The organism is Streptomyces sp. CA-251247 (assembly GCF_050952975.1).
Taxonomy (GTDB): domain Bacteria; phylum Actinomycetota; class Actinomycetes; order Streptomycetales; family Streptomycetaceae; genus Streptomyces; species Streptomyces achmelvichensis.
This window is the reverse complement of sequence record NZ_CP191861.1, coordinates 1-113,371: the sequence shown is the minus strand read 5'-3', so window position 1 is coordinate 113,371 and position 113,371 is coordinate 1. Positions and strand designations below refer to the sequence as shown.

Below are 113,371 nucleotides of genomic sequence, written 5' to 3'. Positions count from 1 at the left end.
GGTGGCCAGGCCCATGCAGGCGTGGGCCGGGCGAAGCGGATCGTCGGCTCTCGGGATCACCGGCTGGGCCGGCCAGGATGCCTGTTCAGGTTGAGTCCACGTCGGCGAAGAACAGGTGGTGGTCCGAGTGCGAGGTGGGATGCACACGGTGCTCACGTGGGGCGATGCCCCGCAGGAAGATGTAGTCGAACTTGGACTGCCAGTCGGTCGTCGGCTTGCAGGTGCCGATGGACGAGGGATGGCACCGAGGGTCTGCATCCGCGGCCAGTGCCCATATCCGGGCGAGTTCGGGAGCGCCCGGCACGGCGTTGAAGTCGCCGATGACGATCGCGCGGTCGTGCTGGGCGACTTCGGCGGCGAGCACGCGGGTCTGCTCTGCTCGGACTGCTTCCTGGCGTCGTTGGGCGAGGTGTGTATTGAAGACCCGGACATGCCTGCCGCCGACCAGGGTGGTGACTGCCATGTATCCCCGGTCTTCGGATCCTCCATCGGGGTATTCCACGTGGTGGCGGTCTGTCATCGGTGCCGCTGAGAGGATCGCCTGGCCGAAAGCCCCCGGACTCCACGGCATTCCCCCGCAGCGGTTCCAGTTCCGAAGAACCATCCCGTACTCGACGTGGTAGACCAGCCCGTGAAGCCTCTTCAGATTGTCGCGGATCCTCTCGACGTCACGGACGCAAGCTTCTTGAAAGCCGATGACCTGGGGCGCATGCGTGGCGATCTCCGCCGCCCGGTCGACGTTGCTCTCCTCGCAGGGGTTGCAGATGTTCCACGTCATGACCCGGTTCGGTACGACATCCTTGGCGGCTTCGACGGGCAGTGACCTGGCGAAGAGGCCACCGCTTGGTGCACTGGGGCCGACAAGCACCACGCAGGCCACGATCACGGCGCCCGCGAACAGCCGCCTGCCTCTTCCGAGCACCATCGCCTCCTTCGAGTGGAAACGCATGGCCTCTGACGTCTCCATCCACGAGGTTATGGGACGGGGAGTGTCAACAGCATCTCCGGTGTGCGGGTCTCGCTACGCGCTTCGGAGCAAGCCACCTCGACCACGTCGACCTGGATCGTGCCGCAGCACCTACGCACCGGTTGCTGTGCCTCCCGTGCGGAGCCAATGACCATCCACCCCAGGAACATGACACATTAGGGCTTTTTGATCTTGTCGCCGCCTGTACAAGGTGCCCCCGTGCCCGGCGCCCGTCAGGACCGGTTCAGGCGCTCTCGATCTTTCCGTCGCCCGGTGCTGAATCCGGGCCGCGGACTCGCCGCCCCGCGAGCGGGCCAGGCCCTTGAGCAGCTCGGCCAGGTCGACTTCCGTCCTGGAGCAGAGCAGTTTCATGCCCTGAGTCCCATTGTCGGTGAACTGGCGGGAGAGGGGGCTCGCCCCGTCCGTGTCGAGATGACGGTCAGTTCCGTCGAACGAGCTCAGCGGGGCTCGGCGGCCTCGGCGACGACCTGGGGGAGCGCCGCGACGAGCGTCTGGAGGACCGCCGCGTCCCCCGTAGTGTGCGAAGGCGTCGGCCTTCTTCGGCATGGCCTCGGCCTCGGCGGAGATCGCGCAGCTCACCGCGCCCTGAGTGCGCGACCTTCAGCGCCCGGAACGACGAGACCTCCGAGGCCGGGTTCCTTGACTCGAATGCTCGTCTTCAACTGGTCGCTGGCTACTGCCTGTGGCGCGGCCACGCACGGAATGCGCGTGCTGCGGCTACGCCGGCTGATGGGTTCCATGCCGTGGGTGTGGTGGGTTGGGGACCGATGACGGCGGTCAGCAGGTCCTCTGTGACCAGGCAGTCCGCTGCGACGAGCGCTTCGATCGCCGCCGTCGGCGGTGGTGCCTGCATGCCCGGTGAGTCCTTGGTGTACTCGGTGACGAATTCCACCGTCATCTCCGGGCTGAGCGCGGGCAGTCCCACGCTGGCGAAGCCGTCGTCGGGCTCGTACTGTGCGCACTGCCAGCGCCCGTCCTCGTAGCCGTAGACGAAGCCCACCCACTGCCCGGCTTCCTGTACGGCCCGTAGCGGCGGCTCCCACCAGGCGGGCGCGCCGGCCAGGAGGTCCGTCTCCTGCTGTTGGAAGTACTCGGCGGCGGGGCCGTAGTACGTGTTGGTGTACTCGTGGTCGTGGCCGACGAGTAGGGCCCGCCCGTCCTCGAAGTGGTGCAGGTCGAGCCAGTTGCCGCCACCGTCGTCGTAGTGCCAGCGGGCGTCGTCGGCGCGGCAGCCGTCTCCCCAGCCGCGTGCCGCGAGTACGGCGGCGAGGGCGGCCCAGCGGGGACGGAGTTGGGCAGGGGTGGGGATGTCCAGCGTGATGAGAGCCATGCGGCACACCCTTGCACGCGGTACTGACAAGGCACGGTCGGCAGGCGCGGGGCCAAGATCCCATCGCATGACACTGTCCCTCTGCCATGAGCCGGTTGGTCTTGACTGCACGCGGAGGACGGGAGGAAAGGGGGAGATCGGGTTCCCCTTCCCCGCGGCTCGTGCGGGTGGGACGGCGGCTCAGCCGGTGATCTGCCGGGGCGATCCCTCGCCGATGGTGATCTTGCGGTGGCTTGGCGCGTTAGGCGATCGGGATCCGCAGCGTCAGGACGCCCGCGTCGTAGTCGGCCGTGATGCGCTCGGTGTCGAGGGTGTCGGCCGGCACGAGCCGGCGGGAGAAGACACGGCACACGATCCGTATGGGCCGGGACTGCGGCCAGGGCCACTTCTGTCTGGGCAGCAATGCGGGCTGCTGGTAGTGGCCCAGCCTCACCTGCCAAGAATGCGAATGTTGTCGCCCCGCCGCCCGTCGCTGTCCAGACAGATATCGAACAGCACCTTCTGGCCTGCTATTAGCTCGCATTCTTCCTGCACCGCACGAGCTTCTACGTGCACCTCGCCTTCGAATCCGTAGGGCTGAATCACCCCCACACCCCGCCGGACATCAAACCACAGAACTTTACCCAGGGGCATCGGATGGCACCTCGCACTGAGAGGCATATGATGACAAGGGATGCCTGTTCAGGTGCCCCTTTATGAACGCCAGAACAGGGGTTCCGTGACTCAGGTCCGACCAGGGCAATTGTGCATCAGACTCCTGCACCAAGTGCATGGGATTCTTTGCTCTATCCGACCGAGCCGGGTTTGCGGTGGTGCCACCAATGCTGCGACCTTGACCCTCGTGCAGCACGATCGAGTGCACCCTCAATGGCCGCTGCGGGGAAAAGGGTGCCCGCATCATCGGGCGGAGTGAGCCACAGTAGCGGGCCGCCTTTTCGGTATGGAGACGGCACGGCGATCCAGGAGCCCACGGTTAGGTGCCTCACTCCCGCTCCGGCCCAGCGTGTCAGCGGTTGGAGCGGCAGGAGTAGCGTAATCCGACCCCGGAGGCGGTCGAGCATGGCGGGGCCCGTTGCGCTGTGCGGCATGCCAGTCAGTTCGTCCAGCACGGCGCGAGCGAGGGCCTTGGGAAGGATTGCAGCGTCCCACATTCTTCCGGTAGCCAATAGAGCCATCCCGTGTTCTCCCGCGCGCCATTCGCGTCTGCAGGCGGCCGGATCATCGGCGGCAGCCGAAAGCCAGAATTCTGCCTTGTGCTTCCGCATTGAAAAGTCCTTCCGGAGGCAACTTCACGGCTTGAGTTTCAGACTCTGCAGCAGATGAGCCCTGGTCAGGAAGGGTGGCGAACCCTGGCGAATGGAATGACTCAGCAACCCCTATTATCGTATGTGTCCGCCGGTAGTAGTAGATAGGGGCTTCGTTCGAATGGGAGTACCGCTCGCGGCGTCGAGCGAGTCTGAAGAGATGCCTATGCGTGCGTTCGGGTGGTGCTGCGCCGGTGCGGGAACCGCAGGTCCTCACCATGGCTTCCTGACCTCCGACAGCCCCTTCCGGCAAACAGGAGGTTCTCGTGGAATCCTGGAACTGCTCTCCCCGGGCGGCGACGGTCTCGCACATCGATGTTGACCCGTACCTGTTCCCGGGTGCTGATGCCTTCCATGTCGAGCCGCCAGGCATCTCGCTGCGCGAGTCAGGTGACACGGACTGGTCGCCGATCGATCCATGCGAGCAACTGCTGGCGGACTCGCTGGCGCCCGATCCGCGCGACCGGGTGGCACGCCCGGTGCGGGCGCCGGAGCGCCGTCGCCTGGAACTGCATGCGACGCTGACTGTGGCAGGCGTCGCGCCGGCCCCCGGGGACCTGCGGGCCATCGACGCACTGTCTCTGCTCGACGACGAAACGAACCTGACACTTCAGCGATGGATCACCGACTCTCGCTGAAGCTGATTCCTTGGCGAGGCCCGGCCGGGCACCTGACCAGCCGCTTCGCTGTGGACGGCACCCTCACTGCCTCGCGCATCGCGAGCTGGATTTCCCGCACGTCCGCTGATCTCAAACGCTCGACACCGCCCACCTGTCTTTCTCGTATTCCTGCTCACGCCTGGCGGCGCACCTGGCATTTCTGCGGATGTCGCGGACGGCGCACGGCGGAGTCACTGAGGTTTCCGCCGTGCGCCGTCATCCTTTGTGAGGCTTCAATGCAGTGTTCTGACCAGCCCTCGTGTCCCTTGGGCACCGCGCTTGCACCCGAAATGCGCGGGGTGTTCACCAAGTTCAACCGTAAGGGCCTGGCGAGCTGTACAAGGTCTCGGGGCTGTCGGGGACAGGGGTGTATTGCATGGAGCCGTGCCGGCGGTGGCGGCCTGCCCGGCTCGCGTCGTACGCCGGTACATTCGGCATCAGTCGCCCTTCGGCGGCAAGCATCTGTGCTCGCAAAAGCAGGTCTTTGGAGTTCATGCCGAGTTCTTCCGCCACGGTCTGAAGATCAAGGCCGGATTGGCAGCTCCACTGCAATACGGAGTCCATCCCGGGCGTCCAGGACACCGGGGCATCCGAAATGCCACTCTCCACCACGGGCGGATGGGCAGGCGTTACTGCTTCCGGGCGCGGATGGGGCACATGGGCGGGCACTGGATCGGCATGCGGCTCCCATACGGGATCCGGGACGGGTTCAACCAGCGGGGCAGGCATTTCTGCCAGAGGACTGAGCAAGTGCTCGGCGACAGCCCGGGCATCCTCCTTGCCAACCGTGCGACGTGCGACGCGCACCTCGCGTTCGTTCAACCCCATCAGGTCGGCCACCGCCCCGTCGCTGCCGACAGTCACGGCAAACGCGGCCAATGCCCGCGTCCGGCTGGCCAACGCCTCATCCATCACCGCCTGCGCCTCGCGCACTCGATCATTCGTACTGCAGAACGCCTCAGCCAGAAGCGTGTTGCGTTCCCATAGTTCACGTGGCTCCACGCAGACACCAACGTTTCTGCACCGCCTGAGATACCCCATCGCGGCCATATCACTCAAAGTGCTCATTTGCAGCCCTGGACAGCAGCTGATCATCACAACCGATCGTCAGCCCAACCCGGTGCCACGCTGCCATACGGACTACCGCCCAGCCTCGGCTCCTCCTCGACCACAGTGTTGCGCCGCTGGCGCCGACCACCACGCCCCAGTGGCGACCCTTGCCCGTGTCGATGCCGACAGGGGGCAGGCAGGGGACATAGCCGCTTTCGGCGCTTCGCATCAACTTCTCCTGCACTACATCGAATAGGAGTCAGATGATCGACTACGTGAATCCGGCTGCTTCGTAGGGCAAGTTGGCCGCTGTCCGGTCCCGCTCGCTTCCGGGTGGGGCGTCGTCGTCCACTAGAGAATCGCTCCCCTCGCCCCCAGCCCGGCAAGAGTGTCCAGTGCCGATCCGAGCATGACCTCGTCCCCACGCCGTCGGTTCCACGCTGATCCGACACAGGACACCGATGCACCACCGAAAGGCCGACAACGGCCTCGGCAACGAGAGTTCCGTCTTGGCGGGCTTCCAGGCGACGCGTGTCGTCGACTCGAGTAGAGGAATCAGCTGTGTGACGTCGTGCCGGTTGCCACGGGTCGGGGAGGCCGCCAACGGAGTGCCATGGCGGTCGACGATCACATGGTGCTGGGATCCGGGGCGGCCGTCGGCCGACAGGCGAAGGGCCGACGTGAGCCCTCTTTCAACGCCCTGACGTGGGAGCCGTCAATCGCCGAATCGTCCATGTCCAGGCAGGCCCACTGTCTGAAGCTTGGCCAGCGGCACTCGTGCAGGTGGGGCCAGACGCCAGCTCGCGTCTGCCTCGGTTTCTGTCAGGACGGCGGCACCTACTGGGACCACGTGGTGCAGGACGGTCAGGTGTGCCGGCGGGAGGAGCCGCCAACCGTGATCACGGGGGAGGGGTAATGGGAATGGGAAGGGGGAACGGGTCGTTATGCTGGTTGCTATCCGTAGGACGTAGATCGAGGAGTCATAGACGTGGTGGGTGACGACGACATTTCCGGGTGAGATCCGGATCTGACGGCCACCGGCCGGCGCTCAGGAGCGCTGCCGAAGTGGTCCGTTTCGTCGTACCCCTTTCCCACGTCTGCCCAGGGCAGAGGTCAACGCTCTGCCCGCTGCTTCTCCGAGGTCATTTCCATGTCCGACGCTGCCGTCGTCTGCTCGAACGTCTCCTTCGCCTGGCCCGACGACACCCCCGTCTTCCACGACCTGTCATTCACCGTGCCGCCCGGTCGTACGGGCCTGGTCGCGCCCAACGGCTCCGGCAAGAGCACTCTGCTCAAGCTGATCGCCGGTGAGCTGAAGCCCGCCACTGGCTCGGTGTCGGTGAACGGCGTGCTCGGCTACCTCCCGCAGACCCTGCCCCTGACCAGCGACCTCACCGTCGCCGAAGTACTCGGTGTCGCCGCGGTGATCCGCGCCCTGGACGCGGTCGAGTCCGGCGATGTCGACGAGAAGAACTTCGCCACCATCGGTGACGACTGGGACATCGAGGAGCGCACTCGCGCCCAGCTCGACCGTCTGGGCCTGGCCGGCCTCACCCTGGACCGCAGTCTGAGCACGCTCAGCGGTGGCCAGGTGGTCTCCCTCGGCCTCGCCGCCCAGTTGCTCAAGCGCCCCGACATCCTCCTGCTCGACGAGCCGACCAACAACCTCGACCGCCAAGCCCGGCACAAGCTCTACGACGTGCTGTCGGACTTCAACGGCAGTCTGCTCCTGGTCAGCCATGACCGCGCACTCCTCGACCGCATGGACCGCATCGCCGCACTCGGCAGCGACGAACTACGTCTGTACGGCGGCAATTTCACCGAGTACGAGGAGGCCGTCCGCGCCGAGCAGGAAGTCGCCGAGAAGAACGTCCGCAACGCCGAGCAGGAATTGAAGCGGGAGAAGCGGGAGCTGCAGCAGGCCCGCGAGCGCGCCGAGCGCCGGGCGAGCAACGCCGCCAAGAACCTGAAGAACGCCGGTCTGCCCAAGATCTTCGCCGGCAACATGAAGCGCGGCGCTCAGGAGGCCGCGGGCAGGTCCGGCACGATGCACGCGTCCCGGGTCAGCGATGCCAAGGCCCGCCTCGACGAGGCCGGGCAGGCGCTGCGCGAGGAGCAGCGGCTCACGCTGGAGCTGCCCGACACCCAGGTGCCCGCCGGCCGCAACCTGTTCCTCGGCGAGGGCATGCAGGTCCGCCTCGGCGACAAGGACGTGTTCGCGGCGAGCGGCGTCGACCTGAGCGTCCGGGGCCCCGAGCGCATCGCGCTGACCGGACCCAACGGCGCCGGCAAGACCACCCTGCTGCAGCTGGTCACCGGCGGTCTCGTCCCCAAGAGCGGGGACATCAAGCGCAACGACGGGAGGATCGCCTACCTGTCGCAGCGCCTGGACCTGCTGGACCTGGACCGCACCGTGGCGGAGAACTTCGCCGCGTTCGCGCCGGAGCGTCCCGAGGCGGAGCGGATGAACCTGCTCGCCCGGTTCCTCTTCAGGGGCGCGCGGGCCCATCTGCCGGTGAGGGTGCTCTCCGGCGGCGAGCGCCTGCGCGCCACCCTGGCCTGTGTGCTGTGCGCCGAGCCGGCCCCGCATCTGCTGCTGCTCGACGAGCCCACGAACAACCTCGACCTCATCAGCGCGGGCCAGCTGGAGAGCGCGCTCAACTCCTACCAGGGCGCCTTCATGGTGGTCAGCCACGACGAGCGGTTCCTCGCCAAGATCGGGATCAGCCGCTGGCTGCGGCTGGCCGACGGGGTACTGCAGGAAACGGGGGAACCCGAGGTGTGAGCCGCCGACGTATGACGTGGGCCGCCTCCGAGGCCGTGCGCCCGGCGGGTCGACCACCGATCACGCCGGGACGGTACCCCGTGCCCCAACCCGGTCTGTCGGCCTCGGCGGACGCCGCGTCCCGGACGGTGTCTCGGTCACCGCCGCCCCTGGTCACCCCATGGGCCTGATCGGGGAAAACCGTGTCGGCAACGCCACCCTGCTGCGGCGGATCGGCAGAGCAAGGTGCCGGGCTCTCCGATATGTCCTTCCGGGATCGCGCCGCCGGGTTCCACGCGGATTCGAGGGTGGGCCCCATCTCTTTGGTGAAGGGAAGTGCGGCTGCGCTCCCAGCCCTGCCGGTGCAGTTGGTAGTGAGCGAGCCGGTGACCAAGGCCCGCACATACGCGCCGGGACCGTGCCTGCTGGATCTGGCGATCGGCGAGGGTGCTGTCCGGGTGAGCGTGTGGGACAGCAGCACCACGCTGCCGTCGGCGGTGGCGACCGGACCCGGACTGCGTCGGTCGGCACGGCCTGGAGATCGTGACGACGGTGTGCCAGAGCTTCTGCGTTCAGCGGGAACCTGTGGGGGCCGGGCTCGCCATCCGCTCGTCAGTGGATGCCTGGGTCAACGAGCTGGTTCTACTCGGGGTCGGGTGTGGTGGCGATGAGGATCTGTGCGGCCTCGGTGATGTTGTCTGCGCGGACGGCGCGGGCCATCGCTTCGCGGGCGGTGTCGGCGGTGGTGTCCGGGGGAACCACGAGCAGGGCGAAGTGGTCGTTGTGGCCGCGGGTGATGAGGATGGTGTCGTCGCCGACCGGGTCGGAGTCGAGGTGGACGACCTGGTCGTCGATGACCAGGCGGGTGGGGAGGCCGTTCCAGGCGGATGCGTCCACGCCGACCCGTGTGATGGGCCCGAGGTACTCGGTCAACGTGCTGATCAGCGCGGGCAGTTCGGTCTTGATGTCGCGTGTACGGGGCCACCACGCACCGTCCAGGAGGCCCTCCCGGGACCGAGTGGTCTCCAGTCGAAGCAGGGCCGTACCCGGGTTGACCGCCTGGTGGATCGCATCCGGAAGGAGCAGTGGGGGTCTGGGGGGAATCTCGGAGTCAGCCATGTGATCCGCCCGTCTACGGAGTACGGCCGTGCCTCGTCCCAGGCCGGCACCGTTGCCCGGCCGTCGACGTACGCGAGCCCGCCGTCGTTTCACGGTACTCCCGCCGCTCGCCGCTCTCCATGGCGTCACCGTCGAAATACCTGGTCACACCGGTCATTTCCCATCGATCAGGCGTACAGTGAGAGCACCGGGAGTACTTCGCGCACCGGCTTTCACGCGGGTGTCATTTCCGGCGATCGCCTAAAAACCGGGCTGCCGACGGGCGGCCCGGGGGCAGGTCCGCATGATGACCACGACACTCGATCGGACCGCGCCCCGCGATCTCGCCGCAGAGTTCCCGGCCCGCTTGTCTCTCACCCCGAAGACCACACTCGCCGGCCAGCTGGACGGGGCCTGGTGGCCACACTCCCGCGACCTCGCAGCCGAGCTTCCACCACTCGCCGCTGCCCTGGCCGAGCCCTGGGGCCGCGTCACCCGCGTCACGGTGAGCCCAGTCCGCTGGCCGGTTGTCCCGCACACGGTTGCTGTGGACGGGCGTTTGCTGCACGTGGGCTGGTTCACCGAGCAGGATCCCGACAAGCTGATTCTGTTCTCGTACTCCGTCGGCCGCTGGGATCTCCTCGTCATCCCGCCCGAGACTGTACCCGCAGCTGCGGCCCGCCTGATGGCCGCCGCAGCGATCCCGGGCGGCGTCCTCACTGCCGGCGTCCTGATGGCCAACGAAGCCGGCATCGGCCGCGGCATCCGGGACGCCGTGCGCGGGGAAGCCACCTGGGAGAGTGAAGGCGGGGCCTGCATGTCCCCCTTCGGGGACGCGATGGGCAGACGCGTCGTCCCGCCCGGAAGCACCTGGAGGTGAGGGACATGGAGACCATCGTCTTCATCGGGCTGATCATCCTCGCGATCACCGCTGGAGTGTGCTGGATACACCTGCTGAACGCCCAGCACGACGCGCGGATCGCGGCTTACCACTTCAGTGACCCCCTGCCGAGACCTCCCGGTCTGCCGGACGACACCGGTCGTCGAGCCCACCGCACGGATGCCGGCCGGTGAGGAACAGACCTTCCTCCGACCGGGGGCAGCGGCCGGGGCGCGATGGTGCCCCCGGTCGCCGGCTTCTCGCCCACCCTGAAGGGGACACGCCCACGTGAAGTACATCGAGACCCAGACACTGCCATCGCTCGGGCACGCCGAGGTACGGATCATCGCGCACACGCCCGAAGTCGCCCGAGCGGTCGCGGAAGCCCTTCGCGGCTGCTTCGCCGGCGCGGAACAGCGCAGCTATCCCGGCCTCGACGGCGACACCCGCCTCCACCTCACTGTGGACACGGCAACCCCCGCCGGCCCTGCCCGCTCCTGGCTGGCCGCCAGCCGGACCCCCGTCGGCGCCGGCGCCCACTCCGACGAAACCTGAGTGCCCCGACGTAGCTCGGCAACGATCTGCTCGCAGCGGCACTGGCTCGAAGCCAGACCGCGGAGGGGCTGCGGCGTACCTGGTTTCGGTAGACCGGGATTGGACGCTGTGCCCGGGGTGCAGTGTCGTTTCAGCGGTCAATCCGCCTCTCGCTCGGGGGGAACTCCGTGTCGGGGGCCTGTTCCTGAGGGTGCGTCGGCCGGGTACAACCGATCCGCGATGATCATGATGCAGGCCGCGACTGCGGCCGCCGCAGCTCTCGCCCAGTCCCCGCCCGCCACCGCCGCCCGGCGATCGTTGTGGTCGCCCCCCCCGCAACGGGCACATCCTGGCCGCGGCGAACAATCCGCCCTCTGCTCAGGGCGCGTTGCCCGAAGCGCTGACGTACCCGCCGCAGCGCCCCCGGACGGTCTATTTGGGACTGCAAGGAGTCAGTGTGACGGCCGCGTGGGTCGGCGACGATACGACGGTTGGTGATACGCCGGGGCGTGAGAGCGAGCCACAAGGTCCGATCGCTGCGACCGGCCCATGGGGCTGAGTGGGCTCAGCTCGTTTTCCGCGCACCAGGGGCGAAGGGCGAGAGCGGTCGGGCTTGCAGAGCGTGGACGGACCAGTCGAGCACCGGCTGAAGGCTCTCCGGACCGGGCCAGCCGTTGATCACCGCGAGCAGCGAGAAGTACCGCTCTCTGCGCGGGTCGTTCATACGTTCCAGCCGGGTCAGGAGCTGCCCCCGGGACTCGGCATCGTCCCGGGATTCGAGAAGAGGCGTGCAGCGGGTCATCAGGGCCGAGACGATCGGATCGGCCTGGGGTGAGGCCGGTTCGATGCCGGCTGCCACGGCCGGGGCGATCTGGTCGCGGACGATCGCAGCCAAGTCCCTGTGCGGGCTGGGTGGAGTGTCCGCGATGTGCCCGGCCGCCTGGTCCTCGACCAGGTGTCGCACATAGGTACGGAATTCCGGGTCTTCGGTCAGTTCGGCCAGTTCCACCCACGCTTGGACCTGTTCCGCATCGGGGTCTTCCGGCAGGTACGGAGTCATCGAGCGCATGGGCCCCGCGAACACGGAGCCGGTTCCCACGCCGCCGAAGGCGGCGTCGAGGAAGTCACCGACCAGCCGTCGGCGCTCCGTTTCGGAGAGCTTGGCCAGTTTGTGCATCAGATTCGTCTCCTCGGGGGTGGCCTCACGCCTCGCCACAGCAGTCAGCACTGCGCGCCGCAGCCGCAGGATCCGGATCTGCACGTCCAGCGCCTCGGCATGCGCCGCGGCAACTGCCGACAGCGTGAGTTCGCGGTCCATGACCTTTCGGATGGCAGCAAGTTCCAGTCCCAGGTCACGCAGGGTTCGGACAAGGTCCAGGCGCGCGACGGCGCCGTTGTCGTAGAGGCGGTAGCCGGCCGGACTGCGGTCCGTGGGCGGTACGAGCCCGCAGTCGGAGTAGAACCGGATGGTCTTGACCGTGGCACCGGTTCGCCGGGCCAGCTCGCCGATCGAGTAGAGCGTGTGGCCGTTCATGTCCCCACCTTCAGGTCTCCCCCTGCTGGAGACTCAAGTACCCCCCACGTGTGCCGGGCGAAGCCACCGCGGGGCACACGACCCTGTGAGCGCCCAAAGCGCCAACACGATTGGTGGAGTGCAGCATCGACCGGCTCAAGCGACACCCGGCCGTCGTCACGAGTCCGTCAACTGCTGGGCGACAGACGGGTACCGGGCGCTGTCGCCCGCATCAATACACCCGAGCGCCCGTTCCAGGAGCTGCAGAACTTCCGAGGCATGGGTCAGTACGGCCGTGTACGCCTGGGCGTGGGGTTCATGACGCTGTTCTCAGTACGGTCGATGATCGGCCGGCCGCGGCGTCACGCCCATTCAGGCCGTCTGAACCGGCTGCTCCCTTTCCGTGTTGCCTACGTGTTGAGCACCGCCCACTCCAGTCCGAGGGCGGCGAGTTGCTGGAATTGGTCCAGCGGGGCGCCCCTGGACCGGCGGCTGTGCAGGCTCCGCTGAGCAGCGCGCAGAAGGTAGGTGAAGCCGTTGTCATGGCGGGTTGTGTGCCGCAGGATCCTGGAATGGCCCACTGGGAGATCATTGTGCAATACGTCAGGACCGACGGCACCTACATCGACACTGTCGCCACCGTCCAGGGTTCCCGCGACGACGCGCAGGCGGCGCTCGACGATGCCGCCCGCACCTTCCGCCCGAGCTCGATGCTGCGGGAGAAGGGGCGGCGGGTCTACCGGCATTCCGACGGCGTTTCCTACTACGTCCGCATCACCGGCTCCTTCTCCACCAGCCACCTGCTGTTCAGTAGCGTGGAGCTGATCCAGAGCATCGGCGCTCCGCAGCCCGCCCTCACATCCGACCTCCCCCCGGAATAGTCCCAACCGCCCCGATCCCTCCGCAGCCCGAAGTCGCGCCAAGCCTCGACCCTGCCGAGCAGCACCACGATGGAGCGCGCGCCCATAAAGAGGAGGGGACCTGGCTCGCATGCCGCTGGCGCGGCCTGGTTCCGGATCACGCCCGCGCCCCCTTTCGGCGACGGGCGGCACCCCGAGATGGTCACACGCCACAGCCCTCCACCAAGGGCACTTCGGATCACTGCGTGATTGCGCTACGCCGCACCCCTGACGGGGGTCTGTTCTGTGATGTGCAGGGCGGCATGTATCGGGGCGATGGGGAGGAACGTTCAGGACACTCCGCTACGGGGACTTCCGCGCGCGTTGATTGCACCGTCTGCGTTATACGGTCATTTGTGGCGCTTTAGCCGCGCCTCAATCTCAGCTCATCTGCCGTGGTGAAACGCGGAGCTCCGGCGACGCTCATGGCGTGCAGCCCGACATGCCGTGGGACGCGAAGCTTAGGTACAGAGAGGTGCTCGATGAAAGCGATTGTGGTGACGGACGAGGCCGCGGGAACGGCTGGGATGACGCTGACGGAGCGGCCGGAGCCGGAGGCGTCGGGGAACGATGTCCTCGTTGAGGTACATGCGTCGGGATTCACCCCCGGCGAGCTGACATGGCCCGGAACCTGGACCGATCGCCTTGGGCGGGACCGCACGCCGTCGATCCCCGGCCACGAGGTGGCTGGCGTGGTCAGCGCGCTCGGCTATGGCACGAGAGGGCTGTCGGTGGGACAGCGGGTGTTCGGCCTCGCGGACTGGGCTCGTGACGGCACCCTGGCGGAGTACGTGGCTATCGAGGCGCGTAACGTCGCGCCGCTGCCGGGCGATGTCGATTTCACGGTGGGGGCCAGCCTGCCGATCTCGGGCCTGACCGCGTGGCAGGGACTGTTCGTGCATGGCCGCTTCCAGGTGGGGCAGAGCGTCCTCGTGCATGGTGCGGCCGGTGGAGTCGGCTCGATGGTGACGCAGCTCGCCAAAGAGGCCGGCGCCTACGTCATCGGCACCGGACGCGCCGCCGACCGGCAGACCGCACTCGACTTCGGCGCGCACGAGTTCGTCGACCTCGACAACGACGAGCTGAAAGACGTCGGCGGAGTCGACCTGGTTTTCGACGTTATCGGCGGCGACATCGGGAAGCGGTCCGCGGGTCTGGTTCGAGCCGGAGGAATGCTGGTGACCATCGCCGGCCCGCCCGAGGCGAAGCCGACGGACGGCCTGGCGGTTGACTTCGTCGTCGAGGCCGACCGCCCCCAACTGAGTGAGATCGTCCAGCGAGTGCGGGACGGACGAGTGCGGACAAACATCGGCAAAGTCGCGGCCCTCGACGACGCCGTTGCCGCCTTCAACCCGACGGAGCGGATCAAGGGCAAGACCATCATCCGCGTTCGTCCATAAGGACGCAGAGACAGCAGAGACCCCGTCACGACGTACCGGGGTCGTTGAGCGGTATGCGGCCGACATCAGCACCGTCTACTGCCGGTCCGACGGCCTGGGCTCACTGCAGGTGCCGTGTGAAGAACTGGGCCGCGGCGTCCCCCGCGAACTGCGGAACGCCGGTGTGACCGCCCATATCGGCGTGCCGGACTTCTCCTTGGAACCGAAGGCGTCAAACAGGTCCAGGGCCGCTTGCCGGTCGTTACCTTCGTCGTCCCAGTGCAGCAGGACATGCAGCGGAATAGTGACCTGCCGGGTTGAGTGCTGCGCGAGAGCTAGCCCGGAGTGTGCAGTCCCGTCAGGAGTCGGTCGAGTGCCTGTTCAGCGGCGTGTGGGTCCCCGCCTCGTGCGATCCAGTGCGCGGTCTCGTTCATCGCCCCCGAGAGCAGCCGGGTCAGGGGTTCCACCGGTTGGTCGGCGATGATCCCGGCTGCGGCGAGTGCTTGCAGGGCCTCCGAGAGGTGTCTGGCGGAGGAGGCTTCGTCCAGGGCTCGCCATTCGTCCCAGCCGAGCACGGTTGGGGCGTCGAGAAGCAGGATTTGCCGCACCGCCGGGTCGGTCCCGGCGGCCAGGAAGGCCCGGCAGCCGGCCCGGAGTTGCTCCCAGAGGTCGTCGTACTGCTCGGCCGCGGTTGCGACTCGCTCGCCCAGTTCCTGCTGGACCTCGGCGACGACGGCCCGGAAGAGTCCTGCCTTGCTGTCGAAGTGGTGGTAGGCGGCACCCTTGGTGACCCCGACGGCCTGTGCCACCTCGGCGAGCACCACGTGGTGGTACCCGTGGGCGGCGAACCGGCGCCGTCCTTCGACAAGCAGCGCTTGCCGTGTGAACGCCCGCTGCTCTGCCCGACTGACCGCCATCGCGCGCACCGCCTTCCCGTTTCGCGTACCCGAGGTATGCTAGCGGCATTGGTTCACATACCTTGGGTATGTGAAGAGAAGTGAAGGACCTCTGCCATGACGAACGAACTCACGATCAGGGCCACGCCCACGCCCACGCTCGGCAGCTTCTACCCAGTGGTCGCCACCCGGGACGTGGCCGCCTCCCGCGACTTCTACACCCGCCACCTCGGATTCGAGGTCACCTTCGAGATGGACTGGTACGTCAGCCTGCGCCGCCCCGACGCCCCGCAGTACGAACTGGCCCTCCTCGACCATGCCCACCCGACCGTCCCCGAGAGCCACCGGGTCGCACTCCGGGGCGGCTTGCTGCTGAACTTCGAGGTGGACGACGTGGACGCCGAGCACAAGCGCCTCGTGGCGCAGGCGGGCCTGCCCGAGGTACTGCCGCTGCGGACAGAGGAGTTCGGACAGCGCCACTTCCTCGTCGCCGCCCCCGACAATGTGCTGATCGACGTCATCACCGTCGTCCCTCCCAGCGAGGAGTACGCCGGCCACTACACCGACGACTGATACCTCTACCGCAGGCCGCAGCAATGGTCTCAGGACCCTCCGCCGCGGCCCCCTGCTACGGGCCGCCGGCTGATGGCCCGAACGCCACTTCTTCACCGGGTGGCGGCGCAGTGGGCTTGTCGCTTGGTGCGGGGTGTTGGGCGCCAGGTGGCCACGAGCGCGGCTGCCAGCAGTAGTTCGCCGATGTCTCCGCCGTAGTACATGATCTCCGCGCCGCCTTGGATCTGCTCGGCAGAGGCGCGGACACCGAGGTAGAGACCGGCATACATCATCTGCGCCAGGATGGCGTGCGCGGCGATCGCGATGCCCAGGACGACCAGCCGGGTGGGCACGCCCGGCCGGGCAGGAGCGGGGTCGGGACCGGCGATGACCCACGCGAACAGACACCCTGAGAGCAGGAAATGGGCGTGAAGGATCTGGTGCCAGAGCATCTGCCCGTCCATCGCCTCGTACAGAGGTGTGAAGTACAGGGCACCGAGTGTTCCCACGCTCAGCACCAGTGCGAGGGCGGGGTGAGTGATCACCCGCAGCGGGCGGCTTCGGAGGATTCCGGACAGCTTTCGGGCCCGGTCTGTCGGCAGCGTGCGCAGCAGGAGGGTGACCGGAGCCCCGAGGACGAGGGCGAGGGGAGCGTACATGCCGACCAGCAGGTGCTGGAGCATGTGGCCGCGGAAGTCTTCGTGGGCGAAGGGTGCCACCGGCGGCAACTGAGCCAGCGCGAGGAGACCAAGGCCGGTCAGGAACCAGCCGGTGCGCCAGCGGCTCCATCCGGCTACCGGGTTGCGGTGGCGGGCGACGGCCGCCAAGAGCAAGTACAGCGAGCCCAGCGCCAGGAGCGCGGTCACCGGCAGCATCACGTCCAGCAGCGTGCCCGGGCCGGCGTGGTGCTGCTCCGCGGGATGGCTGTTCATGCGGCGGCGGAGCCGGGCTGTGACGACTCGCCTTCACCCTCGGGGTCGAACGGCCGGCTGCGGCGCTGGATGGCCCAGCCCCCTGCGACGAACAACGCGCCCAGGAGAAGGAAGCCCGCGTCCCACCATGCCTGCTGTGCTCCGGCGTAGACATGATGGATGCCGAGGATCTGATGGTCGACGAGGCCCTCGACGATGTTGAACAAGCCCCAGCCGACCAGGATCCAGCCCCACAGAGCGGGTGAGGTCCAGACCCGACGCCGGTGGTCGGTCACACGTGAGTACAGCAGGGCCAGTCCCGCAAGGACGGCGACCCAGCAGACGGCGTGGAAGATGCCGTCCCACACCGTGTTCATCTTCAGGCCGTCGACGGTGGTCGCGGGGTAGTACTTCACACCGATCCGGTCGTGATTCGTGCTGGTGAGCATGTGGTGCCACTGCAGAAGCTGGTGCAGCACAATGCCGTCGACGAACCCGCCGAGCCCCACTCCAAGGGTGAGTCCTGGCAGCTGGAGGCTCCTGCGTGGAGCACTCGCGTACGTACTGCCGCTGGTAACGGCCATCACGACTCCCTTACTCCGGTCAGTGCTCGGCGTTCAAGGACCACGGCGGTACCCCCGTCGTGCGCAGCGTCACGTCCGGCTCCCGCCGATTGCCCGTGCGCCGGTCCAGCGGAATACCACGCTGTTCAAAGGATTGGACGTCATGCCAGGGCCTTCCTCAGCGAGGGGCAGGGTGAAGTACCTCGCAATCGCACTAGAACTACTCCGACTCCGCAAGAGCACCAATTGCCCATGCTTCGCGGGTCTCAAAAGCGCCCCCTTTGCACACGCCCGGTCAGCGGCACGGCTGCCACATCTGGTGCAATGGCGCGGGGCTGGGCCTTTCGTGCCCCGCATGGTCGACCGAAAAGCAGACTCGGCGGCCGGGCAATGACGGCCGGTTGATGCGGTAGAGATCCGGCTCTCGCAGCACGAAAATTCGGGTGACAGGTAAACACCCGCGGCACCCGAGCTGACCGTGCTCCTTGCTTGCCGTCGTGTCCCGCCGATATCGGGAGTGAGAGGAAGTGACGGCTGAGTGCCGAGTGTCGAAGGCCGCAGTGGTCGCCAACGGGACCAGTTGCGCCTGCCGGTTTGCCTACCTGGGTCGAGCGCATACACACCTACCTGCACGACACTGCATACCGCCAGGGCCCAGCTGACGTCATGTGCCGGTAGTGGAGTTCCGCTCGTTCGTGTCGGTGCATACATCGTCTCGCACCGCAGCACGAGAACGGCGATGTTGACGATGAAGAACACCACGAGCAGCAGAAGAACCAGTGTGGAAACGCCAGGGTGGCAGCACTTCCAGTGAGGGCGAGGAGAATCGACAGCGCGGTGGTCACCGCGATCGCGACCCAGGGGGTGGGACGGCCGGGAAGCACGTTGGTCAGCCCGGCGGGCAGCAGTCCATCGCGCGCCATGCCATAGGCGAGCCGGGAGGACATGACGCCGGTGAGCAGAGCACCATCGGCAACGGCGACGAGCGCGATCGCGCTGAAGAGCCAAGTCGGTACGCCCCCTGCCGCTTTGACGACTTCGAGCAGCGGCCCGCTGGACTCGGCGAGTTCGCCGGTCGGTACCGCCGCGGCAGCAGCGATGCCCACGAGTACGTACACGACGCCCGCTGTGGCGAGCGCGCCGAACAGGGCGCGGGGGTAGGAGCGGCGCGGATCCTTGCCGCCGTCAGCCATGGCCGGGACGAGGGCAACGCCGAGAGGTACCCACACAGCGCCGCCGGTATCGGCGGCGACCTGACCCACAAGAACGTATACGCCCCGGCACCAAGGACATCGCCCTTGCGGGGGCGGCTCGGCGGTGCAGGTTTTGATCCCTTGTTGCCGTAGCCGTGTATCTCGTGAGGCGTCAGACGGTCGCCAGTTGAAGTGTGCAGGGCCGGACGTCATACGGGACCGGTAGGTCGAGGAGACAATGCTTCCCCGTACGGCTTGTCACGGACGGCGCACGGCGGAGTCAGTGAAGATTCCGCCGTGCGCCGTCATCCCTTGTGAGGGTTCACTGCAGTGTTCCGACTAGCCCTCGTGTCCCTTGGGGCCGTCGTCACCGTCATCACCGTCGTGGCCGTTCGGCTTGTCGCCGTAGCCGTAGTGCTCGCCGGGCTTGCCGTCGTGACCGGGCTTGTCGCCGTGGTCACCGTGGCCGGGCTTGCCGCCGTGGTGCTGCCCGTGGCCCGGCTTGTTGTCGTGACCCGGCTTGTCGCCGTGGTCCTGGCCGTGGCCGGGCTTGTTGTCGTGGTTGCCGTGGCCCGGCTTGTTGTTCCCGTCGTGCCCGCCCACAGGGCCGCCGTTGCCGCCCGCGGTGTTGCCGGACGTGTTGCCCTGCGTGTTCCCGGAGGTGGTGTTGCCCGCGGTGTTCCCGGAGGTGTTCCCCGACGAGTTGCCCGCGGTGTTGCCGGAGGTGTTGCCCGCGATGTTGCCCGAGGTGCCGCCGCTGACGACGCCGACGACGGGGCCGCCCAGCAGGCCTCCGCTGACCAGACCGCCGGTGAGCAGACCGCCACTGGTGGTCGTGCCGGTGGTGGTGCCGGTCGTCGTCCCCGTGGTGGTACCGGTGGTGGTGCCGGTCGTCGTGCCGGTGGTGGTGCCGGTCGTGGTGGTGCCGGTGGTCGTGCCGGTCGTCGTCCCCGTGGTGGTGCCGGTGGTGGTGCCGGTCGTCGTGCCGGTGGTGGTACCGGTGGTGGTGCCGGTCGTGGTGGTGCCCGTCGAGCACTCGCCGAGGAAGATCCTGTTGTTGTTGAGGGTCACCTCGCCGTTGCGGGCGAGCGCCCGGCCCTGAATGTTCGCCCCTGCGTTCACGAAGATCGAGGTCAGAGCCATGATCGTGCCCACGAAGGTGGTGGTGGTGCCGATGGTCGCCGAACTACCGATCTGCCAGTACACGTTGCACGGCGAAGCGCCGTTCGTGAGGAGGATCCGGCTGCTCGTTGCCGTCGTGAGGGCTTCAGGAATCTGGAAGACCCAGACCGCGTTGGGGTTTCCCCCGGCGTTCAGGACCAGGTCGCCGGTGAGTCCGACACCCGAGGTGGCCGTGTGGACACCCGGGAGCAGTTCCTGGCCTCCGCCGATTCCCGCCGGAAGTGCGAAGTCCTGAGCCTGGCCGGCCGCCTGGTTGTACGCCACGACCAGGTCGCTCTTGGCCTGTGCGGCCTGAGCGTCCGCCGGGTGCACGGCACCGAGCACCTGCCCGGGCGGGAAGCCCGTGATGGCCGGGTTCGGGTGCGTCCCGAGGTCGTTGCTGAGCAGTGTGGGGCCGGTGTTGGTGACTCCCTGGCCTGCCAGAACCGAGTAGCTCGCGGTGGTGCCCAGAGGTACGGGGATCGCGATGGCCATCGCCTGCGTAGACGTCATGACGACCATCGCAGCGGCAACCGTCGTGGCAAGGGCCGAGGCCAGAATGCCTGACACAGTACGGCGGTTTGCCGCTTGACGGATCTTCAGCTTCATCTAAGGGCCATTTTCTGTGGGGGGCCGTGGCACACCGGGCCCTAACCGACAGCCCGGAAGCCTTGCTGATGCCGATGAATATTACGCAAGAGATTCCCCGAGGCAACGATGAGACATCGAAAATTGGGTAATTGATTAAGATTCGATGGCGCGATATGCAATGCATATTAGTGAATTCATGTCGGCGATCATCCGACATACCCGCCGAATGCGCGGCGCCCTTAGCTCGCATGAGGGAGCATCATCCACTTGCCTTCTCTGCCTGGCCATCGCTGTCCTGCCAGACGGCCTCGATGAGGCCTTCTGTGGGGAGTGCGTCAAGGACGGCAGCGGTGTCGGAGGCCAGGTCCGGCCACACGGCCACACGGCCAGGCGAGCGCGGGGGAGCGAGCGCGGCGCGAACCGTATCGATGGTGTCGCTGGTGAGGCGATGCCATCGTGAGGCGTTCTGCACGTACTCCTCTTCCAGGATTCCCACGCGGCCGGAGGCAACTGCCCTGTAATGGCCGGCCCAGAAGTCGTCGTCGGCCGACCGTAGAACGCCGTCTTCGTCGGTTTTGAAGTCGTAGGGAGAAGCGTCCAGGCGCTCTGGAAACAGTCCGAGCTCGCGGGTGGTGGCAAGCGCCCCTGGCCGGGCTGGCTGCTGCCGACCTTGAGGTACTGGACCCACCCGACGTGCACGGTGAACGCCCCTTCCACCTCCGGCCGGCACCAGGCATCACTTTCTCGCAGCATGAGCCGCACCAGCTCCAACCCGGCCCGAGGCCCTCCAGCGCGACAAGAACCGCGACCAGAACGGAGACCAGAGGCCCGGCGACTGCCAGTGAATGGCGGCTCGTTGAGCGGGCGGGGAGTGAGGGGGCTCTCCAACGCCGAGATCGGGGCGCGGCTGCACCTGGTCCAGGGCACGGTGAAGGCCCGCGTCAGCGCCTCCCTCGGCAAACTCGGCGGACGCAACCGGGTGGCGGCTGCCATCGCCGCCTACGAAGCGGGCCTGACGGGCCGTGACGGTTGACGGGGTGCGGGGGCAGGCCGATCTGCCAGATCTTCTGGCTGTTCGTCGGCGATGAACAGCCAGGTCCGTCCGCTCTGGTTCGACTACGCTGGTGGCGGTATCACACCTGAACGAAGGACGCACATGGCTCGCCCCTACAACCCCGGACCGAAACAGTTCGTCTTCGCTGTCGGTGATGGCAACGACCAACAGGTCTCCGTGGGCGACCCTCAGGAAGCGTACGTAGCGTTCTCTGCGTTCTTCCGTGATCGAGATTCTGGCACCTACACCATCAAGGATGAACCGTCGGGGCAGAGTTTGGTACTCATGCCCGGGCAAGGTGTGATCTCCCGGATGAAAGATGCGGACCAACCTCGGTCGGAATACCTCCAGGTCGACAGGGCCAATCGCTACCTTCCGAGCGCGATGCTGTTCTTCGAGAACGGATATGCCGGTCTTGACCGCTTCGGTCAGTGGTTCTCCGACCTCGCCGACCTCGACGCGTCACCGGAGACTCGCGGTGCCGCCCGCGCCGCCACGATGACGACGGAAGCAGCGGCGATCGAAGAAATCGCTCGGATCTGGGCAGATTCGGGCTATGTGGACCCGAGCGACCAGTACTACATCTTCTTCGACTCGCATGATGTCGACGACGACCGAGCCGAACGAGCCGAACTGCTCACGTTGATGGAGTTCCTCGGTATCGAACGAGTCGACGCCCCGGCCGAGGCCGCCGGAGGCGAAGTCTGGGTGCGCACCGACCCACGCCTCGACGCCGAATGTGCACGGTGGTCGTGAACAGAGGGGTGGGGCTGCAGCATCGCCGTGATGCCGGCCGGTGCCGTTCCGGGAACACCTGAGTCCATGAGAGACATCGTCTTCACGCGCATGAGCGGCTGGATCCCGAACGTGATCCGCGAAGACGGCGAGCTGAAGGTGATGCTCGCTGCCGGGGCCGACGCCAACCACGAGCCTCGCACGTTCACGTTCTCGATAGGCGAAGCCCACCTTGCGGTGATCCGGGAGGACCTGGCCAGGCACCTGCTGTTGTGGAGTGCGGTTCTTCCGCTGTGCGACGACGCCGGAACCCGGGGCCGGCTCGATGAGAACGCTGCCGTCGCGCTCCTGGATCCGATCCTCCTTGCCGCGCCCGCGGATGTCGACGCGCTCTTCCAGCGCATCCGGTGGGACAGAAGCCGGCTCATCGCCCATGGGGCCGACATCGGTCTCCTTGAGCGCGGTCAGCTATGCGCGGCGATGCGAGCGGCGACAGAGACGTCAAACGGGAAACGAGCTCAGGAGTACCAGGCAGACCGCCGTCGCGCCGAGCGCGGAGCAGTACTCGGTCCGCTCGACGCCGCGATTCTGAGGTACACGGGCCAGTATCTGCACGGCGCGACGGTTCCGAGGCGGCTGCCCGATGCCGTAGACCCCGCCCTGCTGCCCGAGGTCCTGGGGGTGATCGCCACTGCGGAGCAGGCGTGCGCCGGGATGCGGATCGGCCGCGATCCGCGACGGGGAAAACGCGCCACGGACAGGCGTGACTGGGATCGGATGAAGACGACGGTCGAAGCGGTCGTGCGCCGTGCACACCCTGAGCTCGTCGATGACGCGGTGCGTACCGTGAGCTTCCTGATGTGCTCGGAGGCCGCGGACCGCTCCAGGAGCCCACCCATGGAGGATGACGAGGAGGCTGCCGGCCACCGCGCCGACTTCGGCGGGAGTGCGAGGAAGACGGCCCTGTCGTTCACCGACGACAAGGGCGTCGAGAAGAAGTGGCTGCGAGACAGCCCCCGCACCGCCGCCGCGGAGTTCTGGGAGTTCGTCGGCGATCGCTCTGCCGCGGACAACGAAGTGTTCACCATCGAGGACGAGGAGATGGGCGAAGGGATCCAGCTCCATTTCTACGCGGACTCCATCGCCCGGATCACGACGCTGCGCGCTGGTGAAGGCAGCTCGGAACCGGAGTACGGGGTCGAGTACAGCCTGGTCGACGGGATCGGCGGATACCGGAACCTGGTGAGCGCCTTCGTCCGCGGCGGCTACGCCGCACTCGAACAGCACGGTCCCTGGATGTCGGATGTCGCCGAGTTCGAGCGCGCGCGTCGGCGGCGCGACGCCCGGTAGTCCCAGCGGGAGCACGCGCACACGCAGTCGGAAGAATTTGCGAAGAGCGGGTGCGGGAGCCCGCGCACTGATCGTTGACCAATCTCATGTTGATGCGAGGTGAAGGACGCGGACTGCCTTCACGACGTCGGTCGTTCGGTTGGTGATGCAGCGGAACTGAGAAGGAGGCGCCGTCCCTTGAGGTTGGCCAAAGTCTGCTCGCCGAGACAGCAGATCTCGCCGTGGGTGGTGTTGTGGCGGCGGTTCCACCGCTTGGGGCGCCGGCCCCTAAGCGGTACGCGGACGGGTCCGCCGGCCATCCCACGAATCCGTCCGAGCCACCCACACCCCCGAATCAACAGTCCCGGAGCAATCCAACCAACTCAAAGATCATTTCGTCAGGAGTTCTGAGCGTCGTCCTCCGGGTCACTTCTTCACCGAGTCCCACGCGCCGGCGTTGAAGCTGCGCAGGAGGGCGATCAGCGCGGCCCCGAGCCGCCAGTCCACACCAGGTGCGTGTACGTGCAGTTTGTCGCCCTTGGACCTGAACTCCAGCGGGACCTGCCCGTTCGCGCGCCACCGGATGCGCCGGGGTGCGCGTGCGAAGCCGCCCTCGTTGCCAGGGACGCTGTCGAAAACACTGACCACGAGGACAACTGTCATCAGGGGCAGCAAGAGCCACCACATCCACCACCAGACGATCCTCCCCTTGAAGCCGACCGCTTCGGAGCCGCCGGGCTGGTGCACGGTCCAGCGGGTGCGCAGGCCCCTGCCGCGGAGCGCCTTCTCGCGCATGAGCGTGCCGATGACCTCGCCGTGCGCGCCGAGCACCTGAAACCTCGCGACGCCGCCGCCGGCCGACAGGGTCACCACGGTGGCCACCCGCTCCCGGCGTTGGTCGTCGGCCCACAGAGCGAACGAACGGGCCCCGCCGCCCCGGGCCGCAAGGTACGCGGACGTGCCTCCCGGCGGCAGTTCGCGCTCCACGTACACGGCCGACGGCGCGGGCCCCGACCCGTCGGAGAAGCTGACCATGCCCGCCACCTTCGCCTGACCCTGGCCGTCGACTCGTCTCGGCCCGCTGTACATGGTCAGTACGTTGCTGCTCATCCGACGTGCTCCCCGTGGTAGTCGCGTGTCCAGGCCGGCCCAGTCTGTCTCACTCGCCACCCAACGGGTCACCCCGCCTTGCCGCAGGGGCAGTTGCCGGTTCGGGTGACAGGTTCAGTCACGCGGCCACGCACCCGGAGTCCTTCATCGACGTCAGTCGGTCCGAGGCTGAGTCGAAGAAGTGACGGACTGCGGTGCCTGTGTGGGGTTCTGTGGCTTGGGCAGCCTGATCAAGCAGGACCGCTGAATTGAGCGCGCCGACACGATCAGCCGGCCTCCAGCCCCCGGCGCAGGGTTCCCGTGGAGTGCGTGCCCGGCTGCCCTACGACGACGGTTTCATCGCCAGCTCCTCGTTGACCGCCTTCTCGCATTCGGCGCTGTTGTCCGAGGCCTGGAAGTGGATCGCCAGGTACGTCTCGGGCCGGCCGTGGCAGCCCCCCAAAGTCCAGCCGTTCCTTTTCAGGGGCGTGACGGCTGAGCCCTGCTGTGTGAGTTCCTGTGTCTGCCTCCAGCCGGCCTTCTTCAGGGCCGCCAGTGTTTTGTCGTAGGTCTTCTGCGGGTCGGCGGCCTTCTTGTCGTCCGTCAGCCGAGAGACCGCTCACTTGGCGAGGGAAGCCGGGCGGCCCTCGGTGAACGGCTCGGCGGCGGGGAGCAGCACGCAACCGGTCGGAGGGTACTGCCGGTTGCGTCGAGCCCCCGTGGAGAGGCGTCTGCCATGTTGTCGAAGACCCTCGTTGCGATCGGGGGAGTCCGAGCCACGTCGGGCAGTCCTACGTGACCTCCGCCGGCCGGGCGACCTGCTGACACCCCAGCGGTCGACATGGATCTTCGCGCCTGCGCCCTTGGTCGATGCCGATCCAGTCCCGTCCTCCGCCCAGGGCGCCGGTCGTTTGCACACTGCGTACGCCGACAGGGCACCCTGCGGGTGACACGCCGCTCGGCCGAGCCGCGCTGGAGCGGCTGCTGGCGTAGGAAGGATCTTGCCGGTCACCCAGAGCCTTCTTGAGGGGCATACGGTGGCAGCACTAGGTCGGAAGCGTCTCATCAGGTCGCTGGCAGTCCTTGCTGCACTCTGCTTAGGCGCCAGCCTTGTACTGGCCTTTTTCGCCTTGGCCTCTCCGGACTGTCGTGCTACGCCAGACGAGCCCACTCCGTCTGCGTCTGTGTCCGCGAGCTTCGAGGAGTCAGCGAGCCCCGGATCCGAGGAACCATCGAGCCCGGATAGCTGGGAGTCCGCGCTTCCTTCGGTCCCAGCTGCCGAGCCGTCGAGCGCCCCTCCCGATGGGGACGCGACGGCTGACGGAGACACGACCAGCGCCACGGACGTCGCGCTTGCCGGAGCGGCTGTCGCATCTGCCTTCGGCGGCCTTTGCAGCGGTATCGCAGCGATCATGGTCGCTAGGCGGACGCCCCGGCGACGCCCTTGACCTCAGCACCCGTACTCACGGGAGTGTGTCGCGATGGGCACACCCTGCGCGTCAGCGCCATGCCTGCCCTGCACCGCCGGTCGTCAACTCTGACGGCATGCTCAACGCGAGCATCGCCCAGCCCTGTGTCCAGCAGCCGACGCGCGCCGCATCAGCGCCTGAGCGATCTCATCGCCGTCCCCGCGTGGTCGTCGTGGGCGTCTGCGACATGAATTTCGACTACATGCCCGGCCGAACCGGCCGTCGATGGCGGCCGGTCTTTCCATAGCCCGTAGAGACGTTCCGCCGGGTTCACGGGGGCCGACGCGGCCCCCCGGCAGGCGGTGCAGGAGATGCCATGGAGCCTCCCATGGTGGTCGGACGCCATGGGCGACATGATGGAGAAAGGGCCGGGAAGGTCGACGCCGGGCGGTTGTCCCGAATCAATTCCGTATCCCGGAGTTTCCGCAGAGGATGCGGGACGATTACGGAATTTCCGCCGCGCGCACGCGGCAATCACGATGATTCGGCTTCTTCGAGGTGGTGGGTCATTCGGCCGAAGCCGCACCGCACGGCCGGTTTGTCACATGAGCGCGATCAGGAACTCTCGACCCGCTTCAGCGAACGGAGGCTCATCATGGCAGCGGAAAACGCCCTGCGGAATGTGGTCCTGGTCCACGGAGGATTCGTGGACGGGTCCGGCTGGCAGGGCGTCCACGAACCCCTCGTGGACGCGGGCTACAACGTCAGCATCGTGCAGAACCCGACCCAATCCCTGGCAGGCGACGTCGCGGCGACGCTCCAGGTCGTCGCGGAGCTGGACGGCCCTGCCGTGCTGGTGGGGCATTCCTACGGAGGTGTCGTGATCACCGAGGCGGGACGGGACTCCAGGGTTTCCGCACTCGTCTACGTCGCGGCCTTCGCGCCGGACGAGGGTGAGTCGGTCAACTCCCTGATCGCGGACCCGCCGCCGGGTGCGCCCGTGCCACCGATCCTCCCTCCGAAGGATGGCCAGCTCTTCCTCGACCGCGAGCAGTTCCACGCCTCGTTCGCCGGTGACCTGCCCGAGGCGCAGGCCCGCTTCATGGCGGACTCCCAGGTGCCGTGGGGAGTCGAGGCTCTCCAAGGCGCCGTCAGCGAACCGGCCTGGCGCACCAAGCCCAGCTGGTACCTGGTCGCTGCCGACGACCACATGATTCCTCCGCCGGCCCAGCGGGCGATGGCCGAGCGCGCGGGCGCCACCGTCAACGAGATCCCGGGTAGCCACTCCGTCTACGTGTCGCAGCCCGCTGCAGTCGTCGACATGATTCGGCAGGCCACGGCCGCGTAGCCCGCCACGACCGCCCCTGGGCCGGGCAGGTCCCCCGGCCCCCCGTCGGGGCGGAGGTTGTGAATCCAGTGCACCCGACGTGGCCGGCCAGTCTCCGCTGCATCGTTATGGAGGAAGGGGGCGGGAAGCCCTCGCTTCGATGGCGCCTGCCCGAAGGGCCTGCCGTCGAAGCGGGGCATCAGGGCTCAATGAGCCGCCGTTGGCGCGGGAAGGCACCCGCGCGAGAAATCGTGCGTCGAGGAGGATTCCGTGCCGGTTGAACTGGACATTCTGGCGCCGCCCAAGCGGGTGGCGGAACGTCTCGCACGGTGGGAGGCGGCGCTTGACGAGGTGGTCGAGCCGAAGGGGGCTGGATCGAATCTGCGTGTTGCGACGTGGAATCTGCGCGCCTTCTCCGGTTTGACCAAGGCGTGGACCACGCCGGAAGGGGCTTCACCGAAGCGGAACTTCACCGATGTGCGGGTCATTGCCTCGGTGGTGAGCCGGTTCGACGTGGTGGCGGTGCAGGAGGTACGTGGCGATCTTCGGGGCCTGCGTTACTTGCTCAGGGCGTTGGGGGAGGACTGGGCGTTTGTCCTGACCGATGTGACCGAGGGGAGGGCGGGCAACAACGAGCGTCTCGCGTTCCTGTTCGACACGCGGCGGGTCAAGCTGTCGGGTCTGGCGTGCGAGCTGGTCGTCCCGCTGGAGCAGGAGGCGGGTGTTCCCGCGGGTGATCTGGACCGGCAGTTCGCGCGCACGCCGTATGCGGTCAGTTTCCTCTCCCAGGGGCAGACCTTCACCCTGGTCACGTTGCACGTCCTGTTCGGTGAGAAGGCTGCTGACCGGGTGCCGGAGCTGCGGGCGATCGCCGAGTGGCTGGCCGGCTGGGCGGAGCGGGAATTCGGCTGGGACCACAACCTGATCGCGCTGGGCGACTTCAACATCGACCGGGCGGGCGACCCGTTGTTCGAGGCGTTCACCTCCACGGGGCTGGTGCCCGCACCGGAGTTGGAGGGGCTGCCGCGGACTATTTTCGACGACCCGGGTGCCGAGCATTTCTACGACCAGATTGCCTGGTTCACCCACGGCCAGGAGCGCCGGCCGGTGTTGACGCTGGACGCGGTCGGCGGAGGTCATGTCGACTTCGTCCCGGAGCTGCGGGGGAACGGCACGCTCAACGACCTGTCGTGGCACATCTCCGACCACTACCCCCTCTGGGTGGAGTTCGCCATTCCCAGCGGCTGAGTTTGGCACCTCTGGTGCGGCGGACTGTGTCTGGTCGTCCGGTTGACCGCCCTGGCTGTTACTCATCGGTGAGTGTCAGTGGGCGCCCGTACGCTCAGGCCGTGAACATTGATGATCTTGAGTGGCAGGTTCGGCGTAACGGCGGAGTTCCTCCAAGGCTGGTCAACCTGCTGTTGGAGCGGGGGCATCTGGAGCTTCTGATTGGGGCGGCGGCGGAGCGGGGGGAGTGGTTCTGCGCGGAGACGGCGGCGCGGGAACTCTGTAGGTTCGGCGAGTTCGAGCGGGCTCTGGGCGTGCTGGAGCCATTCGCCGCGATCGGCTGGCGGCCGGCGCGGTGGGCGAGTGCGGACGTCCTGCTCCACGCAGGCCGGGTGCAAGAAGCGCTGGAACTGGTCCGTCCGGACGACGTGGCGCGGGAGCCGGAGCATGTGTGCCGGAACTTCGCGGAACTGCTGGTCAAGGTGGGGCGGGTGGATGATGCGATCGCCGTCCTTGCACCGCATCTCGACCGGGGGTGGATGCTGTCCGCCCTGGTCGAGCTGACGCAGGGGCAGGGCCGTGAGGAACAGGTGCTGGAACTGATCGCGCCAAGGGCCCAAAGGGCCCGCAGCGCCCGCGCCGAAGGCCGGTGGAATGACGACGCCAGCAACGCGCAGGAACTGCAGGCCCAGGTCCTGGAACGTGCGGGGCGCGTCGACGAGGCGGTTCAGGTGCTCGGAGCGGACATAGCCGCCGGCCGCTACCTGACCCAGAACACGCTCGTTGCCTACGCCGAGCTCCTCCAGTGCCAGGGGCGCATCGAGGAGCTGCGCGCACTGGGGACCGGAAAGCAAGCGCGCACCGTTCTCCCCTTCTACGCCAGGGCCCTTGAGGGCCTTGGGCGGACTGAGGAGGCGGAGGCTGTTCTGCGGCACTTCATCGCCTGCGACGAATACCCGGGCCGCTTCCGCTGGCCCCTGATCGACCTGCTGGGCCGTCAGGGCCGACTGGAAGAGGCCGTCGAGGTGGGACGCCCCACGTTCGACGGCGACGATGCATGCCTCCTCGAAAGCGTCATCCACCTTCTGTTCGAGGCCGGACGTCCTGATGACGCTGTGGCACTTCTCGATGAGCGTGATGCCGAGTTCATCGCGGAACACCCGTCCTGGTTCCACTCGAACCGACTGTGGCTGCTGGCTGAGGCCGGCCGATACGAGGAGGCCCTCGCCTACGCCGCGACTCTGCCGTCGGACCTTTACGGACTGACGGCCAGCACCGCAGGGGTACTGGAGCAGTCGGGACGCGTCGAAGAGGCCCTCGCCCTGCTACGGGCCGACGGCCACGTGCCGGCGTGGGAAGTAGCCGAACTCCTGATCAAGCAGGGACGCGCCACGGAAGCGATCACCGGCATGCCATCCCTCTCCGAACTCCACGAGGCCAGTCGCCGGCGCGACGCCGCGATCCAGGCCACCCGCGGTCCTAACGAGCCTCCCTTCTAGCAGGACTCCGTGAAGTCCGGGACCGTTGCTGCCGTTCTCGCCGACCGGCAGGAACGGGCCACGGTGCCGACCTGCAGACACGTCAACAAGAAGCTCGCCAACTACCTGAAGTGCAGGCAGCTGCTTCCCGGCTACGAGAACGCGCCTCTCGGCTTCCGATTCACGAAGTCCGGAATGGATACACGTTTCCGGGCCGCGCTTGAGGAACGGTTCGAGCAGCTAAGGAAAGACCACCCTGGACTCGACCTCAGACTGGAGATCACAGATTGAGCTACCCCTTCGAACTAGGCGGCGAGACGCTCTGGGACGCGGGCTATCACAGCGGACAGTTGTACGTCTTCCTCGCGCGAGGTGCTGCTGAGTTCCTGGAGCTTCCATCCGGGCTGACAGCCAATCCACAGGGCGGATGTGACGTGGAGTCGGAGCCGTTTCGGGCCTTCGTCGAGGGTCTGTACGGCATGTACTCATCTACCACGAACGAGGTCCTGCACGGTTTGGCGCAGGGCCTGTTGGTGACCTCGCTCGTTCTGCTCGAGCGCGCGGGGGGAGTGATCACCCTGCGGCCCCCGCATGTGGCCCTCTGGGAAGAGAGGGACGCCCTCGCACGCACCATGGCGTAGCGTTGGTACAACTCGCAGCAGCTCCGCCGGAATCAGAACGGCGGGGCTGTGCGCCAGTATGCGGCTGGACGCGCTGCAGCACTGCAGTTCGATCCCCGCATCCGACCCGCCACACCACTTGTGCTGTGAGCGCCGGTACCGGGACGTTGACGGCACCCGTCCGTCCGCATATCCGGTCAGGCGCACGGTTCAGGTACGTTCCGGCGTACGGCCGGTGCAGAGTTCGACGGGGGTAGTACTCACACACAGCCGTCGACGAGAAGCATTTCGGCGACCGCCTGTTCCCAGACCGGCCCACAGCTCAGTGCCGATCGGCGGGAAGAATCCCGCATTCGTTGTCGGGTGATGTGCCGGGTGGGGTGGCCGGTGGGGCGCCGGAGCTCGCAGGGCCTTTCGTTGAGGGTTCTACGGGTGGTTGTAGCGGTCATGAACGTCAGGGCCACGCTCGACGCCCTTCTGTGTCCCGCACAGGCGAGCCCTCGCTGGGGCTGTGTGCTGAGCTCCTGGCGCACGTCCAGGCAGCGCAGCCGGACACCGGGCTGCCCGGATCCCGTGGCCTACGGCCTGCCGTCGCGGCCGCCCACCGTCCGCAACGGATCTCACCGAAACCGGCGGTGCCGCCGGTACGCCGATAGATCTACCGGGATCAGGCCGCGACGAGCTCCTGCTCGCGGTCCGGCGTCTTGGCTTTGGGCTTCTTGTTCGGCAGCGAGAGGCGGAAGACCTTGCGCCACGCCGAGACCACCTGCTTCGGCAGCGGCCCGGTGACGTACTCCAGCTCGTACTTCTCGAACAGCGCGCGCACCTTCACCGCGACCTCGGCGTACCGGTTGCTCGGCAGGTCCGGGAACAAGTGGTGCTCGATCTGGTGTGACAGGTTGCCGGTCATGAAGTGCATGACCCTGCTCCCGCTGATGTTCGCCGAGCCCATCATCTGGCGCAGGTACCACTGGCCGCTAGTCTCGCCCTTGATCGACCGACGCTCGAAGACCTGCACGCCCTCGGGGAAGTGCCCGCACATGATCACCGAGTGGGACCAGATGTTGCGGACCAGGTTCGCGGTGAACGTGGCGGCGAGGGTGGTGAGGAACGACGGGCCCGACAGCGCCGGGTGGATCACGTAGTCCTTGAGCACCTGCTTGCGGATCTTGCGGCCCACGGCCTTGGCCCGCGCGCGGAACTCCGGGTTCTTGCGGCGGCGTTTGTGCAGGTTCTTGCCGAGCTCCAGGTCGTACGCTGCGATGCCGTACTCGAAGAAGCAGGCGTTGATGAAGTTCCACAGCGGCTGGCCGAGGTGGAACGGGTGCCACTTCTGGTCCTCGTCGACGCGCATGATGCCGTAGCCGAGGTCGTTGTCTTTGCCGATCACGTTGGTGTACGTGTGGTGCAGCTCGTTGTGCGAGTGCTTCCACTGCTCGGACGGCGAGACGTGATCCCACTCCCAGGTGGTGGAGTGAATCTTCGGGTCTCGCATCCAGTCCCACTGGCCGTGCAGGACGTTGTGGCCGATCTCCATATTGTCCATGATCTTCGCCACGGACAGACCGGCGGTGCCGAGCAGCCACGCGGGCGGGAAGATCGAGAACAGCAGCACGCCCCTGCTGACCAACTCGAGCTTGCGCTGCGCCGAGATGACCTTACGGATGTAGGCGGCGTCTTTCTCGCCGCGGCTGGCGATCACCTCGTCGCGGATCGCGTCCAGCTCGCGGCCAAGCTCCTCGATCTGCTCCGCGGTCAGGTGGGCGGTGGGGTCGATGGCGGTCAAGGTGCTCCTACCGTTCGATGTCACAGGGGCCCGCCGCGGCGGACACGCAGGTCTGGATGAGGACGCCCGGCTCGGCCTCGGTGATCTCGCCGGTGCGCAGGTCGCGGACGGCGCCCGCCTTGAGCGGCGTGATGCAGCCGAAGCAGATGCCCATGCGGCACCCGGAGGGCATGAGCACGCCGGCCTCCTCGCCGATGTCCAGCAACGGCGTGGCGCCGTCCGCGTCGACGGTCTTGCCGGTAGCGCTGAACGTGACCTCGCCGCCGTCGCCGGCGACGACGATGCTGGGGCGGAAGCGTTCGGTGTGCAGGCGCTCTTGTACGGCGTGCTCGGTCCAGTGCTCTTCGGCGGCGTCGAGCAGGCCCGCGGGCCCGCAAGCCCAGGTCTCGCGATCGGCCCAGTCGGGCACGAGTTCATCGAGACGGGCGATGTCGAGCATGCCGTCTGTGTCGGTGTGCACCTCGGTGAGCCGCAGCTTCTTGTCCGCGACCAGGTCGTGCAGTTCGTTGCGGAAGATCACGTCTTGCGGCTGTGGCGCGCAGTGGACCATGACGACGTCGTCGAACTCGATGTCGCGCAGCATGCCCATCACGGGCGTGATGCCGCTGCCGGCCGTCAGGTAGAGCACCTTGGCGGGCTTGGCGTGCGGCAGCACGAAGTCACCGTTCGGCTGGTCGAGCTGGATCAGCGTGCCCGGTTTCGCCCTGCGGACCAGGTGGTTGCTGACCTTGCCGTCCGGGATGGCCTTCACGGTGATCGTGACGCGGCCGTCCTGGCGGTTTGTCGGCGAGGTGATGGAGTAGGCACGCCACAGGCGCACCCCGTCGACGTCGACCCCGATCCGCACGTATTGACCGGCTGTGTGGCCGCGCCAGCCCCGTCCCGGCCTGATCACGATAGTCGCGGCGTCGCCCGTCTCGGGGTGCACGGCCTCGATGCGCCCACGCAGGTCAGCGCCTGCACGCAGCGGGCTGACCAGGTCGAGGTAGTCCGACGGCAGCAGCGGCGTCGTGACCATCTCCAGCAGTTTCCACGCCCTGCTGCGGAGGGCTGCACTCGTCATGATTCCAGCTTGCTGCGCCTCAAGGCGTAAAGTCCTGACCGCAGGACGTAAATCTTGTCGGCTGAATTGTTCGCAGGGAACAAAACGTGAGCCATGCAATCCGGAGGGCCAGCGAACTGGCCCTCAATGAGACGACGGTCACCGCACTTCGGGCCGCGCTGAAGACCACCGCCGACGAGGTCGTCCAGGCGATCATCGACGAGGTCCCTCCCTACGCCCACGCCCTTTCGGGCCGCATGGGCGGCACCATCCGCCGAGCCGTCCGCACCGCCCTGGGGCACTACCTGGACCTCGCGAGCGGGAACGCCACAGGCGGCGACGCCGGTGACGCAGCCTACGAGCTGGGCCGCGGCGAGGTGCGCGACGGCCGTTCGATGGACGCCCTGCTCAGCGCCTACCGCGTCGGCGCCCGCGTGGCCTGGCGATGCCTGGCAGCGGGTGCGGTACCCGCAGGTCTGCCCGCCGCCGAGGTCGCCAAGTTCGCCGAACTGACCTTCGCCTACATCGACGAGCTCTCCGCCGCGAGCGCCGCGGGCCACGCCGACGAACTGGCCGCCCGGGGCAGGGCCCACGAGCGCCACTTGGAACACCTGGCCCGCGACCTCCTCGCCGGCGCGAGCCCGGACGTGCTGCTGGCTTCTGTTCAACGGGCCGGGTGGCAGCCTCCGGTTTCGCTGACCGCGGTCCTGCTCCCCGCCGCCCAGGCCCGGCCTACCTCCCGCGCGCTCGACCCGAGCACCCTCGTCCTCGACGATCTGCCGGACGCCACCGGTGTGCTGCTCGTCCCCGATGCCGACCGATCACATCTCTTGCGGCAGCTGACCGACCGCACCGCCGTGGTCGGCCCGGCCCGGCCATGGACTCGAGCGTCCGCCTCGTACGCACGAGCCGAACGCGCGCGCTCCCTCTCCTCTGATATTCGCGACACCGAGGACCACCTGCCCGAGCTGGTCCTGAGCGCCGACGTGGACGCGTTCGCAGACCTGCGTGCCCGAGCCCTCGCACCGTTGCGGACCTTGCCTGTCGCGACCGCACGGCGGCTGGAGGAGACGTTGCGAGCGTGGCTGCTGCACCATGGCAGGCGGGACGAGGTGGCGGCGGCGTTGTTCGTCCATCCCCAGACCGTCCGGTACCGGATGTCGCAGCTGCGGGAGCTGTTTCCGGATCTCGCATCGCCACACCGGGCCCTTGAACTGACGCTGGCGGTCGCTCTTCGGGTCAGCTGACGCGTACTTCGACCGTCCACGACCGCGTCCGTGAGCGGTCCAGGAATCCCTCGTTCTCGGTGCCATCAGCTGGCTCATGCTGCCCGGAGAAGAGCGGTATCAGCCGGCTGAGACCGGGGGTTGATGTGAAGACCGGACAAGGCCTCGGGAAGCCCGTCGGGGGCGCTGTCTCAGAAGCGCGGTGGCGGATACGGCTCGACTGGATCCGGTGGATGATGAGCACCGGCCCGCTCATCGAGCATCTGGTCGGTGATCTGGGCCAATATGCCCTGGAAAAGGGCTTTCATATCGTCGTGGAGGGCGCTGTCCTGGCACTCGTGACCCACGGGCGCGCGGCGGGCTGCAGCTGGGTGACCGGCGGGGCGGCCAGGTCGGGTCACCAGAGGCGGGGGGCCGGGCTGCTCGCGCCGTGGACCACCGTGGTTCTGCGACGGCCCCGCGCCTCCCTTCCGACAGGTCAACCGGACGACCGACCGGGTCGGCATGGCACACCGCGCGAGGGATGATGGGGATGGAATGACGGAATGTGAGGTCAGGAGCTTCCATGGCGAAGAGGGTTCACCGACCCCGTGAGGACGCGGAGTTCAATTTCATCCTCGGGATGAGCGGTGTTCCGGTCCTCGCATACTTCACCGGTACATGGCCCAAGGCAATCGAGCCCTGCCGGGTGATGGACCTCGTCGTGGCTGGCATCGCCGACGACTACGCGGGCCGCCTGACGGCCGTCCGCGCCGACATCACGCGTTGTCCGGCCGCAACCGAGCGGTACGGGATCACCGGAGCCCCGTCCTACGTCCTGCTGAAGGAGGGAGAGGCGGTGGCGCACGGCACGGGGCCTTTGACCATCGCGGAGGTACGGAAGTTCCTGGACGGCCACCTCTGAGGGCTGCGGCACGTGGCGTACTGGCCGAGAAGGTCGCCGCCGGCCAGGCTGCCGTGGTGGGGCTGAGCTACCGTCTGGCCGACGGCAGTGCGCAGCTCGTTGCCTCGCGCGGTCTCGAGGTGGCGGTCCCTGCGGCGCCCTGACCGCTGGTCACGCGGTGGGCCGGGGCCCTGCGGCGCGGCGCAGCCGGTTGACGATCGCCAGTCCCAGCCCTTCCTCCACGGGCAAGGAAGCGACGATGAGGTCGCACCCCTGCTCGTCGAGTTCACGCAGGTACCCATACAGCCCCTGCGCGTAGGCGGTCATGGAAACGGGGAGGGGAACCACGGCGTGGGCCTTCACCGGAGCGTCGGCGAAGGCTGGGGGAAGAAGGATGCCCACCCGGTGCCCGAGCTCCTGCGCGAGCTGCGCTTCCGCGATGACGTTCTCGCGCTCGACGAGGACGACGCGTGCCCGCGGGGCCCGGCACCCGGACGGGGCTCGTGGAGGCGACCGCGAGCGGGCGCCGCAGCGCCGCTTCGAGGTCCTCGCGCGGCACCCCGCCGGGCCGAAGGATGCTCGGCATTTCGCCAGTGGCGTCGACGATGGTCGACTCGACGCCGACCTCGCAGGGCCCGCCGTCCAGCACGAAGTCGACGCCGTCACGAAGCTCCGCACGGACATGGTCCGCCGTGGTGGGGCGGACCTGGCCGAGCGGTTGGTGGACGGGGCCGTGACACCGCCGCCGAAGGCTGACAGCAGCGCGAGTGCGACGGGGTGGTCGGGCACGCGCACGGCCACCGTCTCCAGTCCACCGGTCGCTTAGAGGGGCACGCGGGAACCGCGGCGGAGGACCAGCGTCAGCGGCCCTGGCCAGAAGTGTTCGGCCAGCAGGCGTGGATGGTGCGCGCGGTGCAGGAACACGTGGTCCTGCCATTCACCGCTCCGCCGCTCACGACGGACCGCAGTTCCGTCGGGAATCTCGGCGTTGAAGTCGGGTTCCCTGCGAAGATTCGGGGATGGGAGAAGGTGGCGCGTGGCTGGTTCTTTTAGGCGCTCTCGTTGGATCGCTGGTGACCGGCTTGGTGGGGTGGTTCGGCCCGTTACGGCTGCAGCGGCGTCAGGCGGAGTCGGCGGCGATGCATTACGAGCAGGTGCGCCGTCATGAGGTCCGGTTGGAAGAGTTGCGTTTCAGCAGTGCACTGGAGTTGCAAAGCCTGCAGAACGAGCATGCGCGTGAGTTGGAAGTGACGCGTGCCGTCCAGGCGCGTGTTGAGCGTGTGGTGGCCTTTCGCCTGGTGGGCGGCTTTTGGATGCAGGCGATTTCGGCCTCGCTCAGCCGTCTGGAGGCGGGGGAACAATGGGAACTGCGTGCTTTCGACGAGGAGTTCGGCAAGCTGCGGCGGGAGGCGGACGAGGCTGCGGCGTCTTTGCTGATGGATGGTCTGTGGGTGGCCTCGGCGGATGACACCAGCGGGATGACTCAACCCTTGTTCGAAGCGATGGCCCGCGCGACTCTCATGCTGCGCTCGGTGGTGGTCGGCAGATCTCGTACCGGCGCGGTGGTGGACCCGATCCCTTCAGAGGTGCGTGAGGCGGTGCGTGAGGCGGAGTCCGCACGGGAGCATTTCCGGTCCTCGCTGATCGAGCTGTTGTCCGTGGCGGGGGCGGCGCCTCGACGGCGCCTGTGAATGACGCAGCCTGTGGCTACCTGGGGCACACCTTCTTGTAGGGGAGATCGGGGATGTGGGTACGCCACTCCTGGGGGGTCAGCGAGCGGCCTGCGGAGGCACAGATTTCCTTGATTGTCGCCTCTGGGGAAAGGGCGTAGCCCTCCAGCAGAGGGTCGTTGGAAGAAGTGCCCGTGTCGGACGCAACTACCAGGTCCCCGGTCCGAGGAGTGAAGGTGATTCCAGAAACACGGGTGCTCTGCAGGATCTCGTCTCCGATCCTGCGTAGCGTGCCCGTGTCCCAGAGATCCAGGGGACCGCCCTGGACCGACGCGGTGGCGAGCGTGCGGCCGTCGGCGGACAGGGCGACCTCATCGGGTGTTGCCGGCGCGAGTGATCCGATCAAAATTTCGGGATCCGGCTTGATAGTTCCGATCTGCCGCCTGTGCTGCACATCCCACAGATGGACGTCGCCACCGCCCTCGGCGGCGGCGATGATCTTGCCGTTGCCGCTGGCCACGACCCGTTTGATTGCGGCATTCTCACCGAAGCGTGCATGGACGGCGCCGGTGCGAATATCAACCATCTCGCCGGCGTCCGTGACCACGAGGGCACCGTCCGGCGTGAAGGCGAGCGGCATCCCGCGCACGTTCGGAATCGTACGGTCGACGTGTCCGCTTGCGGCTGTCCACAACAGCAGCTTTCGGGAGCTGCTCGTGGCCACATGGGTGCCATCCGGGCTGATGACGGCACCGGAGGAGATGGAATGCCAGGCGCCGCTCTGGAGGTCCGTCCGGACGGGGCGCAGCTCGGCCAGACGTTGTTGGCGGTGGGTGTCCCAGACTGTGGCGGTAGTGCCACTGGCTACCACCAGCCTCCTACCGTCCCGGCTCAATGAGAGCTTATACGGCGCAGGGCCGGCCGCGGACAAGGGACCTGCGACAACGCGGCCACTGGCGGTGTCCCGTACTTCGACGAAGGTGCCACGCCGACCCGCCCCATGGGACTCTCGCAGGAACGCGACACGGCTGCCTTCCGGACTGAATACCGAACCTTGATGTGACCCGGTCCCGTGCCGTCGGCTCTTCGGCCGCCACGCGATGGTGTGCATGCCACTGCGGCTCGCGAAATGCAGGGTGCGTGCGTCCGGGCCGTATTGAAGGTCCGGGACGCTGTCGAGGGCTGGGAGCGCGTAGCGGGCCGCGGTGGCGTCATCGACGATGTCATGGATGACGAGCGTCTGCAGCTCCGCGATGGCCAGATACTGACTGTCCGGGCTGAATCTGAACGACACTCGACGAGGAGCCCGGAGATTGGTGTCGGCGTCAAAGGCGAGCGTGTTCTTCTCCGCTCCTGAAGAAGCGTCGAAGAGGCGGATTCGGCCGGTGCCGTTGGCAACGCCCGCCTCGTCGCGGGCCAGTTCGACGGCGGTCCCCAGGATCCGGCTGTCGGGGCTGAATTGCATGTGACAGTCGTCGACCACGGTGCCTTGCCGCAAGGGCCGACCCACGGGCCGTCCGACCTCGGTGTTCCACAACTGCACCGCTTCCCTCGCCAGACAGACCGCGAGCCGTCTGCCGTCGCGGCTGAGCGCGATCGACGGCTCCACATTGGCGTAGGGGATGCGGGCTGTCCTGCGCCCGGCCAGTGTGTCCCAGACGTGCAGGACATCTCCCTCCCGGACAACCAGGTTGCGGCCGTCATCGCTCACGGCCAACGGGATGCCGTGACTCGTGCCGTAGGTTTTGTTCGGTAGTGCCTTTCCCCGCGGCCGCCAGAGCGTGACCCCGGCTGTACCGGAATAGGCCAGGACTGATCCGTTCGCGCTGATCGTCGTGGCGGCTGCCGCGACCGCTCCTCTCGGGGGTGTGAATGTGGCCGAGACGTGGTTGGTGGCTGCGTCAGTGACAGTGATCAGACCGGAGTCCCGTCGCAGGTAGGCGACTGTGCTCCCGTCGTGCGACCGGATGCTGCTGTCGCCGTAGTCCTGTGCGGAGGGCGTGTTGCGCTCCGGTTGTGTGGCCGCAGCCAGGAGCCCGGCCCGTGCTTCTTCCAAAGGCGCGATCTGCCACGCGGCTGCGTTGAGCAGCATTGCGGTTGCCGGTTCGGAACGGCGAAGTGCATCCGCGCGGGAGACGGCGCGGCGAACTGACGATTGCTCCCGCTCCTGCTCAAGTCGCGTGCGTCGTTCCTCGCTCAGGGTATTGAGGTTCCAGGCGACCGTGCCGGTGGCCACAGTGATCAGTGTCAGGACGGCTGCGGACAGGGCCCACCGGCGACGCTGTATCCGCTGACGGCGTCGCACTCGGCGAGATGCCGCCAAGTACGTCCGTTCCGCCGTGTTGAGACGCAGATGGGCCGGCGCGATCAGTGACCATTCCAGACAGCGGGCGAGGTCGCTTCCGTGCAGCAGTGCATCGTCATGGCGGGCGTGAGCTTCCCAGTCCCGCGCTCCCCGCCCGAGACGACGGTGGATGTGCAACCCTTCGCGGTCCACTGATATCCACTGGCGAAGCCGGGGCCAGGCAACCAGCAACGCAGGACTGCACACTCCGATAACTCCGGGCATGGCGGTGAGGAGGCCTGCGGAGGTGAAGACGCCGAGTACCCTGCGCATCGATACCGCACGACCTGGTGCGGCGAGGTCCACCAGTTCTTCCAGGCTGACGCTGCGCGTCGTATCGCGGCCGTCATCCTGTTCGTCACCAGGGACGATCATGCGGAGCATCACCTCCTTCGCGCAGTCCTGTTCAACAGGGCTGAGGAGCGCGAAGGCATGTTCAGCGATGTCCCCCAAAGGCAGCAGTGGACGCAAGCCCTTCGGCGAAGTCAGCAGGCGGGCGCTGCGCGCAGCAGTCTCCACCGTTTGAGAGCCTGGAGAGCCCTGCGCACCTGTGGAGTTCCCAGAGCTCGATGTCAGCGTGTAGAGCACGCCCATCATGCTCGGCCTTCTCTCGGGTACCCTGCGCAGGGCGGCTCCCACCAGGGAGCGCAGCGGCTCGCTGAGTAACGACCTGTCATGCCGGCAACTGCGTACGCGCTGGACGATCTCATCCAAATGCTCTCCGCCAAACGGATCCCTGCCTGTGGCAGCGAACAGCACGGTGGCGCCCCATGCGAAGACATCGGCAGTGGTCGCGGCCGCCTGGCCATCCAGTACCTCAGGAGCGGTGTAAGCCAGCGTTCCTGGCAGGCCGCCAGGCTCCGTGGCGCTGAGTTCAAGGAGCCGGGCAACGCCAAAATCGATCACCGTAGGCCCATGGAGCCCGAGCAGGACATTGTCGGGTTTCAGATCCCTGTGTACTACGTGCGCGTCATGAATGCCGCAGAGGGCGACAGCTATTCCGAGCGCGAGCCGTTTCAGGTCGTCAGCCCTGTAGGGACCCTGTTCCTGCACAGCTTCACGCAGAGTCGGGCCATCGATGAACTCACTGACGACATAGGAACGGCATCGGTCGACGCCGGCATCGATCAACCGGGCAGTGCAGGCGGAGGAGACCCTACGCGCGGCCTCAATCTCCTTTGCGAGACGGTGCATCGCTGCTGAGCCGGCGGCTGGCGCAGCGTGGAGGATCTTGACTGCCACCCGCGTGCCGTCGGGGTTGTAAGCCTCGTAAACGGTGCCTTGTCCTCCGCTGCCGACCCGGCGCGCCAAGCGATAGTGCCCCACACTGCCCGCAGTTGGGGAGATGGGGTGGTCGTCGTGCATCCGTTGGTTCAGCCTTCCCGGAGAGCAGTCCGTGCGATGGAGCACTGCCATACGAGCGCGGCACAGAGCAGGGGGACCGTGGGCACTGACGGCGAGCTCGTTGAGTACATACGGTCTCTCAACGCCTTCTTGCACCTGAGCGATCGACCCAGATCTGATCCCGACGCCTTCTCGCGTAGCTCACCCTCGCGCCCGTTCAACCGCGGCGATCAGCTTCTCCGCGGCTTCGTTGGCGCCCCTGCGAATGGACAGACTGTGCGGGTCCGTGTGCGGCGGCCGGCCGCCACTGATCAGGCTCTTCGACTCGGGCGCCGGCAGCGATCCGGGCAGCACGAACCGGACGTAGCCGTTAAAGGCCCAGTTGCCTGGCTTGAAGTGGGTGCCGGTGACCTCGTCGGCCAGGATTCGGAACTCGCGTGGCCGCTGCCCGACTCCCTTCTTCGTGATGACGATCGTTGTCCCGTCGAACTCGATGATCCCCTGCACGCCCTTGACCCGCATCACGTCCATGTCGCCCCCCAGGCAGACCAGTTGAGGAGGCGAAGTCTAGTGGCAGTACGGTGCAAACCGCCCCGTACCGGCACTTGTGATCCTCTCCGGTCAGAAATAACCAGATTGGACATGGCCCGCCGCGTTGAAGACATCCAGGCGCGTCGGCCATCGCGATCGGCGCACACCACGTACCGCTCGGTCCGCGGCCGGAGGCGACTGAAACGCGGTGGTCTCGTTGCTGCCTCCGCAGTGATCATTCGCACGACGGGAACGCCAGGTGTTGGCTTGTGTAGGCCGGTTGAGGTCGAACTCTTACGCGGCCGGTGAAGCTTGGGTGGTGACCGCGCAGGGCGAGGTCGACCCGAACACCATGCCGCCAATCACCGACGCTTCGACGGAGGCGGCCGACCAGCATGCGGTGGCCAGTCAGGTCCCGGACCGGGCTGAGGTCATCCGGGGCGGACAGCGCCCACTTCCACCATCGTCCCGCGAGTTCCCCGCCCTCCTTGCCGCTCAGCTCCCACGTGCTGTCAATCGGTTCCGTACCGCTCATGATTCCCCTCCCTCGAACGGCCCCTGACCTTGGGCTCGTTTCGAACAAGCGGACATCACCTGGGGCGGATCGATGCCTCGACGGAGCCTCCGCGCTGCACTACCCGGCCTTCTCATGGCCCGCCCCTGCGAAGGCCACCCCACCGACCTTGCCGAGCTCCAGTTCCATGAGCCGGACCTCACGATCTCTGCGATCTGCATCGCGGTGGACCGGGACGCCTCGGTCCGGCTGGGAGCGGCCGTGCCCCCCGTGATGAGCCACAGTGGCCGAAGCCGGGCACCGGCTCACAGGCCGCCGGAGCCCGCTCGGGGCTCCGCCCGGTTCAGGCCTGGGTCGGGTCCCCGGGGATCGGGTGCACTTCGACCGGGTCGTTGCTGGGCTTCCCGCCCGCTCCCGGGCACGCCGAAGCCCGTGCGGCGATCTCCAGGGCCCGGTCCTCGCTCTTGACGTCGACCACCCAGTACCCGGCCAGGATGGGGCCCGCATGGGCCGGCCCGTCGGTCACCTGAGGCCGCCCGTCGCTTCCAGCCCGCACCGTCTTGACCAGGGAGGGGCCGCCGAGGCCCTGCCCCTCCACCCACTCTCCGGCGGCGGTGAGGTCTTCGTTGAGGGCGTTCATGTGGGCGAACATGGCCTCCATGTCTTCCTTGGAGTACCCCGACATGATGGCGTCCCACTGATCGGCAGGCACGTTCATCTGGATCATGTACTTCACTTTTCCTCACCCTTCCAGGGCGGCTGATGGGCTTCTCAGGCTTGCAGAGAGTTAGACGGCCGGACGCCGCAGAACTCATCGGCGTCCCGGGCCCGCCGTGACGGCCGTCGGTCCGTCGCGGAGGGAAGCGTCGGTGGTACCGCGCCGTGTGGTGCCGCATCCCCAGAACGCGGTAGGACTCGAGGACCTGTCGGTGGACTACCAGGCGGTGATTGAGGCTGCGGCGGAGGCCGACAAGGACGGGCTGGGTGCCGGGCGGCCGTGGTGCTGGACCGGGACAGCGCCTGCGCTTCACCGGTGGAGGGTGCGAGAGCACGGTTGGCGAGGCTGGCGGTTCGGGGCCGGCTGGAGGAGGCGAAGCCCGGAAAGTTCACCCTGCCGACGGGGCAGCAGGCTGATGAGGTCGTGCAGCCAGGCGGCGGCGATTACTGCGAGTCCACCACCGCCGCACAGGAGGCGAGGCCAGCCGCATGCCGCTTCGCAGCGGCCCCGTTTCTTGAAGGTCTGACGGCTCGATGCGGACTCGTGCCGACATGGCCCGGTCTCTGCCGGAGCCAACAGAAGCCTCTGCTGCACGAGTGGGGCCAACCCGAGTCGCCCGGGCTAGGCCCTACGACATCGCAGCCAATGACGTGTACCCAGGTGAGGGCTGGTTGCGCCTGTGCTGAGAGCCTTGTCCCACCGCGAGCCGGCGGGGATCATGAGCGCGTGCAACACCGAGAGGGACTCCACGAACTGCTCACATGTGCCGGATTCACGGTCGTCGAGGACATGCGCCCGGGCAGCCTGTTCCCGCCGGAGGCCGGCTGGCGGATTGCGCAGGGGGTCGCGGCGCCGGACGGCGGGCTTCGGGAAGCGCTCGACGCGGCGTGGTGGCGCCGCCTTGCAGATGCCGACGGCGAGTTCCTGGTGGCCGTCCTCGGACATCGGATCGGCGGCAACGACTCCTGGTGGACCCGGGTTCGCCACGTTGGCGGCGGTGTGCCGGGGCTGACCGGCGGCCCCGGGTTCGTGGCGCTCTCCCTCGACGGGCAGGTGCTGCTGGCGGCGGTGCCCGGCGCGGACGGGCCTCGGGTGACGGCCCTCGACCGACTGCCGGAGCGGCTGGAGGAGGCCGCCGCGGCTGCCGGGCGCGAGGCGGAGGTCGAGCGCGCCGAGGTGTGGGCGGCGGTGCCCGGCCGGCCGGCCTGGCCTTTGCACTGGGCGGAGGGGATCGGGTCCAATCCGGCTGCGCCGGACAAGTTGCTGATCCGGCTGTTGGATGTGGAGGTGGGCTTCCTGCACGGCTGCGACCGGCCCGCCGTACTCGACGCCGCCGTGGCGCATCCCGATCCGCAGGTGCGCTCGAGGCCCGCGGACACCTTCCGGCCCAAGCTCACGTCCGATCAGTGGGTACGCCTGGTCCGCGCCGAACCGTCGCCGAGCCGGCGAGTGCTCTGGGCCGAGCATGCCTGCGCCTGGGGCGTCGAACTCCCCGGGGACCTGTACGACGACCTCCTCGCCGGCCCGTCCCGCGCTCAGATCGCCGAACTCCCGGGGCTCCCCGCACGCCATCTCCCCAGCCTCGCCGCCGACGCCGATCCCAGGGTGCGGGCGACTGCCTGCGCCCGGTGGGAAGACCTCGCCGCGCCGCTGCGGGCGCGACTGCTGGCCGACACCGACGACACGGTGCGTACAGCGGCTCTGCTCGCTCACCACACCGGCGCCCCCATGCCTCGCGAGGTCTTTGCCACGCTGCCCGTGCCCCGGCGCGCGCTCGAACAGTGCTGCCTCTCGCCCGACTTGGAGGCGGAGCTGGTCCGGGACGGGGACGCGGAGGTACGCCGGGCGCTGGCCACCAACCCGCGGCTCAGTGCACACAGCGTCGCCGTCCTGGCGGAGGACCCATACGACGACATCCGCTCGGCGGTGGCACTGCGGCCCGACCTCAACGAGGTGCAGCGTGCCGCGGTGCGCTACGACTTCGACTCGACGTCGATGTCGCGCACTGTGCCCTGGGTCGAAGACCTGCACGGTGACGCCGACGAGATGCGCCGCCTCGCCATATCGTCCCATCCGCTGATCCGCCGAAGCGTGGCCCGAGCCCGGTATCTCCCACCGGATGTCGTGGAGCGTCTGGCGCGGGACGAGGACCGGACGGTCCGCCTGTTCCTCGCCGAATCGTGCGATGACGCGCCGGCCGAATTGCTGCTGGAGGTCTGGCGCTGGTGGGACGGCAGCTTCACTCACCCTGACCGCCGCGCAGCCACCCCAACTTCCCCCGTACGGGCCTGCTGCGCTACGCCGGCGACCCCAGGGGGCGGATGCGCCGCCTGGCGCTGGACGATCCGGAGTCCACACCTGCCGACGTCGCGCGTCTCGCCCGCGACCCAGAAGCCGAGGTGCGCCGCCGAGCGGCCGAAGACGCGCGGCTGTCACCGGCCGACGCGGTGCGGCTGCTGAACGATCCAGCGGCCCACGTCCGTGGGACGGCGATGCGCAATCCGCGGCTGCCGGCCCGCGTCCTTGCCGGGCTGCTGCACGACCGCGACACGGCATGCGTGGCGGTCACCAATCCGGCGATCCCGGTCCCCGTCCTGCACCGCATCCAGGCAGCGGCGGCGGCAGCCGTGGCAGCCCGGCGCTGAACACCGCCACCCCGCCGGGCGGCCGTGGCGGTCTGACCCTGAACTCCGGCACACCCCCCGCCCGGGCGACTCGAGTTGACCCAACTAGTGCAGCAGAGGCGCCTGCTGGCTCCCGCAGAGACCGGGCCATGTTGGCACGAGGCCGCCTCGAAGCCGTCATGGATGTTCAAGAAGCGGGGTCCGGTTCCTGGACGACGGTCGTGGCGGGGCAGTCCTCGCCCAATCCGAGGAGGGCCTGGCGCTCGCCCTCGGCGGCGCCCGCACGTGCTGCGATGGGCGAGCCATCGGGGAGCCCGCATCTCGTCGCGCAGTGCGAGCGGCAGCGTGAGTCGGCGCCCCCGGGTCCGCCTACAGTCCGGAAATGGTGGTTCGTCGCATCTGTAGTTCGGAGCGGACAAGTTCGAGGAGACGGCCTGCCCAGTTGCGGCCTCGGCCGGCGTTATCCCCCCAGAAGGCTGAGTCCACGTCGTCATAGATCAGCGTGGCGTCGTCCGTCGCCACCAGGATCTCGGCCAGCTCGGGATGCTGATCGTATTTGGCGCGCAGCAGGCCGGTCATCACGGCGGTGCGGGCCTGCTCCCATCCCTCGCGGCGCGGTGCCCCGGACGCGATCTTGCGTGCTTCGGCAACCGTGTCCGCCGTTGCGACCGCGATGCCGACCTCCGGCTGAGCGACCGACAGGGCCCAGTAGGCGTGGGCGACCGAGGCGTAGCTGACCTTCCCTACTGTGATCGGGGCGGGGTAGTCGTTGCGCAGGCCGAGTTGGCCGGGGTCGTCCACCGGCTTGTTCGGATAGGAGTGGTAGAGGTGGACCGCGGGTGCGTGCGGCGTTGCCGGTCCGTCCGCTGAGACGTGGGCTTGCCGGTCGGTCCTCCAGCGGGCCCGCTCCTCGAAGTATGTGAGGGACCTGTCGTAGTCCTCTTGGGAGACCGGAGGGTCGAACGGCAGGTAGGTCCGGCCTCCGGGTCCTGCCACCAGTACCCGCAGCGGCCAGTCCTTGCTGTCCATGTCGCTCAGCGCGTATCGGCGCCGCGAGGCGGGGATGGCCAGGAACGCAACGCGGGCTGCGGCCCGGTTCTCCTCTGTCCGATCGGCAAGGAAGGCGTCGACGGCAGACAGGCAGCGACCCGTCGAGTCGGGCCGCTCGTTCAGCTGGTCAATCGTGTCGCGGACTTCGGCGACCAGGAGCTCAGGGGTGAGCCGGCTACGGGGCTCGCTGAACTTCCAGTGCGCCAGGCCGTGCGCGGATGCCTCAGCACCGTCCGGCAGGGTCGTGGCAACCCACCCGGACCGGAGCTTCTCCTCGAACTCCTCGATGGTGACCAGGCCCCAGCAGTCGATGAGTCCGTCGGCGTAGATGAAGAGGTCGGTGAGGAAGTAGGGGCCGTTTCGGATGAAGGCGTGCCGCCAGGTTCCGGGTATGCGGACGCCGTCCGCGGTGCGATAGGTGATCCGCTTGCCGATCATCCCGTGATTGTGTCGCAGTGGCCGCCGAAGTGACTTTGATTTTCCCCGTACGGCATCCGCACTGATCAAGCGGCTGTGCGCGTCAGGACCGGGGTGGGGCCCGGGACGCGGGCCGTTCAGTGAATCCGGGGACGGCCTTGTCCGGGTGCGCCGTGTGGACATATGTGACGGCGATGTGGGGGTGGATACCCCAGACCTCTGGGTCAGGATGTTCTGCCAGTGCTCGGCCTCGCCGTCGCCGGGCCCACAGGCCGAGAGATGTCCCGGCGACCCGGCTGAACGAGTCCACCGTCCGGTCGTCGGTCTTCCTCAGGAGGGGTCAGGCGGTCGGCGGTCGTGGCCGCTCGCGGGCTGTGTTGTTGTGGTGAAGTGGGGGCGGTGCGCGGTGGTTTGGCCTAGTGTCGGGGGTCTCGCGCAGGGCGGCGGTGTGGGGGGCGGGGGCGGGATGGTCGAGGTCGGCGGGCGGGTGTTCGTCAGTCATGCGGGGGCGGACCGGGCGTGGGCGGAGTGGGCGGCCTGGCAGTTGGCGGACGCGGGCTATGCGGTGGAGCTGGATTACTGGGACTGGGGTGCGGGCGACAACTTCGTCCTGAAGATGAATGCGGCGCTGGCCTCGGGCCGGATGCTGGCGTTGTTCTCCGAGGCCTACTTCGATCCGGATCGGTTCACGACCGAGGAGTGGACGGCTGTTCTGGCGGCGACGGAGAAGCTGATCCCGTTACGTATCGACGGGGCGCCCGCGCCTGCGATCCTGCGGGCTCTACTTGCTCCGTCGCTGGTGGGTTTGGCGGTGGACGAGGCGCGGCGGGTGCTGCTGGAGGCGGTGGCCGGGCCGCGGCGCCCTGACGGCGAGCCCACGTTTCCCGGTGTGGCGGGCGGGGGCCGGTTGCGGGGGATGGGTGGGTCGGGTCCGCGTTTGCCGGGGAGTCTGCCGCGGGTGTGGAACCTACCGGGCCGTAATGCGGGGTTCACCGGCCGGGACGGGTTGCTGGTGCATCTGCGGCAGGAGCTGACCTCGGGCTCGCGGGTGGCGGTGCAGGCGCTCAGAGGTCGGGGCGGGGTCGGCAAGACGCAGCTGGCGATCGAGTACGGGCACCGCTTCGCCGGCGAGTACGAACTGGCCTGGTGGATCCACTCCGAGGAACCCGCCCTGATTCCCGACCAGATGGCCACGTTGGCGGTGAAGACCGGAGCCGCCCGGGCCGATACGGCGCCAGAGGAGACGTTGGAGATGCTGGCGGAGGAACTGCGCACGCGGGGGCGGTGGCTGCTGGTCTTCGACAACGCCGAGGACCCCGCCGCCCTGGCCCCGTATCTGCCCGGCGGCAGTGGCCACGTGCTGATCACCTCCCGCAACCCCGCCTGGCAGGATGTCGCGATCGCTGTTGAGGTGGACAGCTTCGCCCGCACCGAATCCACCGCACTGCTCCAAGCCCGCGTCCCGGGGCTGGCCGAGCACGATGCCGATCGGCTGGCGCAGGAGCTGGAGGACCTGCCACTCGCCCTGGTCCAGGCCGCCGCCCTCCTCGCCGACGGCCTCACGGTCTCCCAGTACCTGCACCTCCTTGGTCAGAGCGTCAGCGACGTCCTCGACGAGGGTCGCCCCCACGGATATCCGGTGTCCCTGGCCGCCCAGATCCGCCTCAGCACCCAGCATCTGGCCGACACCCACCCCACAGCCCTGGCCCTCCTGCGAGCCTGCGCCCTGCTCGCACCCGAACCCTTCCCTCTGCACGCCTGCAACCGCCGCGTCCCTGATCCGCCACCGGCCTTGGTCGGGCTGCTGAACAATCCCCTCGCGGCCCGGGGCGCCCTGCGCGCCCTGGCCCGGCAGGGTCTGGCGCGGGTCCAGGACGGGACGGTGCAGCTGCACCGCCTCACCCAGTCGATCGTCCGTGACCAGCTCACCGGGGCCGAGCGCGCCGACGCCGCCCGGGCCGCCGAAACCCTCTTGACCGCCGCTTACCCCGGCAAGGCGGATGATCCGACCACGTGGCCGGCATGGCCCGACATCATCCCTCACCTCCTTACCCCCGAGCCCGCCGACCTCACCACCGGAGCCGGCCGGTACGCGGCGTGTGAGGCCTGCTGGTACCTCGCGGACCGTGGCAACGTCCCCACCGCCTTGCCCCGCCTGCAAAACCTCCACCACACCTGGACCCTGCAGCTCGGCCCCGACCACGAACACACCATGTGGGCCGCCAACTACCTCGCACGCACCTACAGCGACACCCAGAATCACGCACAAGCCCGGGTGCTGACGGAGGACCTGCTCGAGCGACGGCGGCGGGTGCTGGGCGAGGACCACCCCGACACCCTGAACACCGCCTCCAGCCTGGCCAGCTGGCTGGCGGCGTCGGGTGAGGTGGAGGCTGCCCGGGTGTTGGGGGAGGACACGTTGGAACGGCAGCGGCGGGTGCTGGGCGAGGACCACCCCGACACCCTGAGAGCTGCCGCCAACCTGGCAGTCGATCTGGCGGCGTCGGGTGAGGTGGAGGCTGCCCGGGTGTTGGGGGAGGACACGTTGGAACGGCAGCGGCGGGTGCTGGGCGCGGACCACCCCGACACCCTGAGAGCTGCCGCCAACCTGGCAGTCGATCTGGCGGCGTCGGGTGAGGTGGAGGCTGGCCGGGTGCTGGGGGAGGACACGTTGGAACGGCAGCGGCGGGTGCTGGGCGCGGACCACCCCGACACCCTGCTCGCCGCCGCCAACCTGTCCAGCCAGCTCGCGGCGTCGGGCGAGGTGGAGGCTGCCCGGGCGCTGGGGCAGGACACGCTGGAGCGGCAGCGGCGGGTGCTGGGCGAGGACCACCCAAACACCCTGCGCACCGCTGGCATCCTGAATGAACTGCGCGGCGATGCCTGACTCCTGGCACCTCGCCACCGATACGCTGGGACTCCTGCTGGTCCTGATCGTTACGGCCGCGAGCCGGAAGCCGTCCGAGGTGACGCTGTAGTCGAGGACGTCGTACCTGTCTCCCGGATTCGGGTTGGGGCCGGAAGGCCCGAAGGCGAGGGCGTTCTTCACGTCTGTGCTGGTGGCGGCACGTTCCACAAGAACCGCCTCTACGCCCGCAGCAACGTCCTCCTGGGCGTCATGGCCCCCGAATACGATCACCGCAACCCTGAATTGCGCGAATTCATCAAGGCACACCAACTCGACAAGCTCATGAGGGCTTTCGGGCCGAGAGAGACCATGACCACGGTCATCGAGACCCGTCAGGAGCTGTATCTGCGCCTGTTCGAATGTATCTGGAAATCCGAACGACTGGGGTTGCCCGTCTCTGCTGCCGTCGCACCCCCGGAACGACGCATTCGTCCCTGTCGATGAGAACCGAGTGGGTGCAGGCGGTGTGATCGGCAGCCACCCGGTGTGAGGGTCGGTGGCATGCTGCGGTTGGCGTCATGGCGCCTCTGCGCCCATTGGCCGCCCAGGGTTCTGCGCTGTGGTGGAAGATCACGGCCAGTTCGAACCGCGGGGTCGAATCGCCACATACGGGTTCTTGCAGACAAAGGATCCGGCGATCATAATCCGCGTGTCAGGTTCGCGTTCTGCTTCCCGGTTCCGGCCGCTGGCGTGATCGATCCTGCGGCGCTGCTCGGGGTTTCGGTTCGCTGCGTTCGAGCCCATCCTCCGGCGTCGGGAGGAGGTTCCGGCGGCGATACCAGTGGAACAGCCCGCGGCAACGCCTTGACCAAGGACAGGAGCTGGCCGTTGTGTTGAGCAGTGGTGGGTACCCGGCGAGGATGAAGGCTGCCGTCGTGGGGGCGCTGCTCGTTGCCGGTTTCGCTGCCGTTTCGTGTGGCGGCGACGGCAATGCGGTCGGCGCCAGCGGCAAGGTCACGGTCGTCTACGAGGACGACACGATCAAGCCGAAGGACCGGCATGCCGTGGCGGTTGTCCGGAAGTCCGCCGTGCTCGAGCACGTCGCCGGCTGGGTGAACAAGTCGGTCGCCCTCCCGCATGACCTGGTCGTGAAAGTCACCGGCAAGGTCCCACCGGGGGTTACGGATGCGGTTACCCAGCCCGACGGCAGGACGATCTTTGTGCCCCCGCCGTTCCTGACCCAGATCGAAGGGGTTCTGGGCAACGTGGTCAAGACCGTCGAGCGTCCGGCTCTGTTCCCCAGGGCCAGGTTCAACGCCGACGACCTGACCGCGCTGTCGACTCAGTTCATCTTCGGCCACGAGATGGGCCATGCTCTGCAGCGTCAGCTGCTGCTGGCGAACCTCGGCCTCGAGGAGGACGCCGCCGACGGGTTCGCGTCGTTCTACACCGTCAACGAGGTTGGACCCGGTCCGTCGTTGGCAGCTGCGCTCCTTTTCGACGAGCTCGCACGCGAGGAGGGCAGGCTGACCCTGGAGGGGTTCTCAAGCGATCACCTCGTCACCCAGCAACGGGTCTTCAACTTCCTTTGCTACCTGGAGGGGAGCGACCCGAAGAGGTTCCACGGACCCCTGGTCAGTGCGGGATACCTGCCGAAAACCCGCGCCCCGTTGTGTCCGCAGGCATGGGCGATGCTGGACTACGGCTGGTGGACCCAACTCAAGCCACATTTCCGTGGGGCGTTCAAGGACCAGGGCGACAAGACGCAGGAAACCGCACGCGACCAGCTGATCGCGGAGACGAAGGCTTTCGAGAAGCAGATCGACAAGCTCCGCAGCGGGCAATGAGCATGAAGACCATTCGGTTCGCGTCCCCGGCCGTCCCTCAGATCCCATTCCCCTACGATGCGGAAACCCTTCCGTGGTCATCTGACCAGTTCCTCAAGGTGGGGTCAGTGAGTTCAGAGCCTGGTGATCCAGGGCTCGGTGGTTCGATTGCGAGATTCTGAGGCCCGGCAGGCATGAAGAGAGGGCCTCCGGGATGTTTCGTTGCCACGAAACAACCCGTGCCGCAGTCCGACCAACCGTCGCCCCCGCCGACAACATCGCTGCTCCCGCGTGTGCGTGTCTGCTGTGCCGGTTCCCGGGTTTGCCCTTCCAGGAATGCGCGAACTCGCGCGCTTCCGATCCCGGCGGGACCAAGGGGAAGATCGTCGGCATGTACCTGTTTCGGAGGGCGTGAGCGGTCTCCTACTGGGCCAGGCCGTGTCCTGCCGCCAAGGTATGTTGCGCACCATGTCAGATGCTTCGCCCCCCTGCCCCGGGTGTGATCAACCGTTGAAAGCTGGCGGATTCGTCCTCTTTGGCCGGGAGGACGATGGCGCGCGAGCCTGCCGCATGCTGTGGCGGTGCGCCGGCCGGCACGTCTGGTGGAAGTGGGCAGACCGCCCCGAGGGCCTTCTCGAGCGTTGTCCGCACCCGCAGTTGTTTCGATCCTGACATGTACGACTGATACCAACGAGGGTGCACATCGTCGTACCTGAATGATCCAACTCAGCGGTCGCACCTTCTGGTAAACGTGCCGACGGCGAGCGGCCGAACGTACAAGGCAGGTGTCGGCGACACCGCCGCGCCGGATCCGTTCCAGAATGAGCGGTCAACCACGGGCAGTCGAGGCGCGCCAAGGTGCAGACAGCCTCAGACAGGACGAGCGCCGCTGCTCCACGGTTGACCAGCCTCGGAATGTTCACGAGAGACAACGTCAGGGCATTGATCAGCACGGCCTGGACCGCTGGCTCGGGTGTCCGGGGACATGTTGGTGCCCCGGAAAGACCTTCGCCGTCTGCCGTCCAACCTCTCCTCTTGAAGGTGGGACTATGGAAGAGTCGATCTTGGTCGAGTCCATCAAGTACTCCGCTGTGTGCCAGGGATGCGGTGCCGAGGCAGAGTGGTGCGGTGTTCAGGCGCTGGTGGACGAGGCACTGCAGTGGGATGTTGAGTCGACGTGTCCGACTTGCGGGTTTGCCCTGGCCGTTTGTGGCGGCGACCTGCCGGAGGAACTGCGGGGCCGGTTACTCTCCGAGCATGGGCAGGCAACGTTGCAGGTCGCCCCGCCGACGAGGAACGCCGCCATCATGCGGGTGCTGCGGGCGGAACTCGGTATCGGCCTGGATGGTGTCCGGGCCGTGCTGGAGCAGGTCCTGATCGGGCAGTACTCAGGGACCCTTCCCGAGATGGAGCTCCTGGCCCGGAAGCTGCGGGCATCAGGCATCGAAGCGGCCGCTTCACGGACGGTGGATTGAGTGAGCCTGCCGACGGAGCGACTGGGTTCGGTGAGGAGGGCCCGCCGCCCTCCGGGCGGCGGGCCCTCGAGAGTAGTAGTAGCAGGGATCAGCCGGCCGTAGCTGCCTGCTCGGCGCGGGCTCGGGTGCTGGCGAGGCGGTAGGAGTCGGTGCCGGTTTCGATGATGGTGCCGTTGAACGTGAGTCGGTCGACGATGGCCGCGGGGTCGGTGAACGTCTTGGTCCAGCCGCCGAACGACTCGTTGAGGCAGAGCCGCCTGGTCGGCCGTTGCCCGAGCCCACCGCGCTGACTCCGACTTCAACGCGAAATTGCCCTCACTGCGACAAGCCGGTCACCGTTGTTGCCCTGCTTGCCGCCCCCGAGGCCGCCCGTCCCACCATCCCCGCAGCAAACCCTGACGTGATTTCGATGCGCAGAGGCTGAACTCGGCTGGACTGCCTGGTCGGTGACGACCATGTGCTGCTGCGCCTGCACGGCGATCGCGAGACAGGTCCCCTCCATCCCTTGGCCGCCGCAGGCATGGATGCCTACGCCTCCGGGCCGAAGGACCGGCGACGGCTCATTGAGCAAGTCGCCGACGGCCTGCGGAAGCACAGGACAAGCAGCCGTATTCGTGAGCCCGTAACGCCAGCTGGGCCACGTTCTTCGCTCCGCTTCGGCGTGGCAAGGGCATGACAGCAATGGCGCTGCAGAGCCCCGCTGGCTCTGGAAGGAAACGGCTGCCCCTGGGCGCTCACCGAAGGCCCGGCCGACGCCGGGACGGCGAAAAGCTCTGGTATGCGGATCCGACGGGACCAGGTAACGTCTTGCTCATGTTCTTCCAGACGCCGATTTACGAGTGAGAGCGTGATGGGCCCCTGCTGACGTCCTTCGACGTCGCCGTGCCCGTCCCCCACCGATGAATCCGTAGATCACTTCACAACATTCCGGGAGAACCCGTGAGCAAGAACATCAACAACCCCGTGGGCATGGGCGGCGGCCAGCGCAAGAAGCTGTCCCGCGCCGAACGGCAGAACAACGGTCCGCACCGCAACCTCGACCGCCAGGGTGCCGCCGACCAGAAGGCGGAGCTGGTGCGCAAGATGCGCGAGAAGGCAGGCACAGCCGAGGGCGCCGGGCAGACGGGCGACAACACCGCACAGAGCTGACGCACCGCCACCGCAGGGCGGCACCGCACGGGGCAGGGCCCGGACCGCGACACGTGGTCCGGGCCCCGCTGCCGTACCGGGCGCGGCCTGGCCCGCTCAGCTCTCGGCCGAGCACCCGCGTCTCAGCCGACCAACCGGAGCAGTCGCAGATTCAGCAGCCCCGTCACCGCCACCCCCCGAGCTGCACCAGCAGCGTCACCTGACAAGTGCCGCCTCCTCCGGCCCCGGCGGCATCACACCAAAGATGGGTCGTCGAGCGCACATTCGCCGGGCACCTACCTTGGACGAGTACACCGCCGAGGCGATCACCGACCTACCTCGCCTACCGACACCGGTGCTGGCCGTACAGCACCAATCCGCACCCGCTGATCAGCCAGAACACGGCACCAGTCACTGCGGCGGTCGGCACGGTCTGGACGGATCAGCGGGTCGAGACGCTACCGGTGAGCGTCGACTGGCTACGGCAGGACCGGATCCTCAAAGAGGCCCTCACCAACGGCGCCGACCCCCTTCACCTCGCGCACGTCTTCTCCCTCGGCGCCAAAACCAGCCTTCGTTGCACCTCCGCCGCCGACATCGGGTCGTTCAGCTACCTGCCACTCAGCGGTGACCTCGGCCCCGCCGAGGTCGGGACAGCGGTGATGCGCATCGCCGGCTGCAACGACATCGACCTGAACATGACGACCGGCCACCTCGGCCCGCCGACCCGCTCGGACTTCGGGGGAGACCTGGACGAAGCAGCGCCGGTAGAAGGTGAATCCATGATCCGCGGCGCACTCAAACGTGCCGCCGACCCTGCGGAGTGCTTTGGCACTTCTGACGGCGAGCGAGCAGTGGCCGCGGCTGTGGTCGCGCAGCATCCTGACGGCGAGCCGGCCTGTTCGAACTACGGCCTGTCAGAGCCGCTATCCGAATTGTCCGCGGACCTTCGAACGCTCGTGGTCGACGCTCTGGACCAAGTGGTACCAGAACGGTCTGAACTCGCTGAGCTGTGGGCTGAAGCTGCGAACGGCCCGAAGTGGCGCCAGGATGTCACCCGCCTTCGCGGCGTGCTCGACCCTCGCCTCCGGCCACAAGTGGAAGCCGTCTTTGACATCTGACCGGACATGAGACAGCGGAAGACCTTGACTGAGTTCGTGACGTGGGCGGGCCTCCATCCGTCCCGTGGTGGTCGTCGCGCTCAACGGTGGGACCGACGAGGAAGCCGCCACAGAGGCCGCCGACGGAGAGGGGTACGACGGGGAATGCGGGAGCTGCGCCGACCGCACCGCCTGCTCCGAGTCGCCCCATCGCGAAGACAACTGGTGGGTCCAGCACACCACCCAGCCCCGTCCCTGGACCAGGGACGGGCAGTCGTCCGCCGATGCCCGCTCATAGCCTGGCTGCCGGTCAGATCCCCTGAGCCTCGCCGCGCCGGGCACGGGCATCTACCGGCCTCCCCCGTACGCGCGGGGATGGTCCCGCCCGCTACTGCCGGGCCCACTAGGGCGTGTGTCTGGTCGTGATCAATGAGCATCGCAGTCTCCGGGGTGGGTGCCCGTCTGGGGTGCGGGGCCCGGCGGTCTGCGGCTGCGCGGTGTGGGTGCGAGTGGCCGGTAGCGTTGCCGCAGGCTGGCAGCGGCGGGGCCCGAGGGCGCCGGCTGGGTGCCTGCGGGGACGGTGTGTCAGGCCGTGGCGAGCCGTTCCAGCAGCAGTTCCACCCTCGGCTCAGCGTCCTCGGGCAGCAGGCGGCCCGCTCGGGTCAGGGTCGCCAGGCCGTGCAGAGCCGCCCAGAACACCTCGGTGAACAGCCCCGGGTGGACGCCGTCGCCGGCGACTTCGGTGAGGCACTCGAGCAGGGCGGCGAAGGCGTCCTTCAGCGGTTCGGGGGTGTCGTCCTGTGCGTACGCCAGGCCGCCGTCGAGGTGGAACAAGGCGTCGTAGACCGCGGGGTTGTGCTCGGCGAAGTCGAGGTAGGTGCGGGCGAGGGCGGCGACCTGCTCGCGCGGGCCGTCCGTGGCGGAGGTCGCGGCCCGTAGTGCCGCGGCCATCTCGGTGGCGCCCTCCAGGGCGACGGCGCCGATGATCTCGCGCTTGCCGCGGAAGTGGCTGTAGAGGACGGGCTGGCTGTACTCGATGCGCTCGGCGAGCCGGCGGGTGGTGACTGCGTCCCAGCCCTGCTGCTCGGCGAGTTCGCGGGCTGTCGCCACGATGAGGCGCTCGCGCTCCGCCCGTTCGCGCTCCTTGCGTTCCTTTACCGACATGAATCGATCCTAGCATCGCTAGACAATCGAGCGTTAGCAGTACTAGCGTTGCCCCATCATCTAGCGACGCTAGTTCACGGAGGGATCGTCATGCTCAACACACTCGAGGTCGTCACCACCGTCGTCGTCGGCCTGATGGTGGGGGTGGAGTTCTCCGTCGCCTTCATCATGAACCGGATCCTGGACGCGCTTCCCGAGGACAGCGGCCAGCTCGGCCACGCTCACGGGGGCCGGATGCTCGGCGCCCTGATGCCGTTCTGGTACATAGGCTCGCTCGTCCTCAGCGCGGTCTGGGCCGTCGCCGGATGGCACCGCCCCGGCACCGGCCTCGTAGTCATCGCCGCCGGACTGCTGATCCTCAGCGTGGTCATGTCGATCCTGCTGCTCGTCCCGATCAACAACCGAAACGGGACCTGGACCCCCGAGAACCGGCCCGCCGACTGGAAGGAGCAGCTGCACCGCTGGAACCGCTACCACTACATCCGCGTCGCCGTGATCGTCGCCGCGTTCACCCTGCTGGTTGCCGCCCTCGCCTGATACCACCGCTGCCCCGACATACACTGACTCGCCCCGTATAAACGTCTTTTGCCCCGTCGGGTGAGCCGGAGAGGGCTTCGGATTTTCTGACCCCGCGGGCCGAGGCCGCGCCGGGGGCCAGTCCCCACTCCTCGGGGGCGGCTGACCACCGAAATCCCGACATTCGGGAATGCAGCTGCCGCTCTTACAGTCCCCTGTACGGCACTTCGACGCTGTCAGTCGCTGAGCTGGATGAAGGTTCGGCTCACGTCGACGGGTCGTTGTCGCGGTGGGCGACCGTGATGAGGCGTTCGGTGCCGGGGGCCTCGAGTTCGTCGACCACGGCGACGGCCAGGTCCTCGGCGCTGATCCACGACTGGCCGTCGGCGCTGGTGAGCAAGGTGTCCGTACCGCGCCGGTAGAGGCCGGTCCGTGTGCCGGGCTCGAGCTGGGCAGGCGGGCTCAGGTAGACCCAATCGGCACCGTCATGGTCCTGGCAGGTCCGTAGCTGGGCGATCCCGGCGGCGGCGACGGTCTTGAACTCGGCAGGCACGTAGGCGGGGTTGTCGGCGACCGGCAGTTCGCGGTCGTCGGGGCTGCGCAGTGCACCGGCGCCGCCGACCACGAAGACGCGGATGCCGAGCTGTGCGGCGGCATCCAGCACGGTACGGGTGGCGCCGACCAAGAACTCCTGGTCGACCGGAATGGTTCGCACGGACAGTACGACGGCGTCCGCGGCTTCGTTGGAGGCGGAGCCGGCGAGGGTCTCGCGTACGGCGGTTGAGTCCTGCGCATCGACCGCGATCGGCGTCACGTTCGGGTCCTCGCTCGCCGGCTTCCGGGACAGGGCAAGCACATGGTGTCCGCGTGCACCGGCCTCGCTGATTACCCGGCTGCCGACCATCCCGGTGGCGCCGAGCACAGCGATCGTCATGCCCGTCTTCATCGCATTCTTCTTCATCGAGTTCATCGATTCCGTTCTCCTTGGATCCGGTCTTCGCGTATGTGATCTACTGCTGTCCTGCTTCGAGCAACACGGCCGAGCAGGTTCGGGGGACTGAGCTGCGCGGCGAGCAAGGCGGCCAGGGCGAGGACGAAGCCAAGGGTCTGCAGCAGGCTCAGGGACTCGCCGAGCGTGATGCCGATGACGGCCGCGACCAGCGGGGACAGCAGCACCAGCGGTGCGGACGCGCCGACCGGCAGCTTTCCGATCCCGCGGAACCACAGGGTGTACGCGATCAGTCCGCCCACGCTGCCGAGCCACAGGTAGCCGCCGACAGCTCCGGCGTCGATCCGCCGCGGCACTCCCTCGATGGCAAGGGCGAGCGGAAGCAACAACAGACCGCCGAACGTCAGTTGCCAGCCGGTCAGGGTGAGGGGACCGGCCCCTGCGGGACGCCCCCAGCGCTTGGTGAGGACGACCCCACCCGCCATGGCGGCCGTACCGCCGAGCCCGGCGAGCACCCCAACCGTGTCCAGCCGGGCCTCGGGCCCGAGCACGACGAATCCGATGCCGACCACGCCGAGCACACCCCAGGCCCATCGCCAGGCCGTCGGCCGGTCGTGCAGCACCGCGATCGCCACCCCGGCGACCAGCAGCGGCTGGGCGGCGCTGAGCGTGGCGGCGACGCCGCCGGGGAGTCGTTCGGCCGCCAGGAACAACAGAGGGAACAGAGCGCCGATGTTGAGTACGCCGAGGACGGCAGCCTTCCACCACCAGTCCCCGCGCGGGAGCACACGGGTGATCGCCAGCGCGAGCAGCCCGGCGGGCAGGGCGCGCATCAGCCCGGCGAACAACGGATGCCCGGGCGGCAGCAGTTCCGTGGTCACGGCGTACGTGGTGCCCCAGGACGCAGGGGCGAGTGCGGTCAGTGCGACGGTCGCCGCCTGCAACGGGGGCGAGGTCCGCAGCGGGGCCGGTGACCGCTCGGTCAAGGTAGGCATGCGATGCAGTCTTGGCCCCGCTCACCATGAATCCAAAGCATGCTTGTCATACCAGCCATGAACCATAACGATGGTTGTGTGGATCTCCAGCAGATGCGGTACGTCGTCGCCGTCGCCGAAACCCGTAACTTCACCCGCGCCGCGGAGCGCTGCTCCGTGGTGCAGTCGGCTCTCAGCCACCGGATCGCAGGACTGGAACGCGAGCTCGGGGTCAAGCTGTTTGCCCGCTCCAGCCGCCGCACCGAGCTGACCAGCGCTGGAACAGCGTTTCTCGTCGGCGCGCGCGAGTGTCTGGCCGCCGCCGACCGCGCGGTCGCCGACGCTGCCGCCGCGACCGGAGTAGTACGCGGCCGGCTCGCCGTCGGCATGATCGTGACCTCGGCCGCCGTCGACGTACCCGAACTGCTGCAGCGGTACCGCTCCCAGCACCCGCACGTCCGCGTCGCCCTCCGTGCCGGCGGCAGCGACACACTGGCGGCGGCGATCCGGAACGGCGAACTGGACATCGCCTTCCTCGGCCTGCCGGAGGGCGAGCGGCCATCCGGTGTGGAAGCCGTCGTTCTCGATCATGACGAGCACGTGCTGGTGGTGCCGGCCGGCCACCGTCTCGCGGGCACTTCCCAGGTCACGCTGCAGGAGGTCGCCGAGGAGACGTTCGTGGACTTCATGGACGGGACGCCGGGACGGGCCCAGTCCGACCAGGCGTTCGCCGCTGCGGGCCTGGTCCGTGACGTCGCGTACGAGGCCGGAGCCGCGTTGGTGACCCGGCTGATCGCGCGCGGGCTCGGCATTGCGCTGCTGCCGTCGGCGTTCATCCGGCCGCTGGCCGAGGAGGACCCCGAACTGGCGTTGGTCCCGGTCGTCGACGGCCCGCGCCGCATCGAGTATCTGGCGTGGAGCCGATTCAACCCCAGCCCGGCAACTCGGGCGATGCTCGACGTCCTCGGGGTCGGACGACAGGTGTAGGCCTGTCCGGCGGCTCAATCCCCCTGCCGGCGGCCGACCTTGCTCCGATCTGCCAGGTCCTCGCCTCCCCGGACCCGGCCCGGGCTGCCGTCACCGCCCTGCTCGTCTTCCACGCCCTGCGGGCCGGCGAGCTCCGCCGCCTGACCCTGGACCAGGTGCTCGCCGCACGAACAGGGCCTCTGCGCCTGCCCGGACGTACCGTCCTGCTCGCCGAACCGGTCCGCGTACGCCTGGGCGCCTACCTCGCCCATCGCAGCCACCGCTGGCCCGGCACCGCCAACCCCCACCTCTTCATCACCCGGCGCTCCGCACTGTCCACCACACCCGTCTCCCGTGCCTGGCTGTACCGGCAGTACCCGGACTCCGCCCACGTGCTGCGCAGCGACCGCATCGTCGATGAGGTACGGGCCGCCGGCGGCGATGCCCTGCTGATCTGCGAGCTGTTCGGCCTCGGCATCAAGGCCGCCACCCGCTACACAGCCGCCGGCGGGAAGTAGACCGCCCGGCGGTGCTCACGATGTCCGCGTGCCCCGCGTGCCTTCCGGTTACCTCGGCGAGATGGATGAGCATCCAGCGGAGGTTGGTGTTGCCCCACCGGCAGTCGGGGTGGCGGCCGACGTCATTCAAAGAGGCCGCGGCCACGATCTCGTTGCCCCCGGTGCCGCCTCGTACGATGCACACGCGCGGCCGGGAGTGCGCCCCATCGCTGCGAGGGAACCGGATGCGCACCACCGGCCGTGGTTTCAGGCCCGGGTGTAGCCGCCGTCGGCGAAGAGTTCGGCGCCGGTGACGAACGACGAGGCGTCCGAGGCCAGGAAGAGGGCGGCCTCGGCGATTTCCTCGGCGTCGGCCAGCCGCCCCAGTGGCACGACGGCCTCGGCGAACTGGTCGACGTCCGGCCCCGCGGCGCCCAGCAGGCCAGGGGTCCGCGTCGGTCCCGGGCTGAGCACGTTGACCCGGAATCGGCGCTCCCGCGACTGCCGGGCCCAGTTGTGCACGAGGTTGCTCACCGCCGCCTTCGAGGCGCTGTAGACCTCGAGTTGCTCATTGGGCCGCACGCTGTTGCTCGAGCCGACGACCAGGATGGAGGCGTTCTCGGCCAGCAGCGGAAGCGCCTTCTGAACGGTGAATAGTGGGCCCTTGACGTTGACGGCGAGCGTCAGGTCGACGTTCGCCTCGGTGTGGGCGCCGAGCGCGGCGTCCGCGACGATTCCCGCGTTGGCCACCAGCACGTCGATGCGTCCGGCCTCCTCGCGGACTCGCGCGTAGAGCGCGTCCAGGTCGGCCAGGACCGAGACGTCGGATCGTACGCCGGTGGCCGCAGGGCCCAACTCCTTGACTGCCGCTTCGAGGCGGCCGATGTCCCGGCCGGTCACGAAGACCCGTGCGCCCTCCCGGACGAAACGGTGGGCGATGGCCAGCCCGATCCCGCTGGTCCCTCCAGTGATCACGGCCACCTTTTCCTGCAGCACGCCTGGCATGTCGAACCCCTTCAGTTGCGGAATGGATCGTCCATAACGTAGGCAGTAATGGACGATCGAGTCAAGAATGGCTAGGCTGAGACCATGGCGAGACCACGCGCATTCGACGAACGCCAAGTCCTGGAGCGGGCCCGGGAACAGTTCTGGGCGACCGGCTATGCAGGAACCCGGATGGACGACATCGCCCAGGCGACCGGCCTGGGCAAGGGCAGCCTGTACGGCGCATTCGGCGACAAGGGCAAGCTGTTCCACCGTGTGTTTGGCGACTGGTGCACCGCAGTCGTTGAGGTGGCCGAAGGGCGGCTGGCAGGTGGCCCGGACGCAGAGGCTTTGGCCCGGCTGTCGGGATACGTGCACCTGATGGCGGAGAACACCGCCTCCGACACCGAGCGCCGCGGGTGCCTGTTGGCCAAGGGCGCGGCGGAACTGGCCCAGCATGATCCGACGGTCGCCGGACGGTCGGCCGAGACCATGACGGCACTGCTGACCCTGCTGCGGACGGAGATCAGCGCCGCCCAGCGCCACGGCGACATCGATAGCGCTGCAGATCCGGAGCAGTTGGCGGCACTGCTGCTGACGGTGGTCCGCGGTATCGAGGCGGTAGGCAAGGCCGGCCTGGACCCGGAGACGCTGCGGAACATTGCAGATACCGCACTGTCGGTCCTGCCCATGCCCGAGGGGCAGAAACGCCTCGCAACCGGGCGCAGCCCGGCCCGCGAGAACTGACTTGCCCTGCGAACCGATCCTCGAGCAGACGTCGGCGCCGGCGGAAAGATCTTTCTGCCGGCGCCGACGTGTCCTGCTGCGTGTTTATACCTTGTTGTATCTCTTGGGCGACTCTGGAAACCGGTTGCGGCTAGCGAAGCCTGTTGCGGTCGAGCATCCGGCGCGTGATGTCGTAGGCCATGGTCATCCCGGTTGCGACGACGGCGGGCCAGACCAGGCGGGGATCCATTGTGCCGTCGGCGATGGCGAAGGTCATCAGGCCACCCCCGCCCAGCGCTCCCATACTTGTCAGCCGGGGAAACGGCGGGACCCACACGGAAATGTCCTTGCGTCGCCAGCCACTGTCGGTAGTCCCAGGGACGGAGAGCGGAGCGGGTGCCGTGGTGAAGGTGCGGCGGTCCGGCTGCTTCTTGCCGTCTTCCTTGTTCTTGCGAGGCATCAAAGGGCTCCATCCGACCAAGAGTGGGTGAGCAGATGTTCCGGGTCTTCCGGCTCTGCACTGGACTCTTCCAGCGTGAAGCCGCACGCCGTCGCCCTTGACACTCCACCTGACACGTCACCAGGAACCGCCCTACCAGGGGATTTACACGTCAGCGGGAGCTTGGCAACCTAACCTGACATGACGCGCACACTGTTGGACGACCTCAGAGAACGTGATTGGGAGTGGGATTGGCTTTCACCAGTCACACCGTGGTGGTCCTGGGGTGACGTCGGCGAGTTCTGGCTGATGCGCCGACTTCTGAGCCGACTGCGGGACAGTCGGCTGGCGTACTGGCACGACCCTGCACGGGAGCCTGTGTGCATCCTTGACGATCTGACGAGGCTTGACACGCGCCGTACGAAGTCCACCACGGACAGGGTCCGCGCGCTGGCGTTACCGCCCAAGCTCCGTACGGTGACCGCCACCCTTGTAGCGGTTCACGGGCTGCAACTGCTCCTCCAGCTCCGCCTCGACCAGTACACGCATCGTGCGCGAAGACTGGGCATTCCCTGGGAGAGGATCCTGCCTGTCCTGGAGTATGGCGACGGTGACCGCAGTCTCCAACGCGATGGCCGGGTCACCACCCGGCAGGCCGTGGAAAAGCGGTGGAAAACGATCGAAGCCGGCGAGGCCGCGCTCGCTCCCTGGACCGGCGGCCCCTTCATGAACGGCCTCGACGAGATCATCGGCATCCTCGCCGCGGAGCACATGCAGCAGGTCGCCGACATCCGCGTCCCCAACATCTTCGACCTCGTCGCCCGTGAGCGAAGTGCGCAGAACGATCAGGAGCGCAGAATGGCCGCCTTGCGCAGAAGAGCGGCCGACGGCCAAGCGGAGTGGCAGCAGACGTGGGATGACTGGTCGCTCCAGCAGCGCACCGCTCTGGCCTCCGTGGTCGCGATATCGCAGCTCCAGTACCGAGCTGCCAACGATCAGGAGAGCCTCGTATACGAGGCACGTCGCCGGGAGGCTACTTGGGAGGACGTTGGTCTCGCACTGGGCATGTCCCGCCAAGCTGCGCATGAGAGATTCAGCGACTGGCTGTCTGGAGACCAGACACTGCCCGTGTCTGACCGACTGCATCACGAGGTCCGCCTTGCATGTGTCGTTGCCAGTCGACTGCTCGACTCGCCTACCGCCTCGACGACAGACAAGGAGTTGGCGCGGCGCTTCTATACCCCCGCCGGCCCCGATTCGGCTTATCGCAACCACCGGCCCGGCTGCTGTCTGAGATGAACAGCACCGAGAACGTTGCCCATCGGTGGTGGGGTCGGGCAGGCCCGGTCAGTCGTCGGCGATCAGACCGGAGATGGGACCACTGGTCGGCGGCGCTGCCTTTTCGCTGTGGAAAGGAACAGGACTGCTCCCATGTCACTAACCCCGGCAAGCCTCCCATCCTCAATGAGGTACGAGCTTGCGGTGTGGCTGAGCGTGCGCGACCTGGCTACCAAGCAGGCCATGATCGGCTTTGTTCCGTGAGCTTCTTGACGACCTGCTAGAAGCGGCACCGGGCCTGGCCCTGCGCACTCTGACCGGCTACAGCCCTGAGCAGCTCAAGACCCTCCACGAAAAGTAGGGCGACGGCTTGCCCTCACTGCCTCATGGACCGCCCCGCTTCTGGACGCTGCCCGCGGGGTGGCCGAACTCCGCGGCCACCCCGACACACCCAACGTCCTGACCACCCCCGCTGGGAACATCCCGAGATCGAACAGGCCCTGCACGCCTGCCGACTGCTGCCCACCCCACCGGCCCGCCGCCGCGCCACGTCCTCCGGCGCCTTGAGGGAGTGCCTCGCCGAGGACGAACGCTTCCGGTCCGCACCTCGGTGCCGAGCGGGACGATCTTGGAGATGAGAAGTGGCAGCTTCAACAGCAGGAGGCAGACATCCTCCACCGCATGCTCGGCCTCATCAGCTACGCCGCCAACCCTCGCCACGTCGACTTGTCCGACCATCCGCAACTGCTCGAAGAGCTCACTCGGCTGTCCGACGAATCCCAGCCGCAGACACGACGTTGACGGGCACGAAGCCCCGCGCCAGATCACCCCGGCCACCTGCCCCAGCCGGCAGTGTCGGCCTCAGCGTTCATTGATGCGGTGCGCGGCTGCGCGAATGCCGACCAACTTGTGTCACGCATGTGATCGGGTTCGCGTAGCTTGCGTCGTTCCCCATGCGAATTGTGTGTGATCTGGGCCACTTCGGTGTCATGGGGTGGTGGCCGTGCCGCGTCCGGCGTGGAGGGATCGCCGCTGTTCAGTGCTCGTTTCGCATCGTCATCCCGATTGGATGATCTATCTCGTCGTGGCCATGGGTGAGCAGTCGGAAAGTCTTTCCTGCGGGGGCGTGAGTGTTCGGCCGTCGAAATCGCTTAGGTGGGTGGTGAGCCCAACGGGGCTCCGGTGCGCCACAGTTGACGTGCTGCCCTCCGTCAGAGGATCCGTGATGACCCACACTCAGGGGAGGCCGGCTTGAACGGCGAGCACGTCCATGAGGGCGATGCCACGCCATACGGCAGGCTGCCGCAGCCGGTGCGCGACCCGTTGGCGCTTCCGCTGGACTTCGAGGCGTTCTACCTCGGACACCAGGAGCTCTTCCATGACTACGCGCACATACAGCTCGGTAGCCGCAGCGACGCTCAGGACGTTGTCCACGCCGTGTTCCTCGACATCCTCACCAGCTGGGACGAGCTTCTGCAGGCGGGGAACTTCGAGCAGCGGGCGTGGGCGATCGTTCGTCGGACTGTGGACGAGCGGCTGGAGAGCGAGGGCCGCGGGCCGGCCTTCGTGAGCACCGTGCTCGGTGCCGCGCGGGACAAGCTGAGCCTGATGGAAAGCAGGACGGGACTGTACGAGGCCATCGCCGCCCTCCCGCCCCGGCAGTTCGACGTCATCGTGCTGCGTCACCTCCTCGGGTACCCGCCGTCGCGCATCGCGTGGTTCATGGGCCTCAACGAGCGGACCGTCGACTACCACGGCCGCAAAGCCAAGGAACGGCTGCGCGTCCAGCTGGGATTGCCCGCCGACACGAAGAAAGGGGAGCGCACATGACCTCCGCCATCGATGACCTTCTGGCAGACGCCGCTGTCTCCCTTCCCGCCCCCCGCGCCTTCAGCGTTCCGGCAGCACTGTGCCGGCTGGCCGCCGACGCCGCACTCGCGGCACCCGCGGCCGAGGTGTACAGGGCATCGCAGGCAGGACAGCGCCTGGGCATAGTCTCCCGCTGGGTCCTCAACGAGCCGGGCGCCGCGCTGCATATGGATCGGCTGGCGGCCGATCCCGAAGCCGGCATCCACATGACCGAGGAGCAGCTCGACATCGAGGGCGCTCTCGTCTTCGCCTGCCTGCTCTACCTCACCGGCCACCCCGAAAGCGCCCAGTTCTGGTGGCAGATCGCCGCCGGGGCCGGTCATCGGGCTGCCGCCTACTGCCTTCATCTGCACCACCTCGAGCTCGGCGAGAGCAGGGAGGCGCAGCACTGGTACCGGCAGGTCATCCACGCGTCCACCGGTGCATCTGCGCCGGACGACGAGTTCATCGAGGGTCTGGAGATTTTCGCCCGCTACGTGCGGCACAACGGATCAGCGGCGAGCCCACCCACTGGCGGACTGGAGGCCGAGATCAACCGGCTGGCTGCCCGAAACAGCAGTTGCGCCATCGTCAGCCGACCTGACCGGCGCCTGGCCGAACGGCTCCACGACTTCACCGCCCGCCGCTGACGATCGCCGTCGCCGGCTGCTGTGCGGTACCGCGACGAGTGGGGCCCGCGCGGGCGGGCCCCGTCGGTCGCAGCTGTGTGGTCAGTGGTGCGTTGAGGGAATCGGGCCTTGATTCCTCTGCCGGAGAGGAGACTGCCGCATCCCGCGACGCCGCAGGCGTGCTGTTCACGATGCGATGGCCGCTGCTTCCTCATCGTCCAGGACGGCAGCGACCTGTTCCTGGGCACGCTGGATGTGGGCCCTGCTCGCTTCCTGGAACTCTGGGGTCCGCACCTGGGTGCGGATGTGCTCCTCCACGGCTTCGCGGATCACCGCGTTCGCGGTCGCGTCCTTGACGGCGGCAAACGCATTCACCTTCTGCAACAGCCGTTCCGGGAATCGCACCGAGACAACGACGTGGCGCTCTTTGTCCTTCGGACGGACAGTCGGACGAGTCTGCTGGGTTTCAGGCACAAAGATCCCTCTCTCGTAAGGGAGGCGCGCCAGCCGCTCCGGCCAAGGACAAGGTGGCGTGCCTCCTGCTGCAAGTCGTACGCGGGCATGCGGGTTCCCAGGTGAAGGTTTTCTCCGCCGGTCCAGCGTAGTGGTTCTGTAGTGTCATAGTGCGCGTCTTTTGTAGTTGCGTTCGTTACACGACAAGAAACTGTCGCCTCTGTAAGTCCCCGACTTGAAGCCCGGTCAAACGGTGCCGTGCTGCCGCGAGTGTCGAGCACCGCGGGATCGACTGCTTCAACTCAGTCCGTGCGGCCGCCCCGTGAATCTCGACATCAGCCCAGGTCGACCAGGTATGGAGAGGGCCTCGCGGCTGACGGGTGATCGATTCCGCATCGCCCTCCACCACTTGGCGGGATTCCGAGTGCCGCACGGCGCACGCCGCCGACGGTCTCCGCGGTGGTGCGCGGGCGCGATCGAACCGACAAGATGGCCAAGTGACCTACTGGAGGTGGAAACCCGAGAAGGTTCGCACGAACGGTAGTGTGGTCCCGAACACTGATCGTTGATCCAATCTGACTGTACGGAGGCACCGGTGAAGCAGCATGGCGGTCCCGCTGGCGGCGCTCAGCCGCCGCTCCACGTCTCGTCCGCGATAGCCCGAAGCGTCGCCGAGACGGCCGTCGACTCCATCAACGGCATCCGGACCCGACTGTCCCGGGACCCGGACGTCAACGACGCGCAGCATCTGGTCCCCGGGCCGCGCACGAACGAGGAGCAAGTCGCGCTGCTGCACGACGAGTACACCCCCGATCCCGGCCACCGGCCGCCGGCGGGGGTCCCGGGGGCCACCGAGTTCTGGGAGAGCACGGCCCGGGCCGCCCGCGAACAGGTCTTCACCGACATCCGTGCCGGATTGACGGCCTTCAGCGCCTCCGCGGCCATGGACATCGAACTCGTCGGCGCGAAAGGTGACACCGACGACCAGATCGCGCTCGTCCGCCAATGCGTGCTGGACGACCGGCCGGTGGTCTCGGTCTCCTTCACCGGCTCGCTCAGTGACCTGCTGATCGCCGGCAATCATCGCGCGATGTCGCTGTCCATCCTCGTCAAGGTGCCCGGCGCGCAGCTCACCGCCGCCGTCGCCACCGCCCAATCCGGCCTCACCGCGGACTGCTCCTCCGCCTACCGGCTCCGCCTGCCCGAGGGGGAGTGGGAGGAGCTGAGCGAGGACACCAGTCGGCAGCCCGCCGGGCAGGGCTACATCGTTCTGCCCCGGCGGATGCGCCGCTTCGAATCCGTCCTCGAGGAGTACTACCCCCACATCGAGTACGTGCACGACACCTGCTCGGCGATCACCGAGGCCCTCCTCAGCCACAACGTCCCAGTGGCCATGCACTACTCCGGCACGGTGCTCGACTCCGCCATCGTCCTCGTCGCAGCAGCGCACGGGCTCGCTGTACGGCCCCTAGCCGACGGCGGACGGATGCTGCCGCCATGGAAAGGCTCGCAGCTGCTCATGAACGCCCTCAAGGAGGGCGCGGACATCCCCGACCTCATCGTCGCGCGCGACGAGATGACGGCGAAGACCCTCGACCAGCGCCTGGTCCGCGGCCGCCGTGTCCGGCCCTGACACTTCTCGGCGCCGCACCCGGCGGCGCCGAGCCCGGCCCCAGCACTACCGCAGTACCCCTGTCCCCCCGAAACTGAAGGACCCGCACGTGAACGACTCCGAGAGCAACGAGCCCACCGCCCCCCTGAGCCTCGTCCCACCCGACTCTCCATGGTTTCGAAAGGTCGGGATCCGTATCCCAGTCCTGCCTCCGCGCATCCGCCAGCGCATCTACGGAGCCGTGGCACCGACCGCGATCGTGACCGTCGGCGTCCTGTACTTCACCGGCCAGTTGACCTCACGCCGTGACGTCGCTGTCGCACTCATCCTGACCGCCTTCATTGTCGTGCTCGGTGCGACGCACACCATCGCCCGCGCAGTCGCCGGCAAGGCCGCCATCCACGAAGCGCTGCCCAGGGACGGCGCCACGGCGAGGAGGAAGGCAGGCTGAACTGCAGGACCGTCCGCCCCCCTCAGAGCGAGGGCCGCCGCACCCGCTATACCCGGTGCGCCCGGCCCTCTCTCACGGCCGCAGGGCCCCGAAGACGCGGAGCGTGCTTCGTCCAGCAATCGGGCTACATCCGTTCGCAGCGGTGCGACGGGCGATCATGCGCCGGAGCCTGCGTGCCAGCTACCGGGTGCGGCTGTGGGGCCAGCTCGTTGAGGGACGCACAGACTTTGGAGCGGTGACGACGCGCGCGGTGTGACGGAGAGGAGCTCCAGCCTTCGCTCGTCCGGTCTCGATAGCGGGCTGTCGCACTCCATCGCGACCGAAATGCTGAAACAGCTGGTCCGGCAGGCCCGGAACGGGAGAGGACATGGCCACCTCGCGGATGAAGCAGGCTGACTGATCTGGCGACCCTCGACGCCGAGAGCGTGTGCGCAGCCGCTGCCCCTCGCTCATGACCGTCGTGACTCACATCTGGGCGCATCCACGGGTAGCAGTCCCGGCCCAATGCCCAGCGGGTGGGCTCGATTCCGGAGCGCACGTTCAATGCGCGCATGCAGATGAGTTGTGCGTCATTGCAGCCAGCGACCCCTGAGTGATGCCTGTTCCAGTAGGGCAGGCTGCCACGGCTTCTCCGGCCAAATAGCTTCTCGGCCAGTCAAGGCTTTGGCTTCTCTTGGCGTGTTCGCCTGACAAATAGAACCCTCGGTCCAGATATGGAATCAATCGGGTGGTTGCTTCAGCCGTTTTGAGCCGCCTCAGCGGGGCTGAGGAGGAGCTGTCGACTATAGGACCGGGTGAGCTAGACAGAGGTGAAGCATTCGCCGTGGGGGAGGCGCGCTGGACGCCGTACCGCCATGTCCGGCGTCTGCAACAGCCCACTTGAGGGGACAAGAGTGCGTACTGGTAGACGACTCCTTGCCGTCACTGCAGCCGTCCTGGGCCTTACTGCCCTGGTGACGCCAGTGGCGGGAGCGGCAAACAGTCCTGTGTACAGCACAACACCTGTGCAGATAATTGATGCTGAGCATCCGTTACCTGAAATCGGCAGCACCATCCCGACCGCAGAAATTCACCGGCGAAGCCGTGGGAACACGAATCCGCCAGCACCGGCCCAATTGACCGAGCACGGGGAGCAGGTAGGCCTTCGGACGGGTGCCACCTACGAGTCGAGCCCCGAGGACGTGCCCCCGCCGGGGGAGGAAACCCGCAAAGTGTGGGACGACATCTCCGACTGCTGGCAGGAACTGGGAGGACAGCCCGGTGAAAAGGTGATCAACCATTTCCGCTTCTGCAGCATGCGGAAAATGGGCTACAACACGATCGACCAGAACGGCAAAGTCGTCGGACGCGTGAACTTCACACAGACCACGTTCGGCGTCGCCCCCACGGATGACCGCGCCGCGTACTTCACCACCAGCCTGGACAACTTCGCTCTCACGGGGGCCGTCACGGACGGCTTCCTCGCCGTTGGCGTCGGCGCGAGCGGATACACCGGCTCCGACGGCAGCAACAAGCCGTGCGAGGTCGACGACAACGCAATCAACCCGACCAAGCTGTCCGAGTGGAAAGACACCAGCCGCACGGCACTCCACTGGGTCACTCAGAACAAGGCCGACGGCTACGGGCGGGACCATCTCTCCCGGTGTGGAGTGGCGACCTCGGTCAAGAACAGCACCGGGAACTGGGTAACGGTCATGCAGACCGGCATCAGAATCGACTCGGCCAGCTACCTCAGCGGCCCTGTCGGACAAGCCGTGTTCGACCGCGTCGTGCCGGTCATGACGTACAGCCGGACCAACCCCAACAACGGCGATGTCGGCAAGCACATCTACACCGCACAGACCAACCCGGGAGCCACCGATCCGAAGGTGCCGGGCAAGGCCATCCCCGGCTCCATCGCCAGCAAGAAGACACTGAGCCGGCTCTACGAAGAGTGGGACGCCGCCGCCAAGGCCCAGCGTGCGAAGAACGAATCGGCGAAGAACACCGCTTGCGCCCCGATCCGCCCCACCCCCTCCACCGGACTGGACTGCGACGAGTACCCCTTCGGCTCGACGTGGGAAGGCGCCGGACGCGGAGACAAGAACTTCTCTGTGAAGTACCTGAACGCCTCACAGAACCGGTCGGCCGGCGCACTGTTGGGAAACTGGTACTCCAATGACCGCATCCTGCACCGCGACAGGTTCTACGTGACCATCCTCTAGGACCTGGATTCTTCTAGCCTGGAGCCCCGGTCGGTGTCACCGGCCGGGGCTCGGCCACACCCGGATGTCATACTGCTCCGGCTCGTCGGCAGACCGTCGCCACACTTTGACCTCGTAGGCCCCGCCATCCGGCAGCACCAGCACCGGCCCGGGCTCGCGGCCCTCCACATTGACCAGCATCAGTTCACGCTCAGGCACTTCGATTCGGCACGTACCGAGGTACGCCCCGACGCCATCGGGCGGAGCCTCGTCCCATACCGACAATGCAGCGCCGATCAGCGCCCGCGACGCCCGGGTGGGCACACCCGCCGCCGTGCCGTGACCGGAAACGGTGTCGCCCTGCGGGATGGCGGACTCCACATCACCACGGTCACCCCCCTCGGCGAGAACCCAGAACTGGCTGTACGAGACGGTGAGCTCGTCGAACGCAACGTCCCAGGGCTGGCGATCAGGAAACAAGTCCTCGCCGAAGGTGCTAGGTGACTCCATGGCTGCCACCGTAGCCAGCACGGCAGCCCAGGAAAAGTGAGCTCTGCGCCACGCGAGTTTCCGCGAGAAACGCGCAGAGCCGGATTCCTTTGTCGGCCGAGGTCGCAAGTCTCCACACCAGTGCAACGGGCCACCATGCCCTGGCCGGTGTCGGACAGAACGCAGGAGGGCATCCTCCAGGTTCACGTCAGAGGAGTCTTTACCTACGCTGAGTGATATCTGAAGTTCCGCTCAAGTGGCTCCGGACGCGGGCTGGATGGGGTGGGTAGGGGAACTGGGTCGATTGAGGGAAGAACCTTCGATCTGAAGAGCCTGTTCGGTGAGGCCACATACGACATCGAGTACTACCAGCGGGAGTACGCCTGGTCGGCCGACGATGTCCGCACCCTGGTCTCCGATCTGTTCGACGCGTTCGGACGTCTCGAGAAGGAAGGGCGCCTCCATCACAGGGATGCGGAAGGCTTCTTCCTCGGCCCGTTCGTCTACATCCAGCAGTCCCGCCGCATGCGCTTCCTCGTCGACGGGCAGCAGCGCTTTACCACCGTGCATCTACTGTTCCTGCACCTGCTCCAGGCAGCCCGGGGCTGGGGACAACAGGACGTCGTGAGCAAGCTGGACCGAGTGATCACTGACTTCGGCCGCGGAGACCGCCCGCAGTTCCGCCTCGACATCGAAGAGCGCCAGGACGCACTCGAAGCCCTCTACCGGGAGCGGCCCTACGAACTGCCCGCCGGAGCTTCACTGTCGGTCCGCAACCTGTACGACCGCAGCCGGCAGATCGGGGACCTTGTCGAAGAGCTCCTGGAGGCGGAGCGCTGCCAGGCTTTCGTCGACTGGCTGCTGACCAAGGTCGTCATGGTCGGCATCCGGGCTCCCAGCCGAGACAGCGGCTTTCGCATCTTCGAGTCGATGAACGACCGTGGCGCCCGCCTCACCCCGGTGGACCTGGTCAAGAGCTTCCTGCTCTCTCACGCCCGAAGCGGCGAGGAGAAGCTCAACGAAGCCTGGCGGCGCATGCTTGCCGAACTCACCAGCGTCCGCGGAGACGCCGACGCGCCCCGCAAGTTCCTCAAGTCCGCCTTCCTGGCCGGCTACGCCACTCTGGACGCAGAGACGTCGGACAGCGAGGACATCGACGCCGCGCTGAACATCTGGGTCCGCAAGAACAAAGCCCGGATCGGACTGCACCAGCCCGACGACTACATCCGCTTCGTTGAAGACCTGATCCGCCTCGCTGTGCACCACAGGATGTTCCTGCACGCCTGCCAGCAGCCCTACGGCGACCACGGCCTCTCCGCCCTCTTCTACAACGAGGCCAACGGGCTGACCAACCAGATGGCGCTCATCCTGGCAGCCATCCAGCCCCACGACACCGACACCGAGGCGAAGACCAAAGCCGCCCTGGCCGCGAACTACCTCGACCGCCTCTACGTCGAGCGCATCCTCAACGACGAACCCGTCCAGGCCAAAGACTTCCAGGACGATATCCATCGACTCATACCCCGGCTGCGCAAGTGCGCCACCGCCGAGGATGTCGCCGGACTCCTTTCCCCTCTGCTCCCCACCGGAGCCTTCGAACAGATCACCACGTTCGGGATGCGCGGCAACAACAAGGCCCAAGTCCGCTACCTCCTGGCTCTTCCGGGCGACGATGAACAAGGAACCGTCCAACGTCGTCGCGGCACACGATCGTTGCGACGCGATGCAGGCAGCCCCGACGGATCGCCTCGGCTCGGTCAACGACTCCCAAGCGCCCGGTCCTGCTCGTCGACTCGCTCAACCAGTTCACTCATGAGCCACACGATGCCAGGGGCTGCTCGGGGCGCAGCCAACGGGCTCTCACGCTAGCTCGCGGCACCGGCGACGCCGCGACGGCGAGTGCTGACAACACATCACGGCCACCGTGGTGCTGCCCGTACCAGGTCATCAACATCGAACAGAGCCGCAGCCGGGTGCCTCCTGAAGTGGTGAACATCTGCTGTCCGTTCTCGGGTTCTGGCCCAACTTCTGTGGAGCGGTGACGCTCAGTGTTGGTGAAGGCCGCCGTGCATGGTGCATGTGGCGGCCCTGTGCTCCCGAAGCTGCGGCGAAGTGACAAGTAGCTCTCTGTAGCGAATGACAGGCCCGCGAGCGGCCGGTCGATCAGCGGGGCAGGATGCGCATTACTGCCTCGCGTTCGCCGCTGAGCCGCAGGCCTTGCTGTACTGCGGCGCTCAGATCGAGGTCGCCGAGCAGGGTGGCGGCCAGCAGGTGCGGCGGTCCGGTCAGTGACGCGGTGGGGTGGTCGACCCGGCCGGCGTGTGTGTGCACCGAGCCGTCCTTGACTTCGATGACCAGGTCTTCGTTGCCGTCGGCGTGCAGTTGCAGGGCGATTGCCGGCTGGTCGGGGCGGTGGTCGGTCAGTGCCCGGGCGGGCATGTCCAGCCAGTGGGTGCGGAAGGTGTCGTTGCCGCCCGGCTCACGCAACAGCGGCACGCCCCACCGGCTCAGTTCCTGCAGCACCGGCTCCAGCGTGCGGCCACGCTCGGTGAGGGAGAACAGGGTGGTGGCCACCGGCGGCGGGGCGGCCTCGCGGTGGATCAGGCCGGCTTCCTCGAGTTCGCGGAGCCGGTCGACCAGCAGGTTGCTGGCGATCCCGGGCAGCCCGTTGCGCAGGTCGGTGTGCCGGCAAGGACCCAGGGCGAGCAGTTCGCGGACGATCAGCAGGGTCCATCGGTCGCCGATGGTGTCCAGTGCTTTCGCGATGCCGCAGTACTGCCCGTAGGTGCGCATGCCACCACTCTACATCGCGGCGTTGAGATTCAAAACTCTCTTGTTGACTTTCTCAACAACGTCGGTCTAGCGTCGCTGCCCATGACCCCCACCCTTTCCGTGCGTCGGCTGGCCTGGGCCGGCATCGAGATCCGTCTCGGCGACACCCGCCTGCTGATCGACCCGCTCGAGAACGTCGCTCCGCTGGCGCCGGTGATGGGGCCGCCGCACCGGCCGGTTGACCCGGTCGATACACCGCCCGGCACCCACGCCCTCATCACCCACCTGCACCCCGACCACTTCGACCACGACCTGATCGCCCGGATCGCGGCCACCGGCACGATCGGCTGCCACACCCCCAGCGCGGCGGCGCTGCACGAGGTGGGCATCACCCCCGTCGCCCAGGACCTGGGCCAGTCACGCCGCATCGGAGAGCTGACCGTCACCCCGGTGACCTCGCTGGACTGGCGCGGCAACGACTGTGACCAGGTCGCCTGGGTCGTCGAAGGTACCGGTCGGCGGGTCATCCACTGCGGCGACACCCAGTGGCACGGCAGCTGGTGGCAGATCGCCCGCGACCACGGCCCGTTCGACGTTGCGTTCGTCCCGGTCAACGGCGTCATCGCCCACTTCGAGGGCTACGCGGCCAACGTCCCGGCGACCATGACCCCCGAGCAGGGCGTCGAGGCCGCCGTCGCACTCGGATCCGGCACCGTCTGTGCCATGCACTACGGCCTGTTCCACAACCCGCCGTTCTACACCGAACAACCCGACATCGAGCAGCGCTTCCAGCACGCCGCCGACGAGCGCGGCATCACCGCGGCCATCGTCGCCGACGGCCAGCCCGTCCTTTGACCATCAGAAACAAGGAGCAACACATGAAGATCGTCCTGTTCGGTGCCAGCGGCAACATCGGCCGGCCCACCACCGAGGAACTACTGCGTCGCGGCCACACCGTCACCGCGGTCACCCGAGCCGGCCACATCGACGGACTCAAGCACAAGGCCCTGACCGTGACCACCGGTGACGTCACCGACCCCGCGGCGGTCGCCAGCCTCGCCGCCTCCCACGACGCCGTGCTCTCGGCCGTCGGCCCCCGGATCGGCCAGGAAAGCGACCGCGCCACGATCGTCGGTGCCGCCCGTGCGCTGATCGACGGACTCCGCCGAGCCGGCGTCACCCGCCTGGTCACCATCGGCGGTGCCGGTAGCCTACGCACGCCGACCGGCGCCCGGGTCATGGACGACCCGGACTTCCCCGCGCTGTGGAAGGCCAACGCCGAGGCCCAGTCCGAAGCGCTCGACCTCTACCGCGGCATGCACGACCTCGACTGGACGTACGTGTCGCCCGCCGCAGTCATCGGAGCGGGCGAGCGGACCGGGGCCTACCGCAGCGCCGGGGACACCCTGATCACCGACGACGACGGCAACAGCCGCATCTCGTACGCCGACTACGCGATCGCCTTGGCCGACACGATCGAGAGCGGCACCGCGATCCGCCGCCGCATCACCGTGGCGTACTGAGCCATGAGCAACGACGCCGCCGGCCGGCAAACCCGATTCATCGTCCTGCTCGCAGCGCTCGTGGCCCTGGGACCACTGTCCATCGACGGCTACCTGCCCGGACTGCCGGACCTCGCCGGCGACCTGCGCGCCAACGCCGCGGCCACCCAGCTCACCATCACCGCCTGCCTGGCCGGGCTGGCCATCGGGCAGCTGATCGCCGGGCCGCTGAGCGACACCTACGGCCGGCGGCGTCCGTTGCTGGCGGGCCTCGCCCTCTACACGATCGCCAGCGCGCTCTGCGCGGTGGCGCCCGACGTCCGGACCTTCGTCGGCCTACGCCTGGTCCAGGGCATCGGCGGGGCGTTCGGCATCGTCATCGCCAACGCCATGGTCCGCGACCGCACCTCCGGAACCCGCACCGCACGTCTCTTCTCCGCACTGACCTTGATCACCGGCCTGGCGCCGGTGTTCGCGCCGGTCCTCGGCGGCCAGCTACTGCGCGTCACGGCCTGGCCGGGGATCTTCGTGGGCCAGGCCGTACTCGGCGCCGTGATGCTGGCGGCCTCCGCCGCAGGACTGCCGGAGACCCGGTCCTCCGCGTCACGCCAGCCGCTGCTGGCTGTCGTCGGGCAGCTGCTCAGCGACCGGGTCTTCACCGGGTACGTCCTGGCCAACGGCCTGGTCTTCGCGGCGATGTTCGCCTACATCTCCGGCTCGCCGTTCGTCCTGCAGGAAATCCACGGCCTGTCACCGCAGCAGTACAGCGCCGTGTTCGCCGTCAACGCCGCCGGACTCATTGCGGCCGCCCAGATCAGCGGCCGGCTGGTGGCCCGGGCCGGCGCCCGCGTGCTGCTGCTCGCCGGTCTGCTGGGCGCGACAGCCGGTGGCACCACGGTCCTGGGCGCGGTGCTGACACGGGCACCCCTGCCCGCGCTCCTGATCGGCCTGTTCGTCCTGGTCTCCAGCGTGGGCCTCGTCATGCCGAACGCCGCGGCCCAGGCCCTGGCCGACCACGGCGGACACGCCGGGTCGGCCGCCGCTCTGCTCGGCTTCAGCCAGTTCATGATCGGCGGGGCACTTGCTCCGCTGGCCGGCGCGGGTGGCGCCACCGACGCCTTGCCGATGGGAATCATCGTCGCCGTGCTGCCGGCGCTCGCTCTGCTCACACTCGGCGTCCTCACCCGGTCGATGCCCGGTGAGCGCACTCGCAGGCCGGCTCGCCAAGGACCTGCCGGGCACCGGCGGCCGCGCCGGCACATCGATCGCAGACGCGGCAAGGTCCACTAGCAGCTGAAGGGTCGGTGGCCCAACGTCGCGAACCGCGCCTGCCTGGCACACCCTCCGCCAGGCCGAAGTTTGCCGCGCGGTGGATAGAACACCACCGGCATTCGCCACTCGGCTCCCCCGATCGCTCCGTCGTCCCAGCCGGGCGTTCCAGGGAGGAACTGTTTCCCCAGCTCACAGCCCGTTCCAGCATTCCGCCTTCCCCATTGTCCCGGCTGGCTGGCCTGTGATCACCCGGCCCCCACAAGCTGTGGAGAGCGCCACCACTTCCGGAGGCCACATGCGAACACGCTTCTGCGTCACCGACGTTGCCGCGGTCGCCGTACTGATCGCCTGCATCGCAGTCCTGGTCGCAGTGATCGACCGTCACTGACGGCACTACCCACACGTATCGAAGGAACCGATTCACGATGCGCACCATGCCTACCGCTCGCACCACCCGTACCGCCTCCGCCGCAGCCCTCCTCGCAACCGTCTCCCTGACGGCCTGCCAGGGCAGCAACACGGCCCAGCCCCCCACCCCGGCCGCCTCCTCCACGCCGTCCGCGTCCCCCAAGGGCCGGACCCCCACCGCCGACCAGAGCTCACCGAAGGCAGAGGGCGACAACACCGGCCATGCCATCGCCACCAAGAGCCCCGTATCCGGTGCCCCCGGCGCCTGTACCGCCGAAGCGACCAAGATCGTGGCCACCGAGGTGAACCGCCCGGTCAACCACATGCTGCTCACCGTCACCAACAAGGGTGCGCGGGCCTGCGACATCTACGCGGCGCCGATGCTGCGCTTCGACGACGAGCAGGCCGCCACGCAGACGATCGAGGAGAGCAAGCCGCAGGCTGTCGCGACCCTCGCCCCGGGGCGGTCCGCCTACGCAGCCGTGCGGCTCAGCAGCGCGGTCGGCGACGAAGCGCACGGATACAAGCCCAGGCGGCTCATGGTGCACTTCACATCCCGCGACGGTTCCGGTTCCGTCGGCAAGCCCAACCCGCTGACGCTCCCGGCAGACGCCTTCAAGGACGACAGCGCCGCCGTGACCTACTGGCAGACCTCCATGTCGGACGCGCTGTCCTATTGACAAGACGCGAGCACGCGAGCCGCAGGCTGTGCGCGCTGGGGCTCAGGCGCGGCGCGCCCACAGCCTGAAGCTTCCGGCCCAGGGCATCCACGTCGACGATGCGCTACGCGTCGCGCACTCCATCAAGGGGGAAGTTCCAGAACGCCGCGAAGATCGGCGACTGGCTGACGATGGCGCGCGAATGCAAGATGACGGCAGCAGGAAACCCGGGTGTGATAGCGCGCAACGTCCGCAACGCGCTTCTCTTCACACTCGCAGGCTGGATGGCCGCTCCCCGGCCCGGTGACTTCAGTCAACTCGCCCGGTTCGTACCGAGGTCTTCTGCGGCCGTGAAGCGGGTTTCACACCCAGCACGCCCAGGCGGCGCTGCTGCTCGATGTTCAGGCGCGTCAAGTCCCGCGCTTGCCTCGCCAGCCAGCGGCCGATGTCGTCACCGCGGTAGGTGACGCCAGGCAGGATCTCCTCCAGTGTCCCCGCCGGCCTCCTGAAGGGCACGCAGGCCGGTGTGGTGGCGCTGCCAGTCGACAGTCCAGCCCAACTGCCCGGGGTTCCAGTCCGGATCGATCGCCGCGAGCTGCTCGCCGCGCAGCGCTGCGCGATCGGGGTCCTTGCCCAGACCTCCGGGCCGCCTGAGGTTGGTGAGCCATTGCCCCACGGGCTTGTCCATCGCGGTCGCGTGGCGGGGCGCGGCCAAGGTACTGGCCTCTGCGTAGTACGCGCGGGCCGCAGCGAGGTTCTCTTCGAACTGGGCATCAGCGGTGTCCCAGATCATGTCGAGCTCCTCCAGCTCGTCCGCCCGGGTGCTGGGCATGGTCCCGGCCCTGTACGCCCGCCTCAGCCACCCACCGCTATTCCATCCCATTCGAGCATTCGAGTTTCCCCAGTTCACAGCCGGTGCGAACGTTCGAGCCTCCCTGATGGCCCCCCGGCAGGTCTGGCCGTGGGACGAAGCTCGGCACAAGCTGCGGTCACCCAGCACGCCGCCGACGACCGGCCGGACGGTGTGCCGAGTAATGCACCTGTAACGAAACGGATCAGCCATGTCTGCCTTCATTGACCGTCGCCGTACCGGCCTGCTCGCGGCCGCCTCCGCCGCGTTAGACGCGCAGTTCACCGCGGCGGAGAAGGCCGCGACCGGCGTGCTCGCGGTCGAGCGCAACCGGTTGGTCCGACTCGCAGGCGCCACTGAGGGCCTGAAGCGGCGACCGGAGGTGAAAGCCGGGCACTGGCGGGGATCAGCGGCCACGTCACCGACCTCGACGCCAGGGCCGACTTCGTCATCGATGCCTGTCGCAGGCCTGTGCCGGGTCGAGAAGTCGTTCCGGACGGCCGAATCCGGCCCGGCCGTCGGACCTATTCACCACCACATGCGCGGCACGGTCGAGGCACACCGGACGCTCGTGCCGCCGCTCTGTCAGTCTCCTGCCGGCTCCGAGCCGCCGACCGGTCCATCACGGAGTTCGGGGAGACTCTGCATCTTCATCGCACGATCGAGATCCGGACCGGCGAACTCACCGTCCTACTGTCCGAGGACACGACGCTCAACAAGATCCACCGCGGAGTGAGTGCTCACCAACATGGCTCAAATCGGGCAGCGTGAAGGAGGGACGTATGTGTGGAAGTGATCACGCAACAGGCCCAGCAGAGGTGGCGGAAGTCTGTGAACGGGGACTGAAGGCCTACGAGTCCGCGATATACGAGGAGGGCTTCTCCGGGGACATCCCCGAGTGCGTACTGGGGCTCGGCCTGCTGCGCTCCGACCCTGAGCTGGCCGGAAACTTCCTCGCGGTCTCCCCGGACGTCGCCTACGCCAACGCCGCGCGGCCCATCGAACGCACGATAGAGAGCCATCAGAACGCATTAGCAGATGTTCTGCTGGCCATCGATGGGATACGCCATATCCACAGGAGGGTTCATCGGCAGCGGGTGGCGCCGGTGGAGACCCTGGATGATCCGGCCATGATCGCTTCCGCGCTGGAGCGGGCCGTCCAGTCGTGCCAGGTGGAGCTGCTCACGGCACAGCCCGGCGGCGGCCGGTCGCCGCAGTTGCTCAGGCAGGCACTGGATCGGGACTTGGAGCTCAACGAGCGGGGCGCCGTGCAGCGGACGCTGTATCAGCACACCGTACGGACGCACGGTCCCACTATGGCCTACGTGGAGCGGGTGACAGAAGCGGGGGCGCAGGTCAGGACACTGGACGAGGTGTTCGATCGGGTCATCATCTGCGACCGGCGAATCGCGTTCATTCCGGGCGAAGGTGACCGCAGAACCTCGGCGCTGACGGTGCAGCACCCGGGTCTGGTGAATCACCTGGCCACCATGTTCGAGTACATGTGGGCGCGTGCCCGGTCCATCGACCCGAAGTCCGTGTCCCAGCGGTCTCCGCTCATCAGCAACGAGATACGCAGCGCGGTACTCCGGCTCATGGTGGACGGTTTCACGGACGAGGCCATCGCCAAACGTCTGGGCATGAGCGTTCGTACTGTGGCGACACACATCAAGAAGACCTCGGACGCACTGGGCAGCCGCAGCCGGCCTCAACTGGCTTATCTCATCGGCACCACCGGCCTGCTTTCCGGCCCGGGCAACTCACTGTCCAAAACGGAGGAGCGGGAAGTGCTGTGACGACAGCGTAAGACGCCCTGGGTCCGCGTCCACGTCCTGGTCCGCGTCCACGCCGCGCACACCGCGCGCGTGGACGCGGACTCCGGAGAGTGTCCGTGGGGAAACAGCCGCTCACACGGCCCCCCGCTGCCCGCGGGCAGCGGCTGTGGGCGACCCGGCCCTCGTCCCCTACCGGTTCCGGCGTCGCGTATACGGCGTGCGGGTTCGGCGGCGGTGGCCGGTGGAGTGGCTGTCCGGTGGTGGTGGCCGGTGGAGTGGCTGTCCGGTGGTGGTGGCCGAGTCCTTCGCGATGCCAAGGACGGTACCCGGAAGGTGAGTTGGTGGATCGTGGAAGTCCTGCCGCGCTGCGGTGGGGCGTCGATGTCGCTCGCGCAGGGGCCCGGAGGCCGACCGGTTCATCGGGGGCCCGGCGCCGGTGGCCTTTGAAGAACCGGTGGGAGCCGCTGCTTCCGGCGCCGGCAGGGCGCCTGGCCCGGAGCAGCCCCGCACACCCGCCTGATATGTCCTAGTTGAAGCAAATGAGTCACCTCTTGTCATTCGTTCATGATTCGGCATTGCAGGTCCTCGCCATTTTCGTATCGGCCACAAGGTCCTCCGCGCCTATATCGTCAACGACGTCACAAGGGGCGAGATGAAGAAATGTGAGAGCTCATGCGTAACCTTATTTCAGCAGCCGGAATCCTCGTGATGGCGATTGCCGCCCTGTCGATGCAGAATTTCCACCAGGAGAACCATCGGCAGGTCCAGGCTGCGAGCAGCGCCTCGGGCGATTCCGCCTGGGGCTGAGAGCTGCTGACGCAATGAGCCGACCCGGCGCGGCGGATGAGCCGGCGGACCGGTCTGCGGAAGGCTTCATGGATGTCGGTTCCGCATTCCCAGCGGGTGCCGGGACGCCGGAAGTCGTGCAGCCGGGCGGAGTGTGCTCACGACGTCCGGGCAGCTCAACTCGAAGCACCAGGCGCTGAGTGCGGTGGACCCGCGGTGCCGGGCCTGCCCGCCGCTTCAGGCGCCCTGCCCCCGGGTTCATTCCGGCCGGAGCGGAGACTCCGGATCAAGTAACAGCACCGACAATCCCGGGGCGAACAAGGAGGAAAGATGCCGACGATCGAGTTCTTCGGCGTACCACGCGAGGAACGGGCCACGCTGGAAAAACGGGTACGCGAACTCCTGGCGGGAGAAGAGTTCCGCGAGGATTGCGTTTTCGTCACCGCGGCGGATTCCCTCGTTCTCGACTGGCAGGGCCGGAGCCGCCCGTTCATCCGCGTCAGCACACGGTCCGAGGAGCGCGCCGACCGCTTCCGGAAACTGCTGCATCACACCTGCGATCTCGAAATCGTCCGTATCGACTTCCAGCCCATGGCCGATGGTTCACCAGATGAGGAACAGCACAATGGATGAGGGATTCGAGCTCCGGCTCATCGAGGCACTGCAGCCCGTCCGTGGCTTCGCGCTGGCGCAGGGCATCTACCACCTGTTCAGCAGCGGTCTGTACGACCGCATCGCGGAGGCTCCGCAGGAGATACCCGCACTGACCGAGTCCCTGGAATTCGACGCGTCGCGCACCAGCGGATTCCTGCAGTATCTCGCCAACGAGAACTACGTGACGCTGAGCGGCGGCACCGTGGCCCTGACGGAGCAGGGGCGCGCCCTCGGCCCGTACCGCCCGTGGTACGAGCTGCTCATCGGCGGCTACGCGGAAACGTTCCAGCAGATCACCGACGTCCTGCGCGGCAAGGGCTACGCGTCCCGCAACGGCAGGCTCGTGGGGATCGGCAGCTGCGGAATGAGCGCGTTCGACGCGCTGCCGCTCGTCCGTGAGCTGATGTCCGACCTCCCGGCCGCGCCGGCCTCCGTCGTGGACCTCGGCTGCGGCGACGGAACCTTCCTCGCCGGCCTGGTCGGCGACTCCGCCACGGTCACCGGCATCGGAGTCGACCCGTTCGCCCCGGAGGAGCAGACAGCCGGCGGGCTGCGCTTCGTCCGCTCCGGCGCCACCGACTACGTCCGCGACACGGTCGCACCGGACGCGGAGCCGGACTCCTCGCGGCTCTGCCTCGCCGCGTTCCTGCTCCAGGAGATCCTGGAGCAGGAAGGCCGGGGCGCGGTGGTGGAACTGGTCCGCTCGGCCCTCCGCCACTCCGGCCACCTCGCCATCGTCGAGGTGGACCACCGCCCCGCCGACCCGCAGGTCATGCGGCACGGCCTCGGTCTGGCCTACTACAACCCGTACTTCCTGCTGCACGTCCTCACCGAACAGAAGCTGGAGACCGACCGGTTCTGGCACGAGCTGTTCCAGGAGGCCGGCGCCTCGGTGGTCTCCCGGCGGGTGGCCGACCCGAGCGTGGACTCCACCGGCCTCGAGATCGGGTATCTGCTGACCCGGCAGGAAGGTGCCGCGCAGTGAGCCTGACGCCGCTGGGGCAGCGCCTCGCGACGGTCGCGGCCTCACCGGAGGAACCGTGGGAGATCCTGGCCGAAAACGTGCCCGCCTGGCCGGATCCGCCCAGCCTGCAGGCGGTCGGCTGGGAACTGGACGCCCAGTACGCCCCGAGCCGGGGCACGGACGAGCTGCTGGAGGCGCTGCGCCTGAGGCAGCGGGAACAGGGCGTCGACGTCGGCGCGGAGTCCCTCCTCGTCACCAACGGCGCCTTCGACGGACTCGGGCTGATCGCCCGTCATCTCTCCGGGAACGCAGTGGGCCGGGCGGTGTGCACAGGCCCCGTCCTGCTGAGCGTCGCCGACCTGCTGCGGTCCGTCGGGCTCGACATGGAGGTGCTGGACTGGCCCGCCCTGGTCGGGGAGTGCTCCTGGACCGCCCTCGGCCCCGGCGATCTGCTCTACGTCAACTCCCCGCACAACCCGACCGGTGTCTGTCTGGACGAGGCAACGGCACGTGACCTGATCGCCGCCCGGCGCCGGCTCGGCTTCACGCTCGTCCTCGACCTGGCCTACGACTCCTTCGTCCAGGACCCCGCGGCCTGCGCCGCACCGCTGGCACTGGTCGAGGACTGGCAAGGCGTCTACGGCCTGAACAGCTTCTCGAAGAACTACGGCGCCCCCGGGCTGCGGGTCGGCTGGATCACCGCCGCTCCGGAGGAGGTCGCCCGGCTCACCGCGCGGATGGAGTGGGAGCGCATCGCCGTGTCGACACGGGCCCAGAACCAAGCTGCCCAGCTGTGCAAACTCGGCAACCAGTCGCTGACGGAGCGGGTGCGGACCGGCCATCGGCTGGTGCTCGACTGGGCGCGGGCGCACGACATGCGGGTCTGCGCCCCGCAGGGCGGTACGCATGTGTGGGTGGACCCCGGGGTGCCCGACGTGGAGACGCTGGCGGACGTGCTGATGGCGGAGCACCGGCTCGTCGTCACCACCGGCGCCCACTACTACCCCGCGGACTCCCGCCACATCCGTGTCCCGACCGGTGTCAACCCCGCTGTCCTCACCCGGTCCCTGGAGACGATCGCCGCCGCCGCCGAGCGGCTGCGCCGTACCGCGGCGGCCGGCTGACCGGCCGCCGGCCGGCAGGATTTCGCGGCGCCGGGCGCAACGGCGTTCCGCATCCGCACCTCCCGGTGGCCTTTGCCTGAATTTGCGAACGCTGCATGTTCCCGCAATGCAGATTGCCCGACCCGGCCATTCCGGCCGCCCGCCCCGGCGCGCGGCTACGGTGAAGCAGAGCCGTCCGAGAGGTGCCCGGACCTGCAACGTGGCCTCATTTGCGATTCATTCCCCTGAATGCACGCCGCATCGGCGCGTCATTCCACGCAGTGATCCTCGACAGTAAGGACAGACCGTGAAGCATCCCGCCCAGCCCGCAGCGCCGGACATCGCCGTCAAGAACTCCGATGGCGAGAAGACCCTGTACATCGACGGGTCGCAAGCCATGCAGGAGTGGGAAGCGCCGCTGATGTGCCGCTCGGCCGAGGTGCTGTGCCGCGACGGAGGCGTATTCCTGGAATGCGGGCTCGGATTCGGCCTCTCCGCCGTGGCGATCGCGGAGCAGCCGAATGTAAAGAAGCACACCGTCGTCGAGGTCTACGACGAGGTGATCCAGGACTTCAAGAAGTCGGCCCCGAATCTCCCCGACAACCTGGAAGTCGTCCACGCGGACTTCTTCGAGTACATCGAGTCGATCCCCACCGGGACCATCGACGGCATCATGCTCGACCCCTGGCTCCCCAAGGCGATGCGGGACGACGCGGAGTGGTGGGACACCCTGATGCGTGAGCAGATCACGCGCGTCCTCGCCCCTGGCGGCCACTTCATGTCGTTCTTCGTGACCGAACCGACGCTCGAGCCGCGCTGGGAGCCGTACTTCGACGAAATCCTGATCGAGCGGCACGCCTACGACAGCTACTCGACCACCAGCTATCTGGAGGGCAGGCCGTCCGGCATCGCCTACCTCCAGCGCTTCACCAACCGTCACTGAATTTAAGGAGGAAGACATGTCGATCCACTTCACCGGAGTCGCTAGCGACGTCGAGGTCAACATCGGCGGCAAGGCGAAGTACCGGGTGCTCGCCGTTTCCTGGGACGACGAGAAGAACCTTCACCGGTACCTGATCATCGCGAAGGAGCGGCCGATCTGGGTGCCGGAGAGCGACGTCACGGCGTTCTTCCCGGCGCCGGTGACCGACTAGCGGCCGGGACCGGAAGCGGGCCGGCCCGTTCTCCCACGGGCCGAGGTCATGACAAGTGCGGCGGGGGTGGTGAGCACGACGCCCCCGCCGCATTCCTGTCTGCGCCCGGTCCGCCGACATGCCCCATTTTTCGGAGACGCTCCGACTCGACGAGGATGACCACCATGTCAAGTTCACCGACCGAGGTATCCACGACACTCTTCACGCCGATCGACGAGGATACCGCCTACGCGGAAGCCGTCGCGCGGTTCCTCGACTCACCGCGACCGGACTCCGTCCCGGTATGGGTGGGCGGCCGCGCCGATCTGCTCTCCGCGATGCAGCTGGCCGCCGGGCTCTACCGCGGCATCGCCCGACCGACGCCGTACGCACGGGGTGTGCTGCTGGGCGGCGGCGAACTCCCGGCGGGGCTGCGGTCCTTGCTCGGACCACTGGCTCTCGAGTGGCTGGACGAGAAGGAGCTGCACGGCGAGCTCCTGGAGAACGGGCCCGCCGGACGGTCACTGCTGGTCGTGGCGGCCTACCCGCAGCTGACCTCGGACCCGGTCATGGAGCTCGTACGGCAGGCCCATCGGAGCGACGGCCGGCAGGTGGGGTTCCTGACCGGCCGGGACGCCGCGTCGCTGGCGTGGTTCACCGCCAAGCAGTTCTGCCGCCCCCGTCCGGACGTCGTCGCGGCAGGCCTGTTCACGTCCACCGACCGTCCGGAAGCGCTCGGAGCGGTCCAGGTCTTCGACGACCGCGCCCTGGAACGCCAGGACATCGGCACCGAGCTGTTGGAGAAGCGGTGGCGACGGCTGCTGCTGCAGGGGCACGGGCGCGACGACTCGGTCAACCTCGCCGACTTCACCGTCTGCGGGCTCAACACCGCGGCGTCCCGCCGCCCGGAACTGCTCGGGCCGCGCTGCGCCTACGGACCCGACTGCTACAAGCCCAACGAGAAGCTGATCCCGCTGAACCGGGTCTCCTCCGTCGAGATCGTGCTGAGCTCGTGCAACAACGGTCCGTTCGCCGATGCCGTGGCCTACGACCCCAAGTACCAGCTGATGCTCAATGCGATCGACGGTGCGGCCAGGGATGTCGTGGCAGCGCCCACCGTGCACGACTCGGCCCGCCCCGAGAACACGACCTGGATGCGAGCGGCGGAGGCGGAGGCACCCTCCGCGGCCAGTCTCAACTCCACGATCTCCGCCGCTCAGCCGGACCCTGCGTACTGGCACTTCGGCATGGCCGACGACCGAGGAAGCGCTCCCGATCCCACGCCGCAGGTTCCCGGCCCTCTGGTGCTGTCCACGTCCTCCCGGCTGACGGCCTACCTCGCCGGCGGCCTCCTTCCGGAGCGGCACGCGTTGCGCCCGCGACTCACCAGGTTCGCGGGCAAGGTGGAGCGCTGGGTGACACGGCAAGCCACGGCCGCGGAGGGCGAGCCGGCCATCCTGCGTGCGCTGTCCGACGATCTCCAGTCGCTCGATCACGCGATCAGCACGCAGATCGCGGAGGACCCGGAAACCGAGTTCACCGACTGCCACGCCTATTTCGGCCAGCGCAGCACCGTCGACCCGGAGTCCGTCTCCGAGGTGCTGTGTCACTGTGGCCGGGCCGCTCGGCAATTCGTGAAGCGGGCCCTGGTCCCCACGGCGCTGGACACGGTCTGCACCGTCTGCATCCGGTGCGGAGACATGGCGTACCGGCTCGTCGGTTCACCCGAGTTGAGCCTCACGACGGAGGAATCGGTGCACACGGGCGGCACGCTGCACGCACGCGTTGGCGTACGGCCGGAACGTCGTGGGCCTGTGAGAATCGGGGTGTTCGTGCCCCGGCACCTGCGCTCGGACTGCACCGTGACTCCGTCCCGGAGCAAGGTCCGGGGGACCGCCGGGCAGTGGCACGAGGCGGAGTTCTCCCTCGCCATCGATGCCGGAGCACACCCGCAGGCGTACTACTTCACGGCATTCGCCGTTCAGGACCTCGGCCTCTCGGTGGCCCGCTGGGACTTCGGTGTCCTTCCCGCCGTGGGGGTGTCGGCGCGCTGAGAGCCGCCCCCGTCGTCGGGCCATCGGCGCGCTGAGCCGTCCCGGAAGCCGGACCGGCTTCCGGGACGATTCCTTGTGCGCACATGTCTTCGTCAGGCCCGGGTACTCACGACTCGCCACGAGGGGGAATCGGCCGGTCCGGTGACATGGACGAGCCGGCCGTCGAAGCCTGCGCCGACGAGCATCCGACAGACCTCGGGCGCGAGACCGTCACCTTCGACGACGAGGACGCGTAAGGCCGCGAAGCCTCCCGCCTCCTTGCGTACCCCGTGATCGAGAGCCGCGACCGGCAGGGCCAGTGCGGTGATGCCCCGCCGGCTCAGCTCTTCCCGCAGGCCCCGTTCGAGCAGACACGTCAGTGACGGCAGAACCACGAGGTGCGCGCCGTGGGCCAGCCCGACCCACAGGGACAGCTGCACGGCGGACAGCGGCACGTCGCCGAAGTATCCGAACCGTTCGCCCTGGAGGGCCGGCGTGCTCTCTTCGCCGGCCCACCCGTCGGCACGGGCGACGATGTACGTGTGGTCCACGATCAGCGCACGGCAGGGTCCGTCGGCTTCCGACGTCGGAGCGACGACACAAGCTGCCGTGGCGAGGCGAGGATGGGGTGCCGAGTGGTACACGGCGGTGTGCGGGCCGGCGTCCGCCAGCGGGATGACGAGGACGCGCGGGCACCGGTGGGCCTTCGGGCGGGGCATGTCCGACAGACAGAGAGTCGCACCGCCCATCCGCATGACCGGTTCGCTCGGGCCGGCCGGATCACAGGTCTCCACCGTCACATAGACGGCCCCCCTCTTGAGTATCCCCAGGACAGCGGCCCAGCTGCCGGACGAGTGGGCCACGCACAGCGCGACCCGGTCACCGGGCGACACACCGTGCAGCCGGAGCAGCCCGGAGACCGCATCGGAGAGCTCGTCCAGTTCCCGGTAGGTCAGCACCCCGTCGGCATCGGTGATCGCGGGCTGGTCCGCGTGCTCCGCCACGGTCCGTGCGAACAGTCCCGGCAGTGTCGTGACTCCGTCGGGGACCGCAGCCGTCGTCATGACTCCACGGGCTCCGTCTCGATCGTGAAGTGCTCCAGCACATTCCGCATCCGCTGCTCGACCTCTGCCGCGGTGCCGCCTGCGACGTGCATGAATCCCGACGACGCATGTGAGGCACGCAGCGGCGTGGCGACGTCCCCGACGGCCAGCTTCAGCTGCACGCTCAGGACCCCTGGCAGCCGCAGCAGTTCCTCCTCGGTGCTGATGCTCACGACCCTTCCCGGCTTCACCGGCAACAGCAGGTCGCCGACGGCTCGGCCCTCCGAATAGCGGAGATCGGGTGTGCGTCCGAGGTAGGTGTCGAGAGTCGCCCGGTGGATGTCGAAGCCGCGGGACAGGCCGTGGTTCGCCAGCACCTCGCAGCCGGTGATCCGTGCGGCGGCCTCGCCCACGCACAGCGTCCCATCGTCCATCAGGAAGCACTCCGCATGGAAGTAGCCGTGATCCAGGCCGAATCCGTCGACCAGGTCCTGGCACACCGACCATACGTCCAGCGGCAGTTCCTCCCCCGGAGCGAACGTGATGTTGGCGTTGATCGCCCCGTCCAGAACGTCCAGGATCGGCACCGGGTTCAGTGACAGGTAGGCGTCCACCACCTTGCCGCCGGTGACGAGCGCACACAGCTGGTACTCCGTGCCGCGGATGTACTCCTCCGCCATCCACCGGCGCTCGGGGGCCAGTTCCGGAACCTCCGCGAGGTCATCCGGTCCGTCGATCCGGTACGTCCCGATGCAGGCGAAGGAGTCCATGGGCTTGACGACGACCGGCCAGCCCTGCTCCTCAGCGAAGAGGGCCACTTCGGCGAGCGTTTCGACCCTACGGTAGGCGGCGCACCGCAGCCCGAGCTCGGCGAACCTGTCCTTCATCACCGTCTTGTGCCGGACCCATGTCACCTGCTGCCTCGTGAGATGCGGCAGGCCAACCGACTCGGCGAACGGCTGGGCCACTTCCTGATGCGGTTCCTGCGGATTGCAGAAGTAGGTGGGCACGTGTTCCAGCGTGTCGATCCACTTCAGGTAGCGCTCCGCCTCTTCGGCGAGGTTCTCGTCCTGGGCGAGGAACACGGGCAGATGCGCGGTGCGGTCCAGGTACTCCTGCGGGAGGTCCTTGACGGCCGAGGCGAAGCGCAGCAGAACGAAGTGCACGTCGTCCTGGTTCAGCACGTTGCGCACGAAGGTGGAGGGCCTACCGTCTACCAGAAGTACTACCGGAAGCGCGGATGTCTCAGGGGCCGATGTCGTCATGAAGGACTCCAGTGGTCATGGGCGGGTTGAGGTACCCGGCTCGGTGACGACCCGGGTGCCGGCCGAGGTCCCGCACGGGGCGGGTGGGCCGGAGGCAGGTGGTGACGTCGACTCACTTCACTCGTCGACCGGTGCCGGGCGGCGCAGGGGCCGACGGCCGTGCACCACCTACCGGTGGTCGATGGAGCGGACCACCGAATTCGATGCGCATTGCGGGAGGAGGAGAGAACGCGTCGTCACCCCCGTTGCTTCTCCTCACTTGTCCGGTTCCAGCGAGGTCGAGGTCGAGACCGAGGCCGAGGCCGAGTCCGTGTCCACGGCGCGGGACGGGCCCGCCTCGGCCACCGCCACCATTCGGTGGCGTACCGCGAAGGCCAGGAGCGTCGCGCAGCAGCCGCTCAGCACCGCCAGGACGAATCCGGCGGACCAGCCGAAGCGGCCGATCAGCACCCCGGCCAGCTGTGATCCCACCGCTCCACCGGCGGTGGTGGCGGTCAGCACCCAGGTGAAGGCCTCGGACACGGTGCCCTGCAACGCGGCTGAGCCGACCAGCTCGTAGAGGATGGCGGTCAGCGGGGCGATCGAGGAGCCCAGAAGCGCCATGGCAACCGCCATCGACCAGGTGTCCCAGGCCGGCAGGGGAGCTGCGGCGGCCAGGGTGAAGGCCACGCAGGCCAGAGGCAGCTGATGGCCCTTCGACGCGGCGAAGGACCGGCTGCCGAACCACAGCCCGCCGATCGCCCCTCCGACGCCCGAGGCGCCGAACAGGAACCCCACATCGCCCGCCGAGCCGTGGTGTTCGGTGAAGGCGGCCAGGGCCAGGTTGAGAACCCCGAGAGACAGCGCGGACAGGGCGATCACAAGAAGCAGGATGAGCAGGGGCCGCGAGCGCAGAGCGCCCAGCAGATCGCGATGCGCGGCGGGCTCGGGCTTCCACTGGCGTGAGGCCTTCGTGGTCGCGAGCCCCAGGCCGCCGAGACCGGCCAGCACGCCGCCCACCACAGTGGCGGTGCCCGCATCACCCAGCATCATCAGCAGGCTGAGCAGCAGCGGGCCCCCGATGACGAAGAGCTCGGCGAGAATGGACTCCAGTGAGTACGCGGTGGAGCGTTCGTCCCGGCTCAGCGGAAGAGTGCTCCACAGTGCCCTGATCACCTGGCTGACCGGGGGGATCGTACCGCCGGCCACGAAGGTCAGCAGCAGCTCCAGGGCCCACGGCCCGGACACCGCGTACACCGATCCGACGAGTGCCAGGGGATGCACGATCGCCGTCAGGACGAGGATCGTCGGCTGGCCGTGCCGGTCGATACGGCGAGCGATCACGGGGCCGATGGTGGCCGTGCCCACGGTGTACGCGGCCAGCACGATTCCGGCCGACGCATAGCCCAGCCCTTCGTCCAGAAGGTGGAGTGTCAGCGAGAGGCTCACGAGATACAGCGGCAGTCTGCCGATCACACCCCACAGCACGGGCTTCTGCACCAAGCGGTGGCGCAGCAGATCTGTGAACCGGGAGACGCCAGTGGACACAGCTATTCCTTAGACGAGGCAGGGGATGCGGTCGGGGAGCGCACGGCGGATTCGGCCCGTTTCCCGTGCCCGGACGGCGCCGGCACAGGGTTGTCGCAGCGGGCATCGCGGGAAGTGGCGGGGTCCGCGCTGGGGGAGGGCTACAGCGCGTCCAGGGTAGCTGCGACTTCCTTGGCCGTCTGGGCTTGTCCGGTCTCGTCCAGCTCCGGGGCCAGGGGCAGGCAGAGCGTGCGCCCGAGCAGTTGACGGGTGGTCCGGAAGTCGTCACGGCTGACGGGCCGGTAGCGCTCCGAGCCGTCGTCGAGGTTCCACGGGAACCCATCGGCGTACACGGATACGCGGTCCCGCACCACGGGGTGCTCCGGCAGGAAGTACTTGTCCAGTGTCCAGCACGGCAGGCCACGGTCGGTGAGTTCGGACAGCGCACGATCCCGCAGCTCGTCGGACTCGAGCTCGATACGGACGCTCACCTTCACGTCCCCGTCGGTCCGTGTCACCTGGCGGATGTCCGGACGGTCGGGCAGCTCCTCGGAGAGCATCCGGTGATGCCGCTCCAGGCTCGCCAGGATTCCGTCGAGGTGCCGGAACTGCTGGAGCTGAACCGCGGCCACCGCCTCGTTGGCGCAGAAGTTCTCACCGTAGAAGGCGCCTTCACGCCAGGCCGGGTACTTGCCGTGCTCCCGGTCGGATCCGTGGTCGTGGTACGAGCGGAGCAGCTCCCAGTCGTCGGGGTCCCGGACGACGACGAGTCCGCCCTCACCCGAGGTGAGCACCTTTGCGTGGTGGAAGCTGAAGGTTCCCGCGTACCCGACCGTTCCTGCGTGGCGGCCGTCGGCGTGCCGTCCGCCCATCGCCTGGGCGGTGTCCTCGATCAGGTAGGGAACGTTCCGGGGGAGAGGCCCGACCATGCCTTCCATATGCGCGACGATCACGCGCTGCGCGTCCCCGGGCAGCAGCGTCGCGTCCAGGGCGAATCGTTCGTCCACGTCCACCGGAACCGGCACGAGACCGCAGGAGAGCACGGCGCCTGCGACGGCGACGAAGGTGACTGCCGGTATGTACACCGGATCGCCCGCGGAGGGCCGGGTGCCCTTGAGCGCAAGACGCAGCGCCTCGGTTCCGTTGTGCACCGCCAGTGCCCTGGCGGCGCCCAGCCGCTCCTGGACCAGTTGCTCCAGCCGGCTGGACACGCTGGCGCCGGAAGAGATGTACCGGAAGAGCGACTTGTCATTGATGGCATGCCGAAGCTCCGGCATCTCGTCCCACTCAAGATAATTCGCCCCATAAGGCAGTTTACGCAGCATAGTGACTCCAAGAAATGGGTGGGGGGCCGCGTCGGCGCGGTACGTCGCTCGGCCCGCTTCACATGGGGGCGAGCAGAAGCTGACGGACTCTGCGGGCAATGCGCTGTCCCCCGCGCCGGTCGTCGCCTGCCGCCTGCTGAGCGGCGTCGGCCCAACGCGCCAGTTCATCCGGAGCGTCCAGGGCGCGGCGCAGTGCCTCGGCCTCGTAGGTGCGGCGTGCCCGGTCGTCGCTCAGTACGACAAGGGGCGCGTCCGCGGAGTCGAGCACGGCCGCGGCCTGCTGCTGGACGGCTCCGAACGGGGGCAGCACGGCCAGCGGAACCCCCGCCGTCTGCGCCAGCGTCACACCCGTCAGGGCCGGCGAGGAGACCAGCAGGGACGCGTCGGCCAGAGCCCGTTCGGCCGCCGGATCCCGGGCCGTGAGGACGGCGGCATCCGGCACCAGCGTCGTCACCGCTGCGGCGACATGCTCGCTCCCCGGGCCGTACAGGTGCACTGCGAAGACCGGGCAGAGGTCGCCTTCCGTCAGCACGGCCTGTGCCGTGCGCAGGAGACGGGTACAGGCCTCGACATCTCCGGCGTCCGGCACAGCCAGCCGGATCAAGGCTCCGCGACCATGCCGGGCGCGGACCGCGCGGGGCGGCGCGACCGTCCCGGCCCGGTGTACGCCCCGGTGCGGCACGGCGGGAAGCCAGCCAGGCCGGTGCAGGCTTCGTATCCGGGCGGAGGGCCAGCCGTTCGCGGGCGGCACCCCGGTACTGGACACGAAAACCACCGGGGTGCCCGCCCGTTCGGTGCGCTCCGCGAGGTCGGTGTCGTCGCAGATGATCGCCACGTCGGCCTGCGCCTTGGGCGACTCGGCGCCGTCACTCGGCCCTTGGTTGTGCACCAGTTCGACTTCGGTCAGGTGGGCGCAAGTCCAGCGGAGCACGGTATGCGATTCGGGATCGCCCGGCAGGGCGGCCGCCAGGACCTTCAGCCCGGCCCGTGCGGATGTGAGGGGTGTCCCCATGGATCAGTAGCTCCATTCCGGGACCGCGCCGAGCCGGGCGAGATCGTCGCTGTATCCGGCGGCAGTCGCGGAGCAGCCGTTGCACAGGGTGGGTCCGTTCGCCTTGAACAGGTCGGCGTGCTCGCGAAACACGGGGCTGTTCAGCTCCACCTTCCCGGAGGTGTTGCGCAGCGGGGCGCCACCGGGGCCGGCGTCGTCCTCCGTGTGCGGAAGACAACTGCAGGAGAAGGCGCGACCGTTCTTGCCGTCGAGGTAGATGACGTCGTCGGTCACCAGGCACAGCGGGCCGGAGGGCCGGGGCGTGATCGACTCGTCGAAATAGGCCTTCTGTTCCTCGGGGTTTTCACCGTAGAACCGCTTGCCCAGCGGGACGAGCACCTTCCGGGGGTCGGCCTCGTAGATGGGATCGCACGCCGTCAGGACGTCGGCAGGGTCCGGGTACCGGATCTCCCGGCCGAGCTTGATGGCCGACAGCTCCCACTGCTCGACGCCTGCCTCGGTGAGCACTCGTTGGAGGTCGGGCATCTGCGCGTAGTTGTGCGGGCCGACAACGGTGTTGACCCGGGGGATGATTCCCAAGTCCCTGGCCCGCCGCAGGCCCTCGAGGCCCGCGTCGAACATTCCGGGGGAGCGGCGGTACACATCGTGGGTTTCCCCCGAGGAGCCGTCGAGGCTCACGATCACCTGGGCGAGGCCGGCCTCTGCGAGCCGGTCCACGAAGCGCGGAAGGAACATGCCGTTGGTGATGAGGGACATCCTCATCCCGTGCTCGGTACCCACGCGCACGAGTTCGAGGACCTCGCGGTGCATCAGCGGCTCGCCGCCGGTGAACCGCACGTACCCCACTCCGGCCGCGAGAGCCTCCGGGAGCAACTCGGTGAAATCCTCGGGCGTAAACCGATAGGTGTCACGGGACAGCGCGTACTCACACATAAAGCAGTCGGCATTGCACGCTTCAAGGATGCGAATGAACAGATATTTGTTCCGAGGGTTCTGCATACTTCCCACTTTCAAACAACAGCTGCCGCGGACCAGCGGGACAGGATTTCTGCCGCAACCCGCTCGGCCCCGCCGAAGTCCTGAGCGATTCGAGCGAAGGACGGGGCGCCGTTCGCGAGCAGATCGAGGCCCTTTTCGAGGTCGGTGGTGACCTCGCGGATCACGACGTCGCGAAGACGTTTCGAGCAGGCCGCAGCAATGCGCCAACGGATGCGCTCGACGGCGTACTCCTCGCCCTCGCGGTGCCATGTGTCGATGCTCGCGCGGGTGAGCACCTGGGTCGGCCAGGAGGTGCGGAGCTGCGGTGAGCAGGCGTGCTCGACCAGATCTCCGTTGAGTACCTGGCTGAGGTTCTGGGGCGGCAGCAGCACCGCGCTCCTGCCGACCGCCGCGAGCTCCAGCAGGGTGGTCAGCCCCGGTGACGTCATGATCCATCCGGCCCTGAGCAGGAGATCGAGGAATTCGTCGTGGGCACACCTCCGGATTTCCACGGTCATCGAGCCGGGCGAGGGCACCACGGCGTCCGGCGCCAGATTCCCGGTGATCACCACCCGCTCGACTCCCGCTCTCGACAGCGCGTCGAGCGCGGGCTCCAGCACCAGGCGCTGATACGAGTCGTCGGCGCTGCCGGTGAACGGGGAGTGCAGTCCGCCGAGGTTCAGGACCGCGAGACCGGCATCCCGGCCGACTGCGGTGGTCTCCGCCCGTAAGGCCGCCCGGGACAGACCGGCGGAGTCGGGCACGATGGGCGGGACCCACTTCAGGTTCTTCACCCGGCCCATGGCCGCTTCGGCGGCGGGCGGCAGGGGCAGAGTGCGCTGGGCACAGTAGAGCTCGACGTCGACGGGCAAGGGGTCGTGCTCGGTCCACAGGAACGGCAGGCTGTCGACGTAGATCACGGGGCAGCCGGTGTTCTGCAGAGCCGTGGCCAGCTCCGGGTCCAGGACCACCAGCGCCAGATCCGGCGCCAGTTCGGCGACGAGCGCGTCCACCTGGGCGGTGTCCGATGCATCGACGGTCCGCCATCGGGTGATGCCGAGGCCGGCGAGGACCGGTCGCCCCAGTTCGGTGCCGACTGCGGTGACCTCCAGCTCCGCCCGAGAGCCGAGGGCCCGCAGCACACTGGAGAGTTTGCCTGCGCTACCCCACCCGAAGTTCACTCCGGAAGCCAGGATCCGCAGGGGACGCGAGTCTGCGCGCACCTGGTGGTCAGACATGGCTGCCGGGTTGCTCGGCCGCCTCGTAGCCGTTCGGGAGCGATGTCTTCGGATAGCCGACGACCGGCTCGGTCACCCGCAGCGCCCTCGGGGAGGAAGCCGCCTTCTCCACGGTGGTCATGATGTCGGCCAGGTTCTCCTCGGTGAGCTCCTCCGGGAGGCGGCACCGCGTGGTGCTGGTGACCTCGCCGATCCCGGCCACCAGAGCCGGCGCGGAATCGCCTTCCTGGAGCAGAACGACCGGAACTCCTTGTGCGGACGCCCAGCCGAGCTCGACCATCACGCCGGGAGAAGGCGGGTCCCCGACGATGACGCACAGAACATCCGCGTTCGTCAAGGCGAGGTAGTCCGCGGGAGTGCATACCTCGGGCGCAAGCCAGGCCTTGCCCCACTGTTCATTCTGATGTGCATTGAATACCGCGTGTCCTCGGTCAATGAATGCCTGACGAAGCGTCTGCAGGTATTTCTTACGGCCCGGATACATTTCTCCGGTAGACCAATCCATCCACTGCGTGTAAGGAGCAGCCAGAAAGACGTACGACATGCGCCTGACACCTCCGTCCTTTTCTGCCGCCGTTGCGGATGATCAGAACATCCCGTGACGCATGTCGGGCACAAGAGGGGAATGTGAGCATGACTCTGCAGGGCACAACATGAAGCGGGGACGCATGCGCAGAAGTGATAACGCAACCGGCAAAGCGGACATGACGGAAGTCTGTCAACGGGGCTGAAGGCCTCAGGGCTGTTGCAAAGTCTTTTGATCTTGCGTGTGCGCTGGTCAGGCAAGGCCGAGGAGGTCCAGGGGTAGGCGGAAGCCGTCGTAGGACATCTCGCGGAGTCCGGCCGCGATGTTCGCGTGGCCGGCGGCTCGCAGGGTGTTGATCGCGAAGCTGCGGAGGGTGGCCATGTTGTCCGGGCCGTGTCCGGTGCGGACCGTGGAGACATCCTCGGCGAAGGAGGTGTCGCGGACGAAGTGGAGCCGGTTCTCGAGGGTCCACTGCGAGCGGCCGATCTTCGCGAGGCGCTCGGGGGAGGCTTCGCGGCTGTTCAGGTCCGTGATGACGTAGAGCGTCTCACGGCTGCGTTTGCCGGTCTTGCGCTGGGTGCTTCCCCGTCGACTGGGCTCGGCGCTCCTCGCGCCGTCGCGCCCATTCTTCCAACGACTCGTCATTCATCACAGCATCGTGGCGTAGTCGCGCCCCGCCCCGCCACCCGGGGCTGGGACCAGCGTCACCTCGAAAGATCTCACTGGCCATCGCGCGGACCTGGTCGCCTGTTACAGCCTCAGTGAGAGCGGCACCGGCGTCACATGATGGGTGGCCTGCCCGCGCGGGTGAGGCGGGTGACGGTGCGCCAGGTCATGGGGGTGCGTTCTCCGTGGCCGCCTCGTAGGCCTTCGGCGAGTCCGGCGAAGGAGACTTGCAGGGCATGGCGTGCGCGTACGCGCCACAGGGTGATGAGCGTCCAGGTGGCGAGGTTGATCGGGATGAGGACGACCGGGAGGTTACGGCGGGCGACCCAGGCGCGGTTGCGGCCGTTGAGGCGGTAGAACGTGTCGTGGCGGGCGGGGTCGGTGGCGGGGTGCTGGACGAGGACATCCGGGCTGTAGAGCCGGTGTAGCCGTGATCCCACAGGCGCCAGGCGAGGTCGATGCCTTCACAGCCCCGCCCACCCCGCACGGTCCTGCGCCAGGAGCGTCATGCGCAGCGGCCCTCCAGCTCGGCGCTCGGCAATCGCGGCCAGGCCAACTACTCCGCCGTCAAGGCCGGTCTCCACGCCACTCGCTCGCCCCGACCGGATGGGGCGACGGAGGCGGCGGCACCACCCGGGAGATGGTCGCCAAGGTCGCCGACCCTTCGAGGCTGCGCAGCCGGGCGACGGGCACGTGCGCACCGCCGCGCACCGGCGTCCGGCGCTGCACGGGCCGAGCGGTGGGGGGAGGGGCAGCGACGGGAGCGACCGCGAGATCGACACCGAAGATCGGCCGCACACCTTGCTCGGCGCAGGCGTTCGCGAAGCGCACGGCGCCGGCGACGGTGTCCCGGTCGGTGAGCGCTAGTGCCGTCATCCCGCGCTGGGCGGCCCGCTCGACGAGCGCGCCGGGGTGCGAGGCGCCGTACCGGGCTGAGTAGCCGGACGCCGCGTGCAGATGAGTAAAGGCGCCCTTCCTGCGCCTCCCGTCATGCCGCTCACCTCCCGCTTCGCTGGTCCCCAGCTAGCCACGTTCACTCGAATCGCACAATGTTCGAACGAGTGGATCGCGCTACTCGATCTTGATGTGACGACGGGCGATAGCTGGCCCTTCCGGTCCGCAGTTGGCCGGCAGTCGGCCGGACGCATGATCGGGCGGACGGTGGTCTCTGGCAGCATGGGCCTGTGAACAGCGAGAACGACGCGGCCGGCGGACTCCAGCTACTGACGGGCTTGGAGGTCAGCGCCGTATCTTTCGTGCGCGACTACGTCGAGCTGCACTTCGATGGGCCGGTATTGCGGGCCTTGAGTAACCCCTTGGGCGTGTACGGGGGGCGCGAGTGGCACTTCCCCGCACCGGGGTCGCTGGACCTCATGCGCTGCTACATCGGCAAGACCGTCGACGCATACGAAGAGGATCCAGGACGGATTCTCACTCTGCACTTCGGGGAGCACCGCTTCGGCATCCCGCTGGACGACGGATCAAGCCTGGGGCCCGAGTCGGCCCACCTGGTCGGCGTCGACGCGAGTGGTATGACTTCCCCCCTCGGCGGGATGTGGATCTGGTAGGCAAGGGCTGCGCCAACCCGGCGTGGCCAACTATCGGTCGACGGTGTGGCCAACTGTGAATCGTGATCAATCTCCAGCTCGGCGATCGTCTCGTCCTCGCCGGGTCGGCGATCCGCCGCATCGTCAGGCCCGGCAGGTAGGCGATGCTGGATTACGGCTGGTGGACCCGACTCAAGCCACATTTCCGTGGGGCGTTCAAGGACCAGGGCGACAAGATGCAGGAAACCGCACGCGACCAGCTGATCGCGGAGACGAAGGCTTTCGAGAAGCAGATCGACAAGCTCCGCAGCGGGCAATGAGAATGAACGGTCGGTGCTCGGTCAGGTCCGTGCGGGGGTGCACGCAAGCGCTTCTCTTGGAAGGACTACCGTGACCTGCTGGTGCGGGCACACATCCAGCTCGACGGCCCGATCGTGGTGGTCTGGGACAACCTCAACACCCACCTGGCCGCCGGGCTGAAACGGCACGAGGCCGAGCACGACTGGCTCACCACCATCCGACTCCCGCCCTATGCACCCGACTTGAACCCCGTCGAGGCCGTCTGGTCACTCGTGCGCAGAGCGATGGCCAACACCGCCTTCGACACACCCGACGACCTCGACCGCAAGCTCCGCCGCGAGTTACGCAGAATCCAGCTTCGGCCCCACCTGATCGACGGCTGCCTCACCGCGACCGGCCTGACCCTCGCACCACCGACCCCACCCTGAGAACCTCAGTAGGAGTTAACACGGTCCAGTCTGAGGTCGGACTGCTGTTGGGCTGGTGACCGTGGGCCGCGTGTCGCGCGACTGCGCAAGTACTGGCCGGAAGCTTCTCGTTTGATGGTCAGTCATGCGTGCCCGGATCAGCGGTGGGCGGCTACGACACTCGTAAGGGTGAGCCTGCCGGGTGGGGAGGGGGGCAGCTGCAGGTGATGGGATTCTTCGGAACCACTGAACGTGCTCTGGAGCGGTGGACGACGAACGTGTGGCGGCTGCTGTTTCCGCCGAGAGGACGGCAGTTGGAGGTCGTGGCGATACTTCACCGGCAGTGCGACGACAATGCATTGATCCTTGGGCGGCAGCGCGTCCTAGCGCCCAACGCCTACATCGTCGAACTGCTGCCCGAGATCCACCGCCAGCTCGCGGTCGGCCAGCGCAAGTCCACTCGAGCTGCATCTGGTGAACCAGGTACGCCGGCATGCCGCCGAACAGGGCTACACGTTCGCAGGCCCTGTGGCCGTAGACCTGCGCCCTGCAGCAGGCGCGACGCCTCGGTTCCGTATTCATAGCCGCATCGCGCCCGCCGAACCCCACGCTCCCCGGCTGGCCACTTGGACGTGACCAGCAGACGATCAGCGACGACCGGCAGCCGAATGTCAGCGGCAACGCTCGGCACCGCATCTCCCGTGTGCTGACATCGTTTCGCCGCAGGGAGCTCTGCGGAACACGACTGCCCTCTGGCCCGGACTCAGTGCTCGGTGAGCATGCCCGCCCGGAGCTTGCCGAGCGTGCGGTTGAGGAGGCGGGAGACGTGCATCTGCGAGACCCCGAGTTCCTGGCCGATGTCGGCCTGCGTCATCTCCTGGCCGAAGCGCATCTGCAGGATGCGGCGCTCACGGTCGTCCAGCTGCCCGAGCAGCGGCGCGAGAGCGTGCAGGTTCTCCGTCAGTTCCATCGCGGGGTCGATGTCGCCGAGGATGTCGGCGTACGCACGGCCGCCGGTGCCGGTGGGTGCGTCGTCGCTGTCGATGTTCGGGGTGTCGAGGGAGCCGGCGGTGTAGCCGTTGGCGGCGATCAGGCCCTCGATGATCTCGTCCTCGCTCAGGTCGAGCAGCTCGGCGAGTTCTTTCACCGTCGGGTCGCGGTCGAGCACGTCGGACAGTTCGTCGCGGGCCTTGGCGAGTTCGGTGCGGAGCTCCTGGAGCCGGCGCGGGACGTGGACCGCCCAGCTGGTGTCACGGAAGAAGCGCTTGATCTCGCCGACGATGTAGGGGACGGCGAAGGTGGTGAACTCGACCTCGCGGCTGAGTTCGAAGCGGTCGATGGCCTTGATGAGACCGATGGTGCCGACCTGGATGATGTCTTCCATCTCGCCGTTGCCGCGGTTACGGAACCGGCGTGCGGCGAACTGAACGAGGGAGAGGTTCATCTCGATGAGGGTGTTGCGAGCGTATTGATATTCGTGCGTGCCCTCTTCGAGTGTCTGCAGCCGGTCGAAGAACACCTTGGACAGGCTCTTGGCATCCCTCGGCGCGACCTTGCCGGCATCCTCGACCCACGGCAGGTCGCACACTGTCTGCGAGGCGTCGGCGGTTGTCTGCTCCGGCTCCGTCAGGCTGTGGTGTGTGACCCTGGGCATAGCGCTTCCTTCCTTGTCTGCGGTGTGGCATCCACCGCTTTCCCAGACCGGGACCCGTCATTCCCGTGACTTGGAGAAATTCTGCACCACGATCAGCTGGTGCCGAACTGCACTCTCGGCGCGGTTCGACGGTGCAGTTCGCCCGGCATTGACGGTTCGGGTCTCACGGCGGTCCGGTAGGCGCGACAGCTTCGCCGTCGCTTGCTCACGCGAGACGCTCGTCCGCATGCAAGCTGATCAGCTGCTGCCGCTTGGCGGTGGTGAGGTAGAGCATCCGGTCGGCGAAGGCCTCGGCGGCTTTCCGCGCCGGGGTGCGCTCACTCGACGCGGCCCGACTCGCGGCCATGGCCCAAGGCATCAAAGCAGCCGAAGCCATGGCCCCCACCCAGGGGTCGAGTCCGCCACGGCGGACGTGGTCCTGGGATCCGTTGCTGCCCTGAGTGGCCGCACCAAGGGCGCCGACCGCAAAGCATGGGGGACACGGACTGATCACCACAGTGGTCCTGCCTCCTCGACCGGGCCACGGAAGGGGCCGAAGTCAGATCGGCGCGTTGCTGCGGCACAGCACAGTCCGTCGCCTTTGCTCCGCCGAGAGCCGAGAGCCGAGAGCCTTAGCCACCATGTCAGTGGAGGGGGTTCAGGCTGCGGAGTGGGCACGGGGTCTGTCGGGTTCCTCGCCGGCGGCGGTGAGCTGTGTCCGAAGCCCTGCGAGTCCTTTGGCCAGCGCTCGGCGTTCGGTGGAGGGCATGCTGTTGATGGCCTGGTGGAGCATGTTCTCGCGCTGCTGGCGGAGGCGTTGCAGGTGCCTTTTGCCTGCGGTGGTCAGGCGCAGGGTGATTTCTCTTCTGTTGTCGGGGCACGGGAGGCGTTCGAGGAAGCCGATGGCTTGCAGGCGGTCGCACATGCGGCTGACGTTCGGAGGCGCGGAGGCAACGATTTTGCACATCGCCTGCATGCGGATGCCGTCATCACGGTCGACGACGTACATCAGGCGCAGTTGCGCGGGAGAGGCGGGCGCGATGGCGTCTTTGGTGCGTTCCCATATCACGTCGAGGAGTTCGGTGATGCTGCTGGCCGCCTGCGCGGCCTCGTGGCAGATGCTGTTGGGGGCGGCGTCTGACGCGGGCATGTCTTCCCAGTCGGTGTGAATTTCTGCCCGGTGATCGGCCGGGCGATGGCGTTGTGTGGCGCAGCCAGGGCTGGCGGGGTGGCCGCTGCCACGTTCTCCTGGTCTTTGCAGTCTCAGCGGTGCCGGTGGAGGCGAGCTGTGAGGTATTCGAGGGTACTGGTGAGGTCCGGGAGCCGGTCAGCATCCGGGCCGGGGCGTCCAGCAGCAGAGGCACCTCTGCCGCGGATGGACAGCCCCGGCGATGGCCACTCGTACGGTGGTGGAGGAGCGGAGCGCCGCCGGTGCCAGCGCTCCGCGGCCGGCCCAGGACGGGCCTGCGAATGCAAGCCGTCAGCAACGAACTCGCGGCCCGCGGCACCGAGACGGCGCACCGGCTCCCACTCGACAGCCGGAACCCGGCGACGCCGGTCGTGGCGCGGGGACCCACGCGGGGTCAGGTGTCCGTCGGCTCGCCGTGCTTTGGGCGGGGCCTGGTGCGAGGGCGTTTGAGCCGTACGGTCATGTAGGCGTCTGCGGTGGGGACGAGGTGCCGCTTGCGGCCATTGATCATCTTTCCTGGGCCTTAAGCGCGGGGTGACCTCCCCGGCGGTCGATGCCGCTGGGACTGACTGCATGCCCGTGGGCCGGTTCTCGGGACTCCGGCACCGTCCATACCGGATTACCTCGAAGGTTGACACTCGGAAATCTGTGTCGGCTGGAGTAGACATTGGGTGGTGGTGTGGTTATGGTTTCTGTCGTAGCCAGAAGGACAGCAGGGCCTGGCAGACACGAACTGCCGGGCAGTGGTACGCAGTTGCAGGACGGTGCGGTGGTGGAGTTCCGAAGCCGGAGCGGTTGCAGGTGGCGACGGGACTGACGGCCGGACCGGGTGGCGCCCGCAGTGATCAGGGGCCGCCGTCAGCAGTAGCGCAGTGGCAGTACCTGTAGGTGCAGTTCGCAGTACCCAGCAGTGAAGTCAGTGAGCAGCACCTCGGTGAAGGCGTCGGCTGCGGGCGCGCGCACCGGGAGGTTCGGCAGTGGGGTTCTAAGCCAGAGCGGATGCAGGACGGGCAACGGGGCTGGCTGCCGAAGAGTGGCGCTATCGCAGGCCACCGGTAGTTCGCATCACCAGCAGTACAGAGCAGTACGCAGTACCAGTAGTAGGTAAGTGATCACCGAGGGAAGAACGGAGGAGCCAGGCGCCATCAGGATCGCCCGGGCAGAGATTGTTGAGTCCGGGTACCGCAGGACATCGATAGTGAGGTGGTCTCCGGTCGAGCAACCGCGATCCCCGCATTGCCCGCCCTCTCCCGGGTGGACGTGCGGACACACAGGGCCGGCGCAGTACCAGGGCCGGCAGATGGTGTAGCAGTTCCTTCGGGGCCCTGGTGCCAATGGCACCAGGGCCCCTCCACGCGTTCCACAGAGAGGTGCAATGACAGCAGACGACTCGTACGGCCGTCTCGATGACGACGACTACCCCGCCTACACCATGGGCCGGGCCGCCGAGATGATCGGCACAACCCAGTCCTTCCTCCGCGCCATCGGCGACGCCCGCCTCATCACCCCGCTCCGCTCCCCGGGCGGACACCGCCGCTACTCCCGCTACCAGCTGCGCGTCGCCGCCCGCGCCCGGGAACTCGTCGACCAGGGCACGCCCATCGAGGCCGCCTGCCGCATCATCATCCTCGAGGACCAGCTCGAAGAGGCCCAGCGCATCAACGCCGAACACCGCCGCACCGCGGCATCGGCGAAGCCGACAGCCGCCGCCTGAGACCGCTGTTCCTGTCCAGCAGTCAGCTGCCGCCGACCTCATGCACGTTGCCCGGAACGCTGCAGCGTCCCGGGCGACATCGACTTCGGGGCTTCCGGCTCCCGGCCCTGCCAGTGCACGCCGGACGGGCCGGAGATCCTTCCACTCAACTACTGCGTCGACGACGAGGACATCGCCTTCAGGACCGCGCCCGACAGCGTCGCAGCGTCGGTCGACAGGCACGATGCCCTTCGAGGTGGATCACATCGACGATGTGATGAGCGAAGGCTGGAGCGTTCTCGCTGTCGGCACTGCCCGCGCCGTCACTGCCCCTCATGCCGTGCGCCGCCTCAACGAGCTTGCCCACTCGGCCCCCTGGGCCGGTGGCGGGGATCGGACCTTGTGGGTGGCTCTCGCGCCCCGGCGTATCACTGGCCGCCGCATCGTCGCCGTGCCGCCCGGCCAGTCGTAGCCTCCCGCAGCGCGGGTGATACCTGGTCCCGGATCGGAGCTGCTCTCGGTATCTCCCGGCAGGCCACCCGCGAACGATTCGGTACACCAGCGTCTGACCGTTGAGCAGCTGCGCCCGGGCCGGCGGCTTCGGTATCCATGTCGGCGTCGGTTTTCGGGCGGCCTCATGGCGGGTGTCGGGTGTGAGGCGGCATCGACGCTGCTGGTGCTGGACAGTTGTCCTGTGAAAGGTCTGCCTACGAGGGGACATGGCTGTGCCGGATCCGCTGCGTCCGTTGACTGTCCTGTGCTCGTTTTGTGGGGCCACGTCTGGGGACGGGGCGGGTCGAACGTTGTGGGTGATAAGAGAGCAGGTGTCGGTGACGTGGCATCGCGCGGACCTATGCCGCTGACCGGATCCTCGCGGAGCGCGAGGCCTGAATCCTTTCCGCCTGCGCGCACGCCAGGGGCGCGGCGGAGGCGTGTGGCGGGGCGTGTGGGTTGTCGAGTGAGGCACGACGGCGTGCTGTACCGGGCTCCTGCAGCTGCTCGCGTCTCACCGTTCGGTGGGCAGGCAAATCCTGTGGATTGCGTGGTCTCTGGCTCGGGTCTGTTTCTCCTTTCAACGAAGGCTCTCGTGCCGCTTCAACTTGGGCAATTGCCAACGTAAGAATCTGTTTCTGCTGCCTGTGATTCCGACGGCACGGCAGTTGCTCGGCAACTGTTGTCCCGTGGCAATCTTCGGTCCTGCACAGCGACTTGGAACCGGAGGTACACCCGCACGTGGCGGCGACAACCAATCCCACTGTCAGGAGACGCCGTCTTGGGGCCGAGCTTCGACGGCTCCGCATGGCCAGCGGGCTGACGAGCACCGAAGCGGCCGCGCGGCTCTTGGTCTCGCAGCCCAAGATCTGCCATCTGGAGAAGGGCAACCGTGCCACCAGCCCCCGCGACGTGCGCGACCTGTGCGCGATCTACGGAGTGACGGACCAGCAGGTCATCGACTCCCTGATGCAGATGGCCAGGGAATCCGGCCAGCAGGGCTGGTGGCACCCCTATGGCGACCTCTCCAACAGCGTCTATATCGGCCTGGAGACGGACGCCGTGTCCCTCCATGCCTACGAACCCATGGTGATCCCCAGCCTGCTGCAGACCCCCGCCTATGCCGAGGCCGTCATGGGGGAAACGATCCCTCTGCTCACGGTCGAACAGGCCGCCATGCGCCTCAAGGTGCGGCTGCGCCGTCAGCACCGGATCTACGACCCGACCTGCCCGCTGCGTCTGTGGGTCGTCGTGGACGAATCGGCACTGCGCCGCGTCGTCGGCAGTCCCGACATCATGCGCGAACAACTGGAGCACCTGCACGCACTCGGTGGCGAGCCGCACATCACCGTGCAAGTCCTCCCCTACACGGTCGGTGCCCATCCGGGCCTGTCAGGACAGTTCTCCATCCTGCAGTTCGCCGACAGCCCCGACGCCGTGGTGTACCTGGAGCGGTTCACCAGCGACCTCTACCTGGAGAAACCCTCCGACGTGCAGCACTACAGCCTGAGGTACGACCACCTCCAGGCCCAGGCTCTCGACCCCGCCGGCAGCTGCGACTTCATCACCGACGCCATCAAGACGTACACCAGCGGCGACCCCGATGTAGGCGGTCATGGTTAGAAGGCGCAAGGCCTCCAGCCAACGGGGCCTTCCCGGTGACGGCGTCTCGTGCCCTCTCCAGCGTGCGCACTGCTCGGTCGGGGGCCGGCGCTGCCGCGCCCGGCCGTCGTGGCTACTTCATGGTGGCGATCTCGTCGAGGCCGGTGTGCCGAAAGGCCCGCTGAACCATCCGCGGCGTGCCGTGGATGGTGACTGCCGGGGTTCGCGCCGGGAGGTGATGGCCCGTATCAGCGCGTAGGCGCTGGCGAGGTCGAAGCGCGTGACGGCGTGCATGTCGACGAGCCAAGCGCTGGCTTCACTCAGCGGCGGGGCGTCGAGGATTGTCTCCAGCTCTGGCAGGGCTTCGATGCTGATCTCCCCGGCCAGCACCAGCTCCGCCCGCTGATGGTCGGCCGCATAGACCGTGATGCCCGGTGCGGCCTGCGGGGCAACGGGATGTTCGGCTGTCACGGTGCCCTCCCTCGCGCGCCCACGGCGCTCCGCTGCTCCCTATGGTCGCCCCGCCCGGCAGGCCCGGGCTAGACGGGCGACCAGCTACGTCACGGGACGGCTTGGACTGCGGTGTGGGCCAGCACCGCTCACACCTGGCCCACACCTGACGGGCTTGCCCAATGGCCCGGGCAAGCCCTGCTCTCCAGCATGCCCCTGTGCTGTGATTGCACTTCCCCGCCCGGGCACGCCGCGGATGCAGACGGCTCGGTTCACGAGCCGGACAGCGGATGACAGCACGAGACCCTCAGCGCCTCTATGAGGACGTTCCTGGTTGACCCGGGTTACGGCCTGGCGAGGTCCTTATCGAGGCGCCGGGGGATCACCAACCGCCTCCCAAACCCGTCCACATCTGCTGTTCCTGGAGATGCACGAAGCCAGGACGGGTGACCGCTCTCATCCAATCGAGGCGTTTACTCAGCGAACCCAGTCGTTCGGCCTTCCGTCTCAGTGAACCTAGTCGTGCGGGTAAATTGCACTGGGGGTTCTGGGTGGCCGTACCGGCAGGGGTGGATCCTGGAGCCGCCAGAGGTCACCTTCCGAGGTCAGCTACACGGTGCAACACTGCCTCCGTGGATGACAGGGCACGCTATGAGGCGCAACTTGACACGCTGATTGCGCTCATCACCTACATGGCTCTCACAAGATGGCGGAGCCGCTCTCCCAACGGTCTCTCAAAGGATCTTGGTTTAGCTGAGGATGTTGTTACCCGCGCGTTGCACGGGTTTCCTGGCTTGTTCCGCAAGAGTGCCGACTTCTATCCGACTGACGCTGGACTCCAACACTCCTTCACCCTGCATGCGCGCTATGCACGGCGTCGACCTCGGGGGAAGATTCCGCCTTGAACCAACCAGCCGGTGCACACAACGCGGCATCCCTCAGCGACCCCGAGCCCACTCAGGATGGGGCGGGAGAGGAATTGGATGCTGAAACGCTCCGCGCGCTCCTCGACTACGTGACCGAACGCGCAAGGGCTGAGCGCGCCACCCGTTTTCATGCCCAATCGATTCGGTGGCTGCTTGCCGGAGCCATCGCAGCCGCCCTTGCCAGCTTGGCAGCAGCGATCATCCAGGCCCTCCGATGAATAGACATTGACCACGCAGGTCAGCGACTGCCGGAGCAGCCTCGGAGTCAGGAGCTCGACGGGGACGTTACCTTGTCATCTGCCACAGCTATGTACAGCCCGGGCAGGACCCAACGCCGACGGAATCCGGGAGCTGGCCCACACCCGACGGGCAAGCCCAAAGCCCCGTTGGGCAAGCCAAAAGGAGCTATGGCCTTCCCCGCCCAGAATGAGCCCCATCTGCCGGCAGTGCCGCGCGTACTCGCTGTTGTCACCGGTCACCCGTTGGCTGCCCAGTCGAGTCCGTGGTCGGCGAGTTGCTGGAGTTGGTCGGTGGTGAGCTTCGCGCGGCGGGTTTTGGTGTTGGAGAGGAAGACTCCGGGCTTGATCTCGGTGCCGTCGTCGAGCTGTTCGATGTGGTTCCTGGTGCCGGTGCGGGCTGTGTACTGCGCCAGGGCTGCTACGCCTCGTTCGAAGGCCGCTGTTCGTCTCTGTGAGGGCTTGGCTCGACGCGGCTGTGTCTCGGGTGCCGGGGACGGTTCGGCGGGCTGTACGCCGAGCCGTTCGCGCTGTCCCTCGCTCAGCCGTGCCCAGTCCTGGCGTTGGGCTTGGAGCCAGCGTCCGACATCCATGCCGTGGACCATCGCCCCGGGCTCCACGTCCCGGACGTCCCCGGGGCCGCTCCCGGACGTCAGGAGGCGGCTCAGGGCGGCGTAGTGGCGTTGCCAGTCGACGGACCATGCCGGGCGCCAGTCGGGATCGATCGCGGCGAGCAGCTCCGTGCGCCGCGCCGCCCGCACGGGATCCTTGCCCAGTCCGTTCGTCTTGCGCGCGTTGGCGAGCCACTGGCCCACCGGCTTGTCGAGGATGGCTGCGGTGACGGGCGCGGCGAGCGTCCCGTACGTGTCGAACCAGGCGCGGGCCGCGCCGAGGTTCTCTTCCCAGGCTTCGTCGGCGGGGTCCCACACGATGCCCAGCGCTTCCAGGTCGTCGGCCCGCTCCGAGGGCATGGTTCCGGCGCGCATGGCTCTGCGCTGACTGGACGCTGACCGAAGCCCGGCTCGGTCAGGCCCGGCTGCACCGCAACGGCCGCGACGCCGACCCGATCCTCGTCCTCACCGCAGCCGCGCTGGAGCGCTATGGCCTGCCCGCCGCCCTGTCGGAGGAGGAGCGCCGCCACGGACGGATCGCGGACAGCCACAAGGTGGTCAAGCAGATCAAGCGGGCCGGCCTCCAGCTCACCCAGCGCGGATTCGGGCCGTGGGCGCGCGTCTACCGCGAGCCCGAGGGATCCAAGTGGCACTGCGTCCAGCTGTGCATCCTGCCGTGGAACGCGCTGGACGCCCGGGAGTGGGACAAGAAGGACGACCCGCAGCTGCCGACGATGCACCTGGCCGACCTCGCCCGCTACCTCGGCTTGTATGCGGCGCGGGTGATGACGCCACGCGGCACCACCGCGACGACCGGCCTCGAGCTGATGGTCGCGCTGCGCCCGCCGACCCGCGCGGAGAAGGACGAGGCCACCGGCGAGTTCAAGCGGGCCTTCAACGACGACGCGCTCACCGCTCTGTATCCCGTGGTGGAGTGCGAGGTCCCCGACGAACACCCGATCCTCAAGGACAAGTTCGCCCGGCACCACCTGCGCACCCCGGCAGAGATGCTGATGGAGGAGCCCTACGACTGGTGCCGGCCGCTGAGCACACCGGTCCTCGTGCGTGCATCACTGGACCGCCTGGATGAGCGGCCGTGGGACAAAGCACCCTCCTATGAGTACTGTCGCACCCAGGCTTGGCCTTCGGCCATCGCTGTTGCCAGTCGGATGGCGCCGCGGGCGACAACGTGTTTCCGGGTTCTCGATCCGGGTGATTGTGCAGGCCTGCCACAACTCGTTGAGTGTGTGGTCTTCGGCGGTTTTTCAACGCGGCGTCCCAGTAGCCCTGGTAGCCGAGGGTGCCGCCTGCGACGCGAACCACGTCCGGGTTCAGGAGATTGACCAGCGAGGCGAGCGCCAGCCCGAACGCCTCGCCCGCAGCGCGCACCAGGTCCTGCACACGATGGTCTTCGTCGGCGAGCGCGGCACGGATTAAGGGCGGTGGCATTCCCGCAGCCCGCACAAGGGCACCACCGCCGGCCAGGTCGTCAAGGCGGCGTACGCCCTGCGGTGTGGTCATGGGCAGACTACCGATCTCGCCGGCCCAGCCGCGGGCCCCACGGATGACCCGTCCCTCGGACAGGTACGCCGAACCGACGGCAGTCCCGCACATGACCACCGCGGCGGTCGTGGACTTGGAGAGCGTGGCGGTCTCCTGCGCTAGCGCACCCCTGATGTCGTTGACCAGGACCGCGGGAACGCCGCGATCGCCGAAGCCGGCCCACCCAGCGAGCTGCGGCAGAACGTCGGAGACCTTGACCCGGCCGTGCTCGACCAACCCGGGAACCGCGATGCCCAGCACCGTCGGCTCCAGCCGGTGGAACGCAAGAAACTCCTCGACAGCCTTCTCCAGGTCGCTGGGGGTGGCCTCGGGCCCGGTCTCCACCCGGTGGGTGATCACACCACCACCCAGCTCCAGCCCGTCGGCAAGCATCAACGCCTTCGTCCCGCCGACATCGACACCCACCGCTGCCCGCCGCAATGTCCCGCCCTCCGCCCTATGTTGATGCGCCAGCCCACACTGCCGCCACCCAGGATGTCAGCTACCGGCTCACCGAGGCCGCCATGACCTGGCCGTCGGCTCGCCTGCGGTCACCGTCCCTCTGCCGGCGGGCCGATCTCGCTCCGATCCGTCAGGCCCTTCGTCTCCCCTGACCCGGCCCGGGCTGCCGTCACCGCCCTGCTCGTCTTCCACGCCCTGCGTGCCGGCGTGGTCCGCCGCCTGACCCTCGCCAGGCCCTCGGGGCGCAGACAGGGCCTCTGCGTGATGCCCGGACGGACCGTCCTGCTCGCTGAACCGGTCCGCGTACGCCTGGCCGCCTACCTCGCCCATCGCAGCCACCGCTGGCCCACCACCGCCAACCCCACCTCTCTTCATCACCCAGTGCACTGCACCGTCCACCACACCCGTGTCCCGTGACTGGCTGTACCGGCAGTACCCGGACTCCGCCACGTCTTGCGCAGCGACCGCATCGTCGACGAGGTACAGGCCGCCGACGGCGACGCCCTGCTGATCTGCGAGCTGTTCGGCCTCGGCATCAAGGCCCCACCCGCTACACCGCCGCCAGCGGGCAGTTAAGCCGATAGCGGCGCGATGGTACAGATTCTCAACAGACCCGCGCGTGCTGTGTAGTGGGTGGGTTTCATGGCTGGGGCGGCTTGCTCTGGGCGTGTAGCCACGTGTTGAAGAGGCTGGTCAGGTCTTTTCCTGACTTGGCCTGGCACAACTTCACGAAGTCCGATGTCTGCACATTGCCCTGTCTGTGCTGCTCGCTCCAGGTATGCCAGGATGGTGAAGAAGGCCTGGTCGCCCACAGTTTTGCGGGACCTGATGCAGGGTCATGGCTCCTCGGCCGTAGACGGGCGCGTCGGAGACCTTGGCCGGTGTCGGCGGGGCTGCTGGGGGGAAGTCCCAGATGCCTTCGCTCTCGGGGTGGGTGCCGTTGTAGAAGGCGTCGAAGGTTGCTTGGACTGTGGGGCCGTCGTGTTCCTCGTCCCAGAGCCATTCAGCGTAGGTTGCGAAAGCCTTCGTTGAGCCACATGTCCTGCCAGGACCGAGGGGTCACGGAGTTGCCGAACCATTGGTGGGCGATTTCGTGGACGACCAGCTTGGTTGCCGGGGCCTTCTCGAAGTAGGGCCTGGTCTGTGTTTCGAGCGCGTACCCCAGGCCGGGGTGGTGGTCGACAATGGCGCCGGTGGTGCGTGAACGGATAGCGGCCGAAGCGGGTTGCGGCCCAGGTGGTCACCTCCTTCCATGAGAGCCGGCAAGTGCTGTTGCCGCGTCCGCTTGGTCGGGATCGACGGCGACGTAGACAGGGAGAGCGCCGCTTGTCTTTTTCGGTGATCTCGAAGTCGCCGACTGCGACAGTGGGCGGCGTAGCTGGGCATGAGGGTCAGGGCTGCTCCAGGCGAACGTATCCAGGTCACCTTTTACGGGAATGGCGCTTCAGCGTGCCGTTGGAGACGGCCTTCAGGCCGTGCGGGACCGTGTGGTGATGTCGTAGGCGGCCTTGTCCGAGGGCTGGTGGTTGCCGGGGAACCACGCCATGGATCCCGTGGGTTCGCCCAGGCTCACGGCGCCGTCGTCGGTCTCCAGCCAGCCTTCCGTCGCACCAGCGTCGTCCTCGATTGTCTCCGGTTCGCCGTGGTAGGCGACGATGGCGGTAAAGGTCTGGTCCCGCTGCACGGGCTCGGTGGGGCGCTGACGGTCAGTTTCGTCTCCGCGACGTCTCGTGTGTGCCGCGTTCTTGTTCACGGTTGCCGACTGCACGGGTCAGCCGTGCAGGTCGAGATTGAAGGAGCTAAAGCGTCTGGGTGGCACGCGCAGTGGATCACTGCAGTGGCCGTGAGCTCATTGTCGTCGGGCCGGTAGGAGAGTGTGAGGCCGTAGTGGACGACGTCGTAGCCGCCGTTGCCCAGCTGGGGGAAGAGCCTGTCACCGACGCCTGGCGCTCCTGGACCAGCCTGGGTCGTGGGGCGGTCGGCCTTGGGGTGGTGAGGTGCAGGCCGTACAGACCACTACGGTGGCCAAGCGCAGAGCAGCTGCCGTAGGGCACGGGGCACGCGAACTCCTTGAACGCAGGAGGTGGTAATCGGGTCTCAAGACGCTCCGGGCGGAGTTCAGGTGAAGCCAGCAAAGCTGCAGGGTTGTCATGGCCTCGCGGCGAGGCGGATACGAGCGGCGAGCAGCTTTTGCGGCACGCCGGTCGAACAGCCACCACAGATGCGCGGCCATCGCGGCAGCTCCGGCGCCCATTGTGCGACGCCTGGGCCGAATCCCCATCCGCTGGCTTTTGCTCTCATGGGAGAGCCACTACGCGGAGCTCGCTCCACACAACGGCTGGAGTCGTCAGTCGCAGACGCTGTCCCTGTCTTCTTTCGTATCCAGCATGGGACATCGCGCGAGCTAGGGTCAAGGTGAACTTGGCCTTGTATACGTGCCGTGGTTTTGACCTTGGCGACAGCGTGCGCTGCTCCGACCCAGGCGCGGACCGGTGTCTCGAGGACGCTGTCCTTCCGCGAGCGCTGGGCTGGACACCGTCACGCCGGACGGGTGCGGGTTCCCCGGCCGTTCCTTCACGCTGGACGCTGACGTACCCGCCGGGGCTGGACCGAGCGGGCGAACGTGGCGTCCCCACTGTGTCGGGGAAAGGGCACTTGGGCCCGCCCACCCTGCCCCTGAAGCGACGATCAAGAATGAGGCCAGCTAAAGCCAGAACCATGGCTGCACACGCCACCTGCTTCACATGCTTCCCCCTTTACGTAGCGCATGATCTTACGATCCATGGCGCATTCAAGGGGGATCACGCCACGCAGAGTGATCTGCCTCTCTTTGGACCACGGAGAAGCAACGTGCACATACGAAAAACGCTCGCGGTCCTGGTGAGCGGACTTGGCGCTTGGCGGTACTGCCGCTACCGCAAGCCCATGCGGAACCCGCCACCACCGCCCACACCCGTCCCGGCCGCGGGAGACAACGATGCCCGCGGATTCACCCCTGCTGACGCGGACGCCTATGGACGCCCGAGAGGATGCGCGCGGCGCAGCCGGTGAGGCGGAAAAAGCAACAGGCTGGTCCTGTACACCCCCACGCGGATTAGCGGCATCAACCCAGCAAGCAGTTCGAAGGCATTCCCGATTGTCGGGACCGTTCTTCTTCCAGCGACGGCACCGACCACGGGGCAAGCGATTCTGCGGAGGAACCGGTCTGTCAGCAGCCCAGGCAAGAATCTCGTTCATGAGGCGCCGGGCACTGCTTCCGAACGACCCAGGACGCACGCAAGAATCTGACGTTGCGCTTCCGCAGCTACGACAATGGAAAGAAAGCCCTTCGGGGGCATCTTCACCCGTCCAAGCGGGCGCGGATCTTACGTCGACAGCGCTATGCTGGCACAGGGCCCTGATGCCGCGGCCGACCTCGACTTCAACTTTCCTGCAGCTGGGAACCCCGCGGCGGCCAAGAACATCCAGGACGTCGTCCGGCGCGCCGCAGAACTCCAGCATCAACGCCGGCTATGAACAACGAAGCCCGTCCGTCTTCATCGGGTACCCCAACGTGCTGCAGCGGACCACTGGACTGCACCGACAAGGACCGTC

General features: G+C 67.8%; 101 protein-coding genes and 11 pseudogenes. 58 read left to right on the top strand and 54 right to left on the bottom strand.

Going from position 1 to position 113,371, the window contains the following annotated elements:
- Positions 1-85: 85 nt before the first annotated feature.
- The 4 genes and pseudogenes from ACQPWZ_RS00560 to ACQPWZ_RS00545 all read right to left on the bottom strand — a co-directional run bounded on the left by ACQPWZ_RS00560 (position 86) and on the right by ACQPWZ_RS00545 (position 2,951).
- Positions 86-967 (bottom strand): endonuclease/exonuclease/phosphatase family protein, encoded by an 882-nt coding sequence (locus ACQPWZ_RS00560; protein ID WP_433570229.1) that lies wholly within the window; start codon positions 965-967, stop codon positions 86-88.
- Between the two features lie 694 nt (positions 968-1,661).
- Positions 1,662-2,318, bottom strand: coding sequence for a proteophosphoglycan 5 (locus ACQPWZ_RS00555; protein ID WP_433570228.1), 657 nt, complete (start codon positions 2,316-2,318; stop codon positions 1,662-1,664).
- A gap of 180 nt (positions 2,319-2,498) precedes the next feature.
- Positions 2,499-2,661: pseudogene (locus tag ACQPWZ_RS00550) on the bottom strand (Hsp20/alpha crystallin family protein); the annotation flags it as partial.
- Between the two features lie 86 nt (positions 2,662-2,747).
- Entirely contained in the window at positions 2,748-2,951 is a 204-nt protein-coding gene (locus ACQPWZ_RS00545; RefSeq protein WP_405567001.1) for a cold-shock protein, read from the bottom strand.
- Positions 2,952-3,888: 937 nt separating this feature from the next.
- Here ACQPWZ_RS00545 and ACQPWZ_RS00540 point away from each other — a divergent pair.
- Positions 3,889-4,260: a hypothetical protein gene (locus ACQPWZ_RS00540; protein WP_356706255.1), complete on the top strand. Its 372-nt coding sequence runs from the start codon at positions 3,889-3,891 to the stop codon at positions 4,258-4,260.
- 333 nt (positions 4,261-4,593) lie between these two features.
- Here ACQPWZ_RS00540 and ACQPWZ_RS00535 read toward each other — a convergent pair whose 3' ends face one another.
- The gene (locus ACQPWZ_RS00535) at positions 4,594-5,214 is read right to left on the bottom strand and encodes a hypothetical protein (RefSeq protein WP_433570227.1); all 621 of its coding nucleotides are present in this window, start codon (positions 5,212-5,214) and stop codon (positions 4,594-4,596) included.
- 1,267 nt (positions 5,215-6,481) lie between these two features.
- Between ACQPWZ_RS00535 and abc-f the strand changes: the two genes are divergently transcribed.
- Positions 6,482-8,116: a ribosomal protection-like ABC-F family protein gene (gene abc-f / locus ACQPWZ_RS00530; protein ID WP_433570226.1), complete on the top strand. Its 1,635-nt coding sequence runs from the start codon at positions 6,482-6,484 to the stop codon at positions 8,114-8,116.
- Between the two features lie 621 nt (positions 8,117-8,737).
- On the opposite strand, the gene ACQPWZ_RS00525 is transcribed toward abc-f, so the two are convergent.
- Positions 8,738-9,214: a DUF5994 family protein gene (locus tag ACQPWZ_RS00525; RefSeq protein ID WP_433570225.1), complete on the bottom strand. Its 477-nt coding sequence runs from the start codon at positions 9,212-9,214 to the stop codon at positions 8,738-8,740.
- Positions 9,215-9,500: 286 nt separating this feature from the next.
- Between ACQPWZ_RS00525 and ACQPWZ_RS00520 the strand changes: the two genes are divergently transcribed.
- From ACQPWZ_RS00520 to ACQPWZ_RS00510, 3 genes are all read left to right on the top strand, one after another.
- Entirely contained in the window at positions 9,501-10,073 is a 573-nt protein-coding gene (locus ACQPWZ_RS00520) for a DUF5994 family protein (protein ID WP_433570224.1), read from the top strand.
- Positions 10,074-10,078: 5 nt separating this feature from the next.
- A complete protein-coding gene (locus ACQPWZ_RS00515; protein ID WP_340471090.1) occupies positions 10,079-10,267 on the top strand; it encodes a hypothetical protein in 189 nt (62 codons plus the stop codon).
- A gap of 94 nt (positions 10,268-10,361) precedes the next feature.
- Complete coding sequence (locus tag ACQPWZ_RS00510) at positions 10,362-10,628, top strand: hypothetical protein (RefSeq protein WP_356706260.1); 267 nt, start codon at positions 10,362-10,364, stop codon at positions 10,626-10,628.
- A 544-nt stretch (positions 10,629-11,172) separates the two neighbouring features.
- On the opposite strand, the gene ACQPWZ_RS00505 is transcribed toward ACQPWZ_RS00510, so the two are convergent.
- Positions 11,173-12,141: a MerR family transcriptional regulator gene (locus ACQPWZ_RS00505; RefSeq protein WP_433570223.1), complete on the bottom strand. Its 969-nt coding sequence runs from the start codon at positions 12,139-12,141 to the stop codon at positions 11,173-11,175.
- A gap of 389 nt (positions 12,142-12,530) precedes the next feature.
- Positions 12,531-12,701 carry a hypothetical protein gene (locus tag ACQPWZ_RS00500; RefSeq protein WP_433570222.1) on the bottom strand — a complete coding sequence of 57 codons (171 nt, stop codon included), beginning with the start codon at positions 12,699-12,701 and terminating at the stop codon, positions 12,531-12,533.
- Here ACQPWZ_RS00500 and ACQPWZ_RS00495 point away from each other — a divergent pair.
- Positions 12,693-13,001, top strand: coding sequence for a hypothetical protein (locus tag ACQPWZ_RS00495; RefSeq protein WP_356706263.1), 309 nt, complete (start codon positions 12,693-12,695; stop codon positions 12,999-13,001). The genes ACQPWZ_RS00500 and ACQPWZ_RS00495 overlap by 9 nt on opposite strands.
- Before the next feature lie 500 nt (positions 13,002-13,501).
- Entirely contained in the window at positions 13,502-14,419 is a 918-nt protein-coding gene (locus tag ACQPWZ_RS00490) for an NADP-dependent oxidoreductase (RefSeq protein ID WP_433570221.1), read from the top strand.
- Positions 14,420-14,519: 100 nt separating this feature from the next.
- Here ACQPWZ_RS00490 and ACQPWZ_RS00485 read toward each other — a convergent pair.
- Together ACQPWZ_RS00485 and ACQPWZ_RS00480 are read right to left on the bottom strand one after the other, a co-directional pair.
- A pseudogene (locus tag ACQPWZ_RS00485) lies at positions 14,520-14,713 on the bottom strand (alpha/beta hydrolase); the annotation flags it as partial.
- Positions 14,714-14,733: 20 nt separating this feature from the next.
- Positions 14,734-15,315, bottom strand: coding sequence for a TetR/AcrR family transcriptional regulator (locus ACQPWZ_RS00480; protein WP_433570220.1), 582 nt, complete (start codon positions 15,313-15,315; stop codon positions 14,734-14,736).
- A 96-nt stretch (positions 15,316-15,411) separates the two neighbouring features.
- Between ACQPWZ_RS00480 and ACQPWZ_RS00475 the strand changes: the two genes are divergently transcribed.
- Complete coding sequence (locus ACQPWZ_RS00475) at positions 15,412-15,867, top strand: VOC family protein (RefSeq protein ID WP_433570219.1); 456 nt, start codon at positions 15,412-15,414, stop codon at positions 15,865-15,867.
- A gap of 92 nt (positions 15,868-15,959) precedes the next feature.
- Here ACQPWZ_RS00475 and ACQPWZ_RS00470 read toward each other — a convergent pair whose 3' ends face one another.
- From ACQPWZ_RS00470 to ACQPWZ_RS00450, 5 genes are all read right to left on the bottom strand, one after another.
- Positions 15,960-16,778: a cytochrome c oxidase assembly protein gene (locus ACQPWZ_RS00470; protein WP_433570218.1), complete on the bottom strand. Its 819-nt coding sequence runs from the start codon at positions 16,776-16,778 to the stop codon at positions 15,960-15,962.
- On the bottom strand, positions 16,775-17,341 hold the full coding sequence (locus ACQPWZ_RS00465) for a DUF2243 domain-containing protein (RefSeq protein WP_433570217.1): 567 nt from the start codon (positions 17,339-17,341) through the stop codon (positions 16,775-16,777). The genes ACQPWZ_RS00470 and ACQPWZ_RS00465 overlap by 4 nt, the downstream gene beginning before the upstream one ends.
- 602 nt (positions 17,342-17,943) lie before the next feature.
- The gene (locus ACQPWZ_RS00460) at positions 17,944-18,513 is read right to left on the bottom strand and encodes an APC family permease (protein ID WP_433570216.1); all 570 of its coding nucleotides are present in this window, start codon (positions 18,511-18,513) and stop codon (positions 17,944-17,946) included.
- A gap of 339 nt (positions 18,514-18,852) precedes the next feature.
- Positions 18,853-20,187, bottom strand: coding sequence for an ice-binding family protein (locus tag ACQPWZ_RS00455; RefSeq protein WP_433570215.1), 1,335 nt, complete (start codon positions 20,185-20,187; stop codon positions 18,853-18,855).
- 337 nt (positions 20,188-20,524) lie between these two features.
- Positions 20,525-20,761: a hypothetical protein gene (locus ACQPWZ_RS00450; protein ID WP_433570214.1), complete on the bottom strand. Its 237-nt coding sequence runs from the start codon at positions 20,759-20,761 to the stop codon at positions 20,525-20,527.
- Between the two features lie 360 nt (positions 20,762-21,121).
- On the opposite strand from ACQPWZ_RS00450, the pseudogene ACQPWZ_RS00445 reads away from it, so the two are divergent.
- The 3 genes and pseudogenes from ACQPWZ_RS00445 to ACQPWZ_RS00435 all read left to right on the top strand — a co-directional run.
- Positions 21,122-21,298 (top strand): annotated as a pseudogene (locus ACQPWZ_RS00445) (LuxR C-terminal-related transcriptional regulator); the annotation flags it as partial.
- A gap of 123 nt (positions 21,299-21,421) precedes the next feature.
- The gene (locus ACQPWZ_RS00440) at positions 21,422-22,075 is read left to right on the top strand and encodes a hypothetical protein (protein WP_433570213.1); all 654 of its coding nucleotides are present in this window, start codon (positions 21,422-21,424) and stop codon (positions 22,073-22,075) included.
- 66 nt (positions 22,076-22,141) lie between these two features.
- The gene (locus tag ACQPWZ_RS00435; protein WP_433570212.1) at positions 22,142-23,404 is read left to right on the top strand and encodes a DUF6357 family protein; all 1,263 of its coding nucleotides are present in this window, start codon (positions 22,142-22,144) and stop codon (positions 23,402-23,404) included.
- 405 nt (positions 23,405-23,809) lie between these two features.
- Here the strand turns inward: ACQPWZ_RS00435 and ACQPWZ_RS00430 are convergent, their stop codons facing one another.
- Positions 23,810-24,493, bottom strand: a complete 684-nt coding sequence (locus ACQPWZ_RS00430; RefSeq protein ID WP_340471077.1) for a hypothetical protein — start codon at positions 24,491-24,493, stop codon at positions 23,810-23,812.
- Positions 24,494-26,536: 2,043 nt separating this feature from the next.
- Between ACQPWZ_RS00430 and ACQPWZ_RS00425 the strand changes: the two genes are divergently transcribed.
- From ACQPWZ_RS00425 to ACQPWZ_RS00405, 5 genes are all read left to right on the top strand, one after another.
- Positions 26,537-27,229, top strand: coding sequence for an alpha/beta fold hydrolase (locus ACQPWZ_RS00425; protein WP_433570211.1), 693 nt, complete (start codon positions 26,537-26,539; stop codon positions 27,227-27,229).
- A gap of 249 nt (positions 27,230-27,478) precedes the next feature.
- Positions 27,479-28,456 (top strand): endonuclease/exonuclease/phosphatase family protein, encoded by a 978-nt coding sequence (locus ACQPWZ_RS00420; protein ID WP_433570210.1) that lies wholly within the window; start codon positions 27,479-27,481, stop codon positions 28,454-28,456.
- Between the two features lie 101 nt (positions 28,457-28,557).
- Entirely contained in the window at positions 28,558-29,934 is a 1,377-nt protein-coding gene (locus tag ACQPWZ_RS00415; protein WP_433570209.1) for a tetratricopeptide repeat protein, read from the top strand.
- Positions 29,935-29,943: 9 nt separating this feature from the next.
- The gene (locus ACQPWZ_RS00410; protein WP_433570208.1) at positions 29,944-30,204 is read left to right on the top strand and encodes a hypothetical protein; all 261 of its coding nucleotides are present in this window, start codon (positions 29,944-29,946) and stop codon (positions 30,202-30,204) included.
- Entirely contained in the window at positions 30,201-30,554 is a 354-nt protein-coding gene (locus ACQPWZ_RS00405) for a DUF6086 family protein (RefSeq protein WP_340471072.1), read from the top strand. The genes ACQPWZ_RS00410 and ACQPWZ_RS00405 overlap by 4 nt, the downstream gene beginning before the upstream one ends.
- 646 nt (positions 30,555-31,200) lie before the next feature.
- Here the strand turns inward: ACQPWZ_RS00405 and ACQPWZ_RS00400 are convergent.
- Positions 31,201-32,319 (bottom strand): fatty acid desaturase family protein, encoded by a 1,119-nt coding sequence (locus ACQPWZ_RS00400; protein ID WP_433570207.1) that lies wholly within the window; start codon positions 32,317-32,319, stop codon positions 31,201-31,203.
- Between the two features lie 7 nt (positions 32,320-32,326).
- Positions 32,327-33,382 carry a ferredoxin reductase gene (locus tag ACQPWZ_RS00395; protein ID WP_433570206.1) on the bottom strand — a complete coding sequence of 352 codons (1,056 nt, stop codon included), beginning with the start codon at positions 33,380-33,382 and terminating at the stop codon, positions 32,327-32,329.
- A gap of 86 nt (positions 33,383-33,468) precedes the next feature.
- On the opposite strand from ACQPWZ_RS00395, the gene ACQPWZ_RS00390 reads away from it, so the two are divergent.
- The 3 genes and pseudogenes from ACQPWZ_RS00390 to ACQPWZ_RS00380 all read left to right on the top strand — a co-directional run.
- Positions 33,469-34,608: a PucR family transcriptional regulator gene (locus ACQPWZ_RS00390; RefSeq protein WP_433570205.1), complete on the top strand. Its 1,140-nt coding sequence runs from the start codon at positions 33,469-33,471 to the stop codon at positions 34,606-34,608.
- A gap of 544 nt (positions 34,609-35,152) precedes the next feature.
- Positions 35,153-35,491 carry a thioredoxin family protein gene (locus ACQPWZ_RS00385; protein WP_340471068.1) on the top strand — a complete coding sequence of 113 codons (339 nt, stop codon included), beginning with the start codon at positions 35,153-35,155 and terminating at the stop codon, positions 35,489-35,491.
- Positions 35,492-35,508: 17 nt separating this feature from the next.
- Positions 35,509-35,634, top strand: a pseudogene (locus tag ACQPWZ_RS00380) (carbonic anhydrase); the annotation flags it as partial.
- A 7-nt stretch (positions 35,635-35,641) separates the two neighbouring features.
- Here the strand turns inward: ACQPWZ_RS00380 and ACQPWZ_RS00375 are convergent.
- Positions 35,642-36,367: pseudogene (locus ACQPWZ_RS00375) on the bottom strand (L-threonylcarbamoyladenylate synthase); the annotation flags it as partial.
- A 176-nt stretch (positions 36,368-36,543) separates the two neighbouring features.
- On the opposite strand from ACQPWZ_RS00375, the gene ACQPWZ_RS00370 reads away from it, so the two are divergent.
- A complete protein-coding gene (locus ACQPWZ_RS00370; RefSeq protein WP_433570204.1) occupies positions 36,544-37,161 on the top strand; it encodes a hypothetical protein in 618 nt (205 codons plus the stop codon).
- A 16-nt stretch (positions 37,162-37,177) separates the two neighbouring features.
- Here ACQPWZ_RS00370 and ACQPWZ_RS00365 read toward each other — a convergent pair whose 3' ends face one another.
- The 3 genes from ACQPWZ_RS00365 to ACQPWZ_RS00355 form a co-directional block, all read right to left on the bottom strand.
- Positions 37,178-40,849, bottom strand: coding sequence for a protein kinase domain-containing protein (locus tag ACQPWZ_RS00365; protein WP_433570203.1), 3,672 nt, complete (start codon positions 40,847-40,849; stop codon positions 37,178-37,180).
- A gap of 180 nt (positions 40,850-41,029) precedes the next feature.
- Positions 41,030-41,359, bottom strand: coding sequence for a DUF4429 domain-containing protein (locus ACQPWZ_RS00360; protein WP_433570202.1), 330 nt, complete (start codon positions 41,357-41,359; stop codon positions 41,030-41,032).
- A gap of 857 nt (positions 41,360-42,216) precedes the next feature.
- A complete protein-coding gene (locus ACQPWZ_RS00355; protein WP_340471051.1) occupies positions 42,217-42,600 on the bottom strand; it encodes a YciI family protein in 384 nt (127 codons plus the stop codon).
- A gap of 717 nt (positions 42,601-43,317) precedes the next feature.
- Between ACQPWZ_RS00355 and ACQPWZ_RS00350 the strand changes: the two genes are divergently transcribed.
- Both ACQPWZ_RS00350 and ACQPWZ_RS00345 read left to right on the top strand, forming a co-directional pair.
- Positions 43,318-45,051 (top strand): hypothetical protein, encoded by a 1,734-nt coding sequence (locus ACQPWZ_RS00350; RefSeq protein ID WP_433570201.1) that lies wholly within the window; start codon positions 43,318-43,320, stop codon positions 45,049-45,051.
- Between the two features lie 32 nt (positions 45,052-45,083).
- Positions 45,084-45,236: a hypothetical protein gene (locus ACQPWZ_RS00345; RefSeq protein WP_433570200.1), complete on the top strand. Its 153-nt coding sequence runs from the start codon at positions 45,084-45,086 to the stop codon at positions 45,234-45,236.
- Between the two features lie 348 nt (positions 45,237-45,584).
- On the opposite strand, the gene ACQPWZ_RS00340 is transcribed toward ACQPWZ_RS00345, so the two are convergent.
- Positions 45,585-46,703: an NADAR family protein gene (locus ACQPWZ_RS00340; RefSeq protein ID WP_433570199.1), complete on the bottom strand. Its 1,119-nt coding sequence runs from the start codon at positions 46,701-46,703 to the stop codon at positions 45,585-45,587.
- A gap of 445 nt (positions 46,704-47,148) precedes the next feature.
- Between ACQPWZ_RS00340 and fxsT the strand changes: the two genes are divergently transcribed.
- The 4 genes from fxsT to ACQPWZ_RS00320 all read left to right on the top strand — a co-directional run bounded on the left by fxsT (position 47,149) and on the right by ACQPWZ_RS00320 (position 52,831).
- A complete protein-coding gene (gene fxsT, locus ACQPWZ_RS00335) occupies positions 47,149-49,569 on the top strand; it encodes an FxSxx-COOH system tetratricopeptide repeat protein (RefSeq protein WP_433570198.1) in 2,421 nt (806 codons plus the stop codon).
- A 231-nt stretch (positions 49,570-49,800) separates the two neighbouring features.
- On the top strand, positions 49,801-50,034 hold the full coding sequence (locus ACQPWZ_RS00330; RefSeq protein WP_433570197.1) for a hypothetical protein: 234 nt from the start codon (positions 49,801-49,803) through the stop codon (positions 50,032-50,034).
- Positions 50,035-50,450: 416 nt separating this feature from the next.
- Entirely contained in the window at positions 50,451-51,377 is a 927-nt protein-coding gene (locus ACQPWZ_RS00325) for a DUF4344 domain-containing metallopeptidase (RefSeq protein WP_433570196.1), read from the top strand.
- Between the two features lie 1,028 nt (positions 51,378-52,405).
- The gene (locus ACQPWZ_RS00320) at positions 52,406-52,831 is read left to right on the top strand and encodes a hypothetical protein (protein ID WP_433570195.1); all 426 of its coding nucleotides are present in this window, start codon (positions 52,406-52,408) and stop codon (positions 52,829-52,831) included.
- 88 nt (positions 52,832-52,919) lie between these two features.
- Here the strand turns inward: ACQPWZ_RS00320 and ACQPWZ_RS00315 are convergent.
- Positions 52,920-53,075, bottom strand: a pseudogene (locus tag ACQPWZ_RS00315) (ATP-binding protein); the annotation flags it as partial.
- Positions 53,076-53,770: 695 nt separating this feature from the next.
- On the opposite strand from ACQPWZ_RS00315, the gene ACQPWZ_RS00310 reads away from it, so the two are divergent.
- The 3 genes from ACQPWZ_RS00310 (at position 53,771) to ACQPWZ_RS00300 (ending at position 55,357) form a co-directional block, all read left to right on the top strand.
- A complete protein-coding gene (locus ACQPWZ_RS00310; RefSeq protein ID WP_093896585.1) occupies positions 53,771-53,980 on the top strand; it encodes a DUF6243 family protein in 210 nt (69 codons plus the stop codon).
- Positions 53,981-54,423: 443 nt separating this feature from the next.
- Positions 54,424-55,080, top strand: coding sequence for a DUF4259 domain-containing protein (locus tag ACQPWZ_RS00305; RefSeq protein ID WP_433570194.1), 657 nt, complete (start codon positions 54,424-54,426; stop codon positions 55,078-55,080).
- A 64-nt stretch (positions 55,081-55,144) separates the two neighbouring features.
- Positions 55,145-55,357 (top strand): hypothetical protein, encoded by a 213-nt coding sequence (locus ACQPWZ_RS00300; protein ID WP_433570193.1) that lies wholly within the window; start codon positions 55,145-55,147, stop codon positions 55,355-55,357.
- 287 nt (positions 55,358-55,644) lie between these two features.
- On the opposite strand, the gene ACQPWZ_RS00295 is transcribed toward ACQPWZ_RS00300, so the two are convergent.
- Entirely contained in the window at positions 55,645-56,223 is a 579-nt protein-coding gene (locus tag ACQPWZ_RS00295; RefSeq protein WP_433570192.1) for a TetR/AcrR family transcriptional regulator, read from the bottom strand.
- 90 nt (positions 56,224-56,313) lie between these two features.
- Between ACQPWZ_RS00295 and ACQPWZ_RS00290 the strand changes: the two genes are divergently transcribed.
- Positions 56,314-56,760, top strand: coding sequence for an anthrone oxygenase family protein (locus ACQPWZ_RS00290; protein ID WP_433570191.1), 447 nt, complete (start codon positions 56,314-56,316; stop codon positions 56,758-56,760).
- A gap of 244 nt (positions 56,761-57,004) precedes the next feature.
- Here ACQPWZ_RS00290 and ACQPWZ_RS00285 read toward each other — a convergent pair whose 3' ends face one another.
- Together ACQPWZ_RS00285 and ACQPWZ_RS00280 are read right to left on the bottom strand one after the other, a co-directional pair.
- Positions 57,005-57,673, bottom strand: coding sequence for an NAD(P)-dependent oxidoreductase (locus tag ACQPWZ_RS00285; RefSeq protein WP_433573746.1), 669 nt, complete (start codon positions 57,671-57,673; stop codon positions 57,005-57,007).
- Between the two features lie 32 nt (positions 57,674-57,705).
- Positions 57,706-58,683 carry an EamA family transporter gene (locus ACQPWZ_RS00280; protein ID WP_433570190.1) on the bottom strand — a complete coding sequence of 326 codons (978 nt, stop codon included), beginning with the start codon at positions 58,681-58,683 and terminating at the stop codon, positions 57,706-57,708.
- Between the two features lie 78 nt (positions 58,684-58,761).
- On the opposite strand from ACQPWZ_RS00280, the gene ACQPWZ_RS00275 reads away from it, so the two are divergent.
- Both ACQPWZ_RS00275 and ACQPWZ_RS00270 read left to right on the top strand, forming a co-directional pair.
- On the top strand, positions 58,762-59,649 hold the full coding sequence (locus tag ACQPWZ_RS00275; RefSeq protein WP_433573745.1) for a LysR family transcriptional regulator: 888 nt from the start codon (positions 58,762-58,764) through the stop codon (positions 59,647-59,649).
- Positions 59,577-60,146, top strand: coding sequence for a hypothetical protein (locus ACQPWZ_RS00270; protein WP_433573939.1), 570 nt, complete (start codon positions 59,577-59,579; stop codon positions 60,144-60,146). The genes ACQPWZ_RS00275 and ACQPWZ_RS00270 overlap by 73 nt, the downstream gene beginning before the upstream one ends.
- Here the strand turns inward: ACQPWZ_RS00270 and ACQPWZ_RS00265 are convergent.
- The gene (locus tag ACQPWZ_RS00265; RefSeq protein WP_405575713.1) at positions 60,106-60,291 is read right to left on the bottom strand and encodes a DUF664 domain-containing protein; all 186 of its coding nucleotides are present in this window, start codon (positions 60,289-60,291) and stop codon (positions 60,106-60,108) included. The two genes, ACQPWZ_RS00270 and ACQPWZ_RS00265, sit on opposite strands and share 41 nt — an antisense overlap.
- A 101-nt stretch (positions 60,292-60,392) precedes the next feature.
- Complete coding sequence (locus ACQPWZ_RS00260; RefSeq protein WP_433570189.1) at positions 60,393-61,130, bottom strand: SDR family NAD(P)-dependent oxidoreductase; 738 nt, start codon at positions 61,128-61,130, stop codon at positions 60,393-60,395.
- Between the two features lie 84 nt (positions 61,131-61,214).
- Between ACQPWZ_RS00260 and ACQPWZ_RS00255 the strand changes: the two genes are divergently transcribed.
- Complete coding sequence (locus ACQPWZ_RS00255; protein ID WP_405566685.1) at positions 61,215-61,856, top strand: TetR/AcrR family transcriptional regulator; 642 nt, start codon at positions 61,215-61,217, stop codon at positions 61,854-61,856.
- A gap of 130 nt (positions 61,857-61,986) precedes the next feature.
- Here ACQPWZ_RS00255 and ACQPWZ_RS00250 read toward each other — a convergent pair whose 3' ends face one another.
- Positions 61,987-62,295 (bottom strand): hypothetical protein, encoded by a 309-nt coding sequence (locus tag ACQPWZ_RS00250; protein WP_405566682.1) that lies wholly within the window; start codon positions 62,293-62,295, stop codon positions 61,987-61,989.
- 456 nt (positions 62,296-62,751) lie between these two features.
- On the opposite strand from ACQPWZ_RS00250, the gene ACQPWZ_RS00245 reads away from it, so the two are divergent.
- The 3 genes from ACQPWZ_RS00245 (at position 62,752) to ACQPWZ_RS00235 (ending at position 66,050) form a co-directional block, all read left to right on the top strand.
- A complete protein-coding gene (locus ACQPWZ_RS00245; protein ID WP_433570188.1) occupies positions 62,752-63,573 on the top strand; it encodes a hypothetical protein in 822 nt (273 codons plus the stop codon).
- A gap of 1,230 nt (positions 63,574-64,803) precedes the next feature.
- Positions 64,804-65,382 carry an RNA polymerase sigma factor gene (locus ACQPWZ_RS00240; protein WP_433570187.1) on the top strand — a complete coding sequence of 193 codons (579 nt, stop codon included), beginning with the start codon at positions 64,804-64,806 and terminating at the stop codon, positions 65,380-65,382.
- On the top strand, positions 65,379-66,050 hold the full coding sequence (locus ACQPWZ_RS00235; RefSeq protein WP_405566674.1) for a hypothetical protein: 672 nt from the start codon (positions 65,379-65,381) through the stop codon (positions 66,048-66,050). Before ACQPWZ_RS00240 ends, ACQPWZ_RS00235 begins: the two co-directional genes overlap by 4 nt.
- Before the next feature lie 165 nt (positions 66,051-66,215).
- Here ACQPWZ_RS00235 and ACQPWZ_RS00230 read toward each other — a convergent pair whose 3' ends face one another.
- Positions 66,216-66,503, bottom strand: coding sequence for a hypothetical protein (locus ACQPWZ_RS00230; protein WP_405566672.1), 288 nt, complete (start codon positions 66,501-66,503; stop codon positions 66,216-66,218).
- 574 nt (positions 66,504-67,077) lie between these two features.
- Here ACQPWZ_RS00230 and ACQPWZ_RS00225 point away from each other — a divergent pair.
- From ACQPWZ_RS00225 to ACQPWZ_RS00215, 3 genes are all read left to right on the top strand, one after another.
- Positions 67,078-68,115, top strand: a complete 1,038-nt coding sequence (locus ACQPWZ_RS00225) for a hypothetical protein (RefSeq protein ID WP_433570186.1) — start codon at positions 67,078-67,080, stop codon at positions 68,113-68,115.
- Positions 68,116-68,335: 220 nt separating this feature from the next.
- A complete protein-coding gene (locus ACQPWZ_RS00220; protein ID WP_433570185.1) occupies positions 68,336-68,545 on the top strand; it encodes a hypothetical protein in 210 nt (69 codons plus the stop codon).
- A 1,004-nt stretch (positions 68,546-69,549) separates the two neighbouring features.
- A complete protein-coding gene (locus ACQPWZ_RS00215; RefSeq protein ID WP_433570184.1) occupies positions 69,550-70,749 on the top strand; it encodes a NucA/NucB deoxyribonuclease domain-containing protein in 1,200 nt (399 codons plus the stop codon).
- A gap of 36 nt (positions 70,750-70,785) precedes the next feature.
- Here ACQPWZ_RS00215 and ACQPWZ_RS00210 read toward each other — a convergent pair whose 3' ends face one another.
- Positions 70,786-71,238, bottom strand: coding sequence for a hypothetical protein (locus ACQPWZ_RS00210; protein ID WP_405566661.1), 453 nt, complete (start codon positions 71,236-71,238; stop codon positions 70,786-70,788).
- Between the two features lie 261 nt (positions 71,239-71,499).
- On the opposite strand from ACQPWZ_RS00210, the pseudogene ACQPWZ_RS00205 reads away from it, so the two are divergent.
- Positions 71,500-72,192 (top strand): annotated as a pseudogene (locus tag ACQPWZ_RS00205) (DUF262 domain-containing protein); the annotation flags it as partial.
- A gap of 685 nt (positions 72,193-72,877) precedes the next feature.
- Here the strand turns inward: ACQPWZ_RS00205 and ACQPWZ_RS00200 are convergent.
- Positions 72,878-73,031, bottom strand: a pseudogene (locus tag ACQPWZ_RS00200) (NTP pyrophosphohydrolase); the annotation flags it as partial.
- 349 nt (positions 73,032-73,380) lie between these two features.
- A complete protein-coding gene (locus ACQPWZ_RS00195) occupies positions 73,381-74,010 on the bottom strand; it encodes a winged helix-turn-helix transcriptional regulator (RefSeq protein ID WP_405566658.1) in 630 nt (209 codons plus the stop codon).
- Between the two features lie 81 nt (positions 74,011-74,091).
- Here ACQPWZ_RS00195 and ACQPWZ_RS00190 point away from each other — a divergent pair, with 81 nt between their 5' ends.
- The 4 genes from ACQPWZ_RS00190 (at position 74,092) to ACQPWZ_RS00175 (ending at position 77,851) form a co-directional block, all read left to right on the top strand.
- On the top strand, positions 74,092-74,844 hold the full coding sequence (locus ACQPWZ_RS00190) for an MBL fold metallo-hydrolase (RefSeq protein ID WP_433570183.1): 753 nt from the start codon (positions 74,092-74,094) through the stop codon (positions 74,842-74,844).
- 23 nt (positions 74,845-74,867) lie between these two features.
- Positions 74,868-75,512, top strand: a complete 645-nt coding sequence (locus ACQPWZ_RS00185; protein WP_433570182.1) for an NAD(P)-dependent oxidoreductase — start codon at positions 74,868-74,870, stop codon at positions 75,510-75,512.
- A gap of 3 nt (positions 75,513-75,515) precedes the next feature.
- Positions 75,516-76,781, top strand: coding sequence for a multidrug effflux MFS transporter (locus ACQPWZ_RS00180; protein ID WP_433570181.1), 1,266 nt, complete (start codon positions 75,516-75,518; stop codon positions 76,779-76,781).
- Between the two features lie 416 nt (positions 76,782-77,197).
- Complete coding sequence (locus tag ACQPWZ_RS00175) at positions 77,198-77,851, top strand: DUF4232 domain-containing protein (protein ID WP_433570180.1); 654 nt, start codon at positions 77,198-77,200, stop codon at positions 77,849-77,851.
- A gap of 430 nt (positions 77,852-78,281) precedes the next feature.
- Here the strand turns inward: ACQPWZ_RS00175 and ACQPWZ_RS00170 are convergent, their stop codons facing one another.
- Positions 78,282-78,662, bottom strand: coding sequence for a Helicase associated domain protein (locus tag ACQPWZ_RS00170; RefSeq protein WP_433570179.1), 381 nt, complete (start codon positions 78,660-78,662; stop codon positions 78,282-78,284).
- A gap of 800 nt (positions 78,663-79,462) precedes the next feature.
- On the opposite strand from ACQPWZ_RS00170, the gene ACQPWZ_RS00165 reads away from it, so the two are divergent.
- The 7 genes from ACQPWZ_RS00165 to ACQPWZ_RS00135 all read left to right on the top strand — a co-directional run bounded on the left by ACQPWZ_RS00165 (position 79,463) and on the right by ACQPWZ_RS00135 (position 87,149).
- Positions 79,463-80,476 carry a LuxR C-terminal-related transcriptional regulator gene (locus ACQPWZ_RS00165; protein ID WP_433570178.1) on the top strand — a complete coding sequence of 338 codons (1,014 nt, stop codon included), beginning with the start codon at positions 79,463-79,465 and terminating at the stop codon, positions 80,474-80,476.
- Positions 80,477-81,571: 1,095 nt separating this feature from the next.
- Entirely contained in the window at positions 81,572-81,874 is a 303-nt protein-coding gene (locus ACQPWZ_RS00160; protein ID WP_433570177.1) for a hypothetical protein, read from the top strand.
- Positions 81,867-82,880 (top strand): 2-ketoarginine methyltransferase, encoded by a 1,014-nt coding sequence (locus ACQPWZ_RS00155; protein ID WP_433570176.1) that lies wholly within the window; start codon positions 81,867-81,869, stop codon positions 82,878-82,880. The genes ACQPWZ_RS00160 and ACQPWZ_RS00155 overlap by 8 nt, the downstream gene beginning before the upstream one ends.
- Entirely contained in the window at positions 82,877-83,983 is a 1,107-nt protein-coding gene (locus tag ACQPWZ_RS00150) for a beta-methylarginine biosynthesis bifunctional aminotransferase (protein ID WP_433570175.1), read from the top strand. The genes ACQPWZ_RS00155 and ACQPWZ_RS00150 overlap by 4 nt, the downstream gene beginning before the upstream one ends.
- Positions 83,984-84,269: 286 nt before the next feature.
- On the top strand, positions 84,270-84,905 hold the full coding sequence (locus ACQPWZ_RS00145; protein ID WP_433570174.1) for a class I SAM-dependent methyltransferase: 636 nt from the start codon (positions 84,270-84,272) through the stop codon (positions 84,903-84,905).
- Between the two features lie 16 nt (positions 84,906-84,921).
- Positions 84,922-85,116 carry a hypothetical protein gene (locus ACQPWZ_RS00140; RefSeq protein ID WP_327687173.1) on the top strand — a complete coding sequence of 65 codons (195 nt, stop codon included), beginning with the start codon at positions 84,922-84,924 and terminating at the stop codon, positions 85,114-85,116.
- A gap of 164 nt (positions 85,117-85,280) precedes the next feature.
- Complete coding sequence (locus ACQPWZ_RS00135; protein ID WP_433570173.1) at positions 85,281-87,149, top strand: hypothetical protein; 1,869 nt, start codon at positions 85,281-85,283, stop codon at positions 87,147-87,149.
- Between the two features lie 92 nt (positions 87,150-87,241).
- On the opposite strand, the gene ACQPWZ_RS00130 is transcribed toward ACQPWZ_RS00135, so the two are convergent.
- From ACQPWZ_RS00130 to ACQPWZ_RS00080, 11 genes and pseudogenes are all read right to left on the bottom strand, one after another.
- Positions 87,242-88,192 carry an AMP-binding protein gene (locus tag ACQPWZ_RS00130; protein WP_405566630.1) on the bottom strand — a complete coding sequence of 317 codons (951 nt, stop codon included), beginning with the start codon at positions 88,190-88,192 and terminating at the stop codon, positions 87,242-87,244.
- Entirely contained in the window at positions 88,189-89,364 is a 1,176-nt protein-coding gene (locus tag ACQPWZ_RS00125) for an ATP-grasp domain-containing protein (RefSeq protein WP_433570172.1), read from the bottom strand. Before ACQPWZ_RS00125 ends, ACQPWZ_RS00130 begins: the two co-directional genes overlap by 4 nt.
- 327 nt (positions 89,365-89,691) lie before the next feature.
- A complete protein-coding gene (locus ACQPWZ_RS00120) occupies positions 89,692-90,963 on the bottom strand; it encodes an MFS transporter (RefSeq protein ID WP_433570171.1) in 1,272 nt (423 codons plus the stop codon).
- Positions 90,964-91,103: 140 nt separating this feature from the next.
- Entirely contained in the window at positions 91,104-92,219 is a 1,116-nt protein-coding gene (locus tag ACQPWZ_RS00115; protein WP_433570170.1) for a DegT/DnrJ/EryC1/StrS family aminotransferase, read from the bottom strand.
- A gap of 106 nt (positions 92,220-92,325) precedes the next feature.
- Positions 92,326-93,279 (bottom strand): CGA synthase-related protein, encoded by a 954-nt coding sequence (blsF, locus tag ACQPWZ_RS00110; protein ID WP_433570169.1) that lies wholly within the window; start codon positions 93,277-93,279, stop codon positions 92,326-92,328.
- 3 nt (positions 93,280-93,282) lie between these two features.
- Positions 93,283-94,278, bottom strand: coding sequence for a cytosylglucuronate decarboxylase (gene blsE, locus ACQPWZ_RS00105; protein ID WP_405566619.1), 996 nt, complete (start codon positions 94,276-94,278; stop codon positions 93,283-93,285).
- An 11-nt stretch (positions 94,279-94,289) separates the two neighbouring features.
- The gene (locus ACQPWZ_RS00100) at positions 94,290-95,495 is read right to left on the bottom strand and encodes a hydroxymethylcytosylglucuronate/cytosylglucuronate synthase (protein ID WP_433570168.1); all 1,206 of its coding nucleotides are present in this window, start codon (positions 95,493-95,495) and stop codon (positions 94,290-94,292) included.
- Complete coding sequence (locus ACQPWZ_RS00095; protein ID WP_433570167.1) at positions 95,488-96,039, bottom strand: hypothetical protein; 552 nt, start codon at positions 96,037-96,039, stop codon at positions 95,488-95,490. The genes ACQPWZ_RS00100 and ACQPWZ_RS00095 overlap by 8 nt, the downstream gene beginning before the upstream one ends.
- Before the next feature lie 234 nt (positions 96,040-96,273).
- Positions 96,274-96,666 (bottom strand): hypothetical protein, encoded by a 393-nt coding sequence (locus tag ACQPWZ_RS00090; RefSeq protein WP_433570166.1) that lies wholly within the window; start codon positions 96,664-96,666, stop codon positions 96,274-96,276.
- A gap of 134 nt (positions 96,667-96,800) precedes the next feature.
- A pseudogene (locus ACQPWZ_RS00085) lies at positions 96,801-97,153 on the bottom strand (glycosyltransferase family 2 protein); the annotation flags it as partial.
- Positions 97,154-97,359: 206 nt separating this feature from the next.
- Positions 97,360-97,710, bottom strand: a pseudogene (locus tag ACQPWZ_RS00080) (PHP domain-containing protein); the annotation flags it as partial.
- Between the two features lie 161 nt (positions 97,711-97,871).
- Here ACQPWZ_RS00080 and ACQPWZ_RS00075 point away from each other — a divergent pair.
- The 4 genes and pseudogenes from ACQPWZ_RS00075 to ACQPWZ_RS00060 all read left to right on the top strand — a co-directional run bounded on the left by ACQPWZ_RS00075 (position 97,872) and on the right by ACQPWZ_RS00060 (position 99,525).
- On the top strand, positions 97,872-98,255 hold the full coding sequence (locus ACQPWZ_RS00075; RefSeq protein WP_433570165.1) for a hypothetical protein: 384 nt from the start codon (positions 97,872-97,874) through the stop codon (positions 98,253-98,255).
- 143 nt (positions 98,256-98,398) lie between these two features.
- Positions 98,399-98,554 carry a hypothetical protein gene (locus ACQPWZ_RS00070; RefSeq protein ID WP_433570164.1) on the top strand — a complete coding sequence of 52 codons (156 nt, stop codon included), beginning with the start codon at positions 98,399-98,401 and terminating at the stop codon, positions 98,552-98,554.
- A 36-nt stretch (positions 98,555-98,590) separates the two neighbouring features.
- Positions 98,591-98,962 (top strand): annotated as a pseudogene (locus ACQPWZ_RS00065) (transposase); the annotation flags it as partial.
- Between the two features lie 206 nt (positions 98,963-99,168).
- The gene (locus ACQPWZ_RS00060) at positions 99,169-99,525 is read left to right on the top strand and encodes an FhaA domain-containing protein (protein ID WP_433573744.1); all 357 of its coding nucleotides are present in this window, start codon (positions 99,169-99,171) and stop codon (positions 99,523-99,525) included.
- A gap of 179 nt (positions 99,526-99,704) precedes the next feature.
- Here the strand turns inward: ACQPWZ_RS00060 and ACQPWZ_RS00055 are convergent, their stop codons facing one another.
- The 3 genes from ACQPWZ_RS00055 to ACQPWZ_RS00045 form a co-directional block, all read right to left on the bottom strand.
- Positions 99,705-100,595, bottom strand: a complete 891-nt coding sequence (locus ACQPWZ_RS00055) for an RNA polymerase sigma factor SigF (protein ID WP_433570163.1) — start codon at positions 100,593-100,595, stop codon at positions 99,705-99,707.
- A 205-nt stretch (positions 100,596-100,800) separates the two neighbouring features.
- Positions 100,801-100,941 (bottom strand): hypothetical protein, encoded by a 141-nt coding sequence (locus tag ACQPWZ_RS00050; RefSeq protein WP_433570162.1) that lies wholly within the window; start codon positions 100,939-100,941, stop codon positions 100,801-100,803.
- Between the two features lie 291 nt (positions 100,942-101,232).
- Positions 101,233-101,724: a MarR family winged helix-turn-helix transcriptional regulator gene (locus ACQPWZ_RS00045; RefSeq protein WP_433570161.1), complete on the bottom strand. Its 492-nt coding sequence runs from the start codon at positions 101,722-101,724 to the stop codon at positions 101,233-101,235.
- 1,414 nt (positions 101,725-103,138) lie between these two features.
- Between ACQPWZ_RS00045 and ACQPWZ_RS00040 the strand changes: the two genes are divergently transcribed.
- From ACQPWZ_RS00040 to ACQPWZ_RS00030, 3 genes are all read left to right on the top strand, one after another.
- Positions 103,139-103,477 carry a MerR family transcriptional regulator gene (locus tag ACQPWZ_RS00040; protein WP_433570160.1) on the top strand — a complete coding sequence of 113 codons (339 nt, stop codon included), beginning with the start codon at positions 103,139-103,141 and terminating at the stop codon, positions 103,475-103,477.
- A gap of 40 nt (positions 103,478-103,517) precedes the next feature.
- A complete protein-coding gene (locus tag ACQPWZ_RS00035; RefSeq protein WP_433570159.1) occupies positions 103,518-103,928 on the top strand; it encodes a pyridoxamine 5'-phosphate oxidase family protein in 411 nt (136 codons plus the stop codon).
- Positions 103,929-104,689: 761 nt separating this feature from the next.
- Positions 104,690-105,571 (top strand): helix-turn-helix domain-containing protein, encoded by an 882-nt coding sequence (locus tag ACQPWZ_RS00030; protein ID WP_433570158.1) that lies wholly within the window; start codon positions 104,690-104,692, stop codon positions 105,569-105,571.
- A 117-nt stretch (positions 105,572-105,688) separates the two neighbouring features.
- Here the strand turns inward: ACQPWZ_RS00030 and ACQPWZ_RS00025 are convergent, their stop codons facing one another.
- The 5 genes from ACQPWZ_RS00025 to ACQPWZ_RS00005 form a co-directional block, all read right to left on the bottom strand.
- On the bottom strand, positions 105,689-106,021 hold the full coding sequence (locus tag ACQPWZ_RS00025) for an STAS domain-containing protein (RefSeq protein WP_433570157.1): 333 nt from the start codon (positions 106,019-106,021) through the stop codon (positions 105,689-105,691).
- Positions 106,022-107,401: 1,380 nt separating this feature from the next.
- Positions 107,402-108,148 carry a helicase associated domain-containing protein gene (locus tag ACQPWZ_RS00020; RefSeq protein ID WP_433570156.1) on the bottom strand — a complete coding sequence of 249 codons (747 nt, stop codon included), beginning with the start codon at positions 108,146-108,148 and terminating at the stop codon, positions 107,402-107,404.
- 588 nt (positions 108,149-108,736) lie between these two features.
- Positions 108,737-109,708 carry an ROK family protein gene (locus tag ACQPWZ_RS00015; protein WP_433573743.1) on the bottom strand — a complete coding sequence of 324 codons (972 nt, stop codon included), beginning with the start codon at positions 109,706-109,708 and terminating at the stop codon, positions 108,737-108,739.
- A gap of 1,072 nt (positions 109,709-110,780) precedes the next feature.
- Positions 110,781-110,867, bottom strand: coding sequence for a M1 family aminopeptidase (locus ACQPWZ_RS00010; protein ID WP_433573742.1), 87 nt, complete (start codon positions 110,865-110,867; stop codon positions 110,781-110,783).
- A gap of 378 nt (positions 110,868-111,245) precedes the next feature.
- Complete coding sequence (locus ACQPWZ_RS00005) at positions 111,246-111,530, bottom strand: hypothetical protein (protein ID WP_433570155.1); 285 nt, start codon at positions 111,528-111,530, stop codon at positions 111,246-111,248.
- Positions 111,531-113,371: the final 1,841 nt, after the last annotated feature.

Coding starts and splice junctions, on each gene's coding strand:
- ACQPWZ_RS00560 (WP_433570229.1), bottom strand. CDS start 967: ATGGAGACGTCAGAGGCCATGCGTTTCCACTCGAAGGAGGCGATGGTG.
- ACQPWZ_RS00555 (WP_433570228.1), bottom strand. CDS start 2,318: ATGGCTCTCATCACGCTGGACATCCCCACCCCTGCCCAACTCCGTCCC.
- ACQPWZ_RS00545 (WP_405567001.1), bottom strand. CDS start 2,951: ATGCCCCTGGGTAAAGTTCTGTGGTTTGATGTCCGGCGGGGTGTGGGG.
- abc-f (WP_433570226.1), top strand. CDS start 6,482: ATGTCCGACGCTGCCGTCGTCTGCTCGAACGTCTCCTTCGCCTGGCCC.
- ACQPWZ_RS00525 (WP_433570225.1), bottom strand. CDS start 9,214: ATGGCTGACTCCGAGATTCCCCCCAGACCCCCACTGCTCCTTCCGGAT.
- ACQPWZ_RS00520 (WP_433570224.1), top strand. CDS start 9,501: ATGACCACGACACTCGATCGGACCGCGCCCCGCGATCTCGCCGCAGAG.
- ACQPWZ_RS00515 (WP_340471090.1), top strand. CDS start 10,079: ATGGAGACCATCGTCTTCATCGGGCTGATCATCCTCGCGATCACCGCT.
- ACQPWZ_RS00505 (WP_433570223.1), bottom strand. CDS start 12,141: ATGAACGGCCACACGCTCTACTCGATCGGCGAGCTGGCCCGGCGAACC.
- ACQPWZ_RS00495 (WP_356706263.1), top strand. CDS start 12,693: ATGGCCCACTGGGAGATCATTGTGCAATACGTCAGGACCGACGGCACC.
- ACQPWZ_RS00490 (WP_433570221.1), top strand. CDS start 13,502: ATGAAAGCGATTGTGGTGACGGACGAGGCCGCGGGAACGGCTGGGATG.
- ACQPWZ_RS00480 (WP_433570220.1), bottom strand. CDS start 15,315: ATGGCGGTCAGTCGGGCAGAGCAGCGGGCGTTCACACGGCAAGCGCTG.
- ACQPWZ_RS00475 (WP_433570219.1), top strand. CDS start 15,412: ATGACGAACGAACTCACGATCAGGGCCACGCCCACGCCCACGCTCGGC.
- ACQPWZ_RS00470 (WP_433570218.1), bottom strand. CDS start 16,778: ATGAACAGCCATCCCGCGGAGCAGCACCACGCCGGCCCGGGCACGCTG.
- ACQPWZ_RS00465 (WP_433570217.1), bottom strand. CDS start 17,341: ATGGCCGTTACCAGCGGCAGTACGTACGCGAGTGCTCCACGCAGGAGC.
- ACQPWZ_RS00460 (WP_433570216.1), bottom strand. CDS start 18,513: ATGGCTGACGGCGGCAAGGATCCGCGCCGCTCCTACCCCCGCGCCCTG.
- ACQPWZ_RS00455 (WP_433570215.1), bottom strand. CDS start 20,187: ATGACGTCTACGCAGGCGATGGCCATCGCGATCCCCGTACCTCTGGGC.
- ACQPWZ_RS00440 (WP_433570213.1), top strand. CDS start 21,422: ATGGCTCGCCCCTACAACCCCGGACCGAAACAGTTCGTCTTCGCTGTC.
- ACQPWZ_RS00435 (WP_433570212.1), top strand. CDS start 22,142: ATGAGAGACATCGTCTTCACGCGCATGAGCGGCTGGATCCCGAACGTG.
- ACQPWZ_RS00430 (WP_340471077.1), bottom strand. CDS start 24,493: ATGAGCAGCAACGTACTGACCATGTACAGCGGGCCGAGACGAGTCGAC.
- ACQPWZ_RS00425 (WP_433570211.1), top strand. CDS start 26,537: ATGGCAGCGGAAAACGCCCTGCGGAATGTGGTCCTGGTCCACGGAGGA.
- ACQPWZ_RS00395 (WP_433570206.1), bottom strand. CDS start 33,382: ATGACGAGTGCAGCCCTCCGCAGCAGGGCGTGGAAACTGCTGGAGATG.
- ACQPWZ_RS00385 (WP_340471068.1), top strand. CDS start 35,153: ATGGCGAAGAGGGTTCACCGACCCCGTGAGGACGCGGAGTTCAATTTC.
- ACQPWZ_RS00365 (WP_433570203.1), bottom strand. CDS start 40,849: ATGCACGACGACCACCCCATCTCCCCAACTGCGGGCAGTGTGGGGCAC.
- ACQPWZ_RS00360 (WP_433570202.1), bottom strand. CDS start 41,359: ATGGACGTGATGCGGGTCAAGGGCGTGCAGGGGATCATCGAGTTCGAC.
- ACQPWZ_RS00355 (WP_340471051.1), bottom strand. CDS start 42,600: ATGATCCAGATGAACGTGCCTGCCGATCAGTGGGACGCCATCATGTCG.
- ACQPWZ_RS00345 (WP_433570200.1), top strand. CDS start 45,084: ATGCGCAATCCGCGGCTGCCGGCCCGCGTCCTTGCCGGGCTGCTGCAC.
- ACQPWZ_RS00340 (WP_433570199.1), bottom strand. CDS start 46,703: ATGATCGGCAAGCGGATCACCTATCGCACCGCGGACGGCGTCCGCATA.
- fxsT (WP_433570198.1), top strand. CDS start 47,149: ATGGTCGAGGTCGGCGGGCGGGTGTTCGTCAGTCATGCGGGGGCGGAC.
- ACQPWZ_RS00330 (WP_433570197.1), top strand. CDS start 49,801: ATGGCCCCCGAATACGATCACCGCAACCCTGAATTGCGCGAATTCATC.
- ACQPWZ_RS00325 (WP_433570196.1), top strand. CDS start 50,451: ATGAAGGCTGCCGTCGTGGGGGCGCTGCTCGTTGCCGGTTTCGCTGCC.
- ACQPWZ_RS00320 (WP_433570195.1), top strand. CDS start 52,406: ATGGAAGAGTCGATCTTGGTCGAGTCCATCAAGTACTCCGCTGTGTGC.
- ACQPWZ_RS00295 (WP_433570192.1), bottom strand. CDS start 56,223: ATGTCGGTAAAGGAACGCAAGGAGCGCGAACGGGCGGAGCGCGAGCGC.
- ACQPWZ_RS00290 (WP_433570191.1), top strand. CDS start 56,314: ATGCTCAACACACTCGAGGTCGTCACCACCGTCGTCGTCGGCCTGATG.
- ACQPWZ_RS00285 (WP_433573746.1), bottom strand. CDS start 57,673: ATGACGATCGCTGTGCTCGGCGCCACCGGGATGGTCGGCAGCCGGGTA.
- ACQPWZ_RS00280 (WP_433570190.1), bottom strand. CDS start 58,683: ATGCCTACCTTGACCGAGCGGTCACCGGCCCCGCTGCGGACCTCGCCC.
- ACQPWZ_RS00260 (WP_433570189.1), bottom strand. CDS start 61,130: ATGCCAGGCGTGCTGCAGGAAAAGGTGGCCGTGATCACTGGAGGGACC.
- ACQPWZ_RS00255 (WP_405566685.1), top strand. CDS start 61,215: ATGGCGAGACCACGCGCATTCGACGAACGCCAAGTCCTGGAGCGGGCC.
- ACQPWZ_RS00250 (WP_405566682.1), bottom strand. CDS start 62,295: ATGCCTCGCAAGAACAAGGAAGACGGCAAGAAGCAGCCGGACCGCCGC.
- ACQPWZ_RS00235 (WP_405566674.1), top strand. CDS start 65,379: ATGACCTCCGCCATCGATGACCTTCTGGCAGACGCCGCTGTCTCCCTT.
- ACQPWZ_RS00210 (WP_405566661.1), bottom strand. CDS start 71,238: ATGGAGTCACCTAGCACCTTCGGCGAGGACTTGTTTCCTGATCGCCAG.
- ACQPWZ_RS00195 (WP_405566658.1), bottom strand. CDS start 74,010: ATGCGCACCTACGGGCAGTACTGCGGCATCGCGAAAGCACTGGACACC.
- ACQPWZ_RS00190 (WP_433570183.1), top strand. CDS start 74,092: ATGACCCCCACCCTTTCCGTGCGTCGGCTGGCCTGGGCCGGCATCGAG.
- ACQPWZ_RS00185 (WP_433570182.1), top strand. CDS start 74,868: ATGAAGATCGTCCTGTTCGGTGCCAGCGGCAACATCGGCCGGCCCACC.
- ACQPWZ_RS00180 (WP_433570181.1), top strand. CDS start 75,516: ATGAGCAACGACGCCGCCGGCCGGCAAACCCGATTCATCGTCCTGCTC.
- ACQPWZ_RS00175 (WP_433570180.1), top strand. CDS start 77,198: ATGCCTACCGCTCGCACCACCCGTACCGCCTCCGCCGCAGCCCTCCTC.
- ACQPWZ_RS00170 (WP_433570179.1), bottom strand. CDS start 78,662: ATGCCCAGCACCCGGGCGGACGAGCTGGAGGAGCTCGACATGATCTGG.
- ACQPWZ_RS00165 (WP_433570178.1), top strand. CDS start 79,463: ATGTGTGGAAGTGATCACGCAACAGGCCCAGCAGAGGTGGCGGAAGTC.
- ACQPWZ_RS00160 (WP_433570177.1), top strand. CDS start 81,572: ATGCCGACGATCGAGTTCTTCGGCGTACCACGCGAGGAACGGGCCACG.
- ACQPWZ_RS00155 (WP_433570176.1), top strand. CDS start 81,867: ATGGATGAGGGATTCGAGCTCCGGCTCATCGAGGCACTGCAGCCCGTC.
- ACQPWZ_RS00140 (WP_327687173.1), top strand. CDS start 84,922: ATGTCGATCCACTTCACCGGAGTCGCTAGCGACGTCGAGGTCAACATC.
- ACQPWZ_RS00135 (WP_433570173.1), top strand. CDS start 85,281: ATGTCAAGTTCACCGACCGAGGTATCCACGACACTCTTCACGCCGATC.
- ACQPWZ_RS00130 (WP_405566630.1), bottom strand. CDS start 88,192: ATGACGACGGCTGCGGTCCCCGACGGAGTCACGACACTGCCGGGACTG.
- ACQPWZ_RS00115 (WP_433570170.1), bottom strand. CDS start 92,219: ATGCCGGAGCTTCGGCATGCCATCAATGACAAGTCGCTCTTCCGGTAC.
- blsF (WP_433570169.1), bottom strand. CDS start 93,279: ATGGGGACACCCCTCACATCCGCACGGGCCGGGCTGAAGGTCCTGGCG.
- blsE (WP_405566619.1), bottom strand. CDS start 94,278: ATGCAGAACCCTCGGAACAAATATCTGTTCATTCGCATCCTTGAAGCG.
- ACQPWZ_RS00100 (WP_433570168.1), bottom strand. CDS start 95,495: ATGTCTGACCACCAGGTGCGCGCAGACTCGCGTCCCCTGCGGATCCTG.
- ACQPWZ_RS00095 (WP_433570167.1), bottom strand. CDS start 96,039: ATGTCGTACGTCTTTCTGGCTGCTCCTTACACGCAGTGGATGGATTGG.
- ACQPWZ_RS00090 (WP_433570166.1), bottom strand. CDS start 96,666: ATGACGAGTCGTTGGAAGAATGGGCGCGACGGCGCGAGGAGCGCCGAG.
- ACQPWZ_RS00070 (WP_433570164.1), top strand. CDS start 98,399: ATGCTGGATTACGGCTGGTGGACCCGACTCAAGCCACATTTCCGTGGG.
- ACQPWZ_RS00060 (WP_433573744.1), top strand. CDS start 99,169: ATGGGATTCTTCGGAACCACTGAACGTGCTCTGGAGCGGTGGACGACG.
- ACQPWZ_RS00055 (WP_433570163.1), bottom strand. CDS start 100,595: ATGCCCAGGGTCACACACCACAGCCTGACGGAGCCGGAGCAGACAACC.
- ACQPWZ_RS00050 (WP_433570162.1), bottom strand. CDS start 100,941: ATGGCCGCGAGTCGGGCCGCGTCGAGTGAGCGCACCCCGGCGCGGAAA.
- ACQPWZ_RS00045 (WP_433570161.1), bottom strand. CDS start 101,724: ATGCCCGCGTCAGACGCCGCCCCCAACAGCATCTGCCACGAGGCCGCG.
- ACQPWZ_RS00040 (WP_433570160.1), top strand. CDS start 103,139: ATGACAGCAGACGACTCGTACGGCCGTCTCGATGACGACGACTACCCC.
- ACQPWZ_RS00035 (WP_433570159.1), top strand. CDS start 103,518: ATGCACGTTGCCCGGAACGCTGCAGCGTCCCGGGCGACATCGACTTCG.
- ACQPWZ_RS00020 (WP_433570156.1), bottom strand. CDS start 108,148: ATGCGCGCCGGAACCATGCCCTCGGAGCGGGCCGACGACCTGGAAGCG.
- ACQPWZ_RS00015 (WP_433573743.1), bottom strand. CDS start 109,708: ATGCTTGCCGACGGGCTGGAGCTGGGTGGTGGTGTGATCACCCACCGG.